General features: G+C 71.8%; 87 protein-coding genes, 1 tRNA gene and 1 rRNA gene (1 of these 89 cut by a window edge). 62 read left to right on the top strand and 27 right to left on the bottom strand.

Annotated features, from left to right (window positions below; all coding sequences use genetic code 11):
- A 5S ribosomal RNA gene (gene rrf, locus ACZ4FH_RS27085) occupies positions 1-69 on the top strand; the annotation flags it as partial.
- Positions 70-263: 194 nt separating this feature from the next.
- A tRNA-Thr gene (locus tag ACZ4FH_RS27080) sits at positions 264-336 on the top strand.
- Positions 337-500: 164 nt separating this feature from the next.
- Here the strand turns inward: ACZ4FH_RS27080 and ACZ4FH_RS27075 are convergent.
- Together ACZ4FH_RS27075 and ACZ4FH_RS27070 are read right to left on the bottom strand one after the other, a co-directional pair.
- The gene (locus ACZ4FH_RS27075) at positions 501-1,079 is read right to left on the bottom strand and encodes a GrpB family protein (RefSeq protein ID WP_467308035.1); all 579 of its coding nucleotides are present in this window, start codon (positions 1,077-1,079) and stop codon (positions 501-503) included.
- Positions 1,080-1,476: 397 nt separating this feature from the next.
- A complete protein-coding gene (locus ACZ4FH_RS27070) occupies positions 1,477-4,107 on the bottom strand; it encodes a SpoIIE family protein phosphatase (protein WP_467308033.1) in 2,631 nt (876 codons plus the stop codon).
- A 401-nt stretch (positions 4,108-4,508) separates the two neighbouring features.
- Here ACZ4FH_RS27070 and ACZ4FH_RS27065 point away from each other — a divergent pair, with 401 nt between their 5' ends.
- From ACZ4FH_RS27065 to ACZ4FH_RS27025, 9 genes are all read left to right on the top strand, one after another.
- Positions 4,509-9,995, top strand: a complete 5,487-nt coding sequence (locus tag ACZ4FH_RS27065) for a HAMP domain-containing protein (RefSeq protein ID WP_467308032.1) — start codon at positions 4,509-4,511, stop codon at positions 9,993-9,995.
- Positions 9,996-10,240: 245 nt separating this feature from the next.
- Entirely contained in the window at positions 10,241-10,915 is a 675-nt protein-coding gene (locus ACZ4FH_RS27060) for a response regulator (protein ID WP_467308030.1), read from the top strand.
- 233 nt (positions 10,916-11,148) lie between these two features.
- A complete protein-coding gene (locus ACZ4FH_RS27055; protein WP_467308029.1) occupies positions 11,149-13,917 on the top strand; it encodes a DNA translocase FtsK in 2,769 nt (922 codons plus the stop codon).
- Between the two features lie 203 nt (positions 13,918-14,120).
- The gene (locus ACZ4FH_RS27050) at positions 14,121-14,921 is read left to right on the top strand and encodes a helix-turn-helix domain-containing protein (RefSeq protein WP_383646634.1); all 801 of its coding nucleotides are present in this window, start codon (positions 14,121-14,123) and stop codon (positions 14,919-14,921) included.
- A 130-nt stretch (positions 14,922-15,051) separates the two neighbouring features.
- Positions 15,052-16,533, top strand: a complete 1,482-nt coding sequence (rimO, locus tag ACZ4FH_RS27045; protein ID WP_467308028.1) for a 30S ribosomal protein S12 methylthiotransferase RimO — start codon at positions 15,052-15,054, stop codon at positions 16,531-16,533.
- Positions 16,530-17,333: a CDP-diacylglycerol--glycerol-3-phosphate 3-phosphatidyltransferase gene (gene pgsA, locus ACZ4FH_RS27040; protein WP_467308027.1), complete on the top strand. Its 804-nt coding sequence runs from the start codon at positions 16,530-16,532 to the stop codon at positions 17,331-17,333. The genes rimO and pgsA overlap by 4 nt, the downstream gene beginning before the upstream one ends.
- On the top strand, positions 17,330-17,839 hold the full coding sequence (locus ACZ4FH_RS27035) for a CinA family protein (protein ID WP_467308026.1): 510 nt from the start codon (positions 17,330-17,332) through the stop codon (positions 17,837-17,839). The genes pgsA and ACZ4FH_RS27035 overlap by 4 nt, the downstream gene beginning before the upstream one ends.
- 109 nt (positions 17,840-17,948) lie before the next feature.
- A complete protein-coding gene (locus tag ACZ4FH_RS27030; RefSeq protein ID WP_383646622.1) occupies positions 17,949-18,326 on the top strand; it encodes a helix-turn-helix domain-containing protein in 378 nt (125 codons plus the stop codon).
- A 272-nt stretch (positions 18,327-18,598) separates the two neighbouring features.
- Positions 18,599-18,946: a hypothetical protein gene (locus ACZ4FH_RS27025; RefSeq protein ID WP_383646619.1), complete on the top strand. Its 348-nt coding sequence runs from the start codon at positions 18,599-18,601 to the stop codon at positions 18,944-18,946.
- Here ACZ4FH_RS27025 and ACZ4FH_RS27020 read toward each other — a convergent pair.
- The 3 genes from ACZ4FH_RS27020 to ACZ4FH_RS27010 form a co-directional block, all read right to left on the bottom strand.
- Positions 18,894-19,658, bottom strand: coding sequence for an SDR family NAD(P)-dependent oxidoreductase (locus tag ACZ4FH_RS27020; protein ID WP_467308025.1), 765 nt, complete (start codon positions 19,656-19,658; stop codon positions 18,894-18,896). The genes ACZ4FH_RS27025 and ACZ4FH_RS27020 overlap by 53 nt on opposite strands.
- A 32-nt stretch (positions 19,659-19,690) precedes the next feature.
- A complete protein-coding gene (locus ACZ4FH_RS27015) occupies positions 19,691-20,524 on the bottom strand; it encodes a DNA-formamidopyrimidine glycosylase family protein (protein WP_467308024.1) in 834 nt (277 codons plus the stop codon).
- A gap of 249 nt (positions 20,525-20,773) precedes the next feature.
- A complete protein-coding gene (locus tag ACZ4FH_RS27010; protein ID WP_467308023.1) occupies positions 20,774-25,441 on the bottom strand; it encodes a DEAD/DEAH box helicase in 4,668 nt (1,555 codons plus the stop codon).
- 113 nt (positions 25,442-25,554) lie between these two features.
- Here ACZ4FH_RS27010 and ACZ4FH_RS27005 point away from each other — a divergent pair, with 113 nt between their 5' ends.
- Genes ACZ4FH_RS27005 through ACZ4FH_RS26995 form a run of 3 tightly spaced genes read left to right on the top strand, consistent with a single transcriptional unit; the run spans position 25,555 to position 27,516 of the window.
- Entirely contained in the window at positions 25,555-26,418 is an 864-nt protein-coding gene (locus ACZ4FH_RS27005) for an AraC family transcriptional regulator (protein ID WP_467308022.1), read from the top strand.
- Between the two features lie 10 nt (positions 26,419-26,428).
- Positions 26,429-27,214 carry an AzlC family ABC transporter permease gene (locus ACZ4FH_RS27000; RefSeq protein WP_467308021.1) on the top strand — a complete coding sequence of 262 codons (786 nt, stop codon included), beginning with the start codon at positions 26,429-26,431 and terminating at the stop codon, positions 27,212-27,214.
- Complete coding sequence (locus tag ACZ4FH_RS26995; RefSeq protein WP_467308020.1) at positions 27,211-27,516, top strand: AzlD domain-containing protein; 306 nt, start codon at positions 27,211-27,213, stop codon at positions 27,514-27,516. The genes ACZ4FH_RS27000 and ACZ4FH_RS26995 overlap by 4 nt, the downstream gene beginning before the upstream one ends.
- Positions 27,517-27,549: 33 nt before the next feature.
- Here the strand turns inward: ACZ4FH_RS26995 and ACZ4FH_RS26990 are convergent, their stop codons facing one another.
- Positions 27,550-28,464, bottom strand: a complete 915-nt coding sequence (locus tag ACZ4FH_RS26990; protein WP_467308019.1) for a hypothetical protein — start codon at positions 28,462-28,464, stop codon at positions 27,550-27,552.
- Between the two features lie 79 nt (positions 28,465-28,543).
- On the opposite strand from ACZ4FH_RS26990, the gene ACZ4FH_RS26985 reads away from it, so the two are divergent.
- The 4 genes from ACZ4FH_RS26985 to recX all read left to right on the top strand — a co-directional run bounded on the left by ACZ4FH_RS26985 (position 28,544) and on the right by recX (position 32,258).
- On the top strand, positions 28,544-28,738 hold the full coding sequence (locus ACZ4FH_RS26985; protein WP_383646597.1) for a DUF3046 domain-containing protein: 195 nt from the start codon (positions 28,544-28,546) through the stop codon (positions 28,736-28,738).
- Positions 28,739-28,970: 232 nt separating this feature from the next.
- Positions 28,971-30,155 (top strand): AI-2E family transporter, encoded by a 1,185-nt coding sequence (locus tag ACZ4FH_RS26980; protein WP_467308046.1) that lies wholly within the window; start codon positions 28,971-28,973, stop codon positions 30,153-30,155.
- Positions 30,156-30,382: 227 nt separating this feature from the next.
- Positions 30,383-31,507, top strand: a complete 1,125-nt coding sequence (recA, locus tag ACZ4FH_RS26975; protein WP_383646592.1) for a recombinase RecA — start codon at positions 30,383-30,385, stop codon at positions 31,505-31,507.
- Positions 31,508-31,511: 4 nt separating this feature from the next.
- Complete coding sequence (gene recX, locus ACZ4FH_RS26970) at positions 31,512-32,258, top strand: recombination regulator RecX (protein ID WP_467308016.1); 747 nt, start codon at positions 31,512-31,514, stop codon at positions 32,256-32,258.
- Positions 32,259-32,331: 73 nt separating this feature from the next.
- Here the strand turns inward: recX and ACZ4FH_RS26965 are convergent, their stop codons facing one another.
- Positions 32,332-33,087 (bottom strand): DUF6197 family protein, encoded by a 756-nt coding sequence (locus ACZ4FH_RS26965; protein WP_467308015.1) that lies wholly within the window; start codon positions 33,085-33,087, stop codon positions 32,332-32,334.
- A gap of 332 nt (positions 33,088-33,419) precedes the next feature.
- Here ACZ4FH_RS26965 and ACZ4FH_RS26960 point away from each other — a divergent pair, with 332 nt between their 5' ends.
- Entirely contained in the window at positions 33,420-34,166 is a 747-nt protein-coding gene (locus ACZ4FH_RS26960) for an ArsR/SmtB family transcription factor (RefSeq protein WP_467308013.1), read from the top strand.
- Positions 34,163-36,718 (top strand): FtsX-like permease family protein, encoded by a 2,556-nt coding sequence (locus tag ACZ4FH_RS26955; protein ID WP_467308011.1) that lies wholly within the window; start codon positions 34,163-34,165, stop codon positions 36,716-36,718. Before ACZ4FH_RS26960 ends, ACZ4FH_RS26955 begins: the two co-directional genes overlap by 4 nt.
- 27 nt (positions 36,719-36,745) lie before the next feature.
- On the opposite strand, the gene ACZ4FH_RS26950 is transcribed toward ACZ4FH_RS26955, so the two are convergent.
- The 8 genes from ACZ4FH_RS26950 to ACZ4FH_RS26915 form a co-directional block, all read right to left on the bottom strand.
- Entirely contained in the window at positions 36,746-37,120 is a 375-nt protein-coding gene (locus tag ACZ4FH_RS26950; protein WP_467308009.1) for a rhodanese-like domain-containing protein, read from the bottom strand.
- A 32-nt stretch (positions 37,121-37,152) separates the two neighbouring features.
- Positions 37,153-37,689, bottom strand: coding sequence for a cupin domain-containing protein (locus ACZ4FH_RS26945; protein ID WP_467308008.1), 537 nt, complete (start codon positions 37,687-37,689; stop codon positions 37,153-37,155).
- A 77-nt stretch (positions 37,690-37,766) separates the two neighbouring features.
- On the bottom strand, positions 37,767-37,853 hold the full coding sequence (locus ACZ4FH_RS26940) for a putative leader peptide (RefSeq protein ID WP_311307652.1): 87 nt from the start codon (positions 37,851-37,853) through the stop codon (positions 37,767-37,769).
- A 32-nt stretch (positions 37,854-37,885) separates the two neighbouring features.
- Entirely contained in the window at positions 37,886-39,499 is a 1,614-nt protein-coding gene (locus ACZ4FH_RS26935; protein WP_467308006.1) for an FAD-dependent monooxygenase, read from the bottom strand.
- Positions 39,500-39,739: 240 nt separating this feature from the next.
- Positions 39,740-40,630 carry an amino acid ABC transporter permease gene (locus ACZ4FH_RS26930; protein ID WP_467308004.1) on the bottom strand — a complete coding sequence of 297 codons (891 nt, stop codon included), beginning with the start codon at positions 40,628-40,630 and terminating at the stop codon, positions 39,740-39,742.
- Complete coding sequence (locus tag ACZ4FH_RS26925; RefSeq protein ID WP_467308044.1) at positions 40,627-41,292, bottom strand: amino acid ABC transporter permease; 666 nt, start codon at positions 41,290-41,292, stop codon at positions 40,627-40,629. The genes ACZ4FH_RS26930 and ACZ4FH_RS26925 overlap by 4 nt, the downstream gene beginning before the upstream one ends.
- A 74-nt stretch (positions 41,293-41,366) precedes the next feature.
- Positions 41,367-42,212: a glutamate ABC transporter substrate-binding protein gene (locus ACZ4FH_RS26920; protein WP_467308002.1), complete on the bottom strand. Its 846-nt coding sequence runs from the start codon at positions 42,210-42,212 to the stop codon at positions 41,367-41,369.
- 69 nt (positions 42,213-42,281) lie between these two features.
- Entirely contained in the window at positions 42,282-43,067 is a 786-nt protein-coding gene (locus ACZ4FH_RS26915) for an amino acid ABC transporter ATP-binding protein (protein WP_383646561.1), read from the bottom strand.
- A 327-nt stretch (positions 43,068-43,394) separates the two neighbouring features.
- On the opposite strand from ACZ4FH_RS26915, the gene ACZ4FH_RS26910 reads away from it, so the two are divergent.
- Together ACZ4FH_RS26910 and ACZ4FH_RS26905 are read left to right on the top strand one after the other, a co-directional pair.
- Positions 43,395-44,087: a response regulator transcription factor gene (locus ACZ4FH_RS26910; RefSeq protein WP_383646558.1), complete on the top strand. Its 693-nt coding sequence runs from the start codon at positions 43,395-43,397 to the stop codon at positions 44,085-44,087.
- A gap of 15 nt (positions 44,088-44,102) precedes the next feature.
- A complete protein-coding gene (locus tag ACZ4FH_RS26905; RefSeq protein WP_467308000.1) occupies positions 44,103-45,497 on the top strand; it encodes a sensor histidine kinase in 1,395 nt (464 codons plus the stop codon).
- Between the two features lie 15 nt (positions 45,498-45,512).
- On the opposite strand, the gene ACZ4FH_RS26900 is transcribed toward ACZ4FH_RS26905, so the two are convergent.
- Complete coding sequence (locus tag ACZ4FH_RS26900) at positions 45,513-46,511, bottom strand: TAXI family TRAP transporter solute-binding subunit (RefSeq protein WP_467307998.1); 999 nt, start codon at positions 46,509-46,511, stop codon at positions 45,513-45,515.
- Positions 46,512-46,624: 113 nt separating this feature from the next.
- Here ACZ4FH_RS26900 and miaB point away from each other — a divergent pair, with 113 nt between their 5' ends.
- Positions 46,625-48,145 (top strand): tRNA (N6-isopentenyl adenosine(37)-C2)-methylthiotransferase MiaB, encoded by a 1,521-nt coding sequence (miaB, locus tag ACZ4FH_RS26895; RefSeq protein WP_467307996.1) that lies wholly within the window; start codon positions 46,625-46,627, stop codon positions 48,143-48,145.
- A gap of 119 nt (positions 48,146-48,264) precedes the next feature.
- Complete coding sequence (locus tag ACZ4FH_RS26890; RefSeq protein ID WP_467307995.1) at positions 48,265-48,978, top strand: class III extradiol dioxygenase subunit B-like domain-containing protein; 714 nt, start codon at positions 48,265-48,267, stop codon at positions 48,976-48,978.
- A 79-nt stretch (positions 48,979-49,057) separates the two neighbouring features.
- On the opposite strand, the gene ACZ4FH_RS26885 is transcribed toward ACZ4FH_RS26890, so the two are convergent.
- Positions 49,058-49,315, bottom strand: a complete 258-nt coding sequence (locus ACZ4FH_RS26885; protein ID WP_467307993.1) for an antitoxin — start codon at positions 49,313-49,315, stop codon at positions 49,058-49,060.
- Between the two features lie 238 nt (positions 49,316-49,553).
- Between ACZ4FH_RS26885 and miaA the strand changes: the two genes are divergently transcribed.
- The 6 genes from miaA to hflX all read left to right on the top strand — a co-directional run bounded on the left by miaA (position 49,554) and on the right by hflX (position 57,427).
- Positions 49,554-50,492 carry a tRNA (adenosine(37)-N6)-dimethylallyltransferase MiaA gene (gene miaA, locus ACZ4FH_RS26880; protein ID WP_467307991.1) on the top strand — a complete coding sequence of 313 codons (939 nt, stop codon included), beginning with the start codon at positions 49,554-49,556 and terminating at the stop codon, positions 50,490-50,492.
- A gap of 107 nt (positions 50,493-50,599) precedes the next feature.
- Positions 50,600-51,040 carry a hypothetical protein gene (locus ACZ4FH_RS26875; protein WP_467308043.1) on the top strand — a complete coding sequence of 147 codons (441 nt, stop codon included), beginning with the start codon at positions 50,600-50,602 and terminating at the stop codon, positions 51,038-51,040.
- Between the two features lie 51 nt (positions 51,041-51,091).
- A complete protein-coding gene (gene dapF, locus ACZ4FH_RS26870) occupies positions 51,092-51,964 on the top strand; it encodes a diaminopimelate epimerase (RefSeq protein WP_467307990.1) in 873 nt (290 codons plus the stop codon).
- A 140-nt stretch (positions 51,965-52,104) separates the two neighbouring features.
- The gene (locus tag ACZ4FH_RS26865) at positions 52,105-54,219 is read left to right on the top strand and encodes a RelA/SpoT family protein (protein ID WP_467307989.1); all 2,115 of its coding nucleotides are present in this window, start codon (positions 52,105-52,107) and stop codon (positions 54,217-54,219) included.
- Positions 54,220-54,309: 90 nt separating this feature from the next.
- Positions 54,310-55,773 carry a M1 family metallopeptidase gene (locus tag ACZ4FH_RS26860; protein WP_467307987.1) on the top strand — a complete coding sequence of 488 codons (1,464 nt, stop codon included), beginning with the start codon at positions 54,310-54,312 and terminating at the stop codon, positions 55,771-55,773.
- Between the two features lie 133 nt (positions 55,774-55,906).
- Complete coding sequence (gene hflX / locus ACZ4FH_RS26855; RefSeq protein ID WP_467307985.1) at positions 55,907-57,427, top strand: GTPase HflX; 1,521 nt, start codon at positions 55,907-55,909, stop codon at positions 57,425-57,427.
- An 86-nt stretch (positions 57,428-57,513) separates the two neighbouring features.
- On the opposite strand, the gene ACZ4FH_RS26850 is transcribed toward hflX, so the two are convergent.
- Both ACZ4FH_RS26850 and ACZ4FH_RS26845 read right to left on the bottom strand, forming a co-directional pair.
- On the bottom strand, positions 57,514-58,683 hold the full coding sequence (locus ACZ4FH_RS26850) for a trypsin-like serine peptidase (RefSeq protein ID WP_467307983.1): 1,170 nt from the start codon (positions 58,681-58,683) through the stop codon (positions 57,514-57,516).
- Positions 58,684-58,915: 232 nt separating this feature from the next.
- Positions 58,916-60,145: a trypsin-like serine peptidase gene (locus tag ACZ4FH_RS26845; RefSeq protein WP_467307981.1), complete on the bottom strand. Its 1,230-nt coding sequence runs from the start codon at positions 60,143-60,145 to the stop codon at positions 58,916-58,918.
- A 343-nt stretch (positions 60,146-60,488) separates the two neighbouring features.
- Between ACZ4FH_RS26845 and ACZ4FH_RS26840 the strand changes: the two genes are divergently transcribed.
- Genes ACZ4FH_RS26840 through ACZ4FH_RS26820 form a run of 5 tightly spaced genes read left to right on the top strand, consistent with a single transcriptional unit; the run spans position 60,489 to position 68,543 of the window.
- Entirely contained in the window at positions 60,489-61,865 is a 1,377-nt protein-coding gene (locus ACZ4FH_RS26840; protein ID WP_467307980.1) for a diaminobutyrate--2-oxoglutarate transaminase family protein, read from the top strand.
- Positions 61,866-61,893: 28 nt separating this feature from the next.
- The gene (locus tag ACZ4FH_RS26835) at positions 61,894-63,792 is read left to right on the top strand and encodes an IucA/IucC family protein (protein ID WP_467307978.1); all 1,899 of its coding nucleotides are present in this window, start codon (positions 61,894-61,896) and stop codon (positions 63,790-63,792) included.
- Between the two features lie 60 nt (positions 63,793-63,852).
- On the top strand, positions 63,853-64,578 hold the full coding sequence (locus ACZ4FH_RS26830; RefSeq protein ID WP_467307977.1) for a GNAT family N-acetyltransferase: 726 nt from the start codon (positions 63,853-63,855) through the stop codon (positions 64,576-64,578).
- A 48-nt stretch (positions 64,579-64,626) separates the two neighbouring features.
- Entirely contained in the window at positions 64,627-66,522 is a 1,896-nt protein-coding gene (locus tag ACZ4FH_RS26825; RefSeq protein WP_467307976.1) for an IucA/IucC family protein, read from the top strand.
- 50 nt (positions 66,523-66,572) lie between these two features.
- The gene (locus ACZ4FH_RS26820) at positions 66,573-68,543 is read left to right on the top strand and encodes an ATP-dependent DNA helicase (protein ID WP_467307974.1); all 1,971 of its coding nucleotides are present in this window, start codon (positions 66,573-66,575) and stop codon (positions 68,541-68,543) included.
- 159 nt (positions 68,544-68,702) lie between these two features.
- On the opposite strand, the gene lexA is transcribed toward ACZ4FH_RS26820, so the two are convergent.
- Complete coding sequence (gene lexA / locus ACZ4FH_RS26815) at positions 68,703-69,491, bottom strand: transcriptional repressor LexA (protein WP_383646491.1); 789 nt, start codon at positions 69,489-69,491, stop codon at positions 68,703-68,705.
- A gap of 601 nt (positions 69,492-70,092) precedes the next feature.
- Here lexA and nrdR point away from each other — a divergent pair.
- Positions 70,093-70,605: a transcriptional regulator NrdR gene (gene nrdR, locus ACZ4FH_RS26810; RefSeq protein ID WP_383646488.1), complete on the top strand. Its 513-nt coding sequence runs from the start codon at positions 70,093-70,095 to the stop codon at positions 70,603-70,605.
- Positions 70,606-70,766: 161 nt separating this feature from the next.
- Positions 70,767-73,661: a vitamin B12-dependent ribonucleotide reductase gene (locus tag ACZ4FH_RS26805; RefSeq protein WP_383646485.1), complete on the top strand. Its 2,895-nt coding sequence runs from the start codon at positions 70,767-70,769 to the stop codon at positions 73,659-73,661.
- Between the two features lie 181 nt (positions 73,662-73,842).
- Here ACZ4FH_RS26805 and ACZ4FH_RS26800 read toward each other — a convergent pair whose 3' ends face one another.
- Positions 73,843-74,424, bottom strand: a complete 582-nt coding sequence (locus ACZ4FH_RS26800; RefSeq protein WP_467307973.1) for a suppressor of fused domain protein — start codon at positions 74,422-74,424, stop codon at positions 73,843-73,845.
- Between the two features lie 119 nt (positions 74,425-74,543).
- The gene (locus ACZ4FH_RS26795; RefSeq protein WP_467307972.1) at positions 74,544-75,080 is read right to left on the bottom strand and encodes a TerD family protein; all 537 of its coding nucleotides are present in this window, start codon (positions 75,078-75,080) and stop codon (positions 74,544-74,546) included.
- Positions 75,081-75,285: 205 nt separating this feature from the next.
- Here ACZ4FH_RS26795 and ACZ4FH_RS26790 point away from each other — a divergent pair, with 205 nt between their 5' ends.
- From ACZ4FH_RS26790 to ACZ4FH_RS26775, 4 genes are all read left to right on the top strand, one after another.
- Positions 75,286-75,891 carry a YdbC family protein gene (locus tag ACZ4FH_RS26790; protein ID WP_467307971.1) on the top strand — a complete coding sequence of 202 codons (606 nt, stop codon included), beginning with the start codon at positions 75,286-75,288 and terminating at the stop codon, positions 75,889-75,891.
- Positions 75,892-75,974: 83 nt separating this feature from the next.
- The gene (locus tag ACZ4FH_RS26785; protein ID WP_383646473.1) at positions 75,975-76,634 is read left to right on the top strand and encodes a histidine phosphatase family protein; all 660 of its coding nucleotides are present in this window, start codon (positions 75,975-75,977) and stop codon (positions 76,632-76,634) included.
- Between the two features lie 10 nt (positions 76,635-76,644).
- The gene (locus ACZ4FH_RS26780; protein WP_467307968.1) at positions 76,645-77,541 is read left to right on the top strand and encodes an ADP-ribosylglycohydrolase family protein; all 897 of its coding nucleotides are present in this window, start codon (positions 76,645-76,647) and stop codon (positions 77,539-77,541) included.
- Positions 77,542-78,263: 722 nt separating this feature from the next.
- Positions 78,264-79,775: a DUF4153 domain-containing protein gene (locus ACZ4FH_RS26775; RefSeq protein WP_467307967.1), complete on the top strand. Its 1,512-nt coding sequence runs from the start codon at positions 78,264-78,266 to the stop codon at positions 79,773-79,775.
- Between the two features lie 122 nt (positions 79,776-79,897).
- Here ACZ4FH_RS26775 and ACZ4FH_RS26770 read toward each other — a convergent pair whose 3' ends face one another.
- Complete coding sequence (locus ACZ4FH_RS26770) at positions 79,898-81,451, bottom strand: MFS transporter (RefSeq protein ID WP_467307966.1); 1,554 nt, start codon at positions 81,449-81,451, stop codon at positions 79,898-79,900.
- Positions 81,452-81,660: 209 nt separating this feature from the next.
- Between ACZ4FH_RS26770 and ACZ4FH_RS26765 the strand changes: the two genes are divergently transcribed.
- From ACZ4FH_RS26765 to ACZ4FH_RS26755, 3 genes are all read left to right on the top strand, one after another.
- Positions 81,661-82,287: a TetR/AcrR family transcriptional regulator gene (locus tag ACZ4FH_RS26765; RefSeq protein ID WP_467307964.1), complete on the top strand. Its 627-nt coding sequence runs from the start codon at positions 81,661-81,663 to the stop codon at positions 82,285-82,287.
- A gap of 174 nt (positions 82,288-82,461) precedes the next feature.
- Complete coding sequence (locus ACZ4FH_RS26760) at positions 82,462-83,172, top strand: ribonuclease HII (RefSeq protein WP_383646456.1); 711 nt, start codon at positions 82,462-82,464, stop codon at positions 83,170-83,172.
- 60 nt (positions 83,173-83,232) lie between these two features.
- Positions 83,233-83,853 (top strand): hypothetical protein, encoded by a 621-nt coding sequence (locus ACZ4FH_RS26755; protein ID WP_467307962.1) that lies wholly within the window; start codon positions 83,233-83,235, stop codon positions 83,851-83,853.
- A 68-nt stretch (positions 83,854-83,921) separates the two neighbouring features.
- Here the strand turns inward: ACZ4FH_RS26755 and ACZ4FH_RS26750 are convergent, their stop codons facing one another.
- On the bottom strand, positions 83,922-84,551 hold the full coding sequence (locus ACZ4FH_RS26750; protein ID WP_467307960.1) for a hypothetical protein: 630 nt from the start codon (positions 84,549-84,551) through the stop codon (positions 83,922-83,924).
- A gap of 340 nt (positions 84,552-84,891) precedes the next feature.
- Here ACZ4FH_RS26750 and ACZ4FH_RS26745 point away from each other — a divergent pair, with 340 nt between their 5' ends.
- From ACZ4FH_RS26745 to ACZ4FH_RS26705, 9 genes are all read left to right on the top strand, one after another.
- Entirely contained in the window at positions 84,892-87,051 is a 2,160-nt protein-coding gene (locus ACZ4FH_RS26745) for a RecQ family ATP-dependent DNA helicase (RefSeq protein ID WP_467307958.1), read from the top strand.
- Between the two features lie 124 nt (positions 87,052-87,175).
- Entirely contained in the window at positions 87,176-87,796 is a 621-nt protein-coding gene (locus tag ACZ4FH_RS26740; RefSeq protein ID WP_467307957.1) for a TetR/AcrR family transcriptional regulator, read from the top strand.
- 164 nt (positions 87,797-87,960) lie between these two features.
- On the top strand, positions 87,961-88,767 hold the full coding sequence (locus ACZ4FH_RS26735) for an SDR family oxidoreductase (RefSeq protein ID WP_467307955.1): 807 nt from the start codon (positions 87,961-87,963) through the stop codon (positions 88,765-88,767).
- Between the two features lie 102 nt (positions 88,768-88,869).
- Positions 88,870-90,216: a DUF4192 domain-containing protein gene (locus tag ACZ4FH_RS26730; protein WP_467307954.1), complete on the top strand. Its 1,347-nt coding sequence runs from the start codon at positions 88,870-88,872 to the stop codon at positions 90,214-90,216.
- Between the two features lie 185 nt (positions 90,217-90,401).
- Positions 90,402-91,166 carry an NUDIX hydrolase gene (locus ACZ4FH_RS26725; protein ID WP_383646436.1) on the top strand — a complete coding sequence of 255 codons (765 nt, stop codon included), beginning with the start codon at positions 90,402-90,404 and terminating at the stop codon, positions 91,164-91,166.
- A 149-nt stretch (positions 91,167-91,315) separates the two neighbouring features.
- A complete protein-coding gene (locus ACZ4FH_RS26720) occupies positions 91,316-93,151 on the top strand; it encodes an ATP-binding cassette domain-containing protein (protein WP_467307952.1) in 1,836 nt (611 codons plus the stop codon).
- A gap of 196 nt (positions 93,152-93,347) precedes the next feature.
- Positions 93,348-94,199, top strand: coding sequence for a FadR/GntR family transcriptional regulator (locus tag ACZ4FH_RS26715; RefSeq protein WP_467308042.1), 852 nt, complete (start codon positions 93,348-93,350; stop codon positions 94,197-94,199).
- Between the two features lie 322 nt (positions 94,200-94,521).
- On the top strand, positions 94,522-96,072 hold the full coding sequence (locus ACZ4FH_RS26710; RefSeq protein WP_467307951.1) for an RNA polymerase sigma factor: 1,551 nt from the start codon (positions 94,522-94,524) through the stop codon (positions 96,070-96,072).
- Between the two features lie 145 nt (positions 96,073-96,217).
- Positions 96,218-97,048, top strand: a complete 831-nt coding sequence (locus ACZ4FH_RS26705; RefSeq protein WP_467307949.1) for a S1 family peptidase — start codon at positions 96,218-96,220, stop codon at positions 97,046-97,048.
- Positions 97,049-97,151: 103 nt separating this feature from the next.
- Here the strand turns inward: ACZ4FH_RS26705 and ACZ4FH_RS26700 are convergent, their stop codons facing one another.
- Positions 97,152-97,382, bottom strand: a complete 231-nt coding sequence (locus ACZ4FH_RS26700; RefSeq protein ID WP_018105354.1) for a DUF7455 domain-containing protein — start codon at positions 97,380-97,382, stop codon at positions 97,152-97,154.
- A 434-nt stretch (positions 97,383-97,816) separates the two neighbouring features.
- Between ACZ4FH_RS26700 and ACZ4FH_RS26695 the strand changes: the two genes are divergently transcribed.
- The 7 genes from ACZ4FH_RS26695 (at position 97,817) to ACZ4FH_RS26665 (ending at position 105,955) form a co-directional block, all read left to right on the top strand.
- Positions 97,817-99,937, top strand: a complete 2,121-nt coding sequence (locus ACZ4FH_RS26695; protein WP_467307948.1) for a DNA gyrase/topoisomerase IV subunit B — start codon at positions 97,817-97,819, stop codon at positions 99,935-99,937.
- 208 nt (positions 99,938-100,145) lie between these two features.
- Positions 100,146-100,664: a DUF1453 domain-containing protein gene (locus ACZ4FH_RS26690; protein WP_467307946.1), complete on the top strand. Its 519-nt coding sequence runs from the start codon at positions 100,146-100,148 to the stop codon at positions 100,662-100,664.
- Positions 100,661-101,824: a sensor histidine kinase gene (locus ACZ4FH_RS26685; RefSeq protein WP_467307945.1), complete on the top strand. Its 1,164-nt coding sequence runs from the start codon at positions 100,661-100,663 to the stop codon at positions 101,822-101,824. Before ACZ4FH_RS26690 ends, ACZ4FH_RS26685 begins: the two co-directional genes overlap by 4 nt.
- Positions 101,821-102,498 carry a response regulator gene (locus ACZ4FH_RS26680; protein ID WP_467307943.1) on the top strand — a complete coding sequence of 226 codons (678 nt, stop codon included), beginning with the start codon at positions 101,821-101,823 and terminating at the stop codon, positions 102,496-102,498. The genes ACZ4FH_RS26685 and ACZ4FH_RS26680 overlap by 4 nt, the downstream gene beginning before the upstream one ends.
- 98 nt (positions 102,499-102,596) lie before the next feature.
- Complete coding sequence (locus tag ACZ4FH_RS26675; protein ID WP_467307941.1) at positions 102,597-103,073, top strand: DUF485 domain-containing protein; 477 nt, start codon at positions 102,597-102,599, stop codon at positions 103,071-103,073.
- Complete coding sequence (locus tag ACZ4FH_RS26670) at positions 103,070-104,662, top strand: solute symporter family protein (protein ID WP_467307940.1); 1,593 nt, start codon at positions 103,070-103,072, stop codon at positions 104,660-104,662. Before ACZ4FH_RS26675 ends, ACZ4FH_RS26670 begins: the two co-directional genes overlap by 4 nt.
- 273 nt (positions 104,663-104,935) lie before the next feature.
- On the top strand, positions 104,936-105,955 hold the full coding sequence (locus tag ACZ4FH_RS26665; RefSeq protein ID WP_467307938.1) for a LacI family DNA-binding transcriptional regulator: 1,020 nt from the start codon (positions 104,936-104,938) through the stop codon (positions 105,953-105,955).
- A 29-nt stretch (positions 105,956-105,984) separates the two neighbouring features.
- On the opposite strand, the gene ACZ4FH_RS26660 is transcribed toward ACZ4FH_RS26665, so the two are convergent.
- Positions 105,985-107,325, bottom strand: coding sequence for a citrate/2-methylcitrate synthase (locus ACZ4FH_RS26660; protein ID WP_467307937.1), 1,341 nt, complete (start codon positions 107,323-107,325; stop codon positions 105,985-105,987).
- 151 nt (positions 107,326-107,476) lie between these two features.
- Here ACZ4FH_RS26660 and ACZ4FH_RS26655 point away from each other — a divergent pair, with 151 nt between their 5' ends.
- Both ACZ4FH_RS26655 and ACZ4FH_RS26650 read left to right on the top strand, forming a co-directional pair.
- Positions 107,477-108,637 carry a citrate synthase/methylcitrate synthase gene (locus tag ACZ4FH_RS26655; protein ID WP_467307935.1) on the top strand — a complete coding sequence of 387 codons (1,161 nt, stop codon included), beginning with the start codon at positions 107,477-107,479 and terminating at the stop codon, positions 108,635-108,637.
- Between the two features lie 24 nt (positions 108,638-108,661).
- Complete coding sequence (locus ACZ4FH_RS26650; protein ID WP_467307934.1) at positions 108,662-109,759, top strand: CobW family GTP-binding protein; 1,098 nt, start codon at positions 108,662-108,664, stop codon at positions 109,757-109,759.
- A gap of 25 nt (positions 109,760-109,784) precedes the next feature.
- Here ACZ4FH_RS26650 and ACZ4FH_RS26645 read toward each other — a convergent pair whose 3' ends face one another.
- On the bottom strand, positions 109,785-112,132 hold the 3' portion of the coding sequence (locus ACZ4FH_RS26645) for a DNA gyrase/topoisomerase IV subunit A (RefSeq protein WP_467307932.1). Its footprint extends 103 nt past the window's final position; only the last 2,348 of its 2,451 coding nucleotides appear in the window; its start codon lies off the right edge, out of view; the stop codon is at positions 109,785-109,787.

The raw sequence follows: 112,132 nt of genomic DNA, 5'->3' as shown, positions 1-112,132 counted from the left end.
GAAGCTAAGCCTTTCAGCGCCGATGGTACTGCAGGGGGGACCCTGTGGGAGAGTAGGACGCCGCCGAACAATCATTGTGGGAAAGCCCCGTGCCGATGGCACGGGGCTTTTCTGCGTTTCAGGGCCGTGTTCGGCTCCCGCCGGCCCGCCCGGCCCACGTCCCTGAATCACCGCTGGTGGGCGGGGCCATGACGGGGCGACAGATGGTTTTGCAGACCCCCTGATTCAGGGTATGCTTTAGCTCGTTGCCGCAGGGCAGCAAGGCCCCAATAGCTCAGTCGGTAGAGCGTCTCCATGGTAAGGAGAAGGTCTGCGGTTCGATTCCGCATTGGGGCTCAGTCAGAAAGGCCCCCGCCACGAGGCGGGGGCCTTTCGCATGTCAGGACGTCCGCGTGCGCACACGACTCTGTCAGCGGTGGCTGCACCCCCGTCTCCCAGCCGCCCCACCTGTGACCGGGCCGGTTGGCTGCGGGACCGCGTGCGCTCGTCGGCGCACTCGATCAAGCCACCGCGGGACCACTCCAGCCGGTACTGGCGGCCCACCGTTCGGCCGCAGCCATCAACACCTCCGTGGCGGGGGCCTTGATCTGCCCGTAGTCCAACAGATCCGGCACGCTCAGTGCCAGCCGCTGTTTGAATGCACCCCACGCCCGACGGGCGTCCTCGTCCGCACGCAGGTAGTCCCGAAACAGCAGGGCAAAGCGGGCGTTAGGTCCGGCGCCCTCCCGCAGGTGGACGTTGCACGACCTTGCGCCGGCCGGCGGCGCGAAGACGAGTTTGTGACACCGCTGGCCGCCGGAGACTTCGACGCGGTTCCACGGCTCCGGGCGGCGCCGGAAGCCGATCACCGCAAGCAGCGGTACATCCCTGTCCTCGTCGATCGACCTCATCCGTACCTGCACGTCAATGCAGTCCTTGGCCGGCAAGCCCGGTACCGAAGTGGATCCCACGTGGTCGACCCCGAGCGCGAGGTCACCCAGCGCATCTCGCAGCATCCTTGCAAGCAGCTCGAACTCCATCGGCCACTGCGGGCGGTACTCCACCACGGCAACCTGACCGCGCTCATCGGGAAACGGCATGTCGCCACAAGCTACATGTCATTCGAGCGACTCCACAGACGGCGGGACCACCTCCTGCAACCCGCCAACGGCAGTGCCCCAGCACTCGCCACAAGCAAGAACACGATCTACGGCTGGAGTACTAGGACAGCGTCCGGCCGCCCAGACCCAGGAGGCCGACGCCGAAGGCGAGAAGGTCACGGGTTCTGCCCATCCCTGGCGCACAAGGGTGATCTGGGAGGGAAGCGGCGTCACCGGGTCGATTGCCTTCCCCTTCGCCCAGTTCACGATCAGTCCCTCGGTCGTCGCGACCGCCGACACCACCAGACTCACCTTGAGGTCCTTGCTCCAGGTGTTCCACAGCGCCCAGCCCATAGTGGCGTAGGGCCCGCGCCAACGCACTGCCGGGAGGCGGGGTTCAGTCCGTGTGGGGTGGCTCGGGGACGCGCATGGCCAGGATGGCCATGTCGTCCGAGGCGGGCTCGGCGGCGAACCGTTCCACGGCGCGCAGGATGCGTGCCGCCACGGCGCCCGCCGTCAGGCCGGTGCAGTTGGTCAGTACGTCGGCCAGGCCGTCGTCGCCCAGCATGCGAGTGCCCTCGCGGCGCTCCGTGACGCCGTCGGTGACGCAGAGCAGGACATCGCCCGGCTCCAGGGTCACCGTCTGCTCGTAGAGCTCCAGGTCCTCGATGACGCCCAGCAGGGGCTGGGGCTCGGCGGCCGCCTCGACCGAGCCGTCCTGGCGGAGCCGCAGCGGCAGGGGGTGACCGGCGCAGACCACCTTCAGGAGGGCGCTGCCGTCCTCCTGGGGCCACAGCTCCCCGTACAGCAGGGTGAGGAAGCGGCTGCGGGCGCCCTCGTCCAGGATCGCCGCGTTGAGGCGCTCCAGGACCGCCGGGCCGCCGAAGCCCTCACGGGCCAGCAGTCGCAGCGCGTGGCGGGCCAGGCCCGTGACGGCGGCGGCCTCCGGCCCCGTACCGCAGACGTCGCCGATGGCGAAGCCGTAGGCGCCGTCACGGATCGGGAAGACGTCGTAGAAGTCCCCGCCCACCTCGTTGCCCTCGCCGGCCGCGCGGTAGATGACCTCGATCTCGACGTTCGGGACGTCGGGCAGGCCCGGGGGCAGCAGGCTGCGCTGGAGGGACTGGCTGATGGCCATGCGCTCCGAGTACAGGCGGGCGTTGTCCAGGGCGAGCGCCGCCCGCCGGGACAGGTCCTCGGCGAGCTCCAGGATCTCCTGGCGGAAGTGGTCGTCGGACGGTTTGCCGAGCGTGAGCATGCCGATCACCCGGTTGCGGGCGACGAGCGGGAGGACCACGGTCTCCCCGCCGACCGCGGCCGCCGTGGCCAGCGTCGTACGGATGCTCGTGCCGAGCCCGCCCGTGTCGCCGAGGCCGAGTTCGCGCATCGAGGAGGTCAGCGCCGCCTGATGCGCGGCCTCGGACGGAGCGGCCCACACACGGGCGCCCGGGGTCGGTACCGGGTCCGGCGGAGCGATCCTGGAGAGCAGGGCCTTCAGGCCGTCGATCCGCTCCTCGTCCTCGTGCAGCACGTACGACAGATACGGCTCCGAGGCCTGGTCCGCGATCGTGTACACCGCGCACCACGTGGCCAGCGTCGGCACGGTCATCTGTGCCATGAGGGCGAGCGTCTGGTCCCGGTCCAGAGTGCCGGCCAGCAGGTCGGAGGCCTCCACCAGGAACGACAGCGAACCGCGGCGCAGCCGTTCCAGCTCGCCGAGCCGGGCCGACTCCACGGCCAGGGCGATCCGGTCCGCGGCGAACTGCAGCCGCAGCGCCTCCTCGTTCGAATACCGTCCGGCGGCCTCGGCGGCGACGCCCAGGGAGCCCGTCAGCCGGCCCTCGACCTTCAGCGGGACCGTGACGACGGAGCGCATGCCCGTGTCCGCGAGCAGGGGGACGGCGCCCGGGACGGCGTCGAGGTCCTCGTGGACGGCCGGCATCCGCGCGGAGCCGTACCGTCCCGTGCCGGCCTCCACGGGCACCCGGGCGAAGCGCTGACGGGCCGAGGGCAGGCCCGTCGTGGCCCGTACCTCCAGTTCCGTCTCGTCGTCCGTGGCCAGCAGCAGGAACGCCGCGTCCGCGTCGAGCATGTCGCGGGACCGTTCGACCGTGCGCTGCAGCAGACCGTCCAGGTCGTCGGGGGCGGGGGAGCCGATGAAGACCTCGAAGGGGTCCGTCGACCGGCTCTCGGTGGCCGCGTCGGAGACCGGGGCGCGGACCGGCGTCTGCAGGACGGCGCGCTCGTAGTCGCGTACCAGCAGGCAGACCGTCGACGGCTCGCCCTCGGGGTCGCGGACGCGCAGGTGCGAACCGTAGACCGGGACGATGCGTCCGTCGGCGCCGCGCAGGCCGTAGCTGCCCTCCCAGCGGGAGAGGCGCAGCGCGTCCGCGATGCCGGTGTTGGTGCCCGGCGTCTGCGGCCAGGCGGTGAAGTCCGTGAAGGGTTTGCCGAGGACCTGTTCCGCGGTGTGCCCGAAGAGATACGCGGCGTCGTCGTTCCACGCGGAGACCGCGCCCGCGCTGTCGATCTGGGCGACGGCGACCCTGACCCGGTCGTCGGTCACCGGGAGCAGACCGACGGGCAGCAGCGGGCCGGCGGAGCGGATGCCCACCGGGCGGTCGGGGAGGTCGAGCTGGAACCAGACGTGCTTGTGCGTCGGGGAGTACTCGACGCCCCAGCGGGAGGCCAGGGCCGCGCACAGCAGCAGACCCCGGCCGTTCTCGCGGTCGGGGCTGCCGATGTCCAGCCCCGTGGACTGGAGCGGGATCTCCCGTTCCGGATAGTGGTCGGAGACCTCGATCCGGACGCCGTCCTCGGTGCGCAGGCACAGCACGTTCGCCGCCGTACCGGCGTGGACGACGGCGTTGGTGACGAGTTCGCTGGTGAGGACGACGGCGTCGTCCACGACGTCCGTGTACCCCCAGCCCTGGAGAGTGTCCCGGACGAAGGCGCGGGCCGTCGCGACGGAGCGCCCCACCGGGTCGAAGGTGGCAGCCGCGCGCGCCGTGATCACAGCACTCCCCATTTGGTGTCTCGTCGCTTCCCCGAGTCCTGTGCCCGTTTCTCGCCGCTTCGATTCGCCTGCCAGGCTAGACGCTCGCTCCGCGTGCCGGATACACGAGGGGCGGGTTCGGGCAAGGACGGGCAGGAAGAGGCCTGTGACCGGACAAGTGTGGGCTTCCTCATGCGGGGATGGGGGACAACCCCGGGAGGTTGCACCCCGACCGGTTCCGGCCTGGTACGTTTCAACGATTTGACGTCCACATGGTCACCCGTCGACGGTGGGCGGTGGCGATGAGCCCCAGAGGATCTGGGCAAGCTCTCGGACAAGGCCCGAGCGATTCGGTCAACCCCTGCGGGAGGGACACGGTGGAGTCTGACGTGGCGGCGCGGGGATCAGGTACGCGCAGTAAAGGCGGACAGTCCGTGAAGAAGCAGCGCAATGGAACGGTCGAGGTCGACGCCGCCGCACTGAACAGACTGCTGTCCGGTCTGGTGGCCATGCGCGACGGCAACTTCCGCAGGCGTGTGACCGTGTCGGGCGACGGGATCATGGCCGAGCTGGCGGCGGTCTTCAACGAGGTCGCGGACCGCAATGTGCACCTCACGGGCGAGCTGGCGCGCGTACGGCGCGTGGTCGGCCGCGAGGGCAAGCTCACCGAGCGGCTGGAGACGGGGGCCTGCGAGGGGTCCTGGGCCGCCGCGATCGACGCCTCCAACGAACTGGTCGACGATCTCGCCCGCCCGGTCTCGGAGGTCGGGAGGGTGCTGTCGGCGGTGGCCGACGGTGACCTGGAGCAGCGGATGGAGCTGCGCTCGCACACGGCGGACGAGACGGTACGGCCGCTGCGCGGCGAGTTCCTGAAGGTCGCCCGTACGGTCAACAACCTCGTCGACCAGCTCTCGGCCTTCACCGAGCAGGTGACGCGCGTGGCCGTCGAGGTCGGCACCGAGGGCAAGCTCGGCGGGCAGGCCCAGGTGCGGGGGATGTCCGGGTCCTGGAAGGACCTCACGGACTCCGTCAACACCATGGCGTACCGGCTGACCGCGCAGGTGCGGGACATCGCGCTGGTGACGACGGCGGTCGCCAAGGGGGACCTGTCGCGGAAGGTCACCGTCCATGTGGCCGGTGAGATGGCCCAGCTGAAGAACACCGTCAACACGATGGTCGACCAGCTGTCCTCGTTCTCCTCCGAGGTGACGCGCGTCGCCCGTGAGGTGGGCACCGAGGGCGAGCTGGGCGGTCAGGCGACCGTGCCGGGTGTCGCCGGTGTGTGGAAGGACCTCACGGACTCCGTCAACACGATGGCGGGCAACCTCACCTCCCAGGTGCGCGGCATCGCGGAGGTGACGACGGCCGTCGCCAACGGCGACCTGTCGCAGAAGGTCCGGGTGAGCGCGCGCGGCGAGGTCGCCCAGCTCGCCGAGACGATCAACCAGATGACCGAGACGCTGCGCACCTTCGCCGACGAGGTCACCCGTGTGGCCAGCGAGGTCGGCGGTCAGGGTGTGCTCGGTGGCCAGGCGCAGGTGCCCGGCGCCGCGGGGACCTGGAAGGACCTCACCGACTCGGTGAACACGGTCTTCCGGAACCTGACGATCCAGGTGCGCGACATCGCCCAGGTGACGACGGCGGTGGCCAGCGGCGACATGACGCAGAAGGTCACGGTGGACGTGGCCGGCGAGATGCTGGAACTGAAGAACACCGTCAACACGATGGTCGACCAACTCCAGTCCTTCGGTTCGGAAGTGACCCGGGTGGCGCGTGAGGTCGGCGTCGAGGGGCGGCTCGGCGGGCAGGCCGAGGTGCCGGGCGCGGCGGGTACGTGGAAGGACCTCACGGACTCCGTGAACACGGCGTTCCGCAACCTGACGGGTCAGGTGCGCGACATCGCGCAGGTCACCACGGCGGTCGCCAACGGTGATCTGTCGCAGAAGGTCACGGTGGACGTGGCCGGCGAGATGCTGGAGCTGAAGAACACCGTCAACACGATGGTGGCGCAGCTGTCGTCCTTCGCCGACCAGGTGACGCGGATGGCGCGTGACGTGGGTACGGAGGGCCGGCTCGGCGGTCAGGCGCGGGTCGACGGCGTCTCCGGGACGTGGAAGGAACTGACCGACTCCGTCAACTTCATGGCGGGCAACCTCACCTCCCAGGTCCGCCAGATCGCACAGGTGACCACGGCGGTCGCGCGGGGCGACCTGTCGCAGAAGATCGACGTGGACGCGCGCGGCGAGATCCTGGAGCTCAAGAACACCATCAACACGATGGTCGACCAGCTCTCCGCCTTCGCCGAGCAGGTGACCCGGGTGGCCCGCGAGGTGGGCACCGACGGACGGCTCGGCGGTCAGGCCCAGGTGCCCGGTGTGGCCGGGGTGTGGCGTGATCTGACGGACTCGGTGAACGGCATGGCCGGCAACCTCACCGCCCAGGTCCGCAACATCGCGCAGGTCGCCACGGCGGTCGCGCGCGGTGACCTGTCGCAGAAGATCGACGTGGACGCGCGCGGGGAGATCCTAGAGCTCAAGAACACGCTCAACACGATGGTCGACCAGCTGTCGAACTTCGCGGAGCAGGTCACGCGGGTGGCGCGCGAGGTGGGTACGGAGGGCATCCTCGGCGGTCAGGCCGAGGTGCAGGGCGTCTCCGGTACGTGGAAGGACCTCACGCAGTCCGTCAACGGCATGGCGAACAACCTCACCCTCCAGGTGCGCAACATCGCCGAGGTCACCACCGCCGTCGCCAACGGCGACCTCTCCAAGAAGATCACGGTCGACGCCCGGGGCGAGATCCTCGAACTGGTGACGACCGTCAACACGATGGTGGACCAGCTGCTCAACTTCGCCGACGAGGTGACCAGGGTCGCCCGTGAGGTGGGCACCGAGGGCATCCTCGGCGGCCAGGCCCGGGTGCGCGGAGCGACGGGCATCTGGAAGGACCTCAGCGACAACGTCAACCTGATGGCAAACAATCTGACCAGTCAGGTGCGGAACATCTCCCGCGTCTCGTCCGCGGTCGCCAACGGCGACCTCACGAAGAAGGTCACCGTCGAGGCGCGTGGCGAGGTCGCCGAGCTGGCCGACACCGTCAACACGATGGTGACGACGCTGTCGTCGTTCGCCGACGAGGTGACCCGTGTCGCCCGCGAGGTGGGCACGGAGGGCGAGCTGGGCGGTCAGGCCCGGGTGCCCGGCGTCTCCGGTACGTGGAAGGACCTCACCGAGTCGGTGAACTCGATGGCCTCCAACCTGACCGGTCAGGTCCGTCAGATCGCCACCGTCACCACGGCCATCGCCAAGGGCGACCTCACCAAGAAGATCGACATCGACGCCCGGGGCGAGATCCAGGAGCTGAAGAACACCATCAACACGATGGTCGACCGGCTCTCGTCGTTCGCCGAGGAAGTGACCCGGGTGGCCCGTGAGGTGGGCACCGAGGGGCAGCTGGGCGGTCAGGCCCGGGTGCGGGACGTGGACGGCACCTGGCGCGACCTCACCGAGTCGGTGAACGAGATGGCCGGGAACCTGACCCGTCAGGTGCGGGCCATCGCGGCCGTCGCCACGGCGGTGACCCGCGGCGACCTCAACCTGAAGATCGACGTCGACGCGGCGGGCGAGATCCAGGCCCTCCAGGACAACATCAACACGATGATCGCCAACCTGCGCGACACCACGGCGACCAACAAGGAGCAGGACTGGCTCAAGGGCAACCTCGCCCGGATCTCCGGCCTGATGCAGGGCCGGCGCGATCTGGACGACGTGGCCTCCCTGATCATGAGCGAGCTGACCCCGGTCGTCTCCGCGCAGCACGGGGCCTTCTTCCTGGCCATGGCGACCGGCGACACCGACGCGCTCGGCGCGGAGAGCGACAAGGACGGTTCGTACGAACTGAGGATGCGGGGCAGCTACGGCTACTCGGCCGGTTCCATGCCGACGTCCTTCCGGCCCGGGGAGACGCTCATCGGCACGGCGGCCGAGGAGAAGCGGACCATCCAGGTGGACAACGTGCCGCCGGGCTACCTGAAGATCTCCTCCGGACTCGGCGAGGCGCCGCCCGCGCATGTGATCGTGCTGCCGGTGCTCTTCGAGGGCAAGGTCCTCGGTGTGATCGAACTGGCCTCGTTCCAGCCGTTCACGCACATCCAGCGGGACTTCCTCAACCAGCTCGCCGAGATGATCGCCACCAGCGTCAACACGATCAGCGTCAACACCACGACCGAGAAGCTGCTGGAGCAGTCGCAGGAGCTGACCGAGCAATTGCGCGACCGGTCGCAGGAGTTGGAGAACCGGCAGAAGGCCCTCCAGGCCTCCAACGCCGAACTGGAGGAGAAGGCCGAGCTGCTGGCCCAGCAGAACCGCGACATCGAGGTCAAGAACACCGAGATCGAGGAGGCGCGCCAGGTCCTGGAGGAGCGTGCCGAACAGCTCGCGGTCTCGATGCGCTACAAGTCGGAGTTCCTGGCCAACATGTCCCACGAGTTGCGCACCCCGCTCAACTCGCTGCTCATTCTGGCCAAATTGCTCGCCGACAACGCCGAGGGCAATCTCTCGCCCAAGCAGGTCGAATTCGCCGAGACGATCCACGGGGCCGGATCCGACCTGCTCCAGCTGATCAACGACATCCTCGATCTGTCGAAGGTCGAGGCGGGCAAGATGGACGTCAGCCCGACCCGGATCGCCCTGGTCCAGCTGGTCGACTACGTGGAGGCGACGTTCCGGCCACTCACCGCGGAAAAGGGGCTGGATTTCTCCGTCCGCGTCTCGCCGGAACTGCCGGCGACGCTGCACACGGACGAGCAGCGGCTGCTCCAGGTGCTGCGCAATCTGCTCTCCAACGCGGTGAAGTTCACCGACAGCGGCGCCGTGGAGCTGGTGATCCGGCACGCGGGCGCCGAGGTGCCGGACGCCATCCGGGAGCAGCTGCTGGAGGCCGGTTCGCTGCGGGACGCGGACGGCGACCTCATCGCGTTCTCGGTGACCGACACGGGGATCGGGATCGCGTCGAGCAAGATGCTGGTCATCTTCGAGGCGTTCAAGCAGGCGGACGGGACGACGAGCCGCAAGTACGGCGGCACCGGCCTCGGGCTGTCCATCAGCCGCGAGATCGCCCGGCTGCTCGGTGGCGAGATCCATGCGGCGAGCGAGCCCGGCCGCGGCTCCACGTTCACGCTGTACCTGCCGCTGCACCCGAGCGAACTCCCGCCGCAGGGCTACCCGCAGATCGCTCCCGGCCCGCTGGAGGTGCACGGCACACCGGTCGAGGGCGGCAGGCTGCCGGCGCCGGGCCAGGCGCTGCCGCAGGGCCAGCCGGGAGGCGCGCAGGGCTACGGGCAGGGGTCCGGCGGTTCCTCGGGCGGCGGGACCGGACAGGGCGGCGCGGCGGGCCTGCTGCGGCGCCGCCGCAAGGCCCTGGGCGGCTCCGCGCAGCAGCCCGCGCTGCCGGCCCGGCCTGCCGCCGCGGAGCCCCAGCAGGGCGCACAGGAGACCTGGCCGGCCGCGGGCCAGGAGGAGCCGGAGAGCCGCGGGACGTTCCGGTTCAACGGGGAGAAGGTGCTGATCGTCGACGACGACATCCGCAACGTCTTCGCGCTGACCAGCGTGCTGGAGCAGCACGGACTCGCGGTGCTCTACGCGGAGAACGGGCGCGAGGGGATCGAGGTCCTGGAGCAGCACGACGATGTGACGGTCGTACTGATGGACATCATGATGCCCGAGATGGACGGATACGCGACGACCACGGCGATCCGCAGGATGCCGCAGTTCGCGGGGCTGCCGATCATCGCGCTGACCGCGAAGGCGATGAAGGGGGACCGGGAGAAGGCGCTTGAGTCGGGCGCATCCGACTACGTCACCAAGCCGGTCGATTCCGATCATCTGTTTTCGGTTATGCAGCAGTGGATGCGCGGAGAGTGATCGTCAATTGGGCGAATCAATCGTGATTTGTTGACCGGCTGTGTCCGAAGAAGTGTGGGAAGGCGGATTCCGGGGAACCTTCTCGTCTCCCACCGCGTTTTCCCTGTGTGCACAGTGACATCGCGGTGACAGGGTGTGGTGACGGGCGGGGTGCGGCTACCATGACCGGCACAAGGACGGACGGCGTAAGGGAGTCGTCCCCTGGGGCGGCGCCCGGTGCAATTCCGGGGCGAGGAGGACGGGCCATGGTGCAGAAGGCCAAGATCCTCCTGGTCGATGACCGACCGGAGAATCTGCTGGCGCTGGAGGCCATCCTCTCTGCGCTCGATCAGACACTGGTCCGGGCATCGTCAGGGGAGGAGGCGCTCAAAGCGCTGCTCACGGACGACTTCGCGGTCATCCTGCTGGACGTCCAGATGCCGGGCATGGACGGATTCGAAACCGCGGCGCACATCAAGCGCCGCGAGCGGACCCGTGACATCCCGATCATCTTTCTCACCGCGATCAACCACGGTCCGCACCACACCTTCCGGGGGTACGCGGCCGGCGCGGTGGACTACATCTCGAAGCCGTTCGACCCCTGGGTGCTGCGCGCGAAGGTCTCGGTCTTCGTCGAGCTGTACATGAAGAACTGCCAGCTGCGCGAGCAGGCGGCGCTGCTGCGGCTCCAGTTGGAGGGCGGCCGGCCGGGCGCCGACCACGAGAAGGAGCCCGCCGGACTGCTCGCCGAGCTCTCCGCGCGCCTCGCGGCCGTCGAGGAGCAGGCCGAGGCGCTCTCCAAGCAGCTCGACGACGAGTCGGCGGACGCGGCGGCCGTGGCCACCGCCGCCCATCTGGAGCGCAAGCTCACCGGTCTGCGCCGCGCGCTGGACGCACTGGAGCCGGGCACGGGCGGCGGACCGGCGCCCCTCACCACGTAACGGCCCGTCGGTTCAGGCCGGGCCGCACCGCGCGAGCCCGGTCCGAGGCGTCAACTGACCGCAGGCCGACGCCGTTCGGTGGCCCCTTCGAGGAACGGGCCGTGCGGTGAGGGCGTTTCGGCGGTGCCGACTCCGTGAGGACGCGTCAGTTCGCGTCCCGCGCGGGGCGACACGGTCGGGTGAACCATCACGCGCACGTGTTCACCGCAGCAGACACCGGTAACCTCGGCCCCATGGCCTCACGTACGTCCGGCAAGGGTTCCCAGGGCACGGCGGGCACCGCGAAGCGCGTCGGCGGTGGCCCGGGTGCGGCGAAGAAAGCCGCGCCCGCCAAGAAGACCGCGGCGAAGAAGTCCGCGCCCGCCAAGAAGGCGCCCGCGAAGAAGGCGGTGGCCAAGAAGGCCGCCCCGCCCAAACCGGCACCCTCGCCCACCAGCGGAGTGGTGCGCCTGGTCCGCGCCGTCTGGCTCGGCACGGCCCACGCCGTCGGCGCGGTGTTCCGCGGCATAGGGCGCGGCGCCAAGGGCCTCGACCCCGCCCACCGCAAGGACGGCATCGCGCTGCTGCTCCTCGGCCTCGCGCTGATCGTCGCCGCCGGCACCTGGTCCAATCTGCGCGGACCGGTCGGCGACCTCGTCGAGATGCTCGTCACCGGGGCCTTCGGCCGGCTCGACCTGCTCGTCCCGATACTGCTGGGCGCGGTCGCCGTGCGGCTGATCCTCTACCCGGAGAAGCCCGAGGCCAACGGCCGCATCGTCATCGGGCTCTCCGCACTCGTCGTCGGCGTGCTCGGACAGGTCCACATCGCCTGCGGGGCCCCCGGCCGCGAGGACGGCACCTCGGCCATGCAGGACGCCGGCGGGCTCATCGGCTGGGCCGCCTCCAAGCCGCTGATCTACACCATGGGCGAGGTGCTGGCCGTCCCGCTGCTCCTGCTGCTGACCGTCTTCGGGCTGCTGGTCGTCACCGCCACCCCGGTCAACGCCATTCCGCAGCGGCTGCGCCTGCTCGGCACCAAGCTCGGCCTGATCGACCCGCTGCCCGGCCCCGGGGAGTACGAGGGGGACGACGACGAGCGCTACGACGAGCAGTGGCGCGAGTCGCTGCCCGCCCGCTCCCGCCGGTCCGCCGCCCGCCCGGCGGACGAGGCGTACGACCCCGACCGGGCCGAGGAGGACGCGCTCTCCAAGCGCCGCCGCCCGCGCCGGCCCTCCGTACAGCCCGCGATGAACCGGACCATGGACGCGGTGGACGTCGCCGCCGCCGCGGCGGCCGCGCTCGACGGCGCGGTGCTCAACGGCATGCCGCCCTCGCCGGTCGTCGCCGACCTCACCCAGGGCGTCTCGGTCGACCGCGAGCGCGCGGGCACTCCGGTGCCGGGCGCCCGGGAGGCGGAGTCCGCCCGGCGGCCGGGGGAGCGCAACGCGACGCCCGCCGGTGGCGTACCCGATCTGACGAAGCCGGTCCCCGAGCGCGCGGAGTCCACCCCGCTGCCGCCCCGGGCCGAGCAGCTCCAGCTCTCCGGCGACATCACCTACGCGCTGCCCTCGCTCGACCTGCTGGAGCGCGGCGGCCCCGGCAAGTCCCGCAGCGCCGCGAACGACGCGATCGTCGCGTCCCTGACCAATGTCTTCACCGAGTTCAAGGTGGACGCCGCCGTCACCGGGTTCACCCGGGGGCCGACGGTCACACGCTACGAGGTGGAGCTGGGCCCGGCCGTGAAGGTCGAGCGGATCACTGCCCTCGCCAAGAACATCGCGTACGCCGTCGCCAGCCCCGACGTCCGGATCATCTCGCCGATCCCGGGCAAGTCCGCCGTCGGCATCGAGATCCCCAACTCCGACCGCGAGATGGTCAATCTCGGTGACGTGCTGCGGCTCGCGGACGCGGCGGAGGACGACCACCCGATGCTCGTCGCGCTCGGCAAGAACGTCGAGGGCGGCTACGAGATGGCCAACCTGGCGAAGATGCCGCACGTCCTGGTCGCGGGCGCCACCGGCTCCGGCAAGTCGTCCTGCATCAACTGCCTGATCACCTCGATCATGGTCCGCGCGACGCCCGAGGACGTCCGGATGGTCCTCGTCGACCCCAAGCGCGTCGAGCTGACCGCGTACGAGGGCATCCCGCACCTGATCACCCCGATCATCACCAACCCCAAGAAGGCCGCCGAGGCCCTTCAGTGGGTCGTGCGCGAGATGGACCTGCGCTACGACGACCTCGCCGCCTTCGGCTACCGCCACATCGACGACTTCAACCACGCGGTGCGCACCGGCAAGCTCAAGACGCCGGAGGGCAGTGAGCGCGAGCTGGCTCCGTACCCCTATCTGCTGGTGATCGTCGACGAGCTGGCCGACCTGATGATGGTGGCCCCCCGGGACGTGGAGGACTCGATCGTCCGGATCACCCAGCTGGCCCGCGCCGCCGGCATCCACCTGGTACTCGCCACCCAGCGCCCCTCGGTCGACGTGGTCACCGGTCTGATCAAGGCGAACGTGCCCTCCCGGCTCGCCTTCGCCACCTCCTCGCTGGCCGACAGCCGCGTCATCCTGGACCAGCCCGGAGCCGAGAAGCTCATCGGCAAGGGCGACGGGCTCTTCCTCCCGATGGGCGCGAACAAGCCGACCCGTATGCAGGGCGCCTTCGTGACCGAGGACGAGGTCGCGGCGGTCGTCCAGCACTGCAAGGACCAGATGGCGCCCGTCTTCCGCGACGACGTCGTGGTCGGGACCAAGCAGAAGAAGGAGATCGACGAGGAGATCGGCGACGACCTCGACCTGCTCTGCCAGGCGGCGGAACTGGTCGTGTCCACCCAGTTCGGCTCGACCTCGATGCTCCAGCGCAAGCTCCGGGTGGGCTTCGCCAAGGCGGGCCGGTTGATGGACCTCATGGAGTCGCGGAACATCGTCGGACCGAGCGAGGGGTCCAAAGCACGCGATGTCCTCGTCAAACCGGACGAGCTCGACGGAGTGCTGGCACTGATCCGGGGGGATACGGGTTCGTGAGGATTTCGCGGGCAACCGTTTCGTGAAGCCGTACGTCAAGTTGAAGGGAGGGACACTACGACGTCCCGCCCCGGGACGTTCCGGCGAGACCGACTCTGTTCGAATCTGATGGCGTACAAAGTCGTGCTCCCGGTTGCCCCACTCTTTCGCACCCCCCCTAGACTGAACACCCAGCAGGTGGCTCACGCTCGAAAGGCGCCCCCGTGTCCATCGGCAACTCCCCCCAAGACGACCGGCCTTCGATCGGTCGAGTGCTCCAGCAGGCCCGCATCCTCGCAGGTCTCACGGTCGAAGAGGTCAGCACGTCCACCCGGGTGCGCATCCCCATCGTGCACGCGATCGAGGAGGACGACTTCTCCCGCTGCGGCGGCGACGTGTACGCCCGCGGCCACATCCGCACGCTGGCGCGGGCCGTCGGCATCGATCCGGAACCGCTGGTTTCGCAGTACGACGGCGAGCACGGCGGCCGTCCCGCACCCACCCCCGCGGCGCCGCTGTTCGAAGCCGAACGGATCCGTTCCGAACCCCGTCGGCCCAACTGGACCGCGGCCATGGTCGCGGCGATCGTCGCCGTGGTCGGCTTCGTCGGCTTCACCTTCTTCAAGGGCGGCGACGACTCCCCGACCGCGGGCCGTGTCGCCGAGGGCCCGACCTCCGACAAGATCACCCCGAAACCGGCCGGCAGCAAGCACGCCGACCCCAAGCCCGCCCCCTCGGACAGCGCCATCGCCGCCGCTCCGCAGGACAAGGTCACGGTCCGGCTCAGCGCCACCCAGGGCAAGAGCTGGATCTCGGCCAAGGACCACAACGGCCGGTCCCTCTTCGACGGAACCCTCCAGCAGGGCGAGTCGAAGACCTTCCAGGACAAGGAGCGGGTCGACCTCGTCCTCGGCAACGCCGGCTCGATCGAGCTGTACGTCAACGGCAAGAAGGTCGAGGACCAGTTCCAGCCGGGACAGGTCGAACGGCTCTCCTACACCAAGGGCGACCCCGAGGTCGGCTGACCTCGCGGCCGCGGACGGACCACGGCGGGCGCCGGGCCTTCGGGCCGGGCGCCCGCCGTCGTTGTCACTCGCTGTCACTTGCGAACCCTGCGCGGCGGGGCTGTCGTCGGGACAAAGTAGTCTTGAGCCCATGCCCGAACGCCGTACCGTCGCCCTTGTCACTCTTGGCTGCGCCCGTAACGAGGTGGACTCGGAGGAGCTCGCAGGCCGCCTGGCAGCGGACGGCTGGGAGCTCGTCGAGGATGCCTCCGATGCCGATGTCGCCGTGGTCAACACCTGTGGCTTCGTCGAGGCCGCCAAGAAGGACTCCGTCGATGCCCTGCTCGAAGCCAATGATCTGAAGGACCACGGCCGCACCCAGGCCGTCGTCGCCGTCGGCTGCATGGCCGAGCGCTACGGCAAGGACCTCGCCGAGGCCCTGCCGGAGGCCGACGGAGTCCTCGGATTCGACGACTACGCGGACATCTCCGACCGCCTTCAGACCATCCTCAGCGGGGGCGTCCACGCCTCCCACACGCCGCGCGACCGCCGTAAGCTCCTGCCGATCAGCCCGGCCGACCGGCAGGACGCCGCCGTGGCGCTGCCCGGACACGCCCAGCAGGCCGCCGCCCCTGCCCCCGCCGACCTTCCGGAGGGTGTCGCTCCGGTCTCCGGTCCGCGGGCGCCGCTGCGCCGCAGACTGGGCACCAGCCCGGTCGCCTCCGTGAAGCTGGCCTCCGGCTGCGACCGGCGCTGCTCCTTCTGCGCCATCCCCTCGTTCCGCGGCTCCTTCATCTCCCGCCGCCCCTCCGACGTCCTCGGCGAGACCCGCTGGCTGGCCGAGCAGGGCGTCAAGGAGGTCATGCTGGTCTCGGAGAACAACACCTCCTACGGCAAGGACCTCGGCGACATCCGGCTGCTGGAGACGCTGCTGCCCGAGCTGGCGGCCGTCGACGGCATCGAGCGCATCCGGGTCAGCTACCTCCAGCCGGCCGAGATGCGCCCCGGCCTGATCGACGTCCTGACGTCGACGCCGAAGGTCGCGCCCTACTTCGACCTCTCCTTCCAGCACTCCGCCCCCGGCGTGCTGCGCGCCATGCGACGCTTCGGTGACACCGACAGCTTCCTGGAGCTCCTGGACACCATCCGGGGCAAGGCCCCGCAGGCCGGAGCCCGGTCGAACTTCATCGTCGGCTTCCCCGGTGAGACCGAGGAGGACCTGGCCGAGCTGGAACGGTTCCTCTCGCACGCCCGTCTCGACGCCATCGGCGTCTTCGGCTACTCCGACGAGGAGGGCACCGAGGCGGTCGGATACGGCGACAAGCTGGACGCCGACACGATCGCCGAGCGCCTCGCGCACATCTCGCAGCTGGCCGAGGAGCTGACCTCGCAGCGGGCCGAGGAGCGCGTGGGGGAGTCGGTCCAGGTGCTGGTCGAGTCGGTCGACCCGACCGAGGACGAGTCGCGCGCCATCGGCCGTGCGGCCCATCAGGCGCCCGAAACGGACGGCCAGGTGCTCTTCACCGCACGCGAGGGGCTCGTCCCCGGCCGTATGGTCGAGGCAAAGGTCGTGGGCACCGAGGGCGTGGACCTGGTGGCCGAATGCTGTGAACTCGCGGAGGTAGGCAGATGACCGGAGTCCCGGCATCCGCGGCAGGTGGGTCCGGCGCGACGCCGGTCCGCGGCGGAAAGCTGGGTGCTGCGGCCGTCAATCAGGCCAGTCTGTGGAACATCGCCAATCTGCTGACGATGGCCCGGCTGGTCCTGGTTCCCGGATTCGTCGTGCTCCTGCTCCACAACGGCGGATACGACCCGGCCTGGCGTTCCTTCGCCTGGGCGGCGTTCGCCGTCGCCATGATCACCGACCTGTTCGACGGACATCTGGCACGTACGTACAACCTGGTCACCGACTTCGGGAAGATCGCCGACCCGATCGCCGACAAGGCGATCATGGGGGCCGCGCTGATCTGCCTGTCGTACCTCGGCGATCTTCCGTGGTGGGTCACGGGCGTGATTCTCTTCCGGGAGCTGGGGATCACGCTGATGCGGTTCTGGGTGATCAGACACGGAGTGATTCCGGCCAGCCGCGGCGGCAAGATGAAGACGCTGGCCCAGGGGACCGCCGTCGGGATGTACGTCCTGGCACTGGTCGGTCCGCTGGCCACGCTGCGTTTCTGGGTCATGGCGGTGGCCGTCGTGCTGACCGTCGTCACCGGTCTGGACTACGTCCGCCAGGCGGTCGTGCTGCGGCGCCAGGGGATCGCGGCGGAGAAGGCCGCGGCGGCGGCCGGAGCGCCCTCGGACGACTCCTCCGCCCCGCAGGCGTCCCAGGAGCCCCAGGCGCCCCAGGGCGCGAACCCGGCGCCCTCCGGGGACCCGGACCGTGACCCGGCTCCCAATGCCGCTTCCGGCGCCGCGGAGGCCGAGCGGTGACACCCGCGGCCCGCGTGCTGCGGCTGCTCGTCGAACGGGGGGAGACCCTCGCCGTCGCCGAGTCGCTGACCGGCGGGCTGGTGGCCGCGGAGCTGACGTCCGTTCCCGGAGCCTCCCGGGCCTTTCGCGGGTCCGTGACGGCCTATGCGACCCCCCTCAAGAGTGAAGTCCTGGGAGTGGATCCCGGCCTTCTCGCCGAGCGGGGGGCGGTGGACGCGGAGGTCGCGCGCCGGATGGCGGCCGGCGTACGCCGGGTGCTCGGCGCGGACTGGGGGCTGGCGACGACCGGTGTCGCGGGTCCCGACCCCCAGGACGGACAGCCGGTCGGAACGGTGTTCGTCGCGGTCAGCGGGCCCGCTGACGTCGGGAAAGTGGCCGTACTGCGGTTGAACGGCGGACGGGCGGACATCCGTAGAGAGAGTGTACGGAGCGTGCTCGAACTGCTCTCCGGCGAACTCGGCGGGTACGCGAGGGCACAGGATACGGAACACAACGGGGGGAATTGATGTTTGCAGCCCTGAGTGAACACGACATCGCTCCCCGCACGGCCGCAGCGCTAGGCGGTACGGTGGGGCGTGAAGGATGCGGCTACGCGGTCCGAGGAGGGAGCCACCGATGATTCTGCTCCGTCGCCTGCTTGGTGACGTGCTGCGTCGGCAGCGCCAGCGCCAAGGCCGTACTCTGCGCGAAGTCTCCTCGTCCGCCCGAGTTTCGCTCGGCTATCTCTCCGAGGTGGAGCGGGGGCAGAAGGAGGCATCCTCCGAACTGCTCTCCGCCATTTGCGACGCGCTTGACGTACGGATGTCCGAGCTCATGCGTGAAGTCAGCGATGAGCTGTCCCTGGCGGAGCTGGCCGAGTCGGCAGCGGCCAGCGATCCGGTACCTGTACCGGTGCGCCCCATGCTCAATTCCGTCTCTTCGGTGACGGGTGTACCGACGGGGCGGGTGACCATCAAGGCACCCGCGGAAGCGGTGGATGTCGTCGCCGCCTGACCCGTTCGGTCCGGTGTGAAGCCGGAAGCCCCGGTCCTCCCTCAGGGGTGGGCCGGGGCTTCCGCACGCCCGGCTCCGCCGAATTCCCCGAATGACCGTTTTGCCTGATCTATGCCATCGTGGTGCGTGCCGACCGCGGGCTGTGCGCCCGGCCGACCGGGACGGAGCGGACGGCGTGAGGGAGTACGGCCGCGCCGTGCGCGCCGGTACTGCACCGGTGCGCTCTCCCCTCGGGCGATCGCGCCGGATTACGTTCGGTGGAGGAGGCGGCCATGGTGCGGCGATGGGTGCCGGCACTCGTGCTCGGCGGAGTGTGGTGGTGGGCCGTGCTGCGCCTCGTCCTGGAACCGGCGCACGCGGGAGTCGTCGAGGGCGCGGTGGCGGCGGGAGGCTGGGGGCTCAGCCTGCTGCCCGTGCACGTGGCCGCGACGGCCCGCCCGATCGGCATATTCGACGCCGGGACGCGTCTGCTCAGGCGCTGCGCCGACGGCGTGCGCGAGGCGGGACGCTCCTGGCGTACGAGGGTGGCCACGGGGCGGTCCTGGGCCCCCGGACGGGCGTGGCGGGCTACCAGGGCATGGCGACGCCGCCGTTCGGGCGGAGGATCTGGCCCGTCATGAAGGACGAGGCGTCCGACGCCAGGTGCAGCACCGTGTGCGCCACCTCGTCGGGCTCGCCGACCCGGCCCAGCGGCGCGATGCGCGCCATCGTCGCCTCCGCGCGGTGCTGCTGCTCGCTGTCGTGGCGTGCGGTCATGGGGGTGCGGATCCAGCCCGGGGCGACCGCGTTGACGCGGATGCCGTGCGGGCCCAGCTCGGTGGCCAGGGTCTTGGTCAGCTGGACCACGGCGGCCTTCGCCGCGCTGTAGCAGAGCAGGCCCGGACCGGCGGAGTCCACCGCGCCCGAGGCCATGGTGATCAGTGAGCCGGGCGCGCCCCGTGCCACCAGGGTGCGGGCCACTTCCTGGCAGGCGTACAGCACCCCCTTGAAGTTGACGGCCAGCACCCGGTCGAGATCCTCGTCCGCGGTCTCCAGCACGGTGCTGGAGTGCATGATCCCGGCCACGGCCGCCAGCACGTCCGGATCGCCCGCGGCCGTGACGGCGGCCCGGACCTGGTTGCGGTCGGTGACATCGAGTGGATGGATGTGGGCTTCACCACCCGCCGCGGTGATCAGCTCCAGGGTTTCCCGGAGGCCCTTCTCGTCCAGGTCGGCGCAGTGGACGGCGGCGCCCGCCTCCGACAGCAGGACGGCGGTGGCGCGGCCGATGCCGCCGGCGGCGCCGGTGACGAACGCGGAGCGGCCGGTGAGGTCGTACGCGGCGAGTGGCATGACCGGACCGTACGACTGGATCTGACGGTCCGTCAACTGCGGGGAGCGGGTCCGGTCTGGCAGTGGGGGCACCAGTACGTGGGGCGGGCGTCCTGCTCCGCCGTGCGGACGGGGGTGCCGCAGCGCAGGCAGGGGCGGTGGGCGCGGCCGTAGACCCAGAGGTCGTCGACGGGGCGCCGGGGGAGCGGTGCGGGGCCCGTTCCGGTACGGGGCCGGACGGCGGCGGTGGTGATCCGGACCGGGCGGTCCCGGTTGGCTTCGAGGAGCTGCTTGGCCGTCGTCACGAGGAGGGCGGCCGTGCGTGGCGGCAGTTCACCGACCGGAAGCCAGGGCGTGGCGCGGGCCATGAAGCAGAGCTCGCACTTGTAGATGTTGCCGATGCCGGCCAGGTTGCGCTGGTCCAGAAGGGCTTCGCCGAGCGGCCGCTCGGGGGCGGCGAGCAGATTCCGCAGCGCGAGGTCCGGGTCCCAGCCGGGGCCCAGCAGATCCGGGCCGAGATGGCCGACGGCCCGCTCCTCGTCCTCGGTCCGCAGCAGTTCGAGGACCGGGAGACGGTAGCCGACGGCCGTGTGCGTGGCGGTGGACAGGACCGCGCGGATCTGGTGCGCGGGCCCGCCGCGCCAGCGCTCGCCCGGTGCGAAGACCCGCCAGGCGCCGTCCATGCGCAGATGGCTGTGGAGCGTCAGACCGCCCTCGACGCGGGTCAGCAGATGCTTTCCGCGCGCGGCGACCTCAAGGACTCCGCGGCCGCTCAGATCCGCCGTGGCGAACCGCGGCACGCGCAGATCGGACCGCGTGAGCACCTGACCGGCCAGCGCGCCGTGCAGCCGCTTCGCGGTCTGCAGAACGGTGTCTCCTTCGGGCATGCCTCCATGATGCGCGGGATGGGGGGCGCCGGGAGTGGGATGGGAGCCGTCGGGTTGACGGCGCGCGGCCCGGTGGTGGGGGCGGGGCGTGGATTCGGGGCTGGAACGGGTGTGTGCGGGTGGGGCGTGGTCCGGACGCGCGGAGGCGGGTACGTGCGGGGGCTGGGTGTGCGCAGGTGGGGACGTGGTCCGGACGCGCGGAGGCGGTACGTGCGGGGGCTGGGGCGAAGCCTGCCCCGGGCCCCTGTGTCAGGCGCGCAGGCGCAGCCCCCTGGGTGTGGCGAGGAAGCCCGCTGCCTCCAGCGTGCGTCCGAGGGGGGACGTCAGCGAGGAGACGCCGTTGACGCGCTCGACCGTGACCGTGCCGAGGGCGCCCGCGCGGGCCGCGGAGGCCAGTGCGGCGGCGGCCGCGCGGAGTGCGGGGTCGTCCGGATCGGTCGGCCAGGAGAGCAGGGTCTTGCCGCCGCGCTCCATGTACAGGGTCAGCGCGCCGTCGACCAGGACCACCAGGGCACCTGCCTTGCGCCCCGGCTTGTGCCCCGCACCGGCCGGCGGTTCGGGCCAGGGCAGGGCCGCGCCGTAGGCGTTGGCCGGGTCCGCCGCGGCAAGGACCAGGGCGCGCGCCTCGGCTCCCGGCTCCCGGCGGTCGAGCGCGGTGGAGACGGCGCGCAGCCGGTCGACCGCGCCGTCCATCGCGAACTGGGCCGCCCCCAGCCCCTCCACGACATAGCCGCGGCGCGCCTGCCCGTTGTCCTCGAACGCGGACAGCACCCGGTACGCGGCGGAGAAGCCGCCCTCCACACCCTCGGCCTGGACGGCGCCCCGGGTCACCACCCCGTGCCGGTCCAGCAGGGTGCGGGCCAGGGCGTGGGCCCGGTGCGTGGGCTCGGGGACGACGGGCGGCAGCAGCGACCAGCGGCCCGAGACCGTGGGCGGCCCGGTGCGCGAGACCGGGCGGGACGCCGCGGTCAGCGAGCCGTACCGTCCGCGCGGAACCGAGCGTCTCGCGCGGTGCGCGGTCGAACCCGCGGTCCGCCCGGAGCCCAGGAGTGCCCGCAGAGGGGCGAGCGTGTCATTGGTGAGCCGGCCCGACCAGGTCAGGTCCCACAGGGCGTCCGCCAGCTGCGGATCCGTGGCGTCCGGATGGGTGGTCGCCCGGACCTGGTCGGCGATCTGGCGGAAGAAGAGCCCGTAGCCCCCGCCGAGAGCCGTCAGCACGGACTCGTGGAGGGCGCTGAGTTCGAGCGGATGCGGGGGCGGGAGCAACAGGGGCGCGCTGTCGGCGGGATAGAGGGCGAGCCAGCCGTCCTTGCCCGGGAGAGCGCCTGCTCCGGCCCAGACGACCTCGCCGGTCGTGGTGAGTTCGTCCAGGAGCGCCGGGGTGTAGCCGGCGACCCGGCCCGGAAGGATCAGCTTCTCCAGCGCGGACGCCGGGACGGGAGCGCCCTGCAACTGCTCGATCGTGCGGGCCAGTCCGTCGATGCCCCGCAGACCGTTGCCGCCCAGATGCTGCCACTGGGGCAGGAAGCCCGCCAGCGCCGTCGCCGGCACCGGCTCCAGCTCGTGGCGGAGCGCGGCGAGCGAGCGGCGCCGCAGTCGGCGCAGCACCGTGGCGTCGCACCACTCCTGGCCGATGCCCGCCGGGTGGAACTCGCCCTGGACGATCCGGCCGGCGGCGGCCAGCCGTTGCAGTGCTCCGTCGGTGACCGCCGTGCCGAGACCGAAACGGGCGGCGGCCGTCGCGGAGGTGAACGGGCCGTGCGTCCGGGCGTAGCGGGCGAGGAGGTCGCCGAGAGGGTCCTTCAGCGGTTCGGTGAAGGCCTCGGGGACACCCACCGGAAGCGCCGTGCCCAGGGCGTCGCGCAACCGCCCCGCGTCCTCGATCGCCGCCCAGTGACCGGCACCGGCGATCCGGACCCGGATGGCCCGGCGCGCGGACTCCAGCTCCGCCGCCCATCCGTCCTGCGCGCCGCGCGCCGCCAGCTCCGCGTCGGTGAGCGGACCGAGGACCCGCAGCAGGTCGGCGACGCCCTCGACGTCCTTGATCCGCCGGTCCTCGGTGAGCCACTGGAGCTCCTGCTCCAGCTCGGTCAGGACATCGGCGTCGAGCAGCTCGCGCAGCTCCGCGCGGCCCAGCAGCTCGGCCAGCAGACGGGAGTCGAGCGAGAGGGCTGCGGCCCGCCGCTCGGCGAGGGGCGAGTCGCCCTCGTACAGGAACTGGGCGACGTAGCCGAAGAGGAGCGAACGGGCGAAGGGGGACGGCTCCTGGGTGGTCACCTCCACCAGGCGGATCCGGCGGGCCTCCAGATCGCCCATCACCTCCGTGAGCCCGGGGACGTCGAAGACGTCCTGGAGGCACTCGCGGACCGCCTCCAGAACGATGGGGAAGGAACCGAACTCGGAGGCGACCTGGAGGAGCTGGGCGGCGCGCTGGCGCTGCTGCCACAGAGGGGTGCGCTTTCCGGGGCTGCGCCGGGGCAGCAGCAGCGCGCGGGCCGCGCACTCACGGAACCGGGAGGCGAACAGCGCGGAACCGCCGACCTGGTCCGTGACGATCTGGGCGATCTCGCCCTGGTCGAAGGCCACGTCGGCGGCGCCCACCGGCGGCTGGTCGCTGTCGAAGGCCGCCCCGGCCGGCGGGGGCGGGGCGCCTCCGTCCTCAGCCCCGGGGCCCGGCGCGGGGTCGAAGTCGAGGAGGTCCAGGCCCATCATGTCGGCGTCCGGCAGCCGCAGCACGATGCCGTCGTCGGCATGCATGACCTGGGCGTCCATCCCGTACCGCTCGGAGAGGCGGGCGCCGAGGGCGAGGGCCCACGGGGCGTGCACCTGGGCGCCGAACGGCGAGTGCACCACGACGCGCCAGTCGCCCAGCTCGTCGCGGAAACGCTCCACGAGGACGGTCCGGTCGTCCGGCACATGCCCACAGGCGCGGCGCTGCTCGTCCAGATACGCCAGCACGTTGTCCACGGCCCAGGCATCGAGCCCCGCGGCCAGCAGGCGGTGTCGGGCGTCCTCGTCGGACAGCCCGCCGAGCTCGCGCAGGAAGGCGCCGAGGGCCCGGCCCAGCTCCAGCGGGCGGCCCAGCTGGTCCCCCTTCCAGAACGGCAGCCGTCCGGGCACGCCCGGGGCGGGCGAGACCAGCACCCGGTCGCGGGTGATGTCCTCGATCCGCCAGGACGTCGTGCCCAGCGTGAAGACGTCGCCGACGCGCGACTCGTACACCATCTCCTCGTCCAGCTCACCGACCCGGCCGCCGCCCTTCTTGGGGTCGGCGCCCGCGAGGAAGACCCCGAAGAGTCCCCGGTCGGGAATGGTGCCCCCGGAGGTGACGGCGAGGCGCTGGGCACCGGGACGGCCCGTGACCGTACCGGCCACGCGATCCCACACCACCCGCGGCCGCAGCTCGGCGAAGGCGTCCGACGGATAGCGGCCGGCGAGCATGTCGAGCACGGCGGTGAACGCCGATTCGGGCAGCGAGGCGAACGGAGCGGCCCGACGGGTCACCGCCAGCAGCTCGTCCACCTGCCAGCTGTCCAGGGCGACCATCGCCACCAACTGCTGGGCCAGCACGTCCAGCGGATTGGACGGGATCCGCAGCGCCTCGATGGACCCCTCGCGCATCCGCTCCGTGACCACGGCCGCCTGCACCAGATCGCCCCGGTACTTCGGGAAGACGACGCCGGTGGAGACCGCGCCCACCTGGTGCCCGGCCCGGCCGACCCGCTGCAGTCCGGAGGCGACCGAGGGCGGTGACTCCACCTGGATCACCAGGTCGACCGCACCCATGTCGATGCCCAGCTCCAGGCTCGACGTGGCGACCACGGCGGGCAGCCGGCCCGCCTTCAGGTCCTCCTCGACCTGGGCGCGCTGCTCCTTGGAGACCGAACCGTGGTGGGCCCGCGCGAGCAGCGGAGGGGCGCCCTTCGCCGCGCCCGACTCCGCCATGATCTCGGCGGGGGAGTGGGCCTCGGGCATCGTCTCGCCCGTGGCGCGCTCGTAGGCGATCTCGTTGAGCCGGTTGCAGAGCCGCTCGGCGAGACGGCGCGAGTTGGCGAAGACGATCGTGGAACGGTGGGACTGGACGAGGTCCGCGATGCGCTCCTCCACATGCGGCCAGATCGACGGCTTCTCCGCCGGGGCCCCGGACTCCGGGTCGGCGGCGGGCGAACCTCCCAGCTCGCCCAGGTCCTCCACGGGAACGACGACCGACAGGTCGAAGCGCTTGGCGGACGGCGGCTGGACGATCTCCACCTTCCGCCGCGGCGAGAGGAAACGCGCCACCTCGTCCACGGGGCGGACCGTGGCCGACAGGCCGATGCGCCGGGCCGGGCGGGGCAGCAGCTCGTCGAGCCGCTCCAGCGACAGCGCGAGATGGGCGCCCCGCTTGGTCCCCGCGACCGCGTGCACCTCGTCCAGGATCACCGTCTCGACACCGGCCAAGGCCTCCCGGGCCGAGGACGTCAGCATCAGGAACAGGGACTCGGGGGTCGTGATCAGGATGTCCGGGGGCCGGGTCGCCATGGACCGGCGCTCGGCGGCCGGGGTGTCGCCGGAGCGGATCCCCACCCGCACCTCGGGCTCGGGCAGCCCCAGGCGCATTGACTCCTGGCGGATGCCGGTCAGCGGCGAGCGCAGATTGCGCTCCACGTCGACGGCGAGCGCCTTGAGCGGGGACACGTACAGCACGCGGCAGCGCTTCTTCGCCTCGGCGGGCGGCGGAACGGCGGCCAGCCGGTCCAGCGCGGCGAGGAACGCGGCCAGGGTCTTGCCCGATCCGGTCGGCGCGACGACGAGGACGTCCGACCCCTCGCCGATCGCCCGCCACGCACCCTCCTGCGCGGCGGTGGGCGCGCTGAAGGCCCCCGTGAACCAACCACGGGTCGCGGGGGAGAACGCATCGAGAGCGGAGCCGGTCATGTTCCCCATCGTGCACCCCGCCACTGACAACGGCCCCGACGGACGCGGTACGGGCCGGGCCGCGACGGTCCCGCGGGACGCCCCGGCCCGGATCGGACTGCGAGAATCGGGGCATGGCCGAGGCGACGGGAACGACGGAGTGGGCGCGGCACTGGCAGTACGCCGAGCTGCCCGGCCTCGACCTGCTCAGGGCCCGGTACGTCCGGCACACCTTCCCGCGCCACAGCCACGAGGGCTATGTCATCGGAGCGGTCACCCAGGGCATCGAGGACGTCGCCCTGCCCGGCGGAACGGTCCACGCGGGCCCCGGCACCGTCGTCATGATCAACCCCGAGGTGCCGCACACCGCCAGGGCCGGTGTCCCCGAGGGCTGGGTCTACTCCACGCTCTACCCCTCAGCGCATGTGATCGACACCGTCGCGGCCGAGGTGACGGGCCTGCGCGGCACCGTCGGCTTCGGCGAGACCAGCGTGACCGATCCGCACGCGGCCCGGCTCGTCCGCGAGGTGCACCGGGCCGCGGAGGAGGGCAACGCGCTGGCCGCCGACAGCGTGCTGCGGGTCCTGGTCACCCGCCTGCTCACCCGGTACGGCGGCACCCTGCCCACCGTCACCACCGCGGTGGCGGGTGCCAGGGACGCGGCGCGCGCCCGCGCCGTCCTGGAGGAACGGATGGCCCGGCCGCCGACCCTGGAGGCCCTGGCCCGTCAACTCGGCACCAGCCCCTTCGCCCTGTCGCGCGCCTTCAAGAAGGAGTACGGGATGCCCCCGCACACCTGGCTCACGGACGCCCGCGTGCGCCGGGCGCGCAGGCTGCTCGACGCGGGCGCCCCGCCCGCCGCGACGGCGGCCGCCGTCGGCTTCACCGACCAGCCCCATCTCAACCGTCACTTCACCCGGATCGTGGGCGTGCCACCCGGCGCCTACCAGCGCGAACGCGCAAGAACGTACAAGACCGGACCCGACGAGCGCGGGTAGCGTGCCGGGCGTGGCAGAACAGACAGCACCCCCGCACAACGCAGCCGGACCGGCCGGCGCGACACCTCTCGCCGGAGACAAGCCCGACGCGGCCGTCGTACGCGACGCCCTCGGCGTCGGCGTGGCCGTCGGCCTCTCCGGTTTCGCCTTCGGCGTCACCTCCGCCGGATCCGGACTCAGCCTGCTGCAGACCTGCGCGCTCAGCCTCCTCGTCTTCACCGGCGCCTCCCAGTTCGCCCTGGTCGGCGCCCTCGCCGCCGGAGGCAACCCGTACACGGCGGCGGCCGGTGCCTTCTTCCTCGGCGTACGCAATTCGTTCTACGGGCTGCGACTGTCCCAGCTCCTCGCGCTCCCGCGCTCCGTGCGCCCCCTCGCCGCCCAGTGGGTCATCGACGAGACGACCGCCGTGACGCTGTCCCAGCCCACCCGCAGGGCCGCCCGGATCGGCTTCACCGTCACCGGGCTCACCCTCTACGTGCTGTGGAACCTCACCACGCTCGCCGGTGCCCTGGGCGCCGAGGCGCTCGGCGACACCGCCGCCTGGGGACTGGACGCGGCGGGCCCCGCCGTCTTCCTCGCCCTGCTCGCCCCCATGCTGCGGAGCACCACGGAACGCGTCACGGCCGCGCTCGCCGTCCTGCTCGCGCTCGGCCTGCTCCCGGTCCTGCCCGGAGGCGTTCCCGTCCTGCTGTCCGCGCTCGCCGCGCCCCTCGTCCTCTTCCTGGGCGGACGCGGCGGAGGCACGGGACGGAGCCGTACGGCGCCCGCGGACTCGGCGACGGAGGGCCACCGATGAACGTCTGGATCGCAATCGGGCTGACCGCCGTCGGCTGCTACCTCGCCAAGCTCCTCGGCCTGCTGGTGCCCGCCGGGGCGCTGGAACGGCCGCTCGTGCAGCGCCTCGCCGCGCTCCTGCCGGTGGCCCTGCTGGCCGCCCTCACCGCCCAGCAGACCTTCGGCGACGGAACGCACCTGGTCGTCGACGCCAGGGGAGCGGGACTCGCGGCGGCGGCGGTCGCCCTGGTGCTGCGCGCACCCTTCCTCGTCGTCGTCGGCGTGGCCGTGGTGGTGACCGCCGGAGTGCGCGCCCTCGGATAGTCCGCGCCCACGGCCGTACGGGCGCGCCCCGCGTCAGTCCAGACCGCGTCCGTACGCCCGCAGCGTGTGCAGCGCCCGGAGCGTGACCAGGGGGCGCCCCTCCAGAGCGGTTCCCGGGGCCCACTGCCGCCAGGTCACCGGCCAGCCGCCGTCAGGCTGCTGCTCGGCCGCCAGATGGTCCAGCGCGCGCTCCGTCTCGGTGTCCGTGAACCACCGGCGCGCGAGCGATTCGGGCGCGCGGGCGTAGTCGTACGGAAAGTGCTGCTCGCCCGGCGCGTACCCCGGCGCGACCGGGCAGTCGGCACGCCGCTCCGGATCCAGCACGACGAGCCGCTGGTCGCGCACCAGCCGTCCGAGCCGGTCCGCGGACGCCTCGGCCCGCGCCCGGTCCGGCGCACCGTCGAGAAAGGCGACCGCGGCCTCGATCTCGTAGGGATGCGACACCTCCAGGGCGTCGACGGCCGCCCAGCAGAAGTCCGTGGCCCGGAAGAGCCAGGCGTGCCACACCGAATTGCGGTGCAGCAGCCCGACGACCGGCCCGGTGGCCAGCAGCTCCGCCGGGGGATCGTCGACGACGGGGATGAACGGAGCGGCCGGGTAGCCGCGCTGCGAGGGAAGCAGCGCGGGTAACGCGCCCTCCTTGGTCGACACCTCCGTCAGATAGCGGCAGACGCGTTCCACCCGAAGACCGCCGCAGCGGTCGATGGAATCGAGGACGCTCAGCGCGTGCGCCGTGTGCAGCGGCTGACTCACGGGGCCGCGCAGATCGGGTTCGAGTGCGTGCCCGTACCCGCCGTCCTCGTTGAGATAGGCGGCGAGCGCCGTCTCCACGGCGTCCGCGCTTCCGCCCAGGAAGTGGTGGGCGAACCGCCGCTGCTCGAGGACACGGGCCGTGAGCCAGATGAACTGCTCGGCGCGGGCGAGGGGACTTGTTCCGGTTCCAGCCATGGACCGACCGTAGGGCGGTAAGCGCTCTCGGAAAGGCCGGGCGGCCCGGCTGCACTCTCAGGAGCGGGATACTGAGGGCATGCGGTTGACGATTTTCTGGGAACGGATGGCCGACCACTTCGGCGCCGGGTACGCCGACTCCTTCGCGAGCGACCACGTGATGGCCGAGCTCGGCGGACGTACGGTCCGCCAGGCGCTGGACGCGGGCTGGGAGGCCAAGGACGTCTGGCGCGCGGTCTGCACGGCCATGGACGTCCCCGCCGACAAGCGCTGACGCACCGCCGCCGCCCGGCCCGGCGCGCGGCCTCCCGCCCGGGTCCCGGAGCCGGCCGCCACGGGGAGCGTGGCGCAGCTCCCACCGGGGTGCGCGCCGGAGTGCCGCGGCGGTAGGCGAGACTTGCTCCGTGGCACCGACAGACGAGACAGCTCAGACCCAGACGCCCCTCGGCCCGCCCGTCCCGCCGGCCGCGCCACCGGTCCCCGCGCCCGGCCCCGGGCGCGCCCGCATGCCCGCCTGGCTGCCGCGCGCCATGGTGCTCGCGCTGGCCCTCTACGCCTGCTTCCGGCTCGGCAGCTGGGCGTTCGACCAGCTCATCGGGCTGCTGATCAATGTGCTGATCGCCTTCTTCCTGGCGCTCGCCATCGAACCCGCCGTGAGCCGGATGTCCGCGCGCGGCATGCGCCGCGGCTTCGCCACCTTCCTCGTCTTCCTCGGTGTGCTGATAGCGAGCGCGGGCTTCGTCGTCCTGCTCGGCTCGATGCTGGCCGGCCAGATCGTCGACATGGTCGAGGACTTCCCGAAGTACCTCGACTCGGTGATCAACTGGATCAACCAGACCTTCCACACGGAGCTCTCGCGCGTCGAGGTGCAGGACAGCCTGCTGCACTCCGACTGGCTTCAGAAGTACGTCCAGAACAGCGCGACCGGTGTGCTCGACGTGTCCACGACCGTCCTCGGCGGACTGTTCCGGCTGCTGACGATCTTCCTGTTCTCGTTCTACTTCGCCGCGGACGGGCCCCGGCTGCGCCGCGCGCTGTGCTCCGTGCTGCCGCCCGCCCGTCAGGCCGAGGTGCTGCGCGCCTGGGAGATCGCGGTCGACAAGACCGGCGGCTACCTCTACTCGCGCGGACTGATGGCGCTGGTCTCCGGGATCGCCCACTACATCCTGCTGCTGGCCCTCGGCGTGCCCTACGCCCCGGCGCTCGCGGTCTGGGTCGGGCTCGTCTCGCAGTTCATCCCCACCATCGGTACGTATCTGGCGGGCGCCCTGCCGATGCTGATCGCGTTCACCGTCGACCCCTGGTACGCGTTGTGGGTGCTGGGCTTCGTCGTGGTGTACCAGCAGTTCGAGAACTACATGCTCCAGCCCAAGCTGACCTCGCGGACCGTCGACATCCATCCGGCCGTCGCCTTCGGGTCGGTCATCGCCGGCACGGCGCTCATGGGCGCGGTCGGCGCGCTGATCGCGATCCCGGCCGTGGCCACGCTGCAGGCCTTCCTCGGGGCCTATGTGAAGCGGTACGACGTCACGGACGACCCCCGCGTGCAGGGGCGTCACCAGTGGCGCCGCGGCGAACCCCTGGCCGTGCGACTGCGCCGGCTCTGGCACACGCCGGAACCGGAGGGCGGCACCGACGGTTCCGGCGACGGGGACGGCGACGGCCCGGTGGGGTCGGGGACCGGTTCCTGACACCCGGAACGTCCTGGTTTGCAGCGTTACGCTGGGGGCGACCCGGCGCGGCGTGGTGCGCTTGACACCAAAATCGAACATCCATTCTCATGGGATTCCGGCCGGGATTTCCCGGGCCCGACCGTGGAGTTGTCCACAGGCCGGGAGGACGTCGAGGCCCATTGTCAGTGGCAGGGGTTAGCGTCTTTGACGTGAAGCGATCGACTCAAGCAAATCGGGTGGAACCCATGGCAGGAACCGACCGCGAGAAGGCGCTGGACGCCGCACTCGCACAGATTGAACGGCAATTCGGCAAGGGCGCGGTGATGCGCCTCGGCGAGCGGCCGAACGAGCCCATCGAGGTGATTCCCACCGGGTCCACCGCGCTCGACGTCGCGCTCGGCGTCGGCGGGCTGCCGCGCGGCCGCGTGGTGGAGGTGTACGGGCCGGAGTCCTCCGGCAAGACGACCCTGACGCTCCACGCCGTGGCGAACGCGCAGCGCCTGGGCGGCTCGGTGGCCTTCATCGACGCGGAGCACGCGCTCGACCCGGAGTACGCGAAGAAGCTCGGCGTCGACATCGACAGCCTCATCCTCTCCCAGCCGGACAACGGTGAGCAGGCCCTCGAAATCGTGGACATGCTCGTCCGCTCGGGCGCGCTCGACCTGATCGTCATCGACTCCGTGGCGGCGCTCGTCCCGCGTGCGGAGATCGAGGGCGAGATGGGTGACTCGCACGTGGGTCTCCAGGCCCGCCTCATGAGCCAGGCGCTCCGGAAGATCACCAGCGCGCTCAACCAGTCCAAGACCACCGCGATCTTCATCAACCAGCTCCGCGAGAAGATCGGTGTGATGTTCGGCTCGCCGGAGACCACCACCGGTGGTCGCGCGCTGAAGTTCTACGCCTCGGTGCGCCTCGACATCCGCCGGATCGAGACGCTCAAGGACGGCACCGAAGCGGTCGGCAACCGCACCCGCGTCAAGGTCGTGAAGAACAAGGTCTCGCCGCCCTTCAAGCAGGCCGAGTTCGACATCCTCTACGGCCAGGGCATCAGCCGCGAGGGCGGCCTGATCGACATGGGCGTGGAGCACGGCTTCGTCCGCAAGGCCGGTGCCTGGTACACCTACGAGGGCGACCAGCTCGGCCAGGGCAAGGAGAACGCGCGCAACTTCCTCAAGGACAACCCCGATCTCGCCAACGAGATCGAGAAGAAGATCCTGGAGAAGCTGGGCGTCGGCGTCCGGCCCGACGCGGACCCCGCGGCGCCCGCCGCGGACGCGGCAGCGGCGGCCCCGGCCGACGGTGCGGCGAAGACCGCGGCGGCCACGACCGGCAAGGCCAAGCCGGCCAAGACGGCGGCGGCCAAGAGCTGACCCGGTGACGCGTCGCACGGAGTGGCCTGAGAGCGCCGAACCCGGCCGGGGCAGCGGCCCTGCGTCCGCCGACGGACATCCGTACGGATCCGACGGCGAGCCCGGCCCCGCCCGCGAGCAGGCTCCACGGGCCCGCCGCGACCGGGGGACGGGTCCGGGGACCGGGTTCGGCGAGGGAGCGGGACGCCGTGCCCGCTCCCGGTCCAGAGACAGCGGCTCCCCCTCCTCGTCGAGGGCCGAGCAGGGGGAGCCGCGCGATCCGGTCGAGCAGGCGCGAGCGATCTGCCTGCGCCTGCTCACCGGGACCCCGCGCACCCGTAAGCAGCTCGCGGACGCACTGCGCAAGCGGGAGATCCCGGACGAGGCGGCCGAGGAGGTGCTGTCGCGCTTCGAGGACGTGGGGCTGATCGACGACGCCGCGTTCGCCGGGGCCTGGGTGGAGTCCCGGCACCATGGACGGGGGCTCGCGCGGCGCGCGCTGGTGCGCGAGCTGCGGACCAAGGGGGTGGACGCGGCCCTGATCGACGAGGCCGTGGGACGGCTCGACTCCGAGCAGGAGGAGGAGACGGCCCGGGAGCTGGTCGCGCGCAAGCTCCGGTCCACACGGGGGCTGGACCGGGACAGACGTCTGCGCCGCCTTGCGGGCATGCTCGCCCGCAAGGGATACGGGGAGGGCATGGCCCTGCGCGTGGTGCGCAGGGCCTTGGAGGAAGAGGGCGAGGACACCGAGGGGCTGGACGAGCCGTTCTGACGGGCGGGGGAGAGCACAGGGGCAGGGGTGCACGGGGGCCGTGGGCCCGGCGCCGGAGCGGTGGCTCGCGGGGCTACTGACCCGCGCGGGCCGCGCGGGCGATGGTGGCGTCGATCAGGGCGAGCGCGTCGGCGGCCGTGCGATCGGGGTGACGGTTCCACGGGCCGATGAGCCCGGTCCAGCCCTGGGCGCGGAGTTCGGCGATCATCCAGGCGCCGGCCCGGTCGACGGTGTGCGCCGAGCCGTGGCCGAGGCGGTGGGCGGTGAGCATGGCCCCGCAGATGCAGCGGGCGCCCCGGGCGTTGCGGAGCCGGTAGGGGGTGTTCTGCCAGCCCCATTCGGTGAGGATGTGCCGGGCGTGGGCGAGGTGGACGGAGGGCGGTACGTCGGGCTGACCGATCCGCCGCCAGCTGTGCAGCCGGTCGGGCAGCATCGCGCCGAGCCGTCCGGGCAGGGGGCGTGCGGGCGGAACAGAGGGGGACAGGGCGCGTTCCGCGTCGGCGACGAGCTGCTCCACGGGCACGGACAACAGGGACCGCCAGCCCTCCGGCGAGACCGGGGACGCCGGTGTGTCCTGGGGGGCGGCGGGGTGCGGGGGCGGGCACGGGGCGACGGGGCGGGGGGCCCCGTGGCTCAGGGGACCGGGCTCGGCCGGTGCGGGGTGCGGGGGCTCGGGGCGGAGGGGGCCGGAGCCGGCGGGTGAGGGGTGGGCGGGGGCGGGGACGGAGACCTCGTCCCAGCCGGTGACGACCCGCTGCCAGGCCTCCGTGTCATGGAGACGGGCGGCCTGGGCGTCGAGGTCCTCGGGGGTGAGGGCGGTGGTCGGCATGGGTGCGGGCTCCCCGTCGTAGCGGTCCGGTGGGAATCGGCCCGGTACGGCCGGCGGCGCGTCGCGGCCCCGGCCCGGTGCGGTCCCCGGCGTTGAGGCGAATGTCCGTCCGGTTCGCCGCCGGTTCCACCGGAGCGAGGCCATACGGGTGTGTCATGACGCGTTCCGGGGATCGGGGCGGGGGAGGCGTAAGAGCCCGGGGCCGGCCGGACCGGGGCGCCGGGGCGCTCGGGTGCGCGGCGCGGAGGGCGGGATGCGGGGGATAACCCCCGTACGCAGACGCCGGAGCACTCCAGTGCACAGACATCTGTGCACACGGCAGTGTGTGGGGCATGCCAGAGAAGCCCGGTGGTACCGAGATCAGTGAGCTGGCGGCCCTGAAGGCCCTCGCCCAGCCGCGACGCCAGCAGATCCTCCAGCACCTCACACTGCACGGCCCCGCGACCTCCGCGATCCTGGCCCGCGCCCTGGGCCTGAACACCGGCGCCACTAGCTACCACCTGCGCGAACTGGCGCGGTACGGCTTCGTGACCGGTGCCGAGGCACCGCGCCCGGAAGCGAGCGGCCCGGCCGCGCGACGGGCCCGGTGGTGGCGGGCGGTTCCCGGTGACCTCCGGTTCCCGCCGCCGTCCCGGCGCACCCCGGGGATGCGGGCCGTCATGGAGGAGCTGAACCACCACGCGTACGCCGCCGACCTCGAACTCTTCGAGCGGCTCCAGCGGGAGAGCGGCGCGGCGGCGGACGGCGCCGGCACCGACGACTGGGCCGACGCCCACGCGTACTCGCGCGGTGCGCTGCGGCTCACGCTCCCCGAGGTCAGGGAGTTCTTCGAGGAGTACATCGCCCTGATGAACCGCTACAAGCGCCCCGAGGAAGAGACCCCGCCGGGCGCCCGCACCGTCCACACCCGGCTGCTCGCCTTCCCCGAACCCGCCGGGGGCCCGCCGCCCGCCGGGGCCGTACCACCGACCGGCGAGGCCGGTCCCCACCACGGCTCCGCGCCCCACCCCCACGCGTTACCGGACGCCCGAGGCGTCTCCACGGACGACAACGACGGAAGAGAGACGGACGCATCATGATGCTGCGCTACGCCCTGCGGACGATCCGCCACCGCAAAGGGGGGTTCCTCGGCGCGCTGCTGGCCCTCATGTGCGCCGCCGCCCTCGTCACCGCCTGCGGCACCCTTCTGGAGACCGGTCTGCGCGGCCGGATCGCGACCGAGCGCTACGCGGCGACCCCGCTGGTCGTCTCCGCCGACCAGAACGTGCACCGCACCACCGTGAAGCACAAGGGCAACGGGAAGACAAAGGTCAAGCACAAGGCCAAGGCGGTCGCCGAGCGGGCCTGGCTGCCGGCCGCCACCGCCGCCCGGATCCGGGGCCTGGAAGGGGTGCGCGCGGTCGTTCCCGAACTGACCTTCCTGGCCGAGCCCCTGGGGCCGGCCGCGGAAGCGGAGGACGACGACCGCTCCACGTACGGGCACGCCTGGGAATCCGCCAGGCTCACTCCGTTCGCCCTGACCTCCGGCCGTGCCCCGGCGGGCGACGGCGACATCGTGATCGACCGGGACCTCGCCGGGCGGGCCGGACTCGCGACCGGGGACCGGATCACCGTGCAGTCCACACAGTCCCCGCGTACCTACCGCGTCAGCGGAATCGCCGCCCCCACGGGCGGTGCCGAGGTGAGCCGGCAGACCTCCCTGTTCTTCTCCGCTGCCGAGGCCCGGCGCCTCGCCGCCCGCCCCGGCCAGGTCTCCGCACTCGGCGTCCTGCCCACGGCGGGCACGGACACCGCCGAGCTGAAGCGGCGGGTCACGGACGCGCTCAAGGGCACCACCGCCCAGGTCTCCACGGGAGACGACCGGGGCCCGGTCGAGTTCCTGGACGCCGCGGGCGCCCGCATCAAGCTGGTGTCCATGGGCGGAGCGATGGGCGGCACCTCGCTCCTGGTCGCGGTGCTCGTCGTCGTCGGAACCTTCGCGCTCTCCGTCCAGCAGCGCCACCACGAGCTGGCCCTGCTCCGCTCCGTCGCCGCCACCTCGCGCCAGATCCGCGGCCTGCTCGGCCGCGAGGCGCTGGTCGTCGGGGCCGTCGCCGGAGTGCTGGGCGCCCTCGCCGGACTGCCGCTCGCCGGATGGCTGCACGGCAGGTTCGTCGACGGCGGCGTCGTGCCGCGGACCCTGGAGCGGTCGGCCGGAATCCTGCCCGCCCTCGCGGCCGTGGCCGTCACCCTCTTCGGCGCCTGGGCCGCCGCCCGGATCTCCGGCCGCCGCATCGCCCGCCTCCGGCCGGCCCAGGCCATGGCCGAGTCCGCCGTCGAGCGCCGCCGCCCGGCCCGCGGCCGGACCCTCGCCGGACTGCTCCTCCTGGCCGGCGGCGGAACACTCGTCGGCGTCCTGAGCATCCTGCACACCGAGGCCGCGTCGACCCCCGTCACCTTCCTCGCCGTGGTGGTCCTGGCCACGGCCGTGTCCCTGCTCGGTCCGTTCCTGGTCCGGACCGCCGCCTTCCTGCTGGGCGGGCTGCTCCGGGCGACCGGTCACACCGGGGCGCTGGCCGCCGCGAACATCCGCGGGAACTCCGCCCGGATGGCCTCCGTCGTCACCCCGCTCACCCTGCTCATCGCCATGACCTGCACGGTTCTGTTCGTCCAGCCCACCCTGGGCGACGCCGCCCTGGCCCAGGCCCGGGAGGGCACCCGCGCCACCTGGGTGCTCGGTGCGCAGGGGCCCGGCGTTCCGCCGGCCGCGGCCGAGGCCGTGCGGACCACCCCCGGCGTCACCGCCGCGACCGAGGTCGTCCGCACCACCCTGCGCGTCGGACTGGAGAAGTACCAGGCCCAGGGCGTCACCCCCGAAGGGCTCTCCCGCACCTGGGACCCCGAGGTCAGGGGCGGGTCCGTCGACGCCTTCAGCCGGAACCCCCGCTCCGTCGCCGTCAGCGAACTGGCCGCCGACCGCCTCGGCCTGCGCCCCGGCAGCGATCTCGCGCTCCACCTGGGCGACGGCACCCCGGCCACGCTCAAGGTCGCCGCCGTCTACCGGCGCGGCCTCGGCTTCGGCGACCTCACGCTCCCGCACGACCTGCTCGCCGCGCACATGGACAACCCGCTGGCCGCGACCGTCCTGGTCGCCGGGGACGCCGGCCGGGCCCGGCTGACGGCCGCGCTCAAGAAGTTCCCCGGGGTCGCCGTGGTCACCCCCGCGACCGCCGACCGGCTCCAGGCCGACCGGCAGCAGGAGAACGCCGGGATCAACCTGCTGGCCATGGGGCTCGTCCTGGCGTTCACCGCCATCGCCGTCGTCAACACCCTGGCCATGTCGGTCTCCGAGCGGTTCCGGGAGTTCGCCCTCCTGCGGCTGGCCGGGGCGACCCGCCGCCAGGTGCTGCGGATGCTGCGCACCGAGGCGCTGTCGGTCCTGACCGTCGCCACGGCCCTCGGCTCCGCCATCGCGCTCGCCGTCCTCACCGCCTTCAGCGTCGGCATGACCGGCGGAGCGGCCCCCTCCGTGGTCCCGGCCGTCTACGCGACCGTGATCGGCGCCGCCGCCCTGCTGGCGCTGATCGCCACCGCGCTGCCCGGCCGGATGGCGCTGAAGGGCCTCCCGGTGGACGCCGTCGCCAGCCGCTGAACACCGCGCCCCCGGCGGGGCTCCCGGTCATCCCTCGACCGGGAGCCCCGCCGCGCGCCATGCCTGGAAGCCGCCGATCAGATCCGTGGCCCGGTGCAGCCCGAGCCGGTGCAGCGATTCGACGGCGAGGCTCGACGCGTACCCCTCGTTGCAGATCACCACGACCCGGATCCCGTGGTCCACGGCCTCCGGCGCGCGATGGCTCCCGTCGGGGTCGAGCCGCCACTCCAGTTCGTTCCGCTCGACGACCAGGGCCCCCGGGATCAGCCCGTCCCGCTCGCGCAGCGCGGCGTAACGGATGTCCACGAGGAGGGCGTCCCGGTCGGCGGCGGCCGCGGCCTCGTGCGGGCCGAGCCGTTCGTACCCGGCCCGCACCCGTTCCAGCAGTGCGTCGATGCCCATCGGCCCGTCTCCGTTCCCGTGCAGCGCGGCGCTCACTGCCAGTCCTCGGGGATCTCGGTCTGTTCGAGCCGGAGCACCGCGCCCGTGCGGCTGTAGCGCCGGATGCGCGGCAGCGGCGGATAGTACGCGTGGACGGAGACGGCGTGCTCCGTGGGCGACTCGTTCAGCACCTCGTGCACATGGTGGCGGCCGAAGGCCCGGCCCTGGCCGGCCGTCAGTTCGCGGGTGCGGTCGATGCCCTCGGACAGTTCCAGGGTCTTCCAGCCGTCGGTGGGCAGCCGGGCCGCGAGCGAGTGCTCCCGCAGGGTGCCGGCGGCGGTGAGGAAGGCGCCCCTGGAGTCGGCGTGGTCGTGCCAGCCGGTCCCGGTCCCGGGCGGCCAGCCGATCAGCCAGGCCTCGCTGCCCCCGGGGCCGTCCAGCCGGATCCAGGTCCGGCCCTCGGGGTCGAGGGGCAGTGAGGCGACGAGCGCGGTGTCCGCGGCGGTACGGCGGACGAAGTCGAGCAACTGTGCGGCGTCCGGACCGGTCACGGGCGGACGCACGGGGGCGGGGGAGAGCGGAGCAGACACGGGAACCGTCCTGGGAGTTCGCGAGGGTGCCCCGGCCGTGCGCCGTGAAAGGCGGCGGCGGAGCGGGGAAGGGCGAATCAGCAGGACGGGCGACACACGCAGCCCGCGTAACGGAGCAGGTCCATATGGACCCTCCGCCACAGGCGCACATCGGTGTCGGTCATGACCGGGAGTAGACCATGTGCGCCCGCGGGGGTCAATTGATGTCTGCGGTCCGGTCGGAGCGTACGGAGGGCGTGAGCGGTCCGCCGCGCGCCGCGTCCACCGCGGCGAGGAGCTCCGCCGGCCGGACTCCGCCGAACGCCGCGACGAGATGGCCGTCGGGTCTGATCAGCAGCACGGTGTGCGCGGACGCCGCCGGGTACTCCTCGGCGACCAGGACTTCGGCGGGCACCGGCAGTCCGTCCACCGTCTCGACGAGCCGGGGCATCACCCCGGCCCGCATCCAGTGCCGCCGGTCCCACACCCCGGTGCCCGGAGCCACCAGCACCACCAGGAACCTCCCCTGTCCCAGCCGTTCCCGGAGCCGTACGCGCGTTCCGTCCGGTGCCGTCACCCGCACATCGGCCACCGGCGCACCGGGGGGCGTACCGACGGGGACGTGCGCCTCGGCGCGCGGGGGCGCAAGGGGGGAATGGGAGTAGGAAGGGGGCGCACCGAGGGGGCCACAGCCCAGATGTCCGTCGGTGAGCAGCGTGTCGTGCCCCCGTGCGCTCCCCGGGACGAGGGTCCGCAGTCCGCCGCCGCCCCGCAGTATCGGCAGCGACTGGTCGGCGGCGCGCAGCCGTGCGGCGACCGCGGCCCGCCGTTCGGACTGGTAGCTGTCGAGCAGCGCGTCCGAGGCGCCCTGGTGCCAGGCCACCGCGAGCTTCCACGCCAGGTTCTCCGCGTCGCGCAGCCCTTCGTCGAGCCCCTGGGTGCCCAGCGCCCCCAGCAGATGTGCCGCGTCCCCCGCCAGGAAGGCCCGCTTCACCCGCCAGCGCAGCGCGAGCCGGTGGTGCAGCGTGTGGACCCCGGTGTCCAGCAGTTCGTACGGCGGTGTCTCGCCGCACCAGCCGGCCAGGGTGTCCCTGACCCGGGTGACCAGGGCGTCCGGGGTGACCAGTTCGCCGCGTGGCGGAAGCAGCCAGTCCAGCCGCCAGACCCCGTCGGGCAGCGGCCGCGCGGTGACCTCGGCGCCGCCGGTGCGCCACGGCGGCGAGCGGTGCAGGACGGCCTCGCCGGGCCACGGCAGTTCGGTGCGCAGCGCGGCCACGGCCTGCCGCTCCACCGCCGTACGCCCGGGGAACCGGATCTCCAGGAGCTTGCGCACGGTGGACCGGGCGCCGTCGCAGCCGACCAGGTAACTCCCGCGCCACCAGGTCGAACCCGGCTCCCGGGTGTGCACCGTGACACCGGCCCGGTCCTGCTCCAGGGTGTCGATCCGACTGGCTCCGGCCGTCCGGATCAGCTCGTGCGCGGCGACCGCGTCCCGCAGTCCGCGGACCAGCGCGTGCTGGGGCACATGGACCGGGGCGACCGGCATCCCGCCGTCCGGGGAACCCGTGCCGAGGGCCAGCTGGCGCATCACCTGCCCGCGTCGCAGCGACCGCCAGCCCGTCCAGCGCAGCCCCTCGTCCTGGAGCGACTTGCAGCCGAGCCGTTCCACCAGGTCGGCGGTGTCCTCGCGCAGCACGACGGTGCGGGCCGGACGGATCTCCTCGCGTTCCGGGTCCTCGTCGAGGAGCACCGAGGGAACGCCCTGGGCCGCGAGTGCCAGCGACAGCACCAGGCCGACCGGCCCGGCACCGACGACGATCACCGGGTCCATGGCGCGGCCTCCGGATCACCCGTGGTCGGACGCGGGGTGGCGCACGTACGGAGCGAAGGGGCCGTGACGGCCCCCCGGGCGGGGGGCGGTGTCGACGGGGATGCGGCGGCGGGAGCTCGGTGCGCGATCACAGAACGTATGCAACCTACTGCCGGTGCGTGCGTCAAGTGACACCCGGACGCGGCGAGGGGCAGGGGCGTGCGTGCCCCTGCCCCTCGTGCGACGTCCGCCGACGCGCCGTCAGGTGCTGGTCGAGTCCATGACGACCACCGGCTCACCGACCGTCGTGGGTGCGCCCCCCTTGCCCCCGCTCTTCTTCCGCTGCCGGAGCCGGCGCTCCAGCCAGCTCGCGAACGAGGTGAGGGAGAAGTTCAGGGCGATGTAGATCAGCGCGATGACGGTGAAGCAGGCGATGGTGTTCGCGCCGTAGTTCGCCGACATCGGCCGGACGGAGGCCAGCAGCTCGGGGAAGGTCATCATGGCGCCGCCCAGGGCGGTGTCCTTCACGATGACGACGAGCTGGCTGACGATCGCGGGCAGCATGGCGGTGACCGCCTGCGGCAGCAGCACGAAGACCATGATCTGGCCCTTGCGCATGCCGATCGCCTTGGCCGCGTCCGTCTGGCCGCGCGGCAGGGTCTCGATGCCGGTCCGCACGATCTCGGCGAGCACCGAGGCGTTGTAGAGCACCAGACCCGTGATGACGGCGTACAGCGGACGGGTGTCCGTGCTGATGTCCGTGTACTCGGAGTACACCGCGTTCGCGATGATCATCAGGATCAGCACCGGGATCGCGCGGAAGAACTCCACGACCACCCCGGACGGAACCCGCACCCACCGGTGGTCCGAGAGCCGGCCGATCCCGAACAGGGCGCCCAGCGGCAGCGCGATGAGCAGGGCGAAGAACGCGGCCTTCAGCGTGTTCTCCAGGCCGGGCCAGATGTAGGTCTCCCACGGCTGGGGACTGGTGAAGAACGGCTTCCACTTGACCCAGTCGAGCTGGTGCTTCGAGTTGAGGCCGTCGTACACCCACCACACCACGGCCGCGGCGGCGACCAGGAAGAGGACCGTGTAGAGGATGTTCCGCCGCTTGGCGCGGGGGCCCTGGGCGTCGTAGAGGACGGAACTCATCGCTTCACCGCCACCTTCTTGCTCACCCAGCCGAGGAGGAGGCCGGTCGGGAGGGTCAGAACGATGAAGCCGAAGGCGAAGACGGCCGCGATCAGCAGCAGTTGGGCCTCCGCCTCGATCATGCCCTTCATCAGGTACGAGGCCTCCGCCACACCGATCGCCGAGGCGACCGTGGTGTTCTTCGTCAGCGCGATCAGCACGTTCGAGAGCGGGTTGACGACGGAACGGAACGCCTGCGGAAGGATGATCAGCCACAGCACCTGCGTGAACGTCAGGCCGAGGGCACGCGCCGCCTCGGCCTGGCCGACCGGCACCGTGTTGATGCCGGACCGCAGGGCCTCGCAGACGAAGGAGGCGGTGTAGGCGGCCAGGGCGAGCACCGCGAGCCGGAAGTTGATGGCGGTGAAGTCACTGGCCCCGAGGTTCACACCCAGCGTCTGGTTCAGGCCCAGCGACGCGAAGATGATGATCACGGTCAGCGGGGTGTTCCGGACGATGTTGACGTAGCCGGTGGCGAAGCCGCGCATCAGGGGGACCGGGCTGACCTTCATGCCGGCCAGCAGCGTTCCCCATATGAGGGAGCCGAGGGCGGAGTAGACGGTGAGCTTCACCGTCACCCAGAAGGCCCCCAACAGGTCATAACCTTCAAGAAAGTCGAACACGATCTCCCGTGCTTCCACGTGTAGGAGGGCACGGCGCGCCGCCGTCAGCGGCGGCGCGCCCGGTCAGCCCTGCTTCACTTGACGACGTCGCCGATCTTCGGCGCTTCCTCGTTCTTGTAGCCGGCCGGACCGAAGTTGGCGTCCACGGCCTTCTTCCACGAGCCGTCCGAGACCATCTTGGTCAGCGCGTCGTTGATCTTCTTCTTGAGGTCGGCGTCGCCCTTCTTCAGACCGATGCCGTAGTTCTCGTTGGTCATCTTGAAGCCGGCCAGCTTGAACTTGCCCTTGTTGGCGTCCTGCGAGGCGTAGCCGGCAAGGATGCTGTCGTCCGTGGTCAGGGCGTCGACGACCTTGTTCTCCAGGCCGGTCAGGCACTCCGAGTAGCCGCCGAACTCCTGGAGCTGCGCCTTCGGGGCCAGCTTGTCGTGGACGTTCTTCGCCGAGGTCGAGCCGGTGACCGAGCAGAGCTTCTTGTTGTTCAGGTCGGACGGCGACTTGAACGAGTCGTCGTCCGCGCGCACCAGGATGTCCTGGTGGGCGAGGAGGTACGGGCCCGCGAAGTCGACCTTCTGCAGACGCTCGTCGTTGATCGAGTAGGAGGCGACGATGAACTTGACGTCACCGCGCGAGATCGCCGTCTCGCGGTCGGCGCTCTTCGTCTCCTTGAACTCGATCTTGTCGGCGGCGTAGCCGAGCTCCTTGGCGACGTACGTGGCGACGTCGACGTCGAAACCGGTGTACTTGCCGTCCGGCGTCTTCAGACCGAGACCGGGCTGGTCGATCTTGATGCCGATCGTGATCTTCCCGCCGCCGCCCGAACCGGACGAGTCGTCCTTCTTGTCGTCGGAACCGCAGGCAGTGGCGGTCAGGGCGAGTGCGAGCACGGCGGCCGAGGCGGCGGTGACCTTACGAAGCTGCATGGTGAAATTCCCTAGGGTTGACGCGATGTGAGTGATCAGCCGGTCCGTGGGACCGGTGCCGAAGCCTCGTCAGTGGTGCAGGATCTTCGACAGGAAGTCCTTGGCGCGGTCACTGCGCGGATTGCTGAAGAACTGGTCCGGCGTGGCCTCTTCGACGATCTTCCCGTCCGCCATGAAGACCACACGGTTCGCGGCGGACCGGGCGAAGCCCATCTCGTGCGTGACCACGACCATGGTCATGCCCTCGCGGGCGAGCTGCTGCATGACCTCCAGCACCTCGTTGATCATCTCCGGGTCGAGCGCGGAGGTCGGCTCGTCGAAGAGCATGACCTTGGGGTCCATCGCCAAGGCCCGTGCGATCGCCACGCGTTGCTGCTGTCCGCCGGAGAGCTGGGAGGGGTACTTGTCGGCCTGGGCGCCGACCCCCACCCGGTCGAGCAGCGCGCGCGCCTTCTCCTCGGCCGCCTTCTTGTCCGCCTTGCGGACCTTGAGCTGGCCGAGCGTCACGTTCTCCAGCACCGTCTTGTGCGCGAAGAGATTGAACGACTGGAAGACCATGCCGACGTCGGCGCGCAGCCGCGCCAGCTCCTTGCCCTCCTGGGGCAACGGCTTCCCGTCGATCGTGATCGCGCCCGAGTCGATCGTCTCCAAGCGGTTGATCGTGCGGCACAGCGTGGACTTCCCGGACCCGGACGGCCCGATGACGACCACGACCTCGCCGCGGGCGATCGTCAGGTCGATGTCCTGGAGCACATGCAGCGCGCCGAAGTGCTTGTTGACGTTGCTCAGCACCACCAGGTCGCCGGCCGCGGGTGCAGCGTCCTCGACGCCCTTGGTCACTGAAACTCCGCTCATCGGCTTCTTGCTCCGTCCTCCTCGGTTGGCAAGGACCTTAGTGACGCAGTGCGACCAGCGTCATTACATCTGAGCGGAAATTGAGCATAACGATCCGGCGGCAACCGGACACTATGCGTGAACGGGACGACCCGTGGAACCCCCGGGGCGTACCGGGTGCATAACGGAAACCCGGATGCAACGGGCGGGCCCTTGACTGGTCCGCCCGTCATCGGAGTGGATGCCCTGGTACACCCTGACGTGAAACGCCCCGATACGGGGAAGTGACCAGAGGCGTACGCGACCGTACACGGCACACCGAGACCACGCCTTCGGAGAGGGGGGCCCATGAGACTGCTGCTCGTCGAGGACGACAACCACGTGGCCGCCGCCCTGTCCGCGATCCTCGCCCGGCACGGCTTCCGGGTGGTGCACGCCCGCAGCGGCGAGGAGGCCCTCCAGGCGCTCCTGCCCACCGACACCGAGCCCTTCGGCGTCGTCCTCCTGGACCTGGGACTGCCCGACCAGGACGGCTACGAGGTGTGCGGGAAGATCCGCAAGCGCAGCTCCGTGCCCGTGATCATGGTGACCGCGCGGGCCGACGTCCGCTCCCGGATCCACGGCCTCAACCTCGGCGCCGACGACTACGTCACCAAGCCGTACGACACCGGTGAGCTCCTCGCGCGCATCCACGCGGTCAGCCGCCGCAAGACGGCCGGCGAGGACACCGCGCCCACCCCGCTCGCCGCGCTGCGCCTGGGCCACGTGCACATCGAGCTGCCGACCCGCAGGGTCAGCGTGGACGGCAGCGAAGTCCAGCTCACCCGCAAGGAGTTCGATCTGCTGGCCCTGCTCGCCCAGCGTCCCGGGGTGGTGTTCCGCCGCGAGCAGATCATCAGCGAGGTGTGGCGCACCAGCTGGGAGGGTACGGGGCGCACGCTGGAGGTGCACGTCGCCTCACTGCGCTCCAAGCTGCGGCTGCCCGCCCTGATCGAGACGGTGCGCGGGGTCGGCTACCGGCTCGTCGCCCCGTCCGCGTAGAGGCGACCGTTCCCGTTGCGCACCCGGCTGCTTCCGCTGCTCATCGTCCTCATGGCGAGCGTCCTGCTGGCGCTCGGCTTCCCGCTGGCGGTCAGCGTCGCGGCGGCGCAGCAGCAGCGCGTCGTCATCGACCGCATCGACGACACGGCGCGCTTCGCGGCGCTCGCCCAGTTCATCACCGAGCGCACCACCGGCTACGACGAGCGGCGCCGCACCCTCCAGATCGAACTGGAGACCTACGCCGGGGTGTACGGCATCCGGGCCGGTGTCTTCTACCGCGACGACACCGCGATGGCCAAGGCCCCCGCCGCCTGGGTGCTGCCCGTCGAGGGCGAGGGCCGCCAGGCCTTCAAGGAGGCGCTGCTCGGCCGCCGCAGCCACGATCCGCCGCAGGTCTGGCCCTGGCAGGACGGACGCGTCGTCGTGGCCTCGCCGGTCGTCCGGGACGGCGACGTGATCGCCGTCGTCGTCATCGACTCGCCCACCGGGGAGATGCGTTCCGGCACGCTCCGCGGCTGGCTGCTGATCGCCGCCGGCGAGGTGGTCGCCATGCTGGTCGCGCTCGGCGCGGCGAACCGGCTCACCGGCTGGGTCCTGCTGCCCGTACGGACCCTGGACGCCGCCGCCCACGACATCGCCAGCGGAAGGATGCGCTCCAGGGTCGCGGCCTCCGGCGGACCGCCGGAACTCCGGCGCCTGGCCCGCTCGTTCAACGAGATGGCCGACAACGTGGAGGACGTGCTGGAGCAGCAGCGCGCCTTTGTCGCCGACGCCTCGCACCAGTTGCGCAACCCGCTGGCCGCACTGCTCCTGCGCATCGAGCTGCTCGCCCTCGAACTGCCCGAGGGCAACGAGGAGATCGCCTCCGTGCGCACCGAGGGCAAGCGCCTCGGCCAGGTCCTCGACGACCTGCTCGATCTGGCCCTCGCCGAGCACGCCGACGCCGATCTGCGGCTCACCGACATCGGCGCGCTGACCGCGGAGCGCGTCGCCTCGTGGCGTCCGGTTGCCGAGGAGAAGGGTGTACGGCTCCGGGCGGACGACCTGCCGGCCGTCACCGCCTGGGCCGACCCCGTCGCCCTGTCCAGCGCGCTCGACGCCGTCATCGACAACGCGCTCAAGTTCACCCCCGCGGACGAGGAGGTCCGGGTCTCCGTCGCCTCGGCCGGCGCCCATGCCACCGTCGTCGTCGCCGACCACGGCCCCGGCCTCACCGACCAGGAGATGGAACGCATCGGCGACCGGTTCTGGCGCAGCTCCCAGCACCAGAACATCAGCGGCTCCGGCCTCGGCCTCTCCATCTCCAAGGCGCTGCTCGCCGCGGGCGGCGGCACGCTGTCCTGCTCCCGCAACACCCCGCACGGGCTGTGCGTGACCGTCTCGGTGCCCCGCGACGACCCCCGGAGCTGAGGACGCCCCGGCCCGTCAGGGCTTGACCGAGCGGTAGTACCGCTTGGCCCCCTCGTGCAGCGGCAGCGGATCGGTGTAGATCGCCGTGCGCAGGTCCACCAGCTGCGCGGCGTGCACCTCACGGCCGATCCGGTCCCGGCTGTCGATCACGGTACGGGTGAACGCCTCCGTCATCGCCGGGTCCGTGCGGTCGGTGGTCACCAGCACATTGGCCACCGCGACCGTGGGGACGGCCTGGCCCTGCTGGGCGTTGAGATAGGCGTCGGCGGGCATCACGGCGGAGCGGTAGTAGCGCGTCGAGCCGCCGGCCGCCTGGAGCCGTTTGACGAGAGCCTCCTCCAGGGGCACCAGCCGGATCGGGAAGCGGGCCGAGAGATCGGCCACCGCGCTGGTGGGCAGCCCGCCCGACCAGAAGAAGGCGTCCAGCCGGCCGTCCTCCAGCAGCTTCGGCATGGTGTCGATCCCGGCCGGCACCGCCGTCACGTCCTCGACCGGGTCCAGCCCGGCCGCCGTCATGATCCGGTCCGCGACCAGCCGCACCCCCGAGCCCGGCTGTCCGACCGCGACCGTCCGGCCCCGCAGATCGGCGACCTTGCCGATGTCCGAGCCACGCTTCACGACGAGCTGGATGTAGTCGTCGTACAGCCGCACACAGCCGCGCAGCCGCTCGAAACCGGGCTTGCGGTCCCGGAGGTACGTGGCGACCGCGTCGGTGGTCGCGATGGTGAAGTCCGCCCGGCCGGTCGCCACCCGGGAAATGTTCTGCTGCGAGCCCTCACTGGTCTGCAGGTGTATGGAGACGTTCGGCAGATCCTTGTCCAGAGCGCCCCTGAGCCGCTCGCCGTAGCGCTGGTAGACACCGCTGCGCACCCCCGTGCTGAAGGTCAGCGAGCCCGTCGGAGCCGGTTCCCCCAGGGGCAGCAGCCACCACAGCAGCAGTCCGAGCACGACGGCGAGGACGGCGCCCGCCCGCAGCGAGCGCCGCCGGACCGTTCGGGAGAGCGCCGGGAGCATGGCGGCGATCCTGCCAGGTCCGTCCCTGCCCTGACCAGGGGCGGTCCGTGATCCCGCACCCGTGCGACCCCGGCTGCGACGGGAGGTGTCCGGGCAGCGCCTACCCTTGTCGCATGAGCAGCGGCAACCGGAGCGAAGCAGTGGACGTCAGAAAAAGCTATGAGGTGCGCACCTACGGGTGCCAGATGAACGTCCACGACTCCGAGCGGCTCTCGGGTCTGCTGGAGGACGCCGGGTACGTACGGGCGCCCGAGGGCTCCGACGGCGACGCCGACGTCGTCGTCTTCAACACCTGCGCCGTCCGCGAGAACGCCGACAACAAGCTCTACGGCAACCTCGGCCGCCTGGCCCCGATGAAGACGAAGCGCCCCGGCATGCAGATCGCCGTCGGCGGCTGCCTCGCCCAGAAGGACCGCGACACCATCGTCGAGCGGGCCCCCTGGGTCGACGTCGTCTTCGGCACGCACAACATCGGCAAGCTGCCCGTCCTGCTGGAACGCGCCCGCGTCCAGGAGGAGGCACAGATCGAGATCGCCGAATCCCTGGAGGCCTTCCCCTCCACGCTGCCCACCCGCCGCGAGTCGGCGTACGCCGCCTGGGTCTCGATCTCCGTCGGCTGCAACAACACCTGCACCTTCTGCATCGTCCCGGCGCTGCGCGGCAAGGAGAAGGACCGCCGGACCGGCGACATCCTCGCCGAGATCGAGGCCCTGGTCGCCGAGGGCGTCTCCGAGATCACCCTGCTCGGCCAGAACGTCAACGCCTACGGCTCCGACATCGGCGACCGCGAGGCGTTCTCCAAGCTGCTGCGCGCCTGCGGACGGATCGAGGGCCTGGAGCGGGTCCGCTTCACCTCGCCGCACCCGCGCGACTTCACCGACGACGTGATCGCCGCCATGGCCGAGACGCCGAACGTGATGCCGCAGCTCCACATGCCCATGCAGTCCGGCTCCGACCGGGTCCTGAAGGCCATGCGCCGCTCGTACCGGCAGGAACGCTTCCTCGGGATCATCGACAAGGTGCGGGCCGCGATGCCCGACGCCGCGATCTCCACCGACATCATCGTCGGCTTCCCCGGGGAGACCGAGGAGGACTTCGAGCAGACCATGCACGCGGTCCGCGAGGCGCGCTTCGCCAACGCCTTCACCTTCCAGTACTCCAAGCGCCCCGGGACGCCGGCCGCCGACATGGAGGGCCAGATCCCCAAGGAGGTCGTCCAGGAGCGCTACATGCGCCTGTCCGCCCTCCAGGAGGAGATCTCCTGGGAGGAGAACAAGAAGCAGGTAGGCCGCACCCTGGAGGTCATGGTCGCCGAGGGCGAGGGCCGCAAGGACGGTGCCACCCACCGCCTGTCCGGCCGCGCCCCCGACAACCGCCTCGTGCACTTCACCAAGCCGGACGAGGACGTGCGGCCCGGCGACGTGGTGACCGTTGAGATCAGCTACGCCGCCCCGCACCACCTGCTCGCCGAGGGCGCCCCCCTCGCCGTGCGGCGCACCCGCTCCGGCGACGCCTGGGCCCGGCGCAACGCCGCCGAGGCCGCCGAGCCCGCCGGCGTCATGCTCGGCCTGCCCGGGATCGGCGTCCCCGAGCCGCTGCCCGCCGCCTCGGCCCCCGGCTGCGGCTGCGACTGACCGGACCGACCGGCTCCGCCACGGAGTGCGGCCCGCCCGCCCCGGCGCGGGCGCGGCCGCACTCCGTCGTACGCGGGCGGCACACGGCCGGGCGACGGGCGGCCAGTACGCTGCCCCCCATGCTTGTCGCCGCCGCTGTCTGCCCCTGCCCCCCGCTGCTCGTCCCCGACGTCGCCGCCGGTGCCGCGCCCGAACTCGACCCCCTGAGGGCCGCGTGCGCCGACGCCCTGGGCGTCCTGGCCGCCTCCCGGCCCGATCTCCTCGTCGTGGTCGGTCCGGCGGGCCTCGCGGGCCGCGGCCCGCACCCCGAGGGCGCCACCGGGGACTTCCGCGAGTTCGGCGTCGACCTCGGCGTACGGCTCGGACGCGACCTCGGGGCGACGGCCGAGCGCCCGCTCGCCCCGTCCCTCGCCGTCGGCGCCTGGCTGCTGGCCGACGCCGGATGGGACGCCGCCCCCGTCGAGGCGCTCGGGGTGGGCGAACCGCTGGAGACCGCCCGCTGCGTGGCCGAGGGGCGCGCGCTGGCCGCCCGCGCGGACCGGGTCGCCCTTCTGGTGATGGGCGACGGCAGCGCCTGCCGCACCCTGAAGGCCCCCGGCTACCTCGACGAGCGCGCCGCCGGATTCGACGCGGCCGCCGCCCGCGCCCTCGCCGCCGCGGACCCGGACGCGCTGATGGCGCTGGACGAGACCCTGGCCTACGAACTCAAGGCCGCGGGCCGCGCGCCCTGGCAGTTGCTCGCCGGGGCGGCCCAGGGGGCCCGGCCGGCCGGCCGACTGCTGTACGACGACGCGCCCTACGGCGTGGGCTATCTGGTCGCCACCTGGTCCTGACGGGCCCGCCCGCACGCGTAAAGGCCGCGGAGCGTCGTGCTCCGCGGCCTTTACACGTGCGGCCCCGTCCGGACCGGGGTCAGGAGGCGGGAGGCGTACTGCCGGGAGCCGGCGGCTTGCCGTCGCCGTCCTTGTGGGACAGCTTCTCCCTCGCGTCCTTCGCCTTCTGCGTACCGGACACGATCTTGTCGCTGTACTTGCCCTTGGTCTTCTCGTCCACGGTCCGCGCGGCCTTGTCGAGCCCCTGGTCGATCTTGTCCCCGTGCTGCTGCGCGAGGTCGCTGATCTTGTCCTTCGCCGGGCCGAGCTTCGCCTTCAAACTGTCCATGAGGCCCATCGGGCACCTTCTCTGCTGGGGGCTGCGTGCGCGTGCTCTCTCCGGCTCCGCCTACCCGCCCCGCCCCGGCGCACTCCGGGCCGCCGACGGGGGCGGACCGGGGAGGCCGACGGCGGAACCGTGAGAAACCACCCATATGTAGTCGTCAGTTTACTCGACGGCTCGTCATACGGCGTCCGGCCCGTCCCTCCCGCATCGTCCGTTCGGGAACGGCCCCGAGGTTTGCGAGACTGTGCCGGTGACAAGTCCAGCTCCCGCACCGCGGGTCATCACCGTCGTCGGTCCCACCGCAGCCGGAAAGTCCGACCTGGGGGTGTTCCTCGCGCAGCGGCTCGGGGGCGAAGTGGTCAACGCCGACTCCATGCAGCTCTACCGCGGCATGGACATCGGCACCGCCAAGCTCACCCCGGCCGAACGCGGATCCGTCCCCCACCACCTGCTGGACATCTGGGACGTCACCGAGACCGCCAGCGTGGCCGAGTACCAGCGCCTGGCCCGCGCCGAGATCGACCGGCTGCTCGCCGAGGGCCGCACCCCCGTCCTGGTCGGCGGCTCCGGCCTCTACGTGAAGGGCGCGATCGACGCCCTGGAGTTCCCCGGCACCGACCCGGACGTCCGTGCCGCCCTGGAGGCGGAGCTCGCCCTGCGCGGCTCGGGCGCCCTGCACGCACGGCTGGCGGCGGCCGACCCCGAGGCGGGCCGCGCCATCCTGCCCAGCAACGGCCGGCGCATCGTCCGCGCCCTGGAGGTCATCGAGATCACCGGCAAGCCCTTCACCGCCAACCTCCCCGGCGACGACGCGGTCTACGACGCCGTCCAGATCGGCGTCGACGTCGCCCGTCCCGAACTCGACGAGCGCATCGCCCGCCGCGTCGACCGGATGTGGGAGGCCGGACTCGTGGACGAGGTCCGCGCCCTGGAGGCGCGCGGGCTGCGCGAGGGCCGCACGGCCTCCCGCGCCCTCGGCTACCAGCAGGTCCTCGCCGCCCTGGCCGGGGAGTGCACCGAGGACGAGGCGCGCGCCGAGACCGTGCGCGCCACCAAACGCTTCGCGCGCCGTCAGGACTCCTGGTTCCGCCGCGACCCGCGCGTCCGGTGGCTGAACGGCGCCGTCGAGCACCGCGGGGAACTCCCGGGCCAGGCGCTGGCGTTGGTCGAACGGGCGGTTACAGCCTGATCACGTGATGGCATCGGGACGCCCTGCCCGTCAGTTCGGGGACCCGGAGCGTGCCATCATCGAGCATCGATCGACCAGTGGAGTCCGAGTTGGGAGGGCGCGTGGCGATGGAGGCCGGCCCTCGCGACACGGAACGAGACGCATCGCCGACGCGGCACGACGCGGGCGGCCTGAGCCCCGACGGGCCCGACGAGCCGACCGTGACCCCCGAGGTCGAGGTCGAGCTGCGGCCGGCCCGGCGGCTGCGCATCTGGCAGCTCGCGCCCATCGTGATGCTCGCCGCCCTCGGCTCCCTCATGTTCGCCTTCCCGCTCGCCTTCGAGGTGGGCGACGGCGGCCCGGTGGTCGCCATGCTCGGGCTGCTGATCAGCGGCTGCGCGGCCGGCTGGGGCATGATGGCCGCCCGTCGCGTCGGCTACACCTGGCCCGGACTGCCGAGCCGGGGCGCGGGGGAGCGCGCGGACTGGCGCGTGGTCGCCCTGTACGCCGCCGTGGCGCTCGCGCTGGTCGCGCTGGCCGTCTGGCGCGTGGCCCGGCTGCGCGGCTGACGGACCCGCGCCGGTTTCCCCGCTGTCGGCGCCGCCTCGTACAGTTGTCCCGTGACCACCTCGCAGATCGCCTTCCTCAAGGGCCACGGCACCGAGAACGACTTCGTGATCGTTCCCGACCCGGACAACGCCCTGGACCTGCCCGCGTCCGTCGTCGCCGGGCTGTGCGACCGCCGCGCCGGCATCGGCGGTGACGGACTGCTCCACGTCGTGCGGAGCGCCGCCCACCCCGAGGCGCGGTCCATGGCGGACGAGGCCGAGTGGTTCATGGACTACCGCAATGCGGACGGCTCCGTCGCCGAGATGTGCGGCAACGGCGTGCGTGTCTTCGCCCGCTACCTCCAGCGGGCCGGCGCCGCAGAGGAGGGCGACCTGGCCGTCGCCACCCGTGGCGGGGTCAAGAAGGTGCACCTCGCCAAGAACGGCGACGTGACCGTCGCGATGGGCCGCGCCGCACTCCCGGCCGACGGCGTCACCGTCACGGTCGACGGCCGCAGCTGGGACGCCCGCAACGTGAACATGGGCAACCCCCACGCGGTCGCCTTCGTCGACGACCTGGCGCACGCCGGCGCGCTCATCGCCGAGCCCGCCTACGGTCCCGCCCCGGTCTACCCCGACGGCGTCAACATCGAGTTCGTCGTCGACCGGGGCCCCCGGCACGTGGCGATGCGCGTCCACGAGCGCGGCTCCGGCGAGACCCGTTCCTGCGGCACCGGCGCCTGCGCGGTGGCCGTCGCGGCCGCCCGCCGGGACGGCGCCGACCCGGCCGTGACCGGCACGCCCGTCACGTACACCGTCGACCTGCCCGGCGGCACCCTCGTCATCACCGAGCACCCCGACGGCGGCATCGAGATGACCGGCCCCGCCGAGATCGTCGCCGAAGGCAAGATCGACACGGCGTGGCTCGAAACGCTGAACGGATAGCACTTCGCTCGAATGGGTGATCCGTTTCACGCTGAGCGAGAGCGGCACTCCGCCACGTGGTGGGCTCGGTAGCATCAAGCACCGGCCCGGAGGCGCGACCGCACCTTCCACCCGCCGGTCGACGCAGCCGGAGGTGCCCCATGAGCGCAGAGGCCACCAATCCAGGTGCTCCCGCCCGCAGGCGGAGCCGTCCCCGGATCGATCTGCGCCGGCTCGGCCGCGTCGCACTGCTCGGCCCGGTCTCCCGGGACCGGCTGCCCGACGCCATCGGACACGTCGCCGAGACGCACCGGGCCCACCACCCCGACGCCGACCTCTCGGTGCTGCGCCGGGCCTACGTCCTCGCCGAGAGCTCGCACCGGGGACAGATGCGCAAGAGCGGCGAGCCGTACATCACCCACCCGCTCGCCGTCACCCTGATCCTCGCCCAGCTCGGCGCCGAGACCACCACCCTCACCGCCTCCCTCCTCCACGACACCGTCGAGGACACCGAGGTCACCCTCGACCAGGTGCGCGAGGAGTTCGGCGAGGAGGTCTGCTACCTGGTCGACGGCGTGACCAAACTGGAGAAGGTCGACTACGGGGCCGCGGCCGAACCCGAGACCTTCCGCAAGATGCTCGTGGCCACCGGCGACGACGTCCGCGTGATGTCGATCAAGCTCGCCGACCGGCTGCACAACATGCGCACCCTCGGTGTGATGCGCCCCGAGAAACAGGCCCGGATCGCCAAGGTCACCCGCGACGTGCTGATCCCGCTCGCCGAACGGCTCGGCGTCCAGGCGCTCAAGACCGAGCTGGAGGACCTCGTCTTCGCGATCCTCCACCCCGAGGAGTACGCGCACACCCGGGCCCTGATCTCCGCCGCCACCACCGGCGACGACGCGCTCACCGCGACCGCGGACCGGGTCTCCGCGGTGCTCCGCGAGGCCGGCATCCCCGCCGAGACCGTCGTCCGGCCCCGCCACTTCGTCTCCGTCCACCGCGTCCGGATGAAACGCGGCGAACTGCGCGGCAGCGACTTCGGCCGGCTGCTGGTCCTGGTCGGCGAGGACGCCGACTGCTACGCCGTCCTCGGCGAACTGCACACCTGCTTCACACCGGTGATCTCCGAGTTCAAGGACTTCATCGCCTCGCCCAAGTTCAACCTCTACCAGTCGCTGCACACCGCCGTGGTGGGCCCGCGGGGCGAGGTCGCCGAGGTCCTCATCCGCACCCACCGGATGCACCGGGTCGCCGAGGCCGGCGTCATCGCGCTCGGCAATCCGTACGCCGCCGACGGCATCGCCGGCGCCGAACCGGCCGACGGGGAGCGTGCCGACCCCACCCGCCCCGGCTGGCTCTCCAGGCTCCTCCAGTGGCAGCAGTCGGCCCCCGACCCCGACACCTTCTGGACCACCCTGCGCGCGGACCTCGCCGAGGACCGCGAGATCACCGTCTTCCGCACCGACGGCGGCACGCTCGGCCTGCCCGCGGGCGCCAGCTGCGTGGACGCCGCCTACGCGCAGTACGGCGACGCCGCGCACGCCTGCATCGGCGCCCGGGTGAACGGACGGCTCGCCACCCTCGGCACGGTCCTCGGCGACGGTGACACCGTGCAGCTCCTGCTCGCGGAGGACGCCGCCTCCGGCCCCTCGCCCGCCTGGCTCGACCACGCCCGCACCCCCGCCGCCCGCATCGCCATCACCGGCTGGCTCGACGCCCATCCGCAGGACGCCGAGGACACCGCCCCGGCCGGCGCGCGCGGCCCCGTACCGCAGCCCTGCCGCCCGGCACGGACCGGAACGGCCCGGGAGCCCGCCCGGACCGTCGGCGCCGTGGTCGACGGACCCGACACCCCGGTCCGGCTGGCCGGCTGCTGCAGCCCCGTGCCACCCGACGACGTCACCGGATTCACCGTGCGCGGCGGCGCCGTCACAGTGCACCGGCTGGAGTGTCCGGCCGTCGGCCGGATGGCCGCCGTCGGCCGGGTGCCCGTCCCCGTCAGCTGGGGCGACACCCCCGCCTGCCGGGTCACCCTGGTCGCCGAGTCCTTCGGCCGGCCGCGGCTGCTCGCCGACCTCACCGAGGCCATCGCCGGGGCCGACGCGGCCGTCGTCTCCGCCACCGTGGAACCCCCCAGCGAACAGCGCGTGCGCCACACCTACACGCTCCACCTCCCCGACGCGGCCGGACTGCCCGCGCTGATCCGCGCCATGCGCGAGGTGCCGGGGGTGTACGACGTGAGCCGTGCCCAGCACCCGGCCACCGCCCTCTGAGCGTTCCCCCGTCCGCCGCGGCGGACCCCGTTCGAGTGGCGCGGCGCGCGGCGTCCCTGTAGTGCGGGGCGGCGCTGGTAGCCGTAGTCCATGCCGTTCCTCTCCCGCCCGCTGCGGGCCGCCGTGCTGGCCGCCGCAACGGTCTCCACGCTCGTCGCCGCCACCCTGCCCGCCCCGGTGCCGCTGGGCATCGGGGACCCGCTCTTCCCGCACCTGGGCAACCCCGGGTACGACGTCCTCGCCTACGACATCGCCCTCGACTACCGGGGCGACAACGACAGGCCCCTGGAGGCCGTCACCACGATCGACGCGCGCACGACCGAGGCGCTCGACCGGATCAACCTCGACTTCACCCGGGGCACCGTGCGCTCGGTCGCCGTCAACGGGGTGCGCGCCGACTTCACGGTGTCCGGCGAGGACCTGATCGTCGAACCGATCGGCTCCCTCCCCGAGGGCGTGCCCGTACGCATCACCGTCCGGCACACCAGCGATCCGGGGGGCGAACGCGACACCGGCGGCTGGGTGCGGACCGCCGACGGGCTCGCCATGGCCAACCAGGCGGACGCCGGCCACCGCGTCTTCCCGGGCAACGACCACCCCGCCGACAAGGCGTACTTCACCTTCCGGGTCACCGCCCCGCAGGAGCTGACCGTGGTCGCCAACGGGGTGCGGACCGGCAGGGCCCGCCACGGCGACCGCACCACCTGGACCTACCGCACCGAGCACCCCATGGCCACGGAACTGGCCCAGGTCAGCATCGGCCGCTCCGCCGTCGTCGAACGGACCGGCCCGCACCGGCTGCCCGTGCGCGATGTCGTCCCCGCCGCCGAGCGGGAGGAACTGGAGCCCTGGCTGAGCAGGACACCCGGACACCTGGAGTGGATGGAACGCCAGGTGGGCCGCTATCCGTTCGAGAACTACGGCGTGCTCGTCGCCGACACCGAGACCGGGTTCGAGCTGGAGACCCAGACCCTCTCCCTGTTCGAGCGCCGGATGTTCACCGACGCCTTTCCCGCCTGGTACGTCGACTCCGTCATGGTCCACGAACTCGCCCACCAGTGGTTCGGCGACAGCGTCTCGCCCCGGACCTGGTCCGATCTCTGGCTCAACGAAGGGCATGCCAGCTGGTACGAGGCGCGCTACGCCGAGGAGCACGGCGGCCCGGCGCTGGAGAAGCGGATGCGCGCCGCCTACGCCCGCTCCGACGACTGGCGCGCCGCGGGCGGCCCGCCGGCGCGCCCCGCGCCGCCCTCGCCGGGCCACAAGATCAGTCTCTTCCGGCCGGTCGTGTACGACGGCAGCGCGCTCGTCCTCTACGCCCTCCGCCAGGAGATCGGCACCGAGGCCTTCGGCCGGCTGGAGCGGCTCTGGGTGCGCCGTCACCGGGACGACAACGCCGCCACGGCCGATTTCACTGCCCTCGCCTCCCGGGTCGCGGGCCGTGACCTGACCGCGTTCCTCAGGGGCTGGCTGTACGGCACGCGCACACCGCCGATGCCGGGACATCCCGACTGGCGCGCGGAAACGCGGCCGGCCGCCGCGAAACCCGCGTGACGTCCCCGGGCCGCCGTGCCACTATCAACGGGTCGCCGCGGCGGCCGGACCGGAGAATTCCCCCCGCGGGAATCATCCCGGGAGGTCACGCGTTGTGACTGATGAAACCCAGACCTTTCGACGTAAGGATCCAATGACCTCCTCTTCTTCCCTTCCCCAGGACGCGCAGAACGCGCGGAGTGCCACGGAGAATGTCACCGAGAGCCTCACCGAGAGCCTTCGGGCCGACGCCCTGATGGAAGAGGACGTCGCCTGGAGCCACGAGATCGACGGAGCGCGGGACGGCGAGCAGCTGGACCGCTCCGAGCGCGCCGCCCTGCGGCGTGTCGCGGGCCTCTCCACCGAGCTCGAGGACGTCACCGAGGTCGAGTACCGGCAGCTGCGCCTGGAGCGCGTGGTGCTCGTCGGTGTCTGGACCTCGGGCACGGTGCAGGACGCGGAGAATTCCCTCGCGGAGCTGGCCGCGCTCGCCGAGACGGCGGGCGCCGAGGTGCTGGACGCGGTCTACCAGCGCCGTGACAAGCCCGACCCGGCCACCTACATCGGTTCCGGCAAGGCCCTTGAGCTGCGCGACATCGTGATCGAGTCGGGCGCGGACACCGTCGTCTGCGACGGTGAGCTGAGCCCCGGCCAGCTGATCCATCTGGAGGACGTCGTCAAGGTCAAGGTGGTCGACCGCACCGCCCTGATCCTCGACATCTTCGCCCAGCACGCCAAGTCCCGGGAGGGCAAGGCCCAGGTGTCGCTGGCGCAGATGCAGTACATGCTGCCCAGGCTCCGCGGCTGGGGTCAGTCGCTGTCCCGTCAGATGGGCGGTGGCGGATCCAGCGGCGGGGGCGGCATGGCCACCCGTGGTCCCGGTGAGACCAAGATCGAGACGGACCGGCGACGGATCCGCGAGAAGATGGCGAAGATGCGCCGGGAGATCGCGGAGATGAAGACCGGCCGCGAGATCAAGCGCCAGGAGCGCAAGCGCAACAAGGTCCCCTCGGTGGCCATCGCCGGCTATACCAACGCGGGCAAGTCCTCGCTGCTCAACCGCCTGACCGGTGCGGGTGTGCTGGTGGAGAACGCCCTGTTCGCCACCCTCGACCCGACCGTGCGCCGGGCCGAGACGCCCAGCGGGCGGGTCTACACCCTCGCCGACACCGTCGGGTTCGTACGGCATCTGCCGCACCACCTGGTCGAGGCGTTCCGCTCCACCATGGAGGAGGTCGGGGAGTCCGATCTCATCCTGCACGTGGTGGACGGTTCGCACCCGGTCCCGGAGGAGCAGCTGGCCGCCGTGCGCGAGGTGATCCGTGAGGTGGGCGCGGTGGACGTGCCCGAGATCGTGGTCGTCAACAAGGCGGACGCGACCGATCCGCTGGTCCTCCAGCGGCTGCTGCGCAACGAGAAGCACGCGATCGCGGTGTCGGCGCGGACCGGTGCCGGAATCGACGAGCTGCTCGCGCTGATCGACAGCGAGCTGCCGAGGCCCTCGGTCGAGGTCCAGGCGCTCGTGCCGTACATCCAGGGCGGACTGGTCTCCCGGGTGCATGCCGAGGGCGAGGTGATCTCCGAGGAGCACACGTCGGAGGGCACCCTGCTCAAGGCCCGGGTCCACGAGGAACTGGCGGCGGAACTGGCCGTGTTCGTGCCCGCCGTGCACTGACCTCCGCGGACGCTCTCCGTCCGCGGAAAGGCCCGCTCCCTCGTGAGGGAGCGGGCCTTTCGCCTGTCGCGGAGCGGGTCCGGCCGTCAGCGGCTGCCGAACTTGTCGCTCATCATCGTGAAGATCTGCTCGGCGCCCTCGCCCAGGTGGGGTCCGGCCAGCCAGCCGGCCGTCACCGGGCCGATGGAGGTGTTGGACACCAGGGCCAGCTTGCCGTTCGACGCCTCGCTGAACCAGCCGCCGCCGGAGGAACCGCCGGTCATCGTGCAGCCGATGCGGTACATCGTCGGGGTCGAGGGGCTGATCGAGAGCCGACCCGGACGGTCCACGCACTTGTGCATGATCAGACCGTTGTACGGCGGAGCGGCCGGGTAGCCCCAGGCGCCCATCGCGCTGATCTGCGCGACCTCGGGAGCGTCGAAGTTGACCGGCAGGGCGTTGCCCACCGTCTCCTCCAGGGACTTGGTGCCCTTCTCCGGCTTCACGTGCAGCACCGCGTAGTCGTACGGGGCGCCCTCGCCGCCGGTGGGACCGCCGTCGCGCATCCACTCGCCCGAGGTCGCGGCCCAGTCCGCCCAGTACGCGCCGTACGGGGCGATCTCGTACTGCTGCGCGTTCTCCAGCGCCGCGGCGCTCTTGCCCTTGTCGTTGTACGCGGGCACGAAGACGATGTTGCGGTACCAGCCGCCCTTGGAACCGGCGTGGACGCAGTGCCCGGCGGTCCAGACGAGGTTGGACCTGCCCGGGTTCTTCGGGTCCTTGACGACGGTGCCCGAGCAGACCATGGAGCCCTCGGGCGAGTCGAAGAAGACCTTCCCGACCGGGGCGGCGTAGTTGTGGTACGGCGTCTTCTCGGGCTGGGCCGTGACGGGCTTGGGCTCGGGGTCGGTGACGCCCTGGTCGCCCGAGAAGTCCCCGGCGGACATGGTCTTGGCGGGGTCCTTGGCGGACTTCATCCGGTCGGGCTTCCACAGCCCCTCGATGACCGGGTTGACGAAGTCCTTGGCCTCACGCAGCCAGGTGTCCTTGTCCCAGTTCTTCCACTCGCCGTTCTTCCACTTGTCGAGGTCGACGCCGTGCTTCTTGAGCGTGTCGGCCAGACCGTCGGGCAGACCGCCGGAGCCGTCCTTGTCCGCGGAGGCCGAGGCACTCGGCTTGTCGGACGCCTGGTCCTCCTCCGGACCGCAGGCGGTGGCCGTCAGCGTGAGCGCGGCGACGAGTCCGGCCGCGGTGAGCAGCGGACGTATGGATCGCATGGTGAAAATCCCCCTGAAAGCATGGAAATGGCATGAGCGTGTCATGCCGCAGACCGGGCCGGCCGCATGCCGGCCACGGCGCGGGCACCACCCTATGACGGGTGGAAGGGTGTTCGACGCCACGTCCGCACCGCGGGCCGCGGCGCGAAGCGGCTCAGGGGCCCTCGACGGCCGGTGCGCCGAGAACCCCTGAGGAACCGTCATCCGCCCCCGGGCGGAAGGCGGTCCGGTGTCACTCGTTCGCGTACTTCTTGCTGACCGCGTCGTAGACGCCCTTGGCCTCCTTGCCGAGGCGGGGTCCGGCCAGCCAGCCGGCCGTCACCGGGCCGATGGAGGTGTTGGAGACGAGCGCGGGCTTGCCGTCCTGTCCGGTCGCGACCCAGCCGCCGCCGGACGAACCGCCGGTCATCGAGCAGCCGATGCGGTACATCGTCGGGTCGTTCTCGGTCAGCGAGAGCCGGCCCGGCTTGTCCTGGCAGCGGTAGAGCTTCTGGCCGTCGTACGGCGGGGCCGCCGGGAAGCCGGTCGCCGTCATCGCGGCGATCTTGGGCACCGCCGGGGCGTTGAAGTCGACCGGAAGCGCCGAACCGACCGTCTCCTCCAGGGACTTGCCGTCCGACCCCTTCTCCGGCGTCACATGCAGCACGGCGAAGTCGTACGGCGCGCCGAGCCCGCCGACCGAGGCGCCCTGGTCGATCCACTGCTGCGAGGTCTGCGCCCAGGAGCCCCACCACACGCCGTACGGGGCGATCTTGTCCTTGGGCGGGTTCTTGCGCAGCTCGTCGATGGACAGGCCCGTGTTGTTGTACGAGGGCACGAAGGCGATGTTGCGGTACCAGCCGCCCTTCTTGCCCGCGTGCACGCAGTGGCCCGCCGTCCACACCAGGTTGGACTTGCCCGGGTGCGCCGGGTCCTGCACCACGGTCGCCGAGCAGACCATGGAGCCCTCGGGGCTGTCGAAGAACAGCTTCCCCGACTCCGGGGCGGCGTCGTGCAGCGGCGTCCGCACGCCCACGGCCCGCACCGGCACGGGCGTCGGGTCCGTCACTCCCACGTCGCCGGAGATGTCGTTGTCGACCGGCTTCTCGGGCGCCTTGTCGGCGTCCCGCATCCGGTCCCCGTCCCAGAGACCCTCGATGATCGGGTTGACGAAGTCCTTGGCCTCACGCAGCCAGGTGTCCTTGTCCCAGTTCTTCCACTCGCCGTTCTTCCACTGGTCGAGGTCGATCCCGTGCTGCTTGAGCCGGTTCTTCAGATCGTCCGGGACGGTGATCCCGCCGTCAGACGACGAGCCCGTGGCGCTGCTGCTCGGCTCGGAGGCCGCCTTCTCCTCGTCCGGCCCGCAGGCCGTGGCGGTGAGGGCGAGGACCGCGGTGACCGCGGCGACGGCCAGCACGGGGGAGGGGGCGCGGCGCGCGCTCCCTCCCCGGCGTGCGGTGAACCCTGGTCGTATGAGTCGCATCTGGTGATCCCCCTGGGACTTCGTAACTCAACGCTTCCGTACTGCACATGCGGCCCGTGCGGGCCCCGTCCGCCGGACGGCGGCTCACCCCCGGGCGGACACGCCGCGGTCACCGGGAGGACGTCCCGGGCCACGGCACGGCCCCCCACTATGCCGGTGACGCCGGCGGCGGCGTGCGGCAGGGCACCGTTCCGCGAGGATCTTCGGATTTACCCGTGATCTCCGGCCCCCGGCGTCGTTGGTACGTACGGGGGACACGCAGACAGGGTTCACCCGTGCGGTCCGTCCGTACGGAATCGTGCCGACGTGCAACGCAACTGTTACAGCGGGAGGAACAACAGCCGTGGCCGTGACCGAACCAGCTCCGGCACCGCACCCGGCGCCGCACGAGGGCATCCTGCGCCGTCAGTCGCTGCGCGAGTCGTCCGCGCGCACCTACGCGCGCTCGCTGCCGATCGTTCCGGTGCGGGCGAGGGGTCTGACCATCGAGGGCGCGGACGGGCGCAGGTATCTGGACTGCCTGTCCGGGGCGGGCACGCTGGCCCTCGGGCACAACCACCCGGTGGTCCTCGAAGCCATCAAGAAGGTCATCGACTCCGGCGCCCCGCTGCACGTCCTGGACCTCGCCACACCGGTCAAGGACGCCTTCACCACCGAGCTGTTCGCCACCCTGCCCCGGGAGTTCGCGGACAACGCCCGCATCCAGTTCTGCGGCCCCGCCGGAACGGACGCGGTCGAGGCGGCGTTCACCCTGGTCCGCGCCGCCACCGGCCGCAGCGGGCTGCTGGCCTTCACCGGCGCCTACCACGGGATGACGGCGGGCGCCCTCGCCGCGTCCGGCGGTGCCGAGGACGTCCGGGTGACCCGGCTGCCCTTCCCGCAGGACTACCGCTGCCCGTTCGGCACCGGCGGCGAGCGCGGCGCGGAGCTGGCCGCGCGCTGGACGGAGAGCGTGCTCGACGATCCCAAGAGCGGCACCCGCACCCCGGCCGGCATGATCCTCGAACCCGTCCAGGGCGAGGGCGGAGTCAACCCCGCCCCCGACGGCTGGATGCGCCGGATGCGGGAGATCACGGCCGCCCGCTCCATCCCCCTGATCGCCGACGAGGTGCAGACCGGCGTCGGCCGGACCGGCGCCTTCTGGGCCGTCGAGCACAGCGGCACCGTCCCCGACGTGATGGTCCTGTCCAAGGCCATCGGCGGTTCCCTGCCGCTCGCCGTCGTGGTCTACCGCGCCGAACTCGACACCTGGCAGCCCGGCGCCCACGCCGGCACCTTCCGGGGCAACCAGCTCGCCATGGCCGCCGGCGCCGCCACCCTCTCCTACGTCCGGGAGAACCGCCTCGACCGTCGTGCCGGTGAGCTCGGCGCCCGGATGCTCGCCGGACTGCGGTCCCTGGCCGGACACCACCCGAGCATCGGCGACGTCCGGGGGCGCGGACTGATGATCGGCGTGGAACTCGTCGATCCGGAGGCACCCGCCGACGCCACCGGCGCCGCCCCGCCCGACCCGGCCCTCGCCACCGCCGTCCAGCAGGAATGCCTCCGCCGCGGACTCATCGTGGAACTGGGCGGCCGCCACTCCACGGTCGTCCGCCTCCTCCCGCCCCTCACGCTCACCGACGAACAGGCGGCGGCGGTCGTCGACCGCCTCGCCGACGCGCTGGCCGCCGCCGAGCGCTCCCCGCACCGACGGACCGCGACCGGGTCGGTCCGCTGATTCCGCACACCCCCACAGAAAGACCGCCGTGAACCCCACCCCCGCGCCCGAGGCCGACGGCCCGCCCTGCACCCACCACCGGGGAGAAGCCGCGAGCTGCGGCCAGCTCGCCGTGGAACCGTCGACCGTGCCGCGCCAGAAGGAGGTGCCGCACGCCCAGTGGCACACTCCCAGGACCGTGTCCCACGCCCCGGCACAGTCCGCCGACCCCCTGGACCATCCCGATCCGCTCCGCGCCGCCGACGCCGCCGGCATCGAGAACCTGCTCCGCTGCTGGGTCCGCGAACGGGACCTGCCCCGCCCCGAGGGCGACACCCTGCGCATTCCGCTCCCCGCCAGCGGCACCGCCCTGCTCGTCCCCGTCCGCCACTGGTCCGCCACCGGCTGGCACCGCTTCGGCCCGCCCGCCCTGGAGACGGCCCCCGGCGGCGCGCCCACCGCCGACGCGGTCACCGTCGCATCCCTCCTCGGCCGGGAGGCGGGCCACCGCGAGAGCGCCGACATGGTCGGCAGGGTCGCCGATTCGGTACGGCGCACCGCCGGGTTCATCGAGGTACGGCGGCGCCGCCCCGTCGCCCCGGCCGCCGCCGACCTCTTCCTCACCGCCGAGCAGTCGCTCCTGTTCGGCCACCCCCTGCACCCCTCGCCCAAGAGCCGGGAAGGACTCTCCGACACCGAGTCCCGCCTCTACTCTCCCGAGACCCACGGCTCGTTCCCGCTGCACTGGATGGCCGTCGACCGGTCCGTCCTCGCCACCGACTCCGCGTGGACCGCCCGCGGACGCACGGTCCCGGCCGGGGAACTCGCGGCGCGCCACGCCGAGGGACTGCCCCTCCCCGGGAACACCGTGCCGCTCCCGCTCCACCCCTGGCAGGCCCGCGACCTGATGAGCCGCCCGGAGGTCGCCGCCCTCGCCGACTCCGGGCTCCTCCACGACCTCGGTCCGTACGGCCCCGCCTGGCACCCCACCTCCTCGGTGCGCACCGTCCAGCGCCCCGGCACCGACCTCATGCTCAAGCTCTCCCTCGGCGTCCGCATCACCAACTCCCGCCGGGAGAACCTCCGCAAGGAGCTGCACCGGGGCGTCGAGGTCCACCGTCTGCTGCGCACCGGCCTCGACCGGGTCTGGCAGGAGGCGCACCCCGGCTTCGACATCGTCCGCGACCCCGCCTGGATCGCCGTCGACACCCCCGAGGGCGATCCCGTCCCCGGCCTCGACGTGATGCTCCGTCACAACCCCTTCGGCCGGAACGACGACGCGGTCTGCATCGCCGGTCTCACCGCCCCGCGCCCCTGGCCGGACCGGCCGGAGATGCGCTCGCGCCTCGCCGACGTCGTTCGCCGGCTGGCCTCCGTCACCGGACGCACCACGACGGCCGTGGCGGCCGAATGGTTCCTGCGCTACCTGGAGCGGGTCGTCCACCCGGTCCTCTGGCTCGACGGCCACGCAGGAGTCGCCCTGGAGGCCCACCAGCAGAACACCCTGGTCCTGCTCGACGCCGAGGGCTGGCCGGTCGGCGGCCGCTACCGTGACAATCAGGGCTACTACTTCCGGGAGTCCCACCGCACCGCGCTCGACCACCGTCTTCCGGGCATCGGAGCGGTCAGCGACACCTTCGTCTCCGACGCCGTCACCGACGAACGCTTCGCGTACTACCTGGGCATCAACAACGTCTTCGGGCTGATCGGAGCGTTCGGCGCCCAGCGCCTGGCCGACGAACAGGTGCTCCTCGCCGCCTTCCGGCGTTTCCTGGGCTCGGCCGCCGTCACCGCCACCGGATCACCGCTCCCCGCCCACCTCCTGGAAACGCCCCGACTGCGCTGCAAGGCCAACATGCTGACCCGCCTCCAGGGCCTCGACGAACTGGTCGGACCCGTCGACACCCAGTCCGTCTACGTCTCCGTCGGCAACCCGCTGCACGGCTGAGAACCGGCCCCTCGCCCGCGCCGGGAACCGTCCGAACCCCCGAGAGAGGAGAGCCCCGCCGTGCCTCCCGCCGATGCGCACACCGGCCCCGGCCCCGGCCCCGTCCCGTGGCCCGGCTCGGGTACCGAGGACCCGCCGGAGCCACGGCTCACGGCGGAACTCCGCGCGCTGCTGGGGACGGAGGCACCGGCGCCCCGGCGCGGCGCGCGGGACCCCGGCCTCCTCGACCGGCCGGGCGAGTGGCCTCCCGTCCCCACACCGGCCGGCGCGTTCCAGCTCGTCCCCGTGACGCTGCAACGCGATCTCCCCACCCTCACCGGCTGGATGAACGACCCGGCCGTCGCGGCCTTCTGGGAACTCGCGGGGGACGAGAGCGTGACGGCCGCGCACCTCACCCCCCAGCTCGACGGCGACGGCCGCAGCGTGCCCTGCCTCGGCGTCCTCGCCGGCGTCCCGATGAGCTACTGGGAGATCTATCGGGCCGACCTCGACCGGCTGGCGCGCTACGGCCCGATCCGCCCGCACGACACCGGCATCCATGTGCTCATCGGCTCCGCCGCCCACCGGGGCCGGGGCCTGGGCACCACCCTGCTGCGGGCCGTCGCGGACCTCGTCCTGGACCACCGCCCCCGCTGCACCCGCGTCGTGGCGGAACCCGACGTCCGCAACACCCCGTCCGTCTCCGCCTTCCTCGGCGCCGGATTCCGCTACTCCGCGGAGTTCGCACTCCCGGAGAAGCGGGCCGCGCTGATGGTCCGCGACCGAGCCCACCGTGCCCAGCTGTGAACCCTGCACCGCACCGCTCGCATCCCGTCGGTCCCCTGAGGAGTCCCCGTGCCGAAATATCCCGTGAGCCGTGACGCAGCGGCCCCCTCGCCCCTGCTGCTCAGCACCCCGGAGCTCAACCCGGCGGTCTGGGACCGGGCCGCCGCCCGGATGCTCGCCAAGATGCTCGGCGAGTTCGCGTACGAGGAGGTGATCCAGCCCGTGCCCCGGGCCGTCGGGGACGGCGCGTACAGCCTGGTCCTCGACGACGGCGGCAGCCTCCGCTTCACCGCGCGGCGCGGCGTCTACGGCAGCTGGCGCGTGGCGCCCGACTCGATCCGCGCCGCGGGCATCGCCGCCACCGAGGCCGAGGCGGCCGCCGGAGCGGAGGGAGCCGGGGGACCCGTGGCGGATCCGGACGCGGACAGCGTCCCCTTCCGCGATCCGCTCCAGTTCCTCGCCCGGTCCCGGCGGCTCCTCGGTCTGGACGGCGCCACGCTCGGCCACCTGGTCCGCGAGCTGACGACCACGCTCACGGCCGACGCCCGCCTCGACCACCGGGCGCTGACCGCGGCCGAGCTGGCCGACCTCGACTACGCCGCGCTGGAGGGCCACCAGACCGGCCACCCCTGGATCGTCGCCAACAAGGGGCGGCTCGGCTTCTCCGCCACCGACGCCTCCCGCTACGCGCCCGAGGCACGTGTCCCGGTCACCCTGCCGTGGATCGCCGTCTCCGAGCGGATCGCCGCCTACCGGGGCACCGGTCCGCTCACCGACCGCGAAACCCTCTACGCCCAGGAGCTGGAACCCCGCATCCGCGCCTCCTTCGCCGCCTCGTTGCGCGAGCGGGGCCTCGACCCGGACGGCTATCTCTTCCTCCCCGTCCACCCCTGGCAGTGGGACGAGTGGATCGTGCCCCTGTTCGCCCCGGCCATCGCGGCGGGCGACATCGTGCCGCTCCACGCCGACGAGGACCTGCGCCTGCCCCAGCAGTCCATCCGCACCTTCGCCAATGTCGCCCGCCCCGACCGGCACACGGTCAAGCTTCCGCTCTCCATTCTCAACACCCTGGTCTGGCGCGGTCTGCCGACCGAACGCACCGTCGCCGCCCCCGCCGTCACCGCCTGGGTCCAGGGACTGCGCGACAACGACCCCTTCCTCCGCGACACCTGCGGCGTCATCCTCCTGGGGGAGGTCGCCTCGGTCACGGTCGAGCATCCGCTCTACGACCACCTCCCCGAGACGCCGTACCAGTTCAAGGAGATCCTCGGCGCGATCTGGCGCGAACCGCTGCCGCCGCGCCTGGCCCCCGGCGAACGCGCCCGCACCCTCGCCTCCCTGCTGCACACGGACCCGCGGGGCCGCTCCTTCACCGCGGAACTGGTCGCCCGCTCCGGACTCACCCCGACCGCCTGGCTCACCCGGCTCTTCGCCGCGCTCCTCCCGCCGCTGCTGCACTTCCTCTACCGCTACGGCACGGTCTTCTCCCCGCACGGCGAGAACGCCATCGTGGTCTTCGACGGGAACGACGTCCCCGTCCGGCTGGCGATCAAGGACTTCGTCGACGACGTGAACGTCAGCGCCCGGCCGCTGCCCGAGCACGACTCGATGCCCCGGGACGTGCGCGACGTCCTGCTCACCGAGGAACCCGCCTTCCTCACCCAGTTCATCCACTCGGGACTCTTCACCGGCGTCTTCCGCTTCCTCTCCCCGCTCTGCGAGGAACAGCTGGACGTCCCGGAGGACACTTTCTGGTCACTCGTGCGGGCGGAGATCCTGCGCCACCACGCCCGGTTCCCGGAGCTGAAGGAACGCTTCGAGCTGTTCGACATGCTGACGCCGCGGATCGAGCGCCTCTGTCTGAACCGCAACCGCCTGCATCTGGACGGCTACCGCGACCGGCCCGAACGCCCGCACGCGGCGGTCCACGGCAGCGTCGCCAACCCGCTGCACCCCACCCCCTGAGTCCAGGAATGACCGTCGGTGTCAGTGGCGCCCCGTAGGCTGGCCGGGCTATGACGAAGCCAACCCTCCCCGATCTCCTGCACGCCGCCGTGACCGCCGTCGGCGGTACGGAGCGCCCCGGACAGGCCGCCATGGCCGGTGCCGTCGCCGAGGCCGTAGACGACCAATCCCACCTGCTCGTCCAGGCGGGCACCGGCACGGGCAAATCGCTCGGCTATCTGGTGCCCGCCCTGGCGCACGGCGAGCGCGTCGTGGTGGCCACGGCGACGCTGGCGCTCCAGCGGCAGCTGGTGGAGCGCGATCTTCCGCGGACGGTCGACGCCCTGCATCCGCTGCTGCGCCGCCGCCCGCAGTTCGCCATGCTGAAGGGCCGGTCGAACTACCTCTGTCTGCACCGCCTCCACGAGGGCGTGCCGCAGGACGAGGAGGAGGGACTCTTCGACCCCTTCGAGGCGGCGGCCCCGTCGAGCAAGCTCGGCCAGGACCTGCTGCGTATGCGGGACTGGGCGGACGAGACGGAGACCGGCGACCGGGACGACCTCACTCCGGGTGTCTCGGACCGGGCCTGGGGCCAGATCTCGGTCTCCTCGCGTGAATGCCTGGGCGCCTCCAAGTGCGCGTACGGCGCCGAGTGCTTCGCCGAGCAGGCCCGGGAGCGGGCGAAGCTCGCCGATGTCGTGGTGACCAACCACGCGCTCCTGGCCATCGACGCCATCGAGGGCGCCCCGGTCCTCCCGCAGCACGAGGTGCTGATCGTCGACGAGGCGCACGAGCTGGTCTCCCGCGTCACCGGCGTCGCCACCGGAGAGCTCACCCCCGGCCAGGTCAACCGCGCCGTGCGCCGGGCGGCGAAGCTGGTCAACGAGAAGGCGGCCGATGCCCTGCAGACCGCCTCCGAGGGCTTCGAGCGGGTCATGGAGCTGGCGCTGCCCGGCCGCCTGGAAGAGGTCCCGGAGGATCTGGGGTACGCGCTCACGGCGCTGCGCGACGCCGCCCGTACGGTGATCACCGCGCTCGGTTCCACCCGCGACAAGTCCGTCCAGGACGAGGACGTGGTCCGCAAGCAGGCACTGGCCTCCGTGGAGTCGATCCACGGCGTGGCCGAGCGCATCACCCAGGGCTCGGAGTACGACGTCGTCTGGTACGAGCGGGACGACCGCTTCGGCGCCTCGGTGCGGGTCGCCCCGCTCTCCGTCTCGGGACTGCTGCGCGAGAAGCTCTTCTCCGAGCGCTCCGTGGTGCTGACCTCGGCGACGCTCAAGCTCGGCGGGGACTTCAACGGCGTGGGGGCGTCCCTCGGCCTCTCCCCGGAGGGCACGGTCGGCGACGACGTCCCGCAGTGGAAGGGCCTGGACGTCGGCTCGCCCTTCGACTACCCGAAGCAGGGGATCCTCTACGTCGCCCGCCATCTGGCGACCCCGGGCCGGGAGGGTTCCCGGACCGACATGCTGGACGAGCTGGCCGAGCTGGTCGAGGCCGCCGGCGGGCGCACCCTGGGGCTGTTCTCCTCGATGCGGGGGGCGAAGGCGGCGGCCGAGGAGCTGCGCGGCCGGCTGGACAAGCCGATCCTGCTCCAGGGGGAGGAGACCCTGGGCGAGCTGATCAAGAACTTCGCGGCCGACCCCGAGACCTGTCTCTTCGGCACGCTCTCGCTCTGGCAGGGCGTCGACGTCCCGGGGCCCAGCTGCCAGCTGGTGGTCATGGACCGGATTCCGTTCCCGCGCCCCGACGATCCGCTGATGAGCGCCCGGCAGAAGTCGGTCGAGCAGGCCGGCGGCAACGGCTTCATGGCCGTGGCGGCCACCCACGCGGCGCTGCTGATGGCGCAGGGGGCCGGCCGTCTCGTCCGGGCGACGGGCGACAAGGGCGTCGTCGCCGTGCTCGACCCCAGGCTGGCCAACGCACGCTACGGCAGCTATCTGCGGGCTTCCCTGCCCGACTTCTGGTATACGACGGACCGCAATCAGGCCCGCCGCTCGCTGGCCGCGATCGACGCGGCGGCGAAGGCCGACGGGAAGTAGCCGGGCCGGGTCCGGGCGCGTACGGGACGGCGGCAGCGCCGCCCCCGCGCGCCCGGGACGGCTGTCGCGAAGGCATGCGACGGGGCCCTTGAGGACCGGCGGGCGCAGCCGGTTCTCAAGGGCCCCGTGATGGTGCTCGAAGGGGTGCGGCCAGGGCCTTCACACCCGGCGCAGCACCGCCACGACCTTGCCGAGGATGGTCGCCTCGTCGCCGGGGATCGGCTGGTACGCGGCGTTGTGCGGGAGCAGCCATACATGGCCGTCCTCGCGCTTGAAGCGCTTGACCGTGGCCTCGCCGTCCAGCATCGCGGCGACGATGTCGCCGTTCTCCGCGACCGGCTGGCGGCGCACCGTGACCCAGTCCCCGTCACAGATCGCGGCCTCGATCATCGAGTCCCCGACGACCTTCAGCACGAACAGCTCGCCGTCGCCGACCAGCTGGCGGGGGAGGGGGAACACGTCCTCGACCGACTCCTCGGCGAGGATCGGGCCACCGGCGGCGATCCGGCCGACCAGCGGCACGTACGAGGCGGCGGGCTTGCCCGTGGTGTCCGTGGGCTGGGTGCTCGGCTGGTCGGAGCCGCGCACCTCGTAGGCGCGGGGGCGGTGCGGGTCCCGGCGGAGGAAGCCCTTCCGCTCCAGTGCCATCAGCTGGTGGGCGACGGACGAGGTGCTGGACAGGCCGACGGCCTGGCCGATCTCGCGCATCGACGGGGGGTAGCCGCGCCGCTGGACGGAGTCCCGGATGACCTCGATCACGCGCCGCTGCCGGTCCGTGAGTCCCGAGCTGTCCGCCCTGATACCGGGAGGTCGTCCGGGCAGCGAGCGCGCTGGGCGCGCGGGCTCCTCCGCGTTCGTGACTGAGTCATTCATGGCATGCACCGGCTCGAGTCGGCTCTGCGAGCGGTCCTGGGCAGTGATGATGGCACTGTCTGCGGTGGTGGTCACGTCGGCCCCTCTCGAATGGTCTCCCTAGCTGGACAACGGTAGTAGCTTTCGAAAGGTTGCGCCAAACACACGTTCGAGTGAAAAACGAATAAAAGTCTGCCGGGGGTTCGACGTCAGGTGTATGAGCGAAGCCCTGGGGGGCTTTCGTGCGCCGTGGAGCGGTGTCGTCCGAGGGTTTCTCCACCGTTTCCCGGGGCGCGCGGGCCCGCGGGCAATTCGGACGATTACGGTAGCGTGCGCCCGCCGGTGGCGAAGGTGCGGGGGTGGTTCCCGGGGGCGCCCCGGGGGTGCGGCGCGCCGTTTCCCGGGCGGTCGGGGCGGCCCGGGAAGGGGAGCCCCGAGATCGGTGGCGCAGCCTGCTTCCCGTACCCTCGTGGTCGGTCGTACGCTGCCTTCCGGCCGCCCGGGGCGCGCGACACGCGCTAGGGCCAAATGCGCGACCCAACCCAAGATCTAGTGGTTGGATTGCTCCAGCCACCCAGAAGTTGTGGTCCCCGTCCGTCGGGGGTGTGGTCATCGCCTATGCTTGAGACCGCTTCGAGGGCCCGTCGCCGGGCCTGAAGAGGCTATTCAGTCGTGCTGTGAAGGAGGGTTGGGAGCCATGCACTGCCCCTTCTGCAGGCACCCCGACAGCCGGGTCGTCGACAGTCGCACCACCGACGACGGGACCTCGATCCGCCGGCGCCGCCAGTGCCCCGACTGCTCCCGCCGTTTCACGACGGTGGAGACCTGTTCGCTCATGGTGGTCAAGCGCAGCGGTGTCACCGAGCCCTTCAGCCGTACCAAGGTCATCTCCGGCGTGCGCAAGGCGTGCCAGGGGCGGCCGGTCACCGAGGACGCGCTCGCCAAGCTCGGCCAGCGGGTCGAGGAGGCGGTGCGGGCCACCGGCAGCGCCGAGCTGACCACCCACGACGTGGGTCTGGCCATCCTCGGCCCCCTGCAGGAACTCGACCTCGTCGCGTACCTGCGGTTCGCGTCCGTCTACCGGGCGTTCGACACCCTCGAAGACTTCGAGGCCGCCATCGCGGAACTCCGCGACGGACGGCCTCCCGCACAAACCCGCGGGACCGGCGAGACCCTTGAGGTCCCCGTTCCCGCCGTCGCCGCCGACTGAGCGGCACCACCTGTCCGCCCGACCGGTCCGACGACCGGCGGCCGGACGGCACGTAGACCTGCTCCGGACGCTGTGCGTGGCGTCGGGGGCATCAGAGACAGACTGTGCCCGGGGAAGTTCTCGGCACTTCAGGGCGTTTTTGCCCACATATGGGAGGCGGCATGACAGAGACGGCGAGCGGCCCGGCACGAGGTTCCCGCGGTAAGGGAGCCAAGTCGACTGCGACCAAGCAGGGCCTGCGTATCGAGCGCATCCACACCACCCCCGGCGTGCATCCGTACGACGAGGTGGTCTGGGAGCGTCGTGACGTCGTCATGACCAACTGGCGCGACGGCTCGATCAACTTCGAGCAGCGTGGCGTCGAGTTCCCCGACTTCTGGTCGGTGAACGCGGTCAACATCGTCACCAGCAAGTACTTCCGCGGGGCCGTCGGCACTCCCCAGCGCGAGACCGGTCTGCGCCAGCTGATCGACCGGATCGTGAAGACGTACCGGAAGGCCGGCGAGGACTACCACTACTTCGCCTCCCCCGCCGACGCCGAGATCTTCGAGCACGAGCTGGCGTACGCCCTCCTGCACCAGATCTTCAGCTTCAACTCTCCCGTCTGGTTCAACGTCGGCACGCCCCAGCCGCAGCAGGTCTCCGCCTGCTTCATCCTGGCCGTCGACGACTCCATGGAGTCGATCCTCGACTGGTACAAGGAAGAGGGGATGATCTTCAAGGGCGGCTCCGGCGCCGGCCTGAACCTCTCCCGCATCCGCTCCTCCAAGGAACTGCTCTCCTCCGGCGGCAACGCCTCCGGTCCGGTCTCCTTCATGCGCGGTGCCGACGCCTCCGCAGGAACGATCAAGTCGGGCGGCGCCACGCGCCGTGCGGCCAAGATGGTCATCCTCGACGTCGACCACCCCGACATCGAGAACTTCATCGAGACCAAGGTGAAGGAGGAGGAGAAGATCCGCGCCCTGCGCGACGCGGGCTTCGACATGGACCTGGGCGGCGACGACATCACGTCCGTCCAGTACCAGAACGCCAACAACTCGGTCCGTGTGAACGACGAGTTCATGAAGGCCGTCGAGTCCGGCGGGAAGTTCGGGCTGCGCGCTCGCATGACCGGTGACGTCATCGAGGAGGTCGACGCCAAGTCCCTCTTCCGCAAGATGGCCGAGGCGGCCTGGGCCTGTGCCGACCCCGGCATCCAGTACGACGACACCATCAACCAGTGGCACACCTGCCCGGAGTCCGGCCGGATCAACGGCTCGAACCCGTGCAGCGAGTACATGCACCTGGACAACACGTCGTGCAACCTCGCCTCGCTGAACCTGATGAAGTTCCTCAAGGACGACGGCAAGGGCAACCAGTCCTTCGACTCGGAGCGCTTCGGCAAGGTCGTCGAGCTGGTCATCACCGCGATGGACATCTCGATCTGCTTCGCCGACTTCCCGACCGAGAAGATCGGTGAGAACACCCGCGCCTTCCGCCAGCTCGGCATCGGCTACGCCAACCTCGGCGCCCTGCTGATGGCGACCGGCCACGCCTACGACAGCGACGGCGGCCGCGCGCTCGCCGGCGCCATCACCTCGCTGATGACCGGCACCTCGTACAAGCGCTCCGCCGAGCTGGCCGCTGTCGTCGGCCCGTACGACGGCTACGCCCGCAACGCCGAGCCGCACCAGCGCGTGATGAAGCAGCACGCCGACGCCAACGCCGTCGCCGTCCACGGCGACGACCTGGACAACCCGATCTGGGCCGCCGCGACGGAGGCCTGGCAGGACGTCCTCCGCCTCGGCGCCAAGAACGGCTTCCGCAACGCGCAGGCCTCGGTCATCGCGCCCACCGGCACCATCGGTCTCGCGATGTCCTGCGACACCACCGGCCTGGAGCCCGACCTCGCCCTGGTCAAGTTCAAGAAGCTCGTCGGCGGCGGCTCGATGCAGATCGTCAACGGCACGGTCCCGCAGGCCCTGCGCCGCCTGGGCTACCCGGAGGAGCAGATCGAGGCGATCGTCGCCCACATCGCCGAGCACGGCAATGTGATCGACGCCCCCGGCCTGAAGACCGAGCACTACGAGGTCTTCGACTGCGCGATGGGCGAGCGTTCCATCTCCGCGATGGGCCACGTCCGCATGATGGCGGCCATCCAGCCGTGGATCTCCGGCGCGCTCTCCAAGACGGTGAACCTCCCCGAGACGGCCACCGTCGAGGACGTCGAGGAGGTCTACTTCGAGGCGTGGAAGATGGGCGTCAAGGCGCTCGCCATCTACCGCGACAACTGCAAGGTCGGCCAGCCCCTCTCCGCGAAGACCAAGGAGAAGGAGAAGGAGGCCGTCACGGCCAAGGCCGAGGAGACCATCCGCACCGCGGTCGAGAAGGTCGTCGAGTACCGCCCGGTCCGCAAGCGTCTCCCCAAGGGCCGTCCCGGCATCACCACCTCCTTCACGGTGGGCGGCGCCGAGGGCTACATGACCGCCAACTCCTACCCGGACGACGGTCTCGGCGAGGTCTTCCTGAAGATGTCCAAGCAGGGCTCCACCCTCGCCGGCATGATGGACGCCTTCTCCATCGCCGTGTCGGTGGGCCTCCAGTACGGCGTCCCGCTGGAGACCTACGTCTCGAAGTTCACCAACATGCGCTTCGAGCCGGCCGGTATGACGGACGACCCGGACGTGCGGATGGCGCAGTCGATCGTCGACTACATCTTCCGCCGCCTGGCGCTCGACTTCCTGCCCTTCGAGACCCGCTCGGCCCTCGGCATCCACTCGGCCGAGGAGCGTCAGCGCCACCTCGACACCGGTTCCTACGAGCCGACGTTCGAGGAGGAGCAGCTGGAGGCCGAGAGCCGGGCCCAGTCGGCCCCCCTCCAGGCGGAGCCCCTGAAGGCCGTCGCCCCTCTCGAAACCCCCGCCCCGAAGACCGCGCACACCTCGGCGGAGCTCGTCGAGATGCAGCTCGGCATCAGCGCGGACGCCCCGCTCTGCTTCTCCTGCGGTACGAAGATGCAGCGCGCCGGCTCCTGCTACATCTGCGAGGGCTGCGGCTCGACCAGCGGCTGCAGCTGACAGCGGACGGAACCGCGTCCGATGCCTCGTTGAGCATCGGCTGCGGAGGTCACTGACCTGACGAGGCGAGAGGGAGCCGGCCACGCGCCGGCTCCCTCTCCCGCGTTGTCGGCCGGTGCCGATGCCGGTGCCGATGCCGAACGGTGCGGCGTGGGTCGGGGCCACGCGCCGTCACGGCAGGTCAGACGACCGAGGCCCGGAACGGGTCGGTGGGGACGATGCCCACCTCGTCGAAGAGCTGTTCCAGCGCCTCGTGCCCGTGCTCCCTGCGGAAGGCGATCTCGGCCGCGGTGACGGGCAGGACCCACAGGACGCGGGCGCGGCCGCGGGGGACGGGGCAGTGCTCCAGTCCGGGGCCGTGGAGGTACGGCAGACTGATCAGCAAGTGGTCGCAGGCGGAACCCGGCAGCCACGGCTCACCCAGAGGCATGCTGTGCTGGAGGCCGAGCGGGTGCCCGCCGCGGTGGTAGTACGCGGTCATCGCCATCAGATCGATGAAGCGCCGGTCACGGACCTGGGCCGTCATGAGGAACTCGAGACCGTGCTCCCCGGGACCGCTCACGGCGCCGCAGCCCGCGGTCACGTAGGCCCAGCCCGAGTCGCGCGGGCCGGGACCGACGACGAGCACCCGCAGACCGGGAAGCGCCCACCGCCGCTCCGGACCGACGTCGTAGTCGACGACTTCGACGGAGTGGCCGGCGAAGAAGTCCCGGACGTGCGACGTGACGGCGTCCGCCACCCCTGTCCACATGCCGTCGTTCATGGTGTGATCATCGCGGACGAGGGCGACGGCCGACTACCGGGGGCGTGCGACAGCGCGGACCGTGCGGTCGACGGTGCGCGGCCGGCCGCCGGTGTCCCGGCGCCGCCGCGCCCTCCCGGTCACGCTCCGGCCGGGCGGTTCCCCATGGAGGCTGCGAACGCATCGGCGTCCCCGTCGAATCCGCGGACCGTGTCCTGGAGCCGCCACGCCCCCGACGGGTCCCGGACGAACTCGGCGACCACGGCGGCCGTCGCTGCGCCGACGGACGAGAAGTCGTCCTCGGCGAGGACGGTGTACCCCTCGCGGATCTGCACACCGGTGTTCGCCACCTCGGCGAAGGTCCTTCGCCCGTCCCGCTGCTGTATGGCGACGCCGATGACGACCCGGCCGTACGACTCCGACACCCGGTGCAGCTCCACCGTCATGATCTCGTCGTAACCGAGGCCCTGCCCGGTCCTGCTGTCACGGTTGAGCGTGATCGTGCCGTCGGGAGCACGGCTGTCGAAGTGCACCAGGTACGCGGGGTCGCCGTACGGGTCCCCGGCCGGATAGGTCGCGGCGATGATGTCGAGGTCGTGATCGGGCTCGCCGTGGGGACTGGGATCCCATTTGAGCCGGATCTCGATCTTCTCGATGTCCTTGTTCGGAGTGCTCATCCGACTTCGCTCCTTCACACGGGGCCGTCGCTCCGGTTTTACCACCCGATGATGTCCGTAACGGACCGTGGAACCAACCGCCTTGGGTTCCAGGGGCGCATTCGGGCCACCGTGCTCCGGACCCCCGCGTGCCGGTGCTGACCGGTTCTGATGCACTCCGTCCGAGCGTGACCCATGCCACGTCCGGGGCCCGTACGATGGCGCAGTGCTGGTCAAGTGGATTCGCTGCAGCGTGGTGGACCGTCGTGGTTTCGAACGGGGGCAGCGGAAGTGGGCGGGGCTGCTGGGTGAGCCGGGTTTCCGGGGACAGGGCGGCGGCTGGAGCCGTACCCGGCCCGAGGTGGCGCATGTCTTCGCCTTCTGGGAGAACCGGGTCTTCTACGACTCCTTCATGGCACGCGGGCACGATGCCCTGGCCGCCGCGCAGTCCGGGACCTGCACCGATGTCCAGGTCAAGCTGTTCGAGCACCGCTTCGACGTGAAGACCGGCTTCGAGCCCCATTTCGGTGATGTCGACGTGATCAGGGTGGCGCACAGCACCGTGCACGAGGAGCGGGTCGACCACTTCGCGTTGATGCAGCAGCGGGTGTGGAACCCGGCGATGGCCGGATCGCCCGGGATGGTGCGCGGAGTGTTCGGCGAGGCACCCGGCCACGAGTTCCTGGTCCTGTCCATGTGGCAGTCCGGCGCCGAGCGCGGGAAGTACCGGCCGGGAAGCGTCGACCGGCTCTCGCAACGCGCCCAGCTGGAGGAGGACGTGGCCGCCCTGGCCGGCGACGTGGTCCAGCTCGAACCCTCGTGGACGGTGTGACGGAGGAGCTCTCCGCCGTCGCCACAGAGCGTCGAATTCCGGACAACTGCTCGAACGGCGCCGACTCGATCTAGGGTCGAGTCATGGCACGACCGCAACGCATCGTCCTCGTCCGGCACGGGGAGTCCGAGGGCAACGCCGACGACACCGTCTACGAGCGCGAGCCCGACCACGCGCTGAGACTCACCTCGACGGGACTGCGGCAGGCCCGCGAGACCGGAACACGGCTGCGCGAGCTGTTCGGCGAGGAGCGGGTCAGCGTGTACATCTCGCCCTACCGCCGCACCCACGAGACGTTCCGCTCCCTCGGGCTGGACCTGGAGCGGGTCAGGGTGCGCGAGGAGCCCCGGCTGCGCGAGCAGGACTGGGGGAACTGGCAGGACCACGACGACGTGCGGCTCCAGAAGGCCTACCGCGATGCCTACGGACACTTCTTCTACCGCTTCGCACAGGGCGAGTCCGGCGCCGATGTGTACGACCGCGTCGGCGCCTTCCTGGAGAGCCTGCACCGAAGCTTCGAGGACCCCGACCACCCGCCCAACGTCCTCCTCGTCACCCACGGACTGACCATGCGCCTGTTCTGCATGCGCTGGTTCCACTGGTCCGTCGCCGAATTCGAGTCGCTGTCCAATCCCGGCAACGGGGAGTCGCGGACACTGCTGCTCGGAAAGGACGGGCGGTACACCCTGGACCGCCCCTTCGAGCGCTGGCGCACACCTGAGCCCTACGGCATCACCGGATAGAGTGGAAACGATGACCGAATCCACTTCTGACCAGCGCGTGGAACGCGCCCTTGCCAGCCTGCGCGGCCTGTCCGTGGGAGACGCCCTGGGCTCCCAGTTCTTCGTGCCCGCCAACTATCCGCTCCTGAAGGACCGCGCGCTGCCGCCCGGTCCGTGGCAGTGGACCGACGACACCGAGATGGCCGCCTCGGTCGTGGCCGTGCTGCACCGGCACGGCCGCATCGACCAGGACGCCCTCGCCCACTCCTTCGCGATCCACCACGACTTCGACCGGGGTTACGGCCCCGCTGTGAACCGCCTCCTGAGGCTGGTCCGGGAGGGCGGCGACTGGCGTGAACTCGCCTCCGCGCTGTTCCAGGGCCAGGGATCGTGGGGCAACGGCTCGGCGATGCGCATCGCGCCCCTCGGCGCCTGGTACGCGGACGACCCCGAGCAGGCGACGCACCAGGCGGAGATCTCCTCGTACACCACGCACCAGCACCGCGAGGCCGTGGTCGGGGCGATGGCGGTCGCGGCCGCCGCGGCCCTCGCCGCCGCGCCCTCGGGCCCGCCCACGGCGACGGACCTGCTGGACGGCGTGATCGCCCTGGTGCCGCGCAGCGCGGTCGGCGCCGGGCTGCGCAGGGCCCGCGACATGCTGGACTACAACGACGCGGGCACGGTCGCCGCCGTCCTCGGCAACGGCCGCCGGACCAGTGCGCACGACACCGTCCCCTTCGCCCTCTGGTCCGCGGCCCGCGGGCTCGGCGACTTCGAGCAGGCCTTCTGGGTCACCGCCCAGGCGGGCGGAGACGTCGACACGACCTGCGCGATCGTCGGCGGAGTGGTCGCCGCCGGTACCACGGGCGCGCCTCCGGCGGCCTGGGTCGCCCAGACGGAGGACGTGCCCGACTGGACGACCGGGTAGCACCGGAACCGTTCCCGGTAGTACCTGAACCGCTCCCTCCCGGTGGTGCCCGGCCCGACGGGTCGGGCGTCGCCGCGGGGTCCGCACGCGCGACACCGGTGCGCGTCCGACTGTCACGGTCCTGCCACAGCCCCGCCTCGGACGGCTGACACCGTGCGCACAGGGTTACTCTTTCGGCCACGCCGCCCTCGGTGATCATCTCGACGGCGCGCATCGAATGAGACGCCGGGGGGCCGTGCAGCCAGAGGCCGCGCGAGCGGACCCCGGTGGGGAGGGGTCCCGTGTCCGATCACATACCAGAGCCGCCCCGGCCGGAGCGCGCGTCCACGCCGCCCGCCGTCCCGGGCCCGAACGACGCGGCGGAGCCGGTGTCCGCCCCGCCGCCGTCGCCGGTCCCGGCACAGACGGGGGGCGCGGCACCGTCACCGGCCCCGGCCTCCGGGCCCGCGCAGGAGGCGCGGGAAGCCGAGACGGTCCCGGCCCCGCAGCAGCCGCAGCACGGCGGAACGGAAGGCTCCGCCGCTGCGGCGTCGCTCTCCACGGCCGCGCCGACCGCCGACAACGCGCCGCCGCGCGTTCCCCCGGCCGCTGCTGCGTACAGTGCGGCGTCCCCGGCCCAGGAACCGCCGAGGATTCCCGCCTACGCCCGCCAGGAGCGACCGGGCGCCACCAAGGATCCCTGGGGCAGGCCGAAGGGAACCGCCCAGGCGACCCCGTCGGACATGACGCGGCTCCGCACGGGCGTGCCCGGCACCATTCCCGTCGGCACCCTCTGGTCCGCGCTCGCCACCGCGCTGCTGAGCGCCGCGCTGCTCGGCGACGGCATCGGTCTGAACCTGCTCGTCGTCGCGATCCCGGCAGCGCTCGCCACCTACTTCGCGGTCCGCCCGACCACGCGCCGACTGCGGCCCTGGACCGCCGTCTGGGCGGTCGGCGGACTCGCCCTGCTCGCCGTCCCGGCCCTCCGGGACGCCGGCTGGCCGAGCTTCCTCGCCATCGTGTCCGCCTTCGCGCTCGGTTCACTGGCGCTGCACGGCAGCCGCAGCTGGATCGGGGTCTTCCTCGGTTCGCTGGGGGTCCTGACCTCGGTCGCGGAGGCGCTGGGCTGGGCGGCACGGGGCATGCGCGCCCGGATGACCGGCTCCCGGGGCCGCTGGGGCGTCGTCCTGCGCTCCGCGGCCGTCGCGTTCGTGCTCCTCCTCGTGTTCGGCGCGCTCTTCGCGAGCGCCGACGCCGCCTTCGCCGACGTCCTCGGCGACCTGATGCCCGATGTGTCCATCAGCGACAGTCCGTGGCGCTTCTTCCTGGGCCTGCTGGGCCTCGTCGGTGCCCTCGCCGCCGCGTACACGGCGGCGGCGCCCGTGCGCTGGGACGGACTGACGACGGAACCGGGCAAGCCGCGGGGACGGCTGGAATGGGCCCTGCCGCTGATTGTCCTGAACCTGCTCTTCGCCGCCTTCCTCGCCATTCAGCTCACGGTGCTGCTCGGCGGCTACGACAAGGTGATGGCCGAGACCGATCTCAGCTACTCCCAGTACGCCCGCCAGGGCTTCTGGCAACTGCTCTGGGCCACACTGCTCACCCTCCTGGTCATCGCGCTCGCGCTGCGCTGGGCACCGCGCGGAGGCCCCCGCGACCGCACCCTCGTCCGGGGGGTCCTCGGCACGCTCTGTCTGCTGACGCTCGTCGTCGTGGCGTCGGCGCTGCGGCGTATGGACCTCTACGTCGACGCGTACGGACTGACACGGCTGCGGATCTCCGTGGCCGCCGTGGAACTCTGGCTGGGCGTGGTTCTCGTCCTGATCATGGCCGCCGGTTTCTTCGGAGCCCGCATGCTGCCGCGCGCCGTCGCGGCGAGCGCGGCCGTCGGAGTCCTGGTCTTCGGACTGGTCTCACCCGACGGCCTCATCGCCGAACAGAACGTCCAGCGCTACCGCGACGCCCACTCCATCGACATCGAGTACCTCCGCGGTCTCTCCGCCGACGCCGTCCCGGCCCTGAACACCCTGCCGGAACCCCTGCGTTCCTGCGCCCTGGAGGAGATCCAGCGGGGGCTGCTCGACTCGGACGAACCGTGGTACGCCACGAGCTGGGGCGAGGCCCGTGCCCGGGACATCCTGGGGGACTGGAAGCCCGTCCACCGTTTGCGGGACTGCGGAAGCCTGAGCACGGGCGACAACGGCGGGGACCGCGGCGGGAGCGACGAGACGTACGACCCCTACGACCCGTACTGATTCCCGCACGAACCGGCCCTTGCCCCGCCGGCCCGCCGGTCTTCCGGCGGGCCGGCGCGGTGTCTCCCCAGGCCGGCGCGACATCCGTGTCGGCCGGATCACCCGCCGCCGTCCGTACGCCTCTACGCGACCGGCCCCCCGGCAGCCGCGTTCCCGCTGAGCGCGTCCAGGTCGCTCTTGCGCACCCGGATCACCAGCACGGCCGTCAGCAGGGCGAGAACCGCCATGGCCACCGCCGCCAGGAAGGCGGTCGATATGCCCTGGGCGAGCACGGTGTGGCCCCAACTTCCGGGCAGCTCATGAGTTCTGGCGAACTCGGCCTTCTGCTCCGGCGACGCCTGTGCCAGGAACTTCGGGACCTGCTTCTCCGCCTCGTCGCGGCTGGCCGTGCCGAAGACGGTGACCAGGATGGACAGGCCCAGCGAACCGCCCACCTGCTGACTCGCGTTGAGCAGGCTGGAGGCGGCACCCGCCTCGTGCGGGGCGACGCCGGAGACCGCCGTCAGTGTGAGGGTCACGAAGTTCAGCCCCATGCCGACACCGAACACGAGCATCGGGCCGAGGACGCCGGAGAGGTACGAGCTGTCCGGCGAGATGAACGTCAGCCATATGAGGCCCACGCCCGTGAACGAGGCACCGGTGACCATGAAGGGCTTCGGGCCCAGCACCGGGAGGAAGCGCTGCGAGAGCCCCGCGCCCACCACGATCGCGACGGTCACGGGCAGGAACGCCAGACCCGCCTCGATCGGCGAGTACGCCAGCACGTTCTGCGCGAACAGCACGATGAAGAAGAACATGCCGAACATCGCGGCGGCCAGGCTGAGCATGATCACATACGTGCCCGAGCGGTTGCGGTCGGCGAACATCCGCAGTGGTGTGATCGGTTCCTTGGCCCGCATCTCGACAAGGACGAACGAGGCGAGCAGCAGCACCGCGGCGCCGAAGGATCCCAGGGTGAGGGAGTCCCGCCAGCCCTGTTCCGAGGCCCGGATGAAGCCGTACACGAGCGAGGCCATGCCGAGGGTCGACGTGAGGGCCCCCGCGATGTCGAAGCGGCCCGGGTGCTTCTCGGACTCGTTGATGTACATCGGGGTCAGGACGGCGATCAGCACACCGATCGGCACATTGACGAAGAAGACCCAGCGCCAGTCGAGCCATTCGGTCAGCATCCCGCCGCCGAGCAGACCGATGGCGCCGCCTCCCGCGGAAACCGCGGCGAACACGCCGAAGGCGCGGTTGCGTTCGGGGCCCTCGGGGAACGTCGTGGTGATGAGGGCGAGCGAGGTCGGTGAGGCGATGGCGCCGCCGATGCCCTGGAGCGCGCGGGCCGCCAGCAGTTGCCAGGGCTCCTGGGCGAATCCGCCGAGCAGGGAGGCGAGGGTGAAGACCAGGATGCCCGTCAGGAACACCCGGCGGCGGCCCAGGATGTCGCCGGCCCGGCCGCCGAGCAGCAGCAGACCGCCGAAGGTGAGTGTGTACGCGCTGAGGACCCACGACAGATCGGTGGTCGAGAAGCCGAGCGCGTTCTGGATGCCCGGGAGAGCGATGTTGACGATCGTCGAATCGAGCACAACCATCAACTGGCAGGCGGCGATGACGGCCAGGGCGATCCCGGGGCGGCCCTGTCGCCGCGCCGCACCCGGTGCGCTCCGTGCTTCTAACTGAGAGGTGGTCACTACGGTTCCCCCACAAATGAATTAGTGAACGCATCCGTTCACTGTTGCGTCTACGGTAGTGAATCCCCCTCAAGGAACGCAAGCGTTCACTGAGTCCTTCGTCGTCGCTCGGTGTCCCGATCCCCCGAACCGGCCGGCGGGCCCCCGCCCTCCCCGCGCCGGTTCGTCGAGTCACCCCGACCCGCCCCGTTTCCGATGGAGTGAAACTGATGGCTACTTCGCGATCGGCCGCCGCCGCCCGGCAGCCGGTGGTGTCCCTGCGCCGCCGCGGTCCCGTGCTGGAGCGCGCGATCCTCGACGCCGCCCTGGAGCGGCTCAGCACGGTCGGCTGGAACGGGCTGACCATGGAAGGGGTCGCGGCGGGTGCCCAGACCGGGAAGGCCGCCGTCTACCGGCGCTGGTCGTCCAAGGAGGAACTGGTCGCGGAGGCGCTCCGCAGCGCCCTGCCCCCGATCGGCGACGCCCCCGACGGGGGGAACATCCGCGACGACCTCCTCCAGCTCTGCTTCCGGCTCCGCGACGCGATGCTCTCCACCTCGGGCTCCGCGCTGCGCGCGGTCATTCACGAATGTGACGCCGACACCGCCGAGCGCTTCCAGTCGGTGATCCTCAACGGTGTGATCACTCCCTCCACCACCCTCATCAGGCAGGTGGTGAGCCGAGGCGTCGAACGCGGCGAGGTGCGACCCGAGGCCCTCTGCGAACTGGCCCTCGACGTCATCCCCGCGATGATGATGTACCGCGGCAAGGTGTGCGGGAGCGAATGGACGGACGAGGAGATCGCCGATCTGATCGACCGGGTCGCGATGCCCCTCTACCGCTCCGGTCCCGGCTGAGCCGGGCGGGCGGCCCGGCGCCGGCCCCGTCCCGGAGCACCCCGTCACCGCACGCGCCCCGGGTCCGCTCCCGGCCCCCGTCGGCACGGTGCGCGGGCCGCCGGACCGCGCCGCGTCTTCCCGGCCGCCCCGGGGTGTCGCCGACGTCCCCATCGGCGTACTCTTGCTGGCGCCATGCCGTACGAACCACCCACGCACACCGTCGAGCGCTCACTGCGCGCCACCACCGGTGCCAAGACCGTCGCCGGTGTCGACGAGGTCGGACGCGGAGCGTGGGCAGGTCCGGTCACCGTGTGTGCGGCGGTCACCGGCCTGCGCAGACCTCCTCCCGGACTCACCGACTCCAAGCTGATCACCCCCAAGCGCCGCGCGGAACTCGCTCCGCTGCTGGAGCGCTGGGTCACGGCGTACGGACTCGGTGACGCCTCGCCGGAGGAGATCGACGAACTCGGGATGACCGCCGCGCTCCGGCTGGCCGCCGTGCGCGCCCTGGAGGCGCTGCCGGTGCGGCCGGACGCGGTGATCCTGGACGGCAAGCACGACTACCTGGGCAGTCCCTGGCAGGTCCGCACCGTGATCAAGGGCGACCAGTCCTGTATCGCGGTCGCGGCCGCCTCGGTGATCGCCAAGGTCCGCCGGGACACGATGATGGCCGAACTCGGCGCGGAGTCCGGGGAGTACACGGACTTCGCCTTCGACGCCAACGCCGGATATCCGTCCCCCGTGCACCGGGCCGCGCTGGAGCGGAGGGGGCCCACGGCCCACCACCGCCTCTCGTGGTCCTACCTCGACGCGCTGCCCCGGTGGCGGCACCTCAAGAAGGTCCGTATCTCCGCCGAGGCGGCCGCACTGGAAGACGGGGGCCAACTCGGCTTCGACTTCTGACCGTGCGCACATCGCCCCCCGCCGCTGCCCCGTGCGGCGGCGTTTGATAGACAACCACCCATGCCTCTCATCCCCGAGGAGCCTCAGATTCACGAGAGCGCCCAGGGTCCCCGCGCCACTCCGGCCACCGGCCGCACCGCGTCGACCCCTCGTCCCGTACCCGGTCCGCGTTCCGCGGCCACGCCGCGTCCCGGTCGCCCGGGTCCCGGCCCCGCGAGGCCCGCGCCCCCGGCGCCGCGCCCGCACCCCGTTCCCGGCCCGCCCCAGGCGGCCCGGACGGAGAATCGTTCCGCGCCGCAGTTCCAGCTGATCCCCGCGGCGGCCGGCGGTGCGCTCGACGCCGCCGACGAAGCGGTGGACCTGCTGCTCGACTCCGGCCGCGCGCCCGGCGACATCCTGGTGCTCACCACCGGCGATCCGCACCCGTGGGCGACGCACGAGCTGTCCTTCGGCGAGGCCGCCTACTGGGCCCAGCACGAGGCGGGCGACGACGTGTTCTTCGCCGGTGCCGCTTCCCTGGACCGGACGGCGTCCCGCCCGGTGGTGATCGTGGCGGTGAACGGAACCGTCGACACCGCCGCCGCGCGCGCCCTGTCCGAGGCCCGCACCCGTGCGGGTGCCCTGCTGATCGTCTGCGGTGACCCGCAGGAGGTCAACGCCGCGCTCGGCGCTGCGGTCTGACCCGCGGCGCGTTCACCCGACCGTGGTGACCCGGCCGCCCGCGAGGGCGGCCGGGCCCACGTCCCGGGTCAGCGGGCCGCGGCGCGGTGCAGTGCCTGGACGGCTCCACCGCCCGTGCGCAGCGGCGCCGTGTCCTGGTCCGTCGCGGTCTCGGAGAGAGGGGACGGCACGGAGGTGGAGTTCGGCCGCCGGCCGCCACGCCCCTCGCCCAGCACCTGCCAGCCGCCTCGGGTCAGCGTGATGTAGGCACCGCAGCGCAGCCCGTGCAGCGTGCAGGCATCCCTCAGTCCCCACATCCAGGCGCCGTCCTCCTCCGTCCAGCGCTCGTCCCCCTCGCGGCAGTAGAGCAGGACGGCCGTACGCACCGGAGTGCGGCGGCGCAGATCGTGCGGGATGACCCGGCGCAGGTGCGCCAGCAGCGCGTTGCGGAACTCCCAGCCGTCGGCCGTCACCGAGCGGCGGGGGAACGAGGCGCTGGCGGTCAGCCGCTCCTCGTGGTCGAGCACCGCGACGACGGCCGTCGCCGGCGTCGGGCGGTGCCGCGCGTGCAGGCCGCTGACCACCTCGCGCGGACTGCGCAGCAGCGGTATGCCCGCCTCGGCCCACTCGGCCGGTTCGAGCATCCTGGCAAGGCGGTTGGCGGAGTCGGCGGCGGGCGACATCGAAGTGGCCGCGGACGAGGCGAATCCGAAGGTCACGGTCCTCCCTTCGCATACGCGCCCACGATGCGGGCAGGGTCGGGTGAGGGCGCGCCGCGGCACAGCCCTTCCGGGCCCGCGAAAAGACCGTGCGGGGAGCGACTCCAATTCTTCCTGGCGTATCGGCAGGCGGCAACGAGCAATTGGCGAGGCTGACGGTAATCAGCCGGAATGACACGCATATCCCTGCCCAGTCCAGCCACGGATGACGCCACCCGTCCCGCCCGAACAGCGAGGACCAGCGGAAACACCCCTGGATTCCGGCTGCGGACCCCGGGTGAGGGTGCGATCACGCGGGGTGAAGTCGTCGATTGTCGGACCCATCGGGTTGCATGGAGTCATGGACAACCTGGAGCTGCGTACTGAAGCCGATGCCGTTCTCGCCGAGCTCGTCGGTGCCCCCGAGGGCACGGCGCGGCTGCGGGAGGACCAGTGGCAGGCGGTGGCCGCACTGGTGCGGGAGCGGCGCCGGGCACTGGTCGTACAGCGGACGGGATGGGGCAAGTCGGCCGTCTACTTCGTGGCCACCGCGCTGCTGCGCAGACGGGGTTCCGGCCCCACGGTGATCATCTCGCCGCTGCTCGCGCTGATGCGCAACCAGGTGGAGTCGGCCGAGCGCGCGGGCATCCGGGCCCGCACGATCAACTCGGCCAATCCGGAGGAGTGGGAGACGATCTACGGCGAGGTCGAGCGCGGCGAGACCGATGTCCTCCTGGTCAGCCCGGAGCGGCTCAATTCCGTGGACTTCCGCGATCAGGTACTGCCGAGACTCGCGGCGACGACGGGCCTGCTCGTGGTCGACGAGGCGCACTGCATCTCCGACTGGGGCCATGACTTCCGCCCGGACTACCGCCGCCTGCGGGCGATGCTCACCGAACTGCCCGAGGGCGTGCCCGTCCTGGCCACCACGGCGACGGCCAACGCGCGGGTCACGGCGGACGTGGCCGACCAGCTGGGCACGGGGGCGGGCGAGGCCCTGGTGCTGCGCGGTGCGCTGGACCGGGAGAGCCTCCGCCTGGGCGTGGTCCAACTGCCGGACGCCGCCCACCGCCTGGGCTGGCTCGCCGAGCATCTGAACGATCTGACGGGCTCGGGGATCATCTACACACTCACGGTGGCCGCGGCCGAGGAGGCGACCGCCTTCCTGCGACAGCGTGGCTTCCACGTCGCCTCGTACACGGGCAAGACGGAGAACGCGGACCGCCTCCAGGCCGAGTCCGACCTGCGGGAGAACCGGGTGAAGGCACTGGTCGCCACCTCGGCGCTCGGCATGGGCTACGACAAGCCGGACCTCGGCTTCGTCGTACACCTGGGCTCGCCCTCCTCGCCCATCGCCTACTACCAGCAGGTCGGCCGCGCCGGCCGAGGTGTGGCCCACGCCGACGTGCTCCTGCTGCCCGGCCGGGAGGACGAGGCCATCTGGCGTTACTTCGCCGATGCGGGATTCCCGCCCGAGGCGCAGGTACGGCAGACCTTGGCGGCCCTCGAAGCGGCCGGGCGGCCGCTGTCCGTGCCGGCGCTGGAAGCGGCGGTGGACCTGCGGCGCAGTCGGCTGGAGTCGATGCTGAAGGTCCTGGACGTCGACGGCGCCGTCAAGCGGGTCAAGGGCGGCTGGGCGGCGACCGGGGCCCCCTGGGTGTACGACGCGGAGCGCTACGCCTGGGTCGCCCGGCAGAGGGCAGCCGAGCAGCAGGCGATGCGCGACTACGCGAGCACCACCGAGTGCCGGATGGAGTTCCTGCGCCGTCAGCTGGACGACGAGGGGGCGGCCCCGTGCGGGCGCTGCGACAACTGCGCCGGCCCCTGGGCCGACAGCGCCGTGTCGGCCGAGGCGCTGACGGGCGCCGAGAAGGAGCTGGACCGGCCGGGCGTGGAGATCGAGCCGCGCCGGATGTGGCCGACGGGGATGGCCGCGCTCGGGGTCGACCTCAAGGGCCGCATCCCGGCCAAGGACCAGAGCGCCACCGGGCGGGCGCTCGGCCGGCTCTCCGACATCGGCTGGGGCAACCGACTGCGCCCGTTGCTGGCCGACAGCACCCCCGACGGGCCGGTTCCCGACGACGTGCTGCGGGCCGCGGTGGCGGTCCTCGCCGACTGGGCGCGCTCCCCGGGCGGCTGGGCGCCGAACGTGGCGGACGCCACCGACCGCCCGGTGGGCGTGGTGGCGGTGCCCTCGCTGACCCGTCCGCAGCTGGTCGGTTCGCTGGCCGAGGGCATCGCGAACGTGGGTAGGCTTCCCTTCCTGGGCACGCTGGCGCACACCGGTCCGGACGGCACGCACGCGGCACGCCGCAGCAATTCGGCCCAGCGTCTCAAGGCGCTGTCCGACGCCTTCGCCGTGCCGGACGAGCTGGCGCGCGCCCTGGCGGCCACGCCGGGGCCGGTCCTGCTCGTGGACGACTCCACGGACTCCGGCTGGACCCTCGCGGTCGCCGCCCGGCTCCTGCGCCAGGCGGGCAGCACCCAGGTGCTGCCCCTGGTCCTCGCCACGGCGGGCTGAGCCGGCAGTCCCGAACGGCACACGGAAACGGAGAACAACGGCAGCGAGCAGTCCGTGTCAGGGCACCTCCCGGCATTTTCAATCACTGATTGAAAGTTTGTCCGAGGGGTGCTCTCATGGGGTTATGTCCACAGATTCCACCCGGGCGGCACTGCTCGACGCCGCAGAGCGCCTGTTCCTCGCCAAGGGCTACGAGCAGGTCTCCGTCCGTGCCGTGAACGCGGCGGCCGGAATGAACCCGGCCGCCGTGAACTACCACTTCGGCACCAAGCAGGACTTGGTCGCGGCCCTGCTGGAGCGTCGCCTCGGCCCTCTGTGGGCGCAGCCGCTCGCAAGCATGGAGCAGCGGCTGGCGGAGGGTCGCCCGGCGTCGGTCGAGGAGCTCGTCGACCTGCTGGTGCGCCCCGTCGACGAGCTCACCGCCCGGCCGACGGGCCGGATGCTGATGCATCTGCTCGCCCGCCTCGTGCTGCGCCGCCGTGAGCTCCCGTTCGACGCGCGTTGGTTCGGGCCGGAGCCGTGGAACGAACTGCTGGCCGCGGCCCGGCCCGAGCTGTCCCGCGCCGAGGTCGCCGACCGCCTGCGCATGACCTACGACCTGCTGCTCTCGGTCTACGGCGAGCCGCAGTCCGACGACGCCGACCTCGGCCGCCTCCCGCGTCCGCCGATGGCCGCCGTCATGGCCTTCGTCGCGGCCGGCCTGAACGCCGCCCCTTCGTACGGGGGCGGCCCGGGGCCCCGTTGACCACGGGCCCGGCAGCACCGCGTCCGGTACGGCCCTCCGCACGGGCGGCCGGCCGGGAAGCGGGCCCCGACCCCTACTCCGGCACGCACAACGTGCCGGCCGGCCCCGGCGGCCGATCGGCCGCCGGGCACACCCCCCACCCGACACATCTGGAGAACACCATCATGGGAACCATCGCCGTCACCGGAGCCGCCTCCGGAATGGGCGCGTCCATCGCCGCCCGGCTGACCGAGCAGGGGCACCGCGTCATCGGCGTCGACCTGCGTGGAGCCGACGTGGAGGCCGACCTCGGCACCCCGGAGGGCCGCACGGCGGCTGCGGCCGAGGTGACCCGCCTCGCCGACGGGCGCCTCGACGGTCTGGTCCCCTTCGCGGGCATCTCGGGCGGCGCGGGCCGGCCCGCGAGCCTGCTCGTCTCGGTCAACTACTTCGGCGCCATCGGACTGCTGGAGGAACTGCGCCCGGCGCTCGCCGCGGCGGGGGAGTCCTCCGTGGTGCTCGCCTCCTCCAACTCCACGACCACTCAGCCCGGCTGGAACCCGCGGCTGGCCGAGGCCTGTCTGGCGGGTGACGAGGAGGCGGCCCGTACGCTCGCCGACGCCTCGGACGACGCAGGCGGGGTTCTCACGTACCCGGCCACCAAGGCCGCCATCGCCTACTACACCCGCACGCATGCGGCCGATTACATCGCCGACGGCATCCGTCTCAACGCCATCGCGCCCGGATTCATCGACACCCCGATGACCCAGGCGGCCCGCAAGGACCCGCGTACCGCCGCGGGCATCGAGGCCTTCCTCAAGTCCATTCCGGCCGGCCGGGCCGGGCTTCCCGAGGAGGTCGCCGAACTGCTGCTCTTCCTGCTGTCGCCCAAGTCGGGCTACTGCGTCGGCACGTTGATGTACTGCGACGGCGGCCTGGACGCCCGGCTGCGCGGTCTGGACTGGCCCAAGGTGTGGGTGCCCGAATCCTGACCGGCCTCACGGGCAGCCGTTGCCACCAGGTGTGATCACCCTCTGTGGGTAAGTTATCCACAGGGGGTAGCGGATTTCGCCGGAACGCGGGACCGTCGTGGCATGAACAAGCGCCACGAACCCACCGGCCCGTCCGACGAACAGCAGATCACTCTCCGAGGTCCTGCGGAACTGGCCGATGCCCTTCCCTACCTCATGGGATTCCATCCGAACGACAGCGTGGTCATGGTCGCCCTGCACGGCGGCCGGGGCAGGTTCGGCGGACGGCTCAGGCTGGGGATCCCCGAGTCCCCGCAGGAATGGCCCCCGGTCGCCGAGCAGCTCGCGGAGTGCCTGATCAAGGGCAGCGAACGGCGCGGCGGACGACCCGACGCGATCGTCGTCTTCCTCTGCCAGGACCCGGCGGAGGGTGAGACCGGCAGCGCGACGATGGAGCGCCTGCGGCCGTTCGCCCAGCGGCTGCGGACGGCCTGCGGGGCGCTGGACGTGCCCGTCCTCGAAGCCCTCTGCATCTCCGGCGACCGGTACTGGTCGTATGTCTGCCCCGATACCCGGTGCTGCCCCGCCGAAGGCAATCCTCTGGCCATGCCGGGCACCTCGGTGATGGCGGCCGCGGCCGCGTACGCGGGCATCCAGGTACGCGGCTCGCTGCGGGAGATGGAGGCCCGGCTGGCTCCTCGGACCGGTGAGCCGGGCCGTACGCAGCAGCGGGCGCTGGACTCGGTGGGTGCCGCGCTCGTGCCGAAGCTCCTCGACGAGGCCGGTCACCGGGAGGTCGGGGACACGACGCTGGGTCTGGCCCGGCAGCTGATGACGCGCCTCGCCGCGGCCCCGGCCGCCACGGCCTCGCTCGGTGACATCAACGACGACCGGCTGATCGGTGACGAGGAGGCCGCCGAGGTGATCCTCGGTCTTCAGGACCGTGACACCCGGGACCGCGCGGCCGAGTGGATGGAGGGCCCGGACGCGGGTCCGGCGCTGAGGCTGTGGCGCGCACTGGCGCGGCGGTGCGTCACGCCGTACGAGGAGCACGCGGCAGCGCCGCTGACCCTGGCCGGCTGGGTGGCGTGGTCGACCGGTGACGAGCCGGCCGCCCGCGTCGCTCTGGGCCTGGCCCTGCGGGCGGACCCGGGGTACACGTTCGCCCAGCTCCTGCACGAGGCCTGCAACCAGGGCCTGGACCCGGAGACGCTGAGGCGTTGCCTGCGGGGTGAACGCGGGCGGCGAGAGGAGTGCGAGATCCGGGACCGGCCGGGCGGTGCGCGCGTGGTGCGGCAGAGGAGTGGCCGAGGTGCGGTACGGGTCGCGGGGGCCCGTTCGGCACCGATGCGGCGGGCCGTCCGGCGCCGGGGCCACTCCGCGTCCACCCGACCGGCGACGGCGATGGGCGGACGCCGGGTGCCGGGCCGGCGCACCCGGGGGCGGCGCGGGACCAGGACCGGTCGCTGAACCGGTGGGTGCGGTGCCGGACCCCGGCACCGCACCCACCCCGCACGGGGGCTGTGCGCACGGAAGGGCCCCGTCGCCACCGATGGGCGGAGCGCGGCCGGCGCGGTGTGCGGCAGGACGCCGTGCACCAAGAAGATGGTCATGAAGGGAGTGTTTATCGTCAGGCAGACGACTATGATCACCGCATGCCGCCCTACGACCCGTCGACCTTTCCGCCCTTCGCTGTCACCGTCGACCTGGTCGTGCTCACGGTGCGCCGTCACGCGCTCTGCGCGCTGGTGGTCCGCCGGGGCGAGACACCCTTCCAGGGGCGATGGGCGCTGCCCGGCGGGTTCGTCAGAGCCGACGAGGACCTCGGTGCGGCGGCCGCCCGGGAACTCGTGGAGGAGACCGGGCTCTGCGCGCACGACCCGGTGAACCCGGAGGCCGGCAACGGCGCGCACCTCGAACAGCTCGCCACGTACGGGGATCCGCAACGCGATCCCCGGATGAGGGTCGTCAGCGTTGCCCATCTGGCCCTGGCCCCCGATCTGCCGGCGCCGCGGGCGGGCGGGGACGCGCACAGTGCGCGCTGGGCACCGGTCGACGACCTGCTGGGGCCGGAGGGGGGCTACGGGCAGGACGGTGAACGGCATGCTCCGCTGGCCTTCGACCACGCCAGGATCCTGGCCGACGGTGTGGAGCGCGCCCGTTCCAAGATCGAGTACTCCTCGCTGGCCACGGCGTTCTGCCCGCCCACCTTCACGGTCGGTGAACTGCGCCGGGTGTACGAGGCGGTATGGGGCGTGGTGCTCGACCCGCGGAACTTCCACCGCAAGGTGACCGGCACGCCCGGCTTCCTGGTGCCCGCGGGCGGGACGACCACGCGGCAGGGGGGCCGCCCCGCCCAGCTGTTCCGGGCGGGGTCCGCCACGGTGCTGAACCCACCGATGCTGCGCCCCGAGGTCTGAGGCAGCCCGCGCGCCGACGCGCGGGGCCGGAGGGGCCGGGCCGCGGACCGCGACGCTGCGACGATGGTCCACGGAAAGTCCGATATGTCGGGTTATCGTACTGCGATACGCCCTGCCGCCGAGCGGTCTCACCTCCTGCGAGAGAAGCGATGCTCCAGGCCATCGGACTCACCAGCGCCCGCCACCGCGGACTGCCGCCCGCCGTGGACGACCTCACGTTCGAAGCGGAACCGGGCTGCGTCACGGCACTGCTGGGCCCGACCGGTTCCGGCAAGACCTCGGCCCTGCGGCTGATGCTCGAACTGGAACCGGGGCGGGGCATCACCTACTTCAGGGGCAGGCCGCTGCACCGTGTGACCCATCCGGCCAGAGAGGTCGGGGTGCTGCTCGGCGACGTGCCGGGCCACCCGGCCCGCACCGCCCGGGGGCAGCTCCGCATGCTCTGCGCGGCGGCGGGGGTGCCCGCCTCCCGGGCCGACGAACTGCTCCACGCGGTCGGTCTCGACGGACTGGGGGACCAGCGCATCGGCACGCTCTCCCTCGGTATGGACCGCAGGCTCGCACTCGCCTCCGCCCTGCTCGGCGACCCGCACACACTGATCCTGGACGAGCCCGCCGACGGGCTCGTCGCGCGCGAGGCCGACTGGATGCGCGAGATGCTCCGGTCCCACGCGGCCCGGGGCGGCACGGTCCTTTTCACCACGCCGGACCCCAGGGAGGCCGCCCGGACGGCCGGGCGTGTGGTGACCGTCGACGCCGGCCGGCTCGTTGCCGACCAGAGCGTCGGAGACTTCTCCCGTACCCGGCTGCGCCCCCGGGTGGCGGTCCGTTCGCCCCACGCCGCCCGGCTCGCCTCGATCGTCAGCCGCGAGGCCCGCGCGTCCCGCCGTCCCGTCGAGGTCGTCACCGGGGCGAGCAGCAGCCTGATCTCCGTCTACGGGAGCAGCTGTGCGGAGATCGGCGACGTGGCGTTCCGGCACGGACTCCCCGTCCATCTGCTGGCCGACGAGGTCGGCGACACCTGCCCTCCCCGCCTCGATCCTGCCGACGCGTCCGCTCCCTCCTCCGCCACCACGACGTTCCCCGACGCCCAAAGTGATGTCGATGTCGATGCCGAAGGTGCCGCCGGCGGTGGGTCTGCGGGGGGTGGTGTTCCGGAGCCGGCAGGGCGGAGCGCTGCCGTGCAGGCGCCGCCGATCCGGCGGCGTCCGGCCCGGGGACCGATGCGGCCGGTGCGTTACGAGCTGCGGCGCCTGTTCGGCGTCAGAACCACGACGATGATCATCTTCGCCACGCTCGTGGCCTCGGCCGCGGTGTCGGTGCTGCTCGCCCGCGACGGCCGCACACCGATTCCGCAGGTGCTCGCCGGCTGGCCCCCGCTGCTGCCGCTGCCACCCGCCGCACTCGGGGCCGGTCTGCTCGGCGCACTGTCCTTCGGCGACGAGTTCCGCTATCCCGCGCTCGCCGCGGGCCGGGGAACCGTCCCGCGACGGCTCGGACTCCTCCTTGCCAAGCTCGCGGTGTCGGGCGGTGTCGCACTGCTCCTGGCCCTGCTCGTGGTGGCGGTGTCGGCGGAGTCCCTGCGGCTGTTCTACGGGGCCGACTTGGTCGGGATCCCGCCGAACGCACTTTCGCTGGCCATGAGTTGGACCTGCCTGAGCGTGGGCTGCGCCTGGGCGGGGCTGCTGGCGGCCGGAATCTTCCGCGTGACGGCGGCGGGGGTGGCGGCCGTACTCGCCGTTCCCGTCCTCATGGTTCCGCTGCTCCAGGCGGTGCCGAAGGCGCCGACGGCCCGCTCGGCGAACGGGCTTCCGGGCCGACTGAGGGAACTGGCCTGGCTGCGATGGCCGCACGAGGCCGACCGGTGGCTGCTGGCCGGAGTGCGCGTGGTGGCCCACCCCGTCGGGGCGGCATTGGCACTGTCGTTGTCGGTCCTTGTCTGCGCGTATCTGTTCACGAGCCTTCGCGGCAGAGTGCGTTGGTGATCGCACGGAGGGGTGCGGGGCGCCTGAAGATCGCCAAGGCCCTCGGAACTCCATTGAGAATGCCGGTTTTATACCACTTAGGCGTCAATTGGGAGGTCGACGCCGATCACCCTTTCGTGTGCTTTTCACCAAAGACCTCAAGGGGCGGCGAAGCGGCGCCGACAAAGGATGCGTGAGTACCCTTGCGCACACCCCGATGACCGCCGCCCGTACCGTCGACTCCGGCCTCGCCGGTCCGGGCGAACTCGACCGATTCACCTACGCGGAGGCGCCGTCCGGCGAGCGAGCCGCCGCCCGGTCCTGGGAGGGGGCCGATACCGAGCTCGGCCGGGTGGCCCGGCGTGGCACGGCCAGCCGGGGCCGGGGCCTGCACGGCCAACTTGTTCAGCAGCTGGGACAGATGATCGTCTCCGGTGACCTGGGTGCCGACCGGCCCCTGGTGCCCGAGGAGATCGGCCAGCGATTCGAGGTCTCCCGCACCGTGGTCCGGGAGTCGTTGCGCGTACTGGAGGCCAAGGGCCTGGTCAGCGCCCGCCCCAATGTGGGGACCAGGGTCCGGCCCGTCTCCGACTGGAATCTGCTCGACCCCGACATCATCGAATGGCGCGCGTACGGCCCGCAGCGCGAGGACCAGCGCCGCGAGCTGGGTGAGCTGCGCTGGACGATCGAACCCCTTGCCGCGCGCCTGGCGGCCGGCCATGGGCGCGAGGACCTTCAGCAGCGCCTTGTGGACATGGTCGAGATCATGGGGCACGCGATCGGGCAGGGTGATGTGATCACCTGTGCGCGGGCGGACGCCGAGTTCCACTCGTTGCTCATCCAGGCGGCGGGCAACCGCATGCTGGAGCACCTCTCCGGGATCGTCTGCGCCGCGCTCCAGGTCTCCGGCGGCCCGGTCACGGGCTGCGACCGGCCGAGCGACGCCTCCCTCGCCCACCATGCCCGTATCGTCGACGCTCTCGCGGCGGGCGATCCCGACGCGGCCGAGGGGGCCATGCGCCAGCTGCTGGTGGTCCAGCCCGTCGTGCCGGCGCCGCGCGAGCACTGAGCGCGGCGCGTCCGGAGCGCGCGGGCCCTGTGCCGCCGAACGTCCGAGTTCGGCGGCACAATGGTCGAGTCATGCCGCTTCCGTGCTGTTTGTGGCAAATGGGGTGTGACTCGGGCCACGCGGATTGGGCGTAACACTCCTCGAAACAGCGCGATGACTTAAGAGGTGACCGCCTCGGAAGGAATACAGCAGCTGTTCCACGCGCTGTGCAGTTCTGAGGCCCAACCCGCGCGCCGTCGGTACATTCCCAGCCCGGCGGTCGTCGGTTCCAGCCCTCCGGGGCCGGACCGGAAGCCGTTTCCATCGTTCCGAGAGGTTGTTCGTGTCGGCCAGCACATCCCGTACGCTCCCGCCGGAGATCGCCGAGTCCGAATCTGTCATGGCGCTCATCGAGCGGGGAAAGGCTGATGGGCAGATCGCCGGCGACGACGTGCGTCGGGCCTTCGAGGCTGACCAGATTCCGCCAACCCAGTGGAAGAACGTTCTGCGCAGCCTCAACCAGATCCTCGAGGAAGAGGGTGTGACGCTGATGGTCAGTGCAGCGGAGCCGTCGAAGCGCGCCCGCAAGAGCAGCGTCGCGGCGAAGAGCCCGGTCAAGCGCACCGCGACCAAGACCGTCGCCGCCAAGACGACCGTGACCAGGACCGTCGCGGCCACCGCCACCTCGTCCGCCGAGACGGTGGACGCCGCGGCCGATGACACCGCCGCTGCCGCGCCCGCGAAGAAGGCCGTCGCCAAGAAGGCGGCGGCGAAGAAGACCGCCGTGAAGAAGACGGCGGCCAAGAAGACCGCGGCCAAGAAGGCCGGCAAGCAGGACGAGGACATCCTCGACGGCGACGACGCCGTGGAAGAGGTCAAGGCCGGCAAGGTCGAGGAGGAGGAGGGCGAGGGCGAGAACAAGGGCTTCGTCCTCTCCGACGACGACGAGGACGACGCGCCCGCGCAGCAGGTCGCCGTCGCCGGTGCCACCGCCGACCCGGTCAAGGACTACCTGAAGCAGATCGGCAAGGTCCCGCTCCTCAACGCGGAGCAGGAGGTCGAGCTCGCCAAGCGCATCGAGGCCGGTCTCTTCGCCGAGGACAAGCTGGCGAACTCCGACAAGCTCGCCCCCAAGCTCAAGCGCGAGCTGGAGATCATCGCCGAGGACGGCCGCCGCGCCAAGAACCACCTGCTGGAGGCCAACCTCCGTCTCGTGGTCTCCCTGGCCAAGCGGTACACCGGCCGCGGCATGCTCTTCCTGGACCTGATCCAGGAGGGCAACCTCGGTCTGATCCGTGCTGTCGAGAAGTTCGACTACACCAAGGGCTACAAGTTCTCCACGTACGCCACCTGGTGGATCCGGCAGGCGATCACCCGCGCCATGGCCGACCAGGCCCGCACCATCCGTATCCCGGTGCACATGGTCGAGGTCATCAACAAGCTCGCGCGCGTCCAGCGCCAGATGCTCCAGGACCTGGGCCGCGAGCCCACGCCGGAGGAGCTGGCCAAGGAGCTCGACATGACCCCCGAGAAGGTCATCGAGGTCCAGAAGTACGGCCGTGAGCCGATCTCTCTCCACACCCCGCTGGGTGAGGACGGGGACAGCGAGTTCGGTGACCTCATCGAGGACTCCGAGGCGGTCGTCCCGGCCGACGCGGTGAGCTTCACGCTCCTCCAGGAGCAGCTGCACTCCGTGCTCGACACCCTGTCCGAGCGTGAGGCGGGCGTGGTCTCCATGCGCTTCGGTCTCACCGACGGCCAGCCGAAGACGCTGGACGAGATCGGCAAGGTCTACGGCGTGACGCGTGAGCGCATCCGTCAGATCGAGTCCAAGACGATGTCCAAGCTCCGTCACCCGTCGCGCTCGCAGGTGCTGCGCGACTACCTCGACTAGGCCGTATCCCGGCAGGGGCGCGACGCAGCAGAGGCCGGGGGCCCGGATCCATGGATCCGGGCCCCCGGCCTCTGTCGCGGGTGCGGGTTGGGGTCGACGGAATGACTCTGGGTAGGCACAGACCATCACAGAGTCGGGAGTACGCATGTTCCGTACAGTCGTCCGCGCCGTGACCGGGGCACTCGCCCTCACTGCCGCAACGGCGGTGATACCCCTCGCGTCCCCTGCCCCGGCGGTCGCGGACAGCATCATCATCGGCGGCCGGCCCGCCCATGTGAAGGACAGTCCGTGGGTGGTGGCACTCGCCAGCCGTGACCGGTTCGGAGGTACCCGTGCCGGTCAGTTCTGCGGCGGCGTCCTCGTCGAGCCGAAGAAGGTGCTGACGGCGGCCCACTGCCTGAGCCGTGAGGCGCTGGGCGGCGATGTCGCACAGGTCCCCGATCTGCGGGTCATTGCGGGCCGGGACGAACTGAACGGTACGGGCGGCAAGGAGATCGCCGTGAGCGGGACCTGGGTCAACCCGGGGTTCGACGCCTCCACGAACAGCGGGGACGTCGCCGTGCTCACGCTCGCCGAGGCGCTGCCCGAGCAGAACGTGATCCGGCCGGCGAAGGCCGGCGACCCCGCGTACGCGTCCGGGACGGCGGCCGTCGTCTACGGATGGGGTGACACGACCGGCAACGGTGACTACGCGTCGTCGCTGCGCTCCGCCGACGTGACCGTGCTGCCGGACAGTTCCTGCGAGCGGGCCTATCCCGGCGGCAGGACGGGCACGTACGAGGCCTCGTCGATGCTCTGCGCCGGCGAACCCCAGGGCGGGTACGACGCCTGCCAGGGGGACAGCGGAGGCCCTCTGGTGGCCCAGGGGCGGCTCGTGGGGCTGGTGTCGTGGGGGAACGGCTGCGGTCGGGCGGGCAGCCCGGGGGTCTACACCCGGATCTCCGCCGCCCTCGAGTGGATGAAGGGTGCCGCCTGACGGCGGCGGCCCCGCGCATACGAGAACGGGCGGCTCCCCTTGAAGGGGAGCCGCCCGTCGGCCGGTAAGGAACCGGTCCCTGGCTCGTCGTGGATGCGAGGTGTCAGTGTTCCTCTTCGGCGGCTTGGGCCTGGACGGCCGTCAGCCGGTCGGTCTCATCCTGTATTTCCGCGGCGATCTTCTTGAGTTCCGGCTCGAACTTGCGACCGTGGTGGGCGCAGAAGAGCAGTTCACCGCCGCTGATCAGGACGACGCGCAGGTATGCCTGGGCGCCGCAACGGTCACAGCGGTCTGCTGCGGTCAGCGGGCTCGCGGGGGTCAGAACAGTAGTCACGTCGCCTCTTCTCTAGCTCGACGAGCTGTCGTACCAGGGTCAACATCCAACCAGGCCGAAAACGTTCCCGCTCGTGGCATTTCTTCGAAACTTCTTCTCAGGATGGCTGTCTGTTGCCGGTTCGCGGCGAATGTGCCGTATTGCGTAGCGCTACGGTTTCGCGTTGCTGGGGTGGGTCGGTCCCGCCGGCTGGCGTGCCGGTTTGTTCATGAGGACGTGCCCGGAGCCTAAATGGTTCATGCCTGGAAGGGAACGTGATGTGCACGTCACTCCAAGGAGGGATCGAACGTGTATGCGAGGCTGGACTACTGTGAGGGTTCTCCGAGGGTGGCGTTGCAACCGCTCTACCAGGCCTCGGTACCCTCTCAGCGGCGACCGAAGCCGAGCCCGTTACCCACTGGGCCCCATTTGAAATTCAGCGAGGAGCGAACCGCGTGACCGCCGATACGTCCGTGCCGTCCACTGCGCTGCTGACCGGAGCAGACCGAGACGGTTCCAACTACACCGCGCGGCATCTGCTCGTACTCGAGGGGCTCGAAGCGGTTCGCAAGCGCCCCGGCATGTACATCGGGTCCACGGACAGCCGCGGCCTCATGCACTGCCTCTGGGAGATCATCGACAACTCGGTCGACGAGGCCCTCGGCGGGTACTGCGACCACATCGAGGTCATCCTCCACGACGACAACTCCGTCGAGGTCCGGGACAACGGGCGGGGCATCCCGATCGACGTGGAGCCCAAGACCGGTCTCTCCGGCGTCGAGGTCGTCATGACCAAGCTGCACGCGGGCGGCAAGTTCGGTGGCGGCTCCTACGCCGCCTCCGGCGGTCTGCACGGCGTCGGCGCCTCCGTCGTCAACGCCCTCTCCGCCCGTCTCGACGTCGAGGTCGACCGCAACAGCGCGGTCCACTCGATCAGCTTCCGGCGCGGTGTCCCCGGCATCTTCACCGAGCAGGGGCCCGACAGCCCCTTCGACCCGGCCAACGGTCTGCGCAAGGGCAAGCGGGTGCCGAAGACCCGCACCGGCACCCGCGTCCGCTACTGGGCCGACCGCCAGATCTTCCTCAAGGACGCCAAGCTCAACCTGGAGACGCTCCACCAGCGGGCCCGCCAGACGGCCTTCCTCGTCCCCGGCCTGACCATCGTCGTGCGCGACGAGCGCGGCCTGGACGGCGAGGGCAAGACCGAGGAGACCTTCCGCTTCGACGGGGGCATCAGCGAGTTCTGCGAGTACCTCGCCCAGGACAAGGCCGTCTGCGACGTCCTGCGCCTGACCGGGCAGGGCACGTTCAAGGAGACCGTGCCGGTCCTCGACGACCGCGGCCACATGACGCCGACCGAGGTCACGCGGGAACTGGCCGTCGACATCGCGATGCGCTGGGGCACCGGCTACGACACCACGGTGAAGTCCTTCGTCAACATCATCGCCACCCCCAAGGGCGGCACGCACGTCACCGGCTTCGAGCGCTCCGTGACCAAGACCGTCAACGAGGTGCTGCGCTCCGCGAAGCTCCTCCGGGTCGCCGAGGACGACATCGTCAAGGACGACGCCCTCGAAGGTCTCACCGCGGTCGTCACCGTCCGCCTGGCCGAGCCGCAGTTCGAGGGCCAGACGAAGGAGGTCCTCGGCACCTCGGCGGCCAACCGGATCGTCGCCAATGTCGTGGCCAAGGAGCTCAAGGCGTTCCTGACCTCCACCAAGCGGGACGCCAAGGCGCAGGCCAGGGCTGTTCTCGACAAGGCCGTGGCGGCGGCACGCACCCGCATCGCCGCCCGGCAGCACAAGGACGCCCAGCGCCGCAAGACGGCCCTGGAGTCCTCCTCGCTGCCCGCGAAGCTGGCCGACTGCCGCAGCGACGACGTCGAGCGCAGCGAGCTGTTCATCGTCGAGGGCGACTCCGCGCTCGGCACCGCCAAGCTCGCGCGGAACAGTGAGTTCCAGGCTCTGCTGCCGATCCGGGGCAAGATCCTCAACGTTCAGAAGGCATCCGTCTCCGACATGCTGAAGAACGCCGAGTGCGGGGCGATCATCCAGGTCATAGGAGCCGGATCCGGCCGGACCTTCGACATCGACGCGGCGCGCTACGGAAAGATCGTGCTGCTGGTCGACGCCGATGTCGACGGCGCCCACATCCGCATCCTGCTGCTGACCCTGTTCCAGCGGTACATGCGGCCGATGGTCGAGGCGGGCCGGGTCTTCGCCGCGGTGCCCCCGCTGCACCGGATCGAGCTGGTCCAGCCGAAGAAGGGCCAGGACAAGTACATCTACACGTACTCGGACAACGAGCTGCGCCAGCGACTGCTGGAGCTCCAGCGGAAGAACGTCCGGTACAAGGACTCGATCCAGCGCTACAAGGGCCTGGGCGAGATGGACGCCGACCAGCTGGCCGAGACGACGATGGACCCGCGCCACCGCACCCTGCGGCGCATCAACATCGGCGATCTCGAATCGTCCGAGAAGGTCTTCGATCTGCTGATGGGCAACGAGGTGGCGCCCCGCAAGGAGTTCATCACCAGCTCCGCGGCCACGCTGGACCGTTCGCGCATCGACGTCTGAGACACCGCGGGGGCGGTCCGGGCGCTTCGCCGTCCGGCTCGGCCCCGGGCAGGCGCCCAGCCGGTCCGGACCGGCACCAGGAGCCGTTGTCTCCACCCACGGGTGGAGACAACGGCTCCACCCGTGATCCACCCGTGGGCCGATCACGCGGCCGGCGACTTTCCGTAGCGTCGAAGTCACCGAACTTCCTCGCAATCCGGAGGCGCCCATGTCCGGGCTCGTCAACGCCGTGGTGATCGTCGCGGTGGTGGCCGTCGTCGTGGTCCGCCGGTTCTCCGCCCGGCCGCTCTCCGGCGACCGGCGCCGATGGGTCCTGCCGGGCGTGCTGCTCGTGCTGGCGCTGCGCGAGCCGGACCTCCTCGACGTGCACCACGAGGCATCGGCTGTCGCCGTCCTCGGCGCGGAGCTGGCCGTGGGCTCGGTCACGGGCGCCGGCTGGGCGTGGACCACGCGCGTCTGGCGGGCCCAGGACGGAACGCTGTGGAGCAGGGGCACCAGAGCGACCGTCTACGTCTGGGCGGGCGGCCTGGTCCTCCGTGCGGCTCTGTACGGGCTTGCGGCGGCACTGGGCATACATCAGGGCGGTCCCGCCCTGATGGCGGCTCTCGCGGTCACCCTGCTGGTGCGAGAGGGCCTTCTGACCCGACGGGCCGCCCCCGAGGAGCCGTACGGTGTCTCTGCCGGGGGCACTTCGCCCCGGCAGCCGGTGGGGAAGGACCGCCTGTGACATCCGCTGCCTGGACGGGCTGGCCGTCGAGAGAGGCCCTCGCCCGCGAGTCGCGTACCCGCTCCCGGACCGTGATCGGCTGGGTGGTGAGGCTGGGGCTGCTCGTCCTGATGCTCTGGGGGACCTTCACGGGCGGCCGGTTCGGCCCCTTCGAGATCCTCGTCGGCCTGGTCGGGGTGGCCGGGTGCGCGGCTGTCGCCGTGGCGTTCTTCCGGACCAGTCTGGAGCACCGCCTGTGGCCCTCGCTGGGCCTGCTGGCCCTCCTCATGCTCGCCGCTCTCGGGGCGCAGCAGGCGGGGGCCGGGGTGCCGGCGACCGTGCTCTGGTGCGCCTGTGCGGTCACCGCCCTGGAACGGCTGCCGTTCGCGGCGGGGCTGCCCGCCACCGCGGTGGCGCTGGGGGCCTACGCCGTGGTCAACACCGATGACTGGCCGTCCACCGCGGCCACCACCGTCGGGCTCTGCCTCGCGGGCTACGTGCTGCGCCTGGACGCCGAGGCGCGGGGGGCCGCGCAGCGGCTCCTGGCCCAGGAGCGGGCGGCGCTCGCGGCGGAGGCCCGGACGGCCGCGCTGGACGAGCGGTCGAGGATCGCCCGGGAGATCCACGATGTGCTCGCGCACAGCCTCTCCGCCCAGCTCGTGCACCTGGAGGCGGCGCGGCTGCTGATCGAGAGGGAACCGGCGGGGGAGTTCCGGGACCTGGTTCTGGAGCGGGTGGTCGCGGCCCGTTCCATGGCCCGGGAAGGGCTCGCGGAGACCCGTCAGGCGCTCTCCGCGCTGCGCGGGGAGGTGTCGCCCGTGGAGGACTTCCTGCGGCAGCTGGTGGCCGCGGAGCCGGTCGAGGTCCGGGTGGAGGGGGAGCCGCGCACGCTGACGGCCGAGGCCTCGCAGGCGGTCAGACGCGTGGCGCAGGAGGCGATGACCAACGTACGCAAGCACGCCCCCGGCGCCAGGGTCGTGATCAGACTGGAGTACCGGCCCGACACGGTCGCCCTGGAGGTCTGCGACGAGGGCGGGGGAGGCACGGCGGGAGAGCTGGCTGTCAGTGGCTCCGGCTACGGTCTGCTGGGGATGCGGGAGCGTGCCGAACTGCTGGGCGGGACGCTGGACGCGGGACCCGGCGAGGAGGGGTTCGTGGTGAGTCTGCGGGTGCCCGCGTGAGTGCGCGGGTGGTGGTCGCCGACGATCAGTCGGTGGTCCGTGAGGGCATTGTCATGCTGCTGGGCCTGCTGCCCGGGATCGAGGTGGTCGGATCGGCGAAGGACGGGGACGAGGCGGTGGCCCTCGTCGCCGAGCACGCGCCGGACGTGGTGCTGATGGACCTGCGGATGCCCCGTTGCGACGGGGTGGAGGCGACGCGGCGGATCCGCGCGGAGTTCCCCGGGACGCAGGTGGTGGTGCTCACGACGTTCGCGGACGACGACTCGCTCTTCCCTGCGCTCAGGGCGGGGGCCCGCGGCTATCTGACCAAGGACGCCGGGGGAGACGAGATCGTCCGGGCCATCGAGGCGGTGGTCTCGGGGGAGGTGGGGCTCTCGCCCACCATTCAGCGACGGCTGCTGGAGCAGGTCACCGCGGAGCCCCTGCCCGTCGAGCGCGGCGGGGATCCGGAGCCGCCGGACGGGATGACGCCGCGTGAGGCCGAGGTGCTGGCGCTGATCGCCGAGGGCCTGTCCAACGCGGAGATCGCCCGGAGCCTCCACATCTCGCAGGCGACGGTGAAGAGCCACATCAACAACCTGTTCGCGAAGGCAGGGCTGCGGGACCGGGCCCAGGCCGTGCGGTACGCGTATGTTCGAGGGCTCGCACGGCCACCCGGAAGATCCTTCACCTGAAGAGGTGAAGTCCGGGGAATGACGTGCCCGAGATCTTCCCGATCTGCCCATTCTTGGGTACGCGGCCGAAGTGGTCCGTGGATCAGGGGAGTTGTTCGGTGGACAAGGAAGCAGGGCGCGAGGCCGCGGGGACGCGCCTCGACGACCCGTGGTACGACGCGACGGCCTCCGGATGGGGGGAGCCGGAGGGAGCGGGAGACGCCGAGCCCGCCCGGGTGCCCTCGCCCGCCGCCCCGCGGCGCACCCCCAGCGCGGCGGAGATCTATCTGGAGGTGCAGCGCAGCGAGGCCTTCCAGGAGGTGCGCCGGCGGTACCGGCGGTTCGTGGTTCCCGCCACTCTCGCCTTCCTCGTCTGGTATCTGGCCTATGTCGTCACGGCGGTGACCGCGCCGGGACTGATGGACCGGCCGGTCGCCGGAGCGGTCAATGTGGCGATGGTCGTCGGGCTCGGACAGTTCCTGACCACGTTCCTGCTCACGGGGGCGTACGCGCGGCACGCGCGGCTGCGCAGGGACCGGGCGGCGCTCGATCTGCGCTGGGACACCCAGGAGATGACGCGGGGGATCGGGCGTTGAGCGGGAACCACCAGACCCTGGCGCTGCTGCTGTTCAGCGCATTCATCGCGGTGACCCTCGGCATCACCACCTGGGTGAGCCGCAGCCGCCACGGCTCGGCGGAGGAGTTCTACGCGGGCGGCCGGCTGTTCTCCCCGATGGAGAACGGTTTCGCCATCGCCGGCGACTACATGTCGGCCGCTTCGTTCCTCGGGATCTCCGGGCTGATCGCGCTCTTCGGGTACGACGGGATGCTCTACTCGGTCGGATTCCTCGTCGCCTGGCTGGTCGTGCTCCTGCTCGTGGCCGAACTCGTGCGCAACTGCGGGCGGTTCACGCTCGCCGACGTGGTGGCGGCGCGGATGACCGAGCGGCCGGTGCGCATCGCCGCCGGTACCTCGTCGGTCACCGTCTCCGTGCTCTACCTGGTGGCGCAGATGGTGGGCGCGGGGAGCCTCGTGGCGCTGCTCATGGGCGGTACGAGCGGCGCCGCACGGTCGTGGACGGTCATCGGCGTGGGGGCGCTGATGGTGGTCTACGTGTCCCTCGGCGGGATGCGCGCCACCACCTGGATCCAGATCGTCAAGGCCGTCCTGCTGATGGCGGGCACCGTGGTGCTCACGGTGCTGGTCCTGGTGCACTTCCACGGCAACATCAACGAACTGCTGAACTCGGCGGCCGACAGCAGCGGATACGGGAAGGACTTCCTCGCGCCGGGTCTGCGGTACGGCGGGAGCTGGACGGCCCGCTTCGACTTCATCAGCCTCGGGCTGGCGCTGGTGCTCGGTACGGCGGGGCTGCCGCACATCCTGTCGCGCTTCTACACGGTTCCCACCGCGCGGGCCGCGCGCCGTTCGGTCGTATGGTCCATCGGCCTCATCGGCAGCTTCTATCTGATGACGATCGTGCTCGGCTTCGGGGCGGCGGCCCTGGTGGGTACGGCGAACGTGCGGGAGTCCAACGCCGCGGGGAACACGGCCGTTCCGCTGCTCGCCCTGGTGCTCGGCGGCGGTGAGGGATCGACCGGCGGGACCATCCTGTTCGCCGTGGTCGCGGCCGTGGCCTTCGCGACGATCCTTGCCGTCGTCGCCGGGATCACCCTCGCCTCCTCCGCCTCCGTCGCCCACGACCTCTACGCCTCGCTGCGGCGGCCCGGTTCCCGGCAGTACAGCGAGGTCGCGGTCGCCCGGATCGCCGCCGCCGGGATCGGGGTGGCCGCCATCGGTCTGGGGCTCGTCGCGCAGAACCTGAACGTCGCGTTCCTGGTCGGCCTGGCCTTCGCCGTCGCGGCCTCGGCCAATCTGCCGGTGCTGCTCTTCTCGCTGTTCTGGCGGAAGTTCACCACGCGGGGTGCGGTCTGGTCGGTGTACGGCGGCCTGATCCCCGCCGTGGTGCTGGTGCTGGTCTCGCCGGTCGTCTCCGGCAGCCCCACCGCGCTCTTCCCCGGAGTGGACTTCCAGCTCTTCCCGTTGGAGAACCCCGGTCTGGTCTCGATCCCGCTGGGCTTCCTGGCCGGCTGGATCGGTACCGTCACCTCGGACGAACCGCCCAACGAGGCCAGGCACGCGGAGACCGAGGTGCGGGCGCTCACCGGCGCCGGGGCGGTGTGACCGCGTCGGCGTCGGAGCCTGCCGTCGCGCGGGGTGCGGCCGAGGGGTGCCGCGGGGAGGCCGGTGGCGAGTACGGTGACCGCGAGAGAGCGTCACCGGCCGGGCGACGGAGTTCGAGGACGCGCTCGGAGGTCCGGAGGGTGCGGTGCTCCGGCAGGGCAGGACAGGGCGTACGGCAGGGGAACGGCGGAACGCATTCCGATGCGTTCCGAGAATCGTCTTGTTTCCCACTCCACGCAATCTTCTTGCGCTTCTTGCGCTAATCTTGCGTTCATGACGCGACGACTTGCTCAGGTTGCCCAGAAGGTTGGAGTCAGCGAGGCCACGGTCAGCCGGGTGCTCAACGGCAAGCCAGGGGTGTCCGACGCCACGCGACAGGCCGTCCTGTCCGCGCTGGACGTTCTCGGCTACGAGCGCCCGACCCAGCTGCGAGGGGAGCGGGCCCGGCTGGTCGGCCTCGTCCTGCCCGAACTGCAGAACCCGATCTTCCCCGCCTTCGCCGAAGTGGTCGGCGGCGCGCTCGCGCAGCAGGGGCTGACCCCCGTCCTGTGCACCCAGACCAAGGGCGGCGTCTCCGAGGCGGACTACGTCGAACTGCTCCTCCAGCAGCAGGTGTCGGGCGTGGTCTTCGCCGGTGGTCTGTACGCCCAGGCCGACGCCCCGCACGACCACTACAAGGTGCTCGCCGACCGCAAGATCCCCGTCGTCCTGATCAACGCGGCCATTGCCCACCTCGGCTTCCCCTGTGTCTCCTGCGACGACTCCGTCGCCATCGAGCAGGCCTGGCGCCATCTCGTCTCGCTGGGCCACGAGCGCATCGGCCTGGTGCTCGGCCCCTCCGACCACATGCCCTCGCAGCGCAAGCTGGCCGCCGCCCGGGTGCTCGCCGAGGAGTCCGGGCGGTCGGTGCCGGACGCCTGGGTGGCCAGGGCCATGTTCTCGCTGGAGGGCGGGCAGGCGGCCGCCGCCCGGCTGATGGACGACGGCGTCACCGGAATCATCTGCGCCAGCGACCCGCTGGCCCTCGGCGCCGTGCGCGCGGCCCGCCGGCGGGGCCTCTCGGTGCCCGCCGACGTCTCCGTCGTGGGCTACGACGACTCGGCGTTCATGAACTGCACCGAGCCGCCGCTCACCACCGTCCGCCAGCCCATCGAGGCCATGGGCCGGGCGGCCGTCGAACTGCTCTCCGTCCAGATCGGGGGCCGCAAGGTGCCCTCCGACGAACTGCTCTTCGAGCCCGAACTGGTGGTCCGGGGTTCGACGGCCCAGCCCCCGCGCAACACTTCCCGCTGACCGTTGCTTATTTGCGTCAACGACGCCGTCTATTGCGGAGATGTTTCCGTCCGGTCCGGACCTGCGCTCCCTGGGCCGTCCGCGGAGGGGAGCGGCTGGGGCGGGCGCGGGCCGGTGTACTGCCCGCTCGGCCGCATCCGCAGCGGATGCTCCCCGTACTCCTCCAGGGCATGGGCGATCCAGCCCGCGGTGCGGGCCACGGCGAACACCGTCTCGCCCGCCTCGGCGGCCATGCCCGAGGAGACCGAGAGCACGGCCAGCGCCAGGTCGACATTGGCGTGCAGGGGCATGTGGCGGGTCGCCGTGGTGACCACGTCCCGGGCGGCGTCGAGGGCCAGCGCGGCCTCGGGGACCCGTTCGAGCAGGCGGAACAGGGTGCCGGCCCGAGGGTCCTCACCGGCGTAGAGCCGGTGCCCCAGACCGGGCACCCGCCGCCCCGTCCGCAGATGGTCCGCGACCACCGGGGCCGCGCCGCCCCGTTCCAGCGCCTCGGCCAGCATGCGGTGGGCCAGTCCGCTCGCCGCGCCGTGGAGGGGGCCTTCCAGGACTCCGAGCCCCGCCGAGACCACCGCGTACGGATGGGCGCGGGCCGAGGCCGCGACCCGGGCGGCCAGGGTGGACGCCGCCAGATCGTGGTCGATCAGCAGCCCGAGCGCGGTGTCCAGGACGGCGAGTGACGCCTCGTCGGCCGGACGGCGGGTCAGTTTCGGCCACAGTTCCCGGGCCAGCCCCGGTGGAACGCCGTCCGCGTCCGCAGTCGGGGCCTCCTCCCCGAGCGCGGGCAGCGCGGCGACCAGGGTCGGGATCAGGCTCCTGGCCCCGCCCAGCACCGCTTCGCGCGACAGGTCGAACCGCAGCGGATCCGTGGTGGCCGCCGCCACCACGGCCACCCTCAGCCGGTCCGTGGAGCCGCTGTGCGGGGGCAGTGCGGCGACCGCCCGGCGGGCCGCGGCGCGTGCGTCGGCCGGTGCCGTGAACCGGATTCCCGGCCGCAGCGTTCCGGTCCAGAGCCACTCGGCGATCTCCTCGTACGCGTGGTTCCGGGCCAGCTCCGTCGCGTCCACGCCCCGGAAGTAGTACGCGTCGCGCTCGATGAGGGTGATGCCGGTGGGGAAGGCGGGCTCCCCGGAAGGGGCCGCGTGCTCCCTGCGCCCCGTCCGTCGGGCGAGCGCCTCCACCTCCCTCGCGTCGAACGTGCTCCCGCGCCCGCCCGGCGCGCGGTTGCTGCTGAGCTGACCCCGGCTCACGTACGCGTACACCGTCTCGGGCTTCACGCCCAGGCGTTCGGCCGTCTCGCGCGTGGTGAGTCTGCGCAGGCCGGGCCCGTCCTGCCCGGCCGCCGAAGAGGCCGCCCCTGATTGATCCGTCATGCCGCCCACCGTATCCATATTGATTCAATCAACATTGACAGATCTCCAGTCAAGCATGGACAGTCGAATCAATGTCAACAGGCGTCGCAGGATCTTTCCGCCGGACTCTCCCGGTGCGGTCCGCGCGACGACGGCACCCCTGGAGGAAGCAATGACGACCACCACCGCCCCCGCGCCGCTCGAAGCCCCCAGGGGCCTCGCCGGTGTCGTCGTCACCGACACCGCACTCGGCGATGTCCGGGGCCGCGAGGGCTTCTACCACTACCGGCAGTACTCGGCGATCGAACTCGCGCAGACCCGGAGCTTCGAGGACGTCTGGTACCTGATGACCGAGGGCGAACTGCCCGGACCGGAGGCCCGTGCCGGCTTCGCCGCCCGTACCGCCGCGCTGCGCCGGCTGCCCTCCGGGGTGCGCGACGCCCTGCCGGCCATAGCGCGGGCGAGCGCCGAATCCGGCCCCCTCTCCGGGCTGCGCACGGCCCTCTCCCTGCTCGGCGCCTCGGCCGGCTTCCGGCCCGTGTACGACATCGACGCGGACCGCCGGCGCGACGACGCGCTCGCCGCCTGCGCCGCCGTCCCCACGGTGCTGACCGCCCTGTACCGCCTGGGCCGGGGCCTGGACCCCGTCGAGCCGCGCGACGACCTGCCGTACGCGGCCAACTACCTCTACATGCTCACCGGAGAGGTCCCGGACGCCGCCCGGGTACGGGCCGTCGAGCAGTACCTGATCTCCACCGTCGACCACGGCTTCAACGCCTCGACGTTCACCGCACGGGTCGTCGCCTCCACCGGAGCTGACCTCGCGGCCTGCCTGGTCGCGGCCGTGGGCGCGCTCTCCGGGCCGCTGCACGGCGGAGCGCCCAGCCGCGCCCTCGACACCCTGGACGCGATCGGCACCCCCGACCGCATCGACGGCTGGATCCGCGAGCGGGTGCTCGCCGGCGACCGGATCATGGGCTTCGGGCACCCCGTCTACCGCACCGAGGACCCCCGCTCCCGCATGCTGCGCTCCCTCGCCCAGGACTTCGGCGGCCCGCTGGTCGACTTCGCCGTCGAGGTGGAACGGCAGGTCGAGGCGATCCTCGCCGAGCTGAAGCCCGGCCGCGAACTGCACACCAACGTCGAGTTCTACGCCGGCGTCGTCATGGAGCTGTGCGGGCTGCCGCGCGAGATGTTCACCCCGACCTTCTGCGCGGCGCGGGTCGTCGGCTGGAGCGCCAATATCCTGGAGCAGGCGGAGGACACCAAGATCATCCGCCCGGCGGCCCGTTACGTCGGCCCGCCCCCGCCGCAGACGGTCCCGACCGTCTGACCCTCAGGAAAGGCCCCGTCGAACGTGTCGTCCCCCTCCCGCAGCCGGCAGATCCCCGTCATCGTCCTCGCGGGATTCCTGGGATCGGGCAAGACGACCCTGCTCAACCACCTCCTGCACCACCGCGCGGGCAACCGCATCGGCGTCGTCGTCAATGATTTCGGCACCATCGAGATCGACGCCATGACGGTGTCCGGACAGGTCGGTTCGACGGTCTCGCTCGGCGGCGGCTGCCTGTGCTGCGCGGTCGACGCGAGCGAACTGGACACCTATCTGGAGACCCTGACCCGCCCCGCCGCCCGCCTCGATGTGATCGTCATCGAGGCGAGCGGGCTGGCGGAACCCCAGGAACTCGTCCGGATGATCCTGGCCAGCGACAACCCGCACATCCTGTACGGAGGACTGGTCGAGGTCGTGGACGCCGCCGAGTTCTCCGCCACCCGGGAGCGGCACCCCGAGATCGACCGCCATCTCGCCGTCGCCGACCTCGTCGTGCTGAACAAGACGGACCGCGCCGACGAGGCCGAACAGGCCCGGGTGCGCGAGGCCGTCGCGGCGAGCGGCAGCACCGCGGCCGTCGTCCCCGCCGTCCACGGAAGGATCGACCCGGAACTGCTCTTCGACCCGGCGCTGCGCCCCGACGTCGAGGAGAGGGCCCGGCAGCTCACGTTCGAGGACCTGTACCTGGAACAGCGGGCCGAGGAGACCGGCGAGGCGCACGGCGACCATCTGCACACGGCGTACGAGAGCGTCGACTTCACCGCCGACGTCCCCATGGACCCGCGTGCGCTGATGGAGTTCCTGGACTCCCGGCCCGAGGGCCTCTACCGCATCAAGGGACATGCCGACTTCGGCGACGGCGACCGGGACAACGCCTACGGGGTGCACGCCGTGGGCCGGTTCCTGCGCTTCGCCCCGCGTCCCTGGGCCCGCGACGAACCCCGGCTCACCCGTCTCGTCCTGATCGGCTCCGGCATCGACGCGTCCGCCCTGCGCAAGGAACTGGAGAGCTGCCGGGCGGCGGGGGAGGCCGGCCCGGAAACGACGCGGGACGCCGCACACGAGCGAGCCATGTGGGGCGTTCTGCGCTACGTGCAGCAGCCCGGCGACGACGACGCCTGACGCGCCACCGCCGCCGGGCCGGGGACTACACGGGACCGGCGACCACCGCGACCGGGGCCGCCAGCGGCGTCCCCGACCCGTCGCGGCGCGGGTCCGGCTCGGGCAGCTCGGACGGCGCGCCGTTCTTCTGCGCGGCGCGCGCCGGCGCGGCACCCGCCCAGGCGAACACCAGCACGTCCTCGCCCTTCAGGAACCGCTGGCAGCGCACGCCACCGGTCGCCCGGCCCTTGCGCGGGTACTGGTCGAACGGGGTGAGCTTGCAGGTCAGCACCGAATCGTCCAGCGTGCCGTGCGATCCGGCGACCGTGAACACCATCGCGTCCGCCGCCGGGTCCACCGCGGAGAAGGACAGCACCTCGGCGTCGGCCGCGAGCTTGACGCCCGCCATGCCGCCGGCCGGACGGCCCTGCGGACGGACCTGCGCCGCCGGATACCGCAGCAGCTGCGCGTCCGAGGTGACGAAGACCAGGTCCTCCTCGCCCGTCCGCAGCTCGGCCGCGCCGACGACGCGGTCGCCGTCCTTGAGGGCGATGACCTCCAGCTCGTCCTTGTTGGCCGGGTAATCGGGCACGACGCGCTTCACGACGCCCTGGAGCGTGCCGATCGCCAGCCCCGGGGACGACTCGTCGAGCGTGGTCAGGCAGACGACCTCCTCGTCAGCCTCCAGCGTGAGGAACTCCGAGACCATCGCCCCGCCGGAGAGGACGGGCGCCGCGTGCGTGCCGGGCAGCTGCGGCAGATCGATGACCGCCAGGCGCAGCAGCCGCCCGGTGGTCGTCACCACCCCGACGTCGCCGCGCGCCGTGGCCGGGACGGCCGACACGATCACATCGTGCTTGGCCCGCTTGGCGTCCTCGGCGAACACGATCGGGTCGTCGTTGGCGGTGCGCGCCAGCAGACCCGTCGACGACAGCAGCACCCGGCAGGGGTCGTCCGCGACCTCCAGCGGTACCGAGGCGACCGGCGCGCCGGCCGACTCCAGCAGCACCGTGCGCCGGTCGGTGCCGAACTTCTTCGCGACCGCCGCCAGTTCCGAGGAGACCAGCTTGCGCAGCTCGGAGTCCGACTCCAGGATCGCGGTCAGCTCCTCGATCTCCGTGTTGAGCCGGTCCCGCTCGCTCTCCAGCTCGATCCGGTCGAAACGGGTCAGCCGGCGCAGCGGGGTGTCCAGGATGTACTGGGTCTGGATCTCGCTCAGCGAGAAGCGCTCGATGAGCCGCTCCTTCGCCTGGGCCGAGTTGTCACTGGAACGGATGAGGCGGATGACCTCGTCGATGTCGAGCAGCGCGACGAGCAGGCCCTCGACCAGGTGCAGCCGGTCGCGGCGCTTGCCCCGGCGGAACTCGCTGCGCCGGCGCACCACGTCGAAGCGGTGGTCGAGATAGACCTCCAGGAGCTCCTTGAGGCCGAGCGTGAGCGGCTGTCCGTCGACCAGCGCCACGTTGTTGATGCCGAAGGACTCCTCCATCGGCGTCAGCTTGTAGAGCTGTTCGAGGACGGCCTCGGGCACGAAGCCGTTCTTGATCTCGATGACCAGACGCAGACCGTGCGCGCGGTCGGTGAGGTCCTTGACGTCGGCGATGCCCTGGAGCTTCTTCGCCGCGACCAGGTCCTTGATCTTGCTGATCACCTTCTCCGGGCCGACGGTGAAGGGCAGTTCGGTGACGACCAGGCCCTTGCGGCGGGGGGTGACGTTCTCCACGGAGGCGGTGGCACGGATCTTGAACGTGCCGCGGCCCGAGGCGTACGCGTCCTTGATGCCGCCCAGGCCCACGATCCGGCCGCCGGTGGGCAGGTCGGGCCCGGGGACGAACCGCATCAGGGTCTCCAGGTCGGCGCCCGGGTGCCTGATCAGGTGCCGGGCGGCCGCGACGACCTCGCCCAGATTGTGCGGCGGCATATTGGTCGCCATGCCGACCGCGATCCCGGTCGTGCCGTTGACCAGCAGGTTCGGATACGCGGCCGGGAGGACGACCGGCTCCTGCTCCTGCCCGTCGTAGTTCGACTGGAAGGCGACGGTCTCCTCGTCGATCGACTCCGTCATCAACGAGGTCGCGTCGGCCATCCGGCATTCCGTGTACCGCATGGCGGCGGGCGGGTCGTCGTTGCCCAGCGAGCCGAAGTTGCCGTGGCCGTCGACCAGCGGGAGCCGCATGGAGAAGGGCTGCGCCATGCGCACCAGCGCGTCGTAGATCGACGCGTCGCCGTGCGGGTGCAGCTTGCCCATGACCTCGCCGACCACCCGGGCGCACTTCACGAACCCGCGCTCGGGGCGCAGGCCCATCTCGTTCATCTGGTAGACGATGCGGCGGTGGACCGGCTTCAGACCGTCGCGGGCATCCGGCAGGGCCCGGGAGTAGATCACCGAGTACG

The sequence above is a fragment of the Streptomyces sp. NPDC024555 genome, from assembly GCF_055559335.1.
This window is presented reverse-complemented; position numbering and strand designations above follow the sequence as displayed.

What these genes read in the sequence shown, in the direction of transcription:
- ACZ4FH_RS27075 (WP_467308035.1), bottom strand. Translation starts at nt 1,079, where the DNA reads ATGCCGTTTCCCGATGAGCGCGGTCAGGTTGCCGTGGTGGAGTACCGC.
- ACZ4FH_RS27070 (WP_467308033.1), bottom strand. Translation starts at nt 4,107, where the DNA reads ATGGGGAGTGCTGTGATCACGGCGCGCGCGGCTGCCACCTTCGACCCG.
- ACZ4FH_RS27060 (WP_467308030.1), top strand. Translation starts at nt 10,241, where the DNA reads ATGGTGCAGAAGGCCAAGATCCTCCTGGTCGATGACCGACCGGAGAAT.
- ACZ4FH_RS27055 (WP_467308029.1), top strand. Translation starts at nt 11,149, where the DNA reads ATGGCCTCACGTACGTCCGGCAAGGGTTCCCAGGGCACGGCGGGCACC.
- rimO (WP_467308028.1), top strand. Translation starts at nt 15,052, where the DNA reads ATGCCCGAACGCCGTACCGTCGCCCTTGTCACTCTTGGCTGCGCCCGT.
- pgsA (WP_467308027.1), top strand. Translation starts at nt 16,530, where the DNA reads ATGACCGGAGTCCCGGCATCCGCGGCAGGTGGGTCCGGCGCGACGCCG.
- ACZ4FH_RS27030 (WP_383646622.1), top strand. Translation starts at nt 17,949, where the DNA reads ATGATTCTGCTCCGTCGCCTGCTTGGTGACGTGCTGCGTCGGCAGCGC.
- ACZ4FH_RS27025 (WP_383646619.1), top strand. Translation starts at nt 18,599, where the DNA reads ATGGTGCGGCGATGGGTGCCGGCACTCGTGCTCGGCGGAGTGTGGTGG.
- ACZ4FH_RS27020 (WP_467308025.1), bottom strand. Translation starts at nt 19,658, where the DNA reads ATGCCACTCGCCGCGTACGACCTCACCGGCCGCTCCGCGTTCGTCACC.
- ACZ4FH_RS27015 (WP_467308024.1), bottom strand. Translation starts at nt 20,524, where the DNA reads ATGCCCGAAGGAGACACCGTTCTGCAGACCGCGAAGCGGCTGCACGGC.
- ACZ4FH_RS27010 (WP_467308023.1), bottom strand. Translation starts at nt 25,441, where the DNA reads ATGACCGGCTCCGCTCTCGATGCGTTCTCCCCCGCGACCCGTGGTTGG.
- ACZ4FH_RS27005 (WP_467308022.1), top strand. Translation starts at nt 25,555, where the DNA reads ATGGCCGAGGCGACGGGAACGACGGAGTGGGCGCGGCACTGGCAGTAC.
- ACZ4FH_RS26995 (WP_467308020.1), top strand. Translation starts at nt 27,211, where the DNA reads ATGAACGTCTGGATCGCAATCGGGCTGACCGCCGTCGGCTGCTACCTC.
- ACZ4FH_RS26990 (WP_467308019.1), bottom strand. Translation starts at nt 28,464, where the DNA reads ATGGCTGGAACCGGAACAAGTCCCCTCGCCCGCGCCGAGCAGTTCATC.
- ACZ4FH_RS26985 (WP_383646597.1), top strand. Translation starts at nt 28,544, where the DNA reads ATGCGGTTGACGATTTTCTGGGAACGGATGGCCGACCACTTCGGCGCC.
- ACZ4FH_RS26980 (WP_467308046.1), top strand. Translation starts at nt 28,971, where the DNA reads ATGCCCGCCTGGCTGCCGCGCGCCATGGTGCTCGCGCTGGCCCTCTAC.
- recA (WP_383646592.1), top strand. Translation starts at nt 30,383, where the DNA reads ATGGCAGGAACCGACCGCGAGAAGGCGCTGGACGCCGCACTCGCACAG.
- ACZ4FH_RS26965 (WP_467308015.1), bottom strand. Translation starts at nt 33,087, where the DNA reads ATGCCGACCACCGCCCTCACCCCCGAGGACCTCGACGCCCAGGCCGCC.
- ACZ4FH_RS26960 (WP_467308013.1), top strand. Translation starts at nt 33,420, where the DNA reads ATGCCAGAGAAGCCCGGTGGTACCGAGATCAGTGAGCTGGCGGCCCTG.
- ACZ4FH_RS26955 (WP_467308011.1), top strand. Translation starts at nt 34,163, where the DNA reads ATGATGCTGCGCTACGCCCTGCGGACGATCCGCCACCGCAAAGGGGGG.
- ACZ4FH_RS26950 (WP_467308009.1), bottom strand. Translation starts at nt 37,120, where the DNA reads ATGGGCATCGACGCACTGCTGGAACGGGTGCGGGCCGGGTACGAACGG.
- ACZ4FH_RS26940 (WP_311307652.1), bottom strand. Translation starts at nt 37,853, where the DNA reads ATGACCGACACCGATGTGCGCCTGTGGCGGAGGGTCCATATGGACCTG.
- ACZ4FH_RS26935 (WP_467308006.1), bottom strand. Translation starts at nt 39,499, where the DNA reads ATGGACCCGGTGATCGTCGTCGGTGCCGGGCCGGTCGGCCTGGTGCTG.
- ACZ4FH_RS26930 (WP_467308004.1), bottom strand. Translation starts at nt 40,630, where the DNA reads ATGAGTTCCGTCCTCTACGACGCCCAGGGCCCCCGCGCCAAGCGGCGG.
- ACZ4FH_RS26920 (WP_467308002.1), bottom strand. Translation starts at nt 42,212, where the DNA reads ATGCAGCTTCGTAAGGTCACCGCCGCCTCGGCCGCCGTGCTCGCACTC.
- ACZ4FH_RS26915 (WP_383646561.1), bottom strand. Translation starts at nt 43,067, where the DNA reads ATGAGCGGAGTTTCAGTGACCAAGGGCGTCGAGGACGCTGCACCCGCG.
- ACZ4FH_RS26910 (WP_383646558.1), top strand. Translation starts at nt 43,395, where the DNA reads ATGAGACTGCTGCTCGTCGAGGACGACAACCACGTGGCCGCCGCCCTG.
- ACZ4FH_RS26900 (WP_467307998.1), bottom strand. Translation starts at nt 46,511, where the DNA reads ATGCTCCCGGCGCTCTCCCGAACGGTCCGGCGGCGCTCGCTGCGGGCG.
- miaB (WP_467307996.1), top strand. Translation starts at nt 46,625, where the DNA reads ATGAGCAGCGGCAACCGGAGCGAAGCAGTGGACGTCAGAAAAAGCTAT.
- ACZ4FH_RS26890 (WP_467307995.1), top strand. Translation starts at nt 48,265, where the DNA reads ATGCTTGTCGCCGCCGCTGTCTGCCCCTGCCCCCCGCTGCTCGTCCCC.
- ACZ4FH_RS26885 (WP_467307993.1), bottom strand. Translation starts at nt 49,315, where the DNA reads ATGGGCCTCATGGACAGTTTGAAGGCGAAGCTCGGCCCGGCGAAGGAC.
- ACZ4FH_RS26875 (WP_467308043.1), top strand. Translation starts at nt 50,600, where the DNA reads ATGGAGGCCGGCCCTCGCGACACGGAACGAGACGCATCGCCGACGCGG.
- ACZ4FH_RS26865 (WP_467307989.1), top strand. Translation starts at nt 52,105, where the DNA reads ATGAGCGCAGAGGCCACCAATCCAGGTGCTCCCGCCCGCAGGCGGAGC.
- ACZ4FH_RS26860 (WP_467307987.1), top strand. Translation starts at nt 54,310, where the DNA reads ATGCCGTTCCTCTCCCGCCCGCTGCGGGCCGCCGTGCTGGCCGCCGCA.
- hflX (WP_467307985.1), top strand. Translation starts at nt 55,907, where the DNA reads ATGACCTCCTCTTCTTCCCTTCCCCAGGACGCGCAGAACGCGCGGAGT.
- ACZ4FH_RS26850 (WP_467307983.1), bottom strand. Translation starts at nt 58,683, where the DNA reads ATGCGATCCATACGTCCGCTGCTCACCGCGGCCGGACTCGTCGCCGCG.
- ACZ4FH_RS26845 (WP_467307981.1), bottom strand. Translation starts at nt 60,145, where the DNA reads ATGCGACTCATACGACCAGGGTTCACCGCACGCCGGGGAGGGAGCGCG.
- ACZ4FH_RS26820 (WP_467307974.1), top strand. Translation starts at nt 66,573, where the DNA reads ATGACGAAGCCAACCCTCCCCGATCTCCTGCACGCCGCCGTGACCGCC.
- nrdR (WP_383646488.1), top strand. Translation starts at nt 70,093, where the DNA reads ATGCACTGCCCCTTCTGCAGGCACCCCGACAGCCGGGTCGTCGACAGT.
- ACZ4FH_RS26805 (WP_383646485.1), top strand. Translation starts at nt 70,767, where the DNA reads ATGACAGAGACGGCGAGCGGCCCGGCACGAGGTTCCCGCGGTAAGGGA.
- ACZ4FH_RS26800 (WP_467307973.1), bottom strand. Translation starts at nt 74,424, where the DNA reads ATGAACGACGGCATGTGGACAGGGGTGGCGGACGCCGTCACGTCGCAC.
- ACZ4FH_RS26795 (WP_467307972.1), bottom strand. Translation starts at nt 75,080, where the DNA reads ATGAGCACTCCGAACAAGGACATCGAGAAGATCGAGATCCGGCTCAAA.
- ACZ4FH_RS26785 (WP_383646473.1), top strand. Translation starts at nt 75,975, where the DNA reads ATGGCACGACCGCAACGCATCGTCCTCGTCCGGCACGGGGAGTCCGAG.
- ACZ4FH_RS26780 (WP_467307968.1), top strand. Translation starts at nt 76,645, where the DNA reads ATGACCGAATCCACTTCTGACCAGCGCGTGGAACGCGCCCTTGCCAGC.
- ACZ4FH_RS26775 (WP_467307967.1), top strand. Translation starts at nt 78,264, where the DNA reads ATGACGCGGCTCCGCACGGGCGTGCCCGGCACCATTCCCGTCGGCACC.
- ACZ4FH_RS26765 (WP_467307964.1), top strand. Translation starts at nt 81,661, where the DNA reads ATGGCTACTTCGCGATCGGCCGCCGCCGCCCGGCAGCCGGTGGTGTCC.
- ACZ4FH_RS26760 (WP_383646456.1), top strand. Translation starts at nt 82,462, where the DNA reads ATGCCGTACGAACCACCCACGCACACCGTCGAGCGCTCACTGCGCGCC.
- ACZ4FH_RS26755 (WP_467307962.1), top strand. Translation starts at nt 83,233, where the DNA reads ATGCCTCTCATCCCCGAGGAGCCTCAGATTCACGAGAGCGCCCAGGGT.
- ACZ4FH_RS26745 (WP_467307958.1), top strand. Translation starts at nt 84,892, where the DNA reads ATGGACAACCTGGAGCTGCGTACTGAAGCCGATGCCGTTCTCGCCGAG.
- ACZ4FH_RS26740 (WP_467307957.1), top strand. Translation starts at nt 87,176, where the DNA reads ATGTCCACAGATTCCACCCGGGCGGCACTGCTCGACGCCGCAGAGCGC.
- ACZ4FH_RS26735 (WP_467307955.1), top strand. Translation starts at nt 87,961, where the DNA reads ATGGGAACCATCGCCGTCACCGGAGCCGCCTCCGGAATGGGCGCGTCC.
- ACZ4FH_RS26730 (WP_467307954.1), top strand. Translation starts at nt 88,870, where the DNA reads ATGAACAAGCGCCACGAACCCACCGGCCCGTCCGACGAACAGCAGATC.
- ACZ4FH_RS26725 (WP_383646436.1), top strand. Translation starts at nt 90,402, where the DNA reads ATGCCGCCCTACGACCCGTCGACCTTTCCGCCCTTCGCTGTCACCGTC.
- ACZ4FH_RS26720 (WP_467307952.1), top strand. Translation starts at nt 91,316, where the DNA reads ATGCTCCAGGCCATCGGACTCACCAGCGCCCGCCACCGCGGACTGCCG.
- ACZ4FH_RS26715 (WP_467308042.1), top strand. Translation starts at nt 93,348, where the DNA reads ATGACCGCCGCCCGTACCGTCGACTCCGGCCTCGCCGGTCCGGGCGAA.
- ACZ4FH_RS26705 (WP_467307949.1), top strand. Translation starts at nt 96,218, where the DNA reads ATGTTCCGTACAGTCGTCCGCGCCGTGACCGGGGCACTCGCCCTCACT.
- ACZ4FH_RS26690 (WP_467307946.1), top strand. Translation starts at nt 100,146, where the DNA reads ATGTCCGGGCTCGTCAACGCCGTGGTGATCGTCGCGGTGGTGGCCGTC.
- ACZ4FH_RS26665 (WP_467307938.1), top strand. Translation starts at nt 104,936, where the DNA reads ATGACGCGACGACTTGCTCAGGTTGCCCAGAAGGTTGGAGTCAGCGAG.
- ACZ4FH_RS26660 (WP_467307937.1), bottom strand. Translation starts at nt 107,325, where the DNA reads ATGACGGATCAATCAGGGGCGGCCTCTTCGGCGGCCGGGCAGGACGGG.
- ACZ4FH_RS26655 (WP_467307935.1), top strand. Translation starts at nt 107,477, where the DNA reads ATGACGACCACCACCGCCCCCGCGCCGCTCGAAGCCCCCAGGGGCCTC.